Here is a 112,133-nt window from a genome sequence, read left to right as displayed (position 1 = left end):
GACCCCAGGCTGCTGTTGGACGGAGCCAACAGCCTTCTCGCCGTTGGCCTCAACTATTACGTCGACGCTGAACCCTCCCCCGGCTCCCTCAAAGTCGCCCGCTACGGCTGGGGGCGTGACTATCACCGGGTTGTGGATCAACGGCTGCGACGGATCGGTCGTTGGCTTTCGGAACAACGGCCCGACTGCGGTTGGCGCGCCTGTGTTGACGCCACACCGCTGCTGGACAAGGCCTGGGCTGAGGAAGCCGGCCTGGGCTGGATCGGCAAGCACAGCAACCTGATTCACCCCGAACAGGGCTCGTGGATGGTGATCGGCCATCTGCTGACAACGGAGCCCTTGAACGCCGACCCACCAGCGCGCAGCCTCTGTGGACGCTGCACTGCCTGCATCGATGCCTGCCCCACGCATGCGATCCGCGAACCTTTTGTGGTGGATGCAAGACGGTGCCTGGCCTTTCACACGATCGAAAACCGTGAGGACGACCTACCAGAGAACATTCGTGCCGCCCTTGGACCGTGGGTGGCGGGGTGTGACATCTGCCAGGACGTCTGCCCCTGGAACCACCGAAGCTTGCCCCAGAGCAGTGATCCCGAGGTGCAGCCACGCCCATGGCTGCTGAATCTGCAGAAGGAGCAGATCCAGAGCTGGGATGACAGCGTCTGGGACCAAAACCTGCGGGGATCGGCGTTGCGACGGATCAAACCCTGGATGTGGCGCCGCAACGCCGCTGCAGCACAACCGGATCCCACACCTACGCTTTAACGACTCCACCCTCGCTCCAGTGCTGCGTCGAATTGGCTTGCGTCGAACGCTGGCGGCTGCACTGGTCGTTCTGGGGGGTTGGTTCGGCGCCCCAGCAGCCAACGCCCTGATCCCCTACGTCTATCTGCCCACTGAAGAGGAACTCAAGGGCTCATCGATCGGCATCGGTCGGACCGCTGCACAGCTGCTTCAGCTGGGGCAGGCCAAGGACGCAGCACGACTCGCTGCCCTGGCGGTGCGGCTCAACCCCAATGACGAACGGTTCTGGTCGATCCTGGCGGAGGCTCAACTCCGCAACAACGACCTCAAGGACGCAAGCCGATCTCTGGCCCGGGCCAAGCAGCTGAATCCTGAAAAAGCCGGCCTGTGGTTCGCCGAAGCAGCGATCGCCCTGCGGGCAGAGCGACCGGACGATGCCGTTCCCTTGATTACCCGCGGACTCCAATTGGATCCGAACAACGCTTCGGCCTATTTCGACCTCGGCAACGCCAGGATCATGCAGGGCGAACTCCCTCTGGCCCTGAAGTCGTTCGAACAAGCCACGGCCCTGAAGCCGGAGTTCTGGGAAGCCCTGAACAACCAGGCCCTGGTGCTTTTTGAGATGGGCCAGCGGCAGGAAGCGGTGCGGCGTTGGCGCCGGGTGTTGAAGCTGGAGACCAACGCAGAACCGATGCTGGCCCTGGCCGCAGCGCTGCACCAACAGGGTGAGCAGAGCGAGGCGATCCAGCTGGCTTCCACAGCATTGGCCAAGAACCCCAACTACGTTCTGCCCCTGCATCAAGCCGAACAGCTTTGGGGTGTGCGCATCCGTGAAGCGACGGCAAAATTGCTGAGCGAGCCGCAGCTCACCAACAGCGTGGAACGAGCCCAAGCCAACGCAACGTGGAAGAAAAGCCAGTGATCATCTGTAGGCTGAGCGCCTTCCGGTCGGAGAGCGACAGACCGAATGGCTGAGGAGCGCGTTCAACCGATCGCCCTGCATCAGGAGATGCAGCGCTCCTACCTCGAATACGCGATGAGCGTGATCGTGGGTCGGGCGTTGCCCGATGCCCGCGATGGTCTCAAACCCGTCCAACGGCGGATTCTGTACGCGATGCAGGAACTGGGGCTCACCCCAGACCGCCCTTATCGGAAATGCGCGAGGGTTGTCGGTGACGTCCTAGGCAAATACCACCCCCACGGTGATCAGGCCGTTTACGACGCCTTGGTGCGGCTTGTTCAGAGCTTCTCGAGCCGTCACCCACTGCTCGACGGCCATGGCAATTTCGGCTCGGTGGATGACGACCCACCGGCGGCCATGCGGTACACCGAAACCCGCCTGGCGCCGATCTCTCACCAGGCGATGCTGGAGGAGATCGGTGAGGACACGGTTGATTTCGCACCGAACTTTGATGGGTCCCAACAGGAACCCACCGTTCTTCCGGCCCAGCTTCCCTTCCTACTGCTGAATGGATGCTCCGGCATCGCCGTTGGCATGGCCACCAGCATTCCCCCGCACAACCTGGGAGAAGTGGTGGATGGCCTGATCGCCCTGATCCGGAAACCGGAGCTGAGTGACGAAAAACTGCTGGAGCTGATTCCAGGACCCGACTTCCCCACAGGCGGTGAAGTGCTGATCAGCTCAGGCCTGCGGGACACCTACCTGCATGGACGCGGGAGCATCCCGATGCGCGGCGTGGCCCACACCGAAGAGGTGCAACCGGGCAAAGGGCGCCACAAACGCAATGCCGTGGTCGTCACCGAACTGCCGTACCAGCTCAGCAAGGCCGGCTGGATCGAAAAACTGGCGGAGTCCGTCAACGACGGAAAAATTGGCGGAATTGCCGACATCCGCGATGAAAGCGATCGCGAAGGCATGCGTGTGGTGGTGGAGCTGCGTCGCGATGCAGATCCCGAGAAGGTGCTGAAGGATCTGCAACGGCGAACAGCACTGCAGAGCAACTTCGGAGCCATCCTTCTCGCCCTGGTGGATGGACAACCCCAGCAACTGTCGCTGCGCCAACTGCTGCAGACCTTCCTCGATTTCAGGGAACTGACCCTGATCCGACGCACCAGCCATGCCCTGCGCAAGACCGAAGACCGGCTTGAGGTGGTGGAAGGACTGATCACAGCCCTGAACAGTCTTCAGGCTGTGATCGCCATGATTCAGGAGGCGAATGACGCCGCCTCAGCCCGCGCCAGCCTGATGGTGCGTCTCGACCTCAGCGAGCGGCAGGCGGATGCGGTGTTGGCCATGCCCCTGAGGCGTCTGACCGGACTCGAACAGGAAAGCCTGCGCCAGGAGCTGGATGAGCTTCGAGCGGAACGTCAACGCCTGAAGTTGCTCCTGGACAACCGGGATCAGCTGCTGGACGCGATGGTGACAGAGCTCAAGGCGTTGAAAAAACGCTTCAGCACTCCGCGGCGAACCCGCCTGGTGGAGGGCGGTGATGCCCTGATGGCCGAGCGGGCAGCCAGCCAACGGCCGAACACAGAACTGCTGCGTCAGCAGGCCCTGACTGCACTCCCGGGAGACGGTCGGGTGCTGATCCAGGCCGATGGCCAAGTGAAGATCGTCACCCCCCAGGTGCTGGGCCGACTGCACCTCAATGATTCCTGCCCCATTGGTGATGCACCATCTCCGGCACGGGTGATCCTGCCGATCGAGCCACCACCACGACTGTTGGCGGTGAGTGCGGGGGGACGAATCGCCCAGGTGCGCTGGGAATTTGCTGGACAGCAACCCGGCCCGATTGACCGATTCCTGCCTACGGGCCTCGACGGGGACCCCATCGTTTCGCTGCTGTCGCTGCCCAGCCAGAACATCGACGACCTGAGTCTGGGCTTGCTCAGCAGCGATGGACGCTTTAAGCGGCTCCCCCTCAGCGAAGTGATGGACCTTTCCGGTCGGGCCACCAGCGTTCTCAAATTGAAAGAGGGAGTCGAGCTCAATAGTGCAGTGATCTGCCGCGATCAGGGAACACTGATGCTGATCAGCGACATCGGTCGCCTGCTGCGGCTGCGAGTCACTGAGGATTCACTTCCCTTGATGGGTCGATTGGCGCAAGGACCCATGACCATGCGATTGCTCCCCGGGGAACAGATCGTTGGAGCCGTCTGCACGGAACAGACGCCACTGATGCTGATCACCAGGCAGGGAGTGATCGTGCGGATCGACTGTTCAGGCCTGCGCTACAACCAACGGGGCGATCTGGGCAGCATGGCGGTGCAGATTGATGCGGAATCTGATCGCCTGGTGGGCATCAGCACTGGACCCGATCTTGTTGGTGTGCGCACCAGTAAGGATCGTCACGGGCGCTTGGATCCGGACAACATCAACATCTCAAAACCCGGGGACAAAGCCTCGGAGCAGGCGTCTCTTCAGAAGGGAGAGACCATCATTGAAGTGATCAACGCCATTCAACCGAATCCCTGAGCCCCGATCAGGAGCGGCAATTTTGCTCCAACCACTGGAAATAATCTTCGTCGATTCCACCGGTCACATAATGGCCATCAAAACAAGACATCTCGAGATCTTTGATCTCAGTGTTCTCCACAATGCTTTCCAGCAGGTTCTCTACGGTCTGATAAACAACATGATCAGCCCCGAGAATATCTGAAATCTGATCACTGGTTCGGCCGTGGGCAAGGAGCTCAGCCCGGGTTGGCATGTTGATCCCATAAACATTGGGATAGCGAACCGGTGGAGCAGCCGACGTGAACGTCACCTTGTTGGCACCAGCGCTGCGTGCCATCTGAACAATCTCGCGGGATGTTGTTCCACGAACAATCGAATCGTCGACAATCAGAACATTCTTCCCGGCGAATTCAGTTCCGAGAGCATTGAGCTTCTGCCGCACTGACTTCTTCCTTTCAGCTTGACCCGGCATGATGAAAGTGCGGCCGACATAGCGGTTTTTGTAAAACCCTTCTCGATACTCAAGACCCAATTGCTTGGCCACCTGCATCGCCGAGGGTCTGGCTGAATCAGGAATCGGCATCACAACATCGATATCACCAGCCGGCAATGTTTCAGCAATGGTTTGAGCCAGACGATCACCCATCCGTAAACGCGACTCGTACACCGATATGCCGTTCATAACGGAATCCGGCCGCGCCAAATACACGTACTCAAAAGCACAGGGAATCAAACGAGGAGACTCAGAACACTGACGCTGGTGCAAGCTCGAATCAGCGTCGATGAACACCGCCTCACCGGGATCAATATCGCGAACGATCTCGTAGCCACTGTTTTCAATCACCAGGGATTCACTGGCGACAATCCACTCCTCATGACCCTGGTCAGACAACCGCCTGCCGAGAATCAAAGGCCGAATTCCGTAGGGATCCCGGAAGGCCAGCATTCCGTGGCCCGCAATCAAAGCGATCGCCGCGTAGGAGCCCTGAACGCGGTGATGGAGTGACGCCACCGCATCAAACAACTGATCCGGTGTTAAATCACGTCCTGTCAGTTGAGATTGAATCTCCGTGGCCAACACATTGACCAGCATCTCCGTATCGCTGGTGGAATTGGTGTGACGACGATCAATCTTGAACAGATCCTGCTCAAGCTGAAGGGTGTTGGTGAGATTGCCGTTGTGAACAAACGTGATGCCATAGGGGGCATTCACATAGAACGGCTGAACTTCCTCTTCTGACGCAGCAGCTCCACGGGTGGCATAACGAACGTGACCGATCCCGGCATTGCCCAGCAGCTTTCGCATGTCTCTTGTGCGAAAGGCTTCACGCACACGTCCCCTTTGTTTGTGCACGTGAAAGGTGTGATTGTCCATCGTGACAATCCCTGCCGAGTCCTGACCGCGGTGCTGAAGCAGAAGCAGATTGTCGTAGATCTGTTGGTTGACCGAGTCAACACAGAACATTCCGATAATGCCGCACATGATGAATCCGAAGTCAGAGAGATAAGGAAGAGAAACGACCGTCAGGCAACGCCTGACTCAATCACTCCGAATGCATCCGTCGGGGCAACGCATCACGGAAAACAGCAGCACAGCGTTGCACCTCAAGATCAAGCTGAACGGCTGACTCGGATCGGATCACCAATCGAGGCTCCGCAGTCACGCTGCCCAGCTGGGTGATGCAAAGCGCTGGCTTGGATCCGATCAACTGCTCCCATGCAGGGAGGGACGCTGCATTCACCGACACAATCACCCGGCTGCCACCTTCGGCGAACAGAACCCGCTCCAGGCGCGCTGAGCCTGTGGACAAGGTCACGCTGATGCCCAGACCAGAAGCGATGCAGGATTCGGCCAACGCCACGGCCAAGCCGCCATCACTGCAATCGTGGGCCGAGGCCAACAAACCTTGAACAATGGCCTCACGCACCAAATGCCCCACCGCTGCTTCGAGGGCAAGATCGGGCTTGGGCGGTCGTCCGGCCAAGGAGCCAAGGGTCTGCTGCTGATAGGCACTGCCGGCCAAACCAAGGCTGGGATCGGCACCATCCTCCGGCGGAACACCGATAAGGAAGATCGCATCGCCGGGCTGTTGCCAGGCCAAGCCAGTCACACGGCTGATGTCATCCACACCACCAACCATCCCGATCACCGGCGTGGGGTGGATCGGTTGCATCATGCCGTCGTCCTGTTTGGTCTCGTTGTAGAGCGAGACATTGCCTCCAGTGACGGGAGTGTTGAGGGCACGGCAGGCATCGGAGATCCCGCGGCAGGCCATGGCCAGCTGCCAGAAGCCCTTGGGTGTTTCCGGTGACGGGAAATTGAGGTTGTCGGTTACCGCCAGGGGCTCCGCCCCCACACAACTCAGGTTGCGTGCCGCTTCGGCAACGGCCGCCTGAGCGCCGCGTTCGGGATCCAGGGCAACCCAACGGTTGGGGCAGTCCACCGTGACAGCAACACCACGATTGGATGCGGCCATGGATCCATCGCCTTGCTGAGGTCTCAACCGCACCACGGCGGCATCAGCGGCTCCAGACGAGACCACCGTGTTGGCCAGCACCTGCTGGTCGTACTGACGGTGAACCCACTGCTTGCTCGCAATGGTGGGGTCATCCAGAAGCTGAAGCAGGGCTGCCGCTGCATCACTCAGCTCCGGAAGCTCCTGCTCGGTCCAGCTCCAGAGCGCCTGAAGATCTGCCGGGGGCTCCTGCAACAGGGCATGTTTTTCGATTGGAGTGTCATCGGCAAGAGCCGTGGCCGGCACCTCAGCGGCGACGGCACCGTGATGCAACACCCGCACAATCGGTTCCTGGAGCACCTTGCCCACAACCGCCGCCTGCAGGCCCCAGCGACGGAAGCGCTGCATCAAGGCGTCCTCCCGGCCGGCCTTCACCACGAACAACATCCGTTCCTGGGATTCCGACAACAGGAACTCGTAAGCCGTCATCCCGGTTTCACGGGCCGGAACACGGTCCAGATCCAGTTCCACCCCCAGGCCCCCTTTGGCAGCCATTTCCGAACAGCTGCAGGTGAGACCAGCGGCGCCCATGTCCTGAGCAGCCACCACATCACCACTGGCGAAGGCCTCAAGGCAGGCTTCGATCAGCCCTTTCTCCAAAAACGGATCGCCCACTTGCACGGCGGGGCGATCATCGAGGGAATCGGCACTGAGCTCAGCACTGGCAAAGCTGGCTCCCCCCATGCCATCCCGACCGGTGGTGCTGCCCACGTACACCACAGGATTGCCAACGCCGATCGCACCGGATTTGACGATCTCCTCGGTCTCCATCAGGCCAAGGGCCATGGCATTCACCAACGGATTGCCGGAATAGGAGGGATCAAAAGCCACCTCGCCACCCACCGTCGGGACACCAACGCAGTTGCCGTAATGGGCAATGCCGGCCACAACGCCTTCCATCAGGCCAACGTTGGCGGGATCCTCAAGTGGGCCGAAGCGCAGAGCGTTTAGCAGCGCGATCGGACGGGCCCCCATCGTGAAGATGTCACGCAGGATGCCGCCCACCCCTGTGGCCGCCCCCTGAAAGGGTTCGACGGCGGAGGGGTGGTTATGGCTTTCGATCTTGAAGGCCAACCGATGGCCCCCACCGAGATCCACCACACCAGCGTTTTCGCCGGGTCCCACAAGGATGCGTGGTCCCTCCGTGGGGAAACCACTCAGCAGAGGCCGGGAATTGCGATAACAGCAGTGTTCGGACCACATCACCCCGAACATGCCCAGTTCGGCTCGATTCGGCTCGCGGCCGAGACGCCGACAGATCTCATCCCAGTCAGTGGGCTTGAGCCCTTCCTGCTTCAGGGCTGCAGCTATGTCGTACGCAGGGGAGGAAACCACGAATCGCGGAGCACCTCCCCCCAGTGTTGCCGACCGCCCGTCAGACCCAGGGATCTTCGTCCTCGCGGCGGCGGCGAGAGGGGGGCTCATCCCAGCTTTCGTCGTCCCAGACTTCAGGTCCAGACACCTCTCTTGGTTCGTCCTCGTCGTCGGATGTGAAGCGCACGCTTTCCGATCGCAGCTCATCGATTGGCGAGTCGTCCAACCAACCCTCGAGGCGATCACTGGCCCGATCACCCATGGAACGCAACTGGTCCCGCCAGTGTTGGGTGCGTTGGAGCAGATCGTGCCGAACGCTGGCGCGGGCCATAGGCAGATCGTCCAATCCCATCAGGCCGGTTTGGATCTGACCCGGTTGTTGATCAAGGATGCGATCGGGAGCCAAACGCCATCGGGAACTCCCCGGCAACCGCGGGTCGCTGCGGGCGATCAGGTAGTGAAGAATCGCGCCATCGGCAGGTCGAAAATCAAGGTCCACAACGCTGCCGATCCGCTCACCGTCACGATCCAGCAAGGCTGCATCCATCAGCGTGGGCAAGCGCTCCAGAGTCACCTGATCGGTGACCGCCGGCTCGCCACGGACAAACACCTGTTGATCGCTCAAACCACAACACTGGTTCAAACGCCAGACATCCCGTGACATGCGCAGGGCCGATGGACGGCTGACCCAACCCAGAAGACGATGCACCGGCGGATGCATCCAGGCCATGACCCCAGGCCCGTGATCCAGACCCAGATCACAACGAACCGTATGACTCAGAAGATCACTGAGGAGCAGCTGATCCGGTAGCGACACATCAGGAACGAATCTGAACAGGCATCACCAGATAGGTGAAGGCTTCGGACGCTTCCTCGGAACGGAGCACAGCCGGCGTGGTGGGCGCGTTGCAGTGCAGAACAATCCGATCAGAGCCCATGGCTTTCAGGCCATCCAGCAGATAGCGAACATTGAAGGCAATCTGCATGGCGTCACCCTCCAAGTTGGAGGGAAGCGATTCAGAGCCACTGCCCACATCCTGCGCATCGGCACTGATCTGAACAACACCGTCCTCGGGCTGACTGCTGAATTTCACAACGTTGTTGTGTTGATCAGCGAGCACAGCAATCCGCTCCAAAGCAGCGATCAGGGCGCGACGGTCCATTCCAAAGGTGCGGGTGAAACCATCGGGGATCAGCTGGCCATAGTTGGGATAGGTGCCTTCCAAGGTGCGGCTGGTGACCATTTGGTCGGCCGCAAGAAACACCACCTGGCCGCGATCACAGAACAAACTGACCGGTTCATCGGACCGCCAGGACGCCATCAGCCGCTCCACCTCCCGAAGTGAGCGAGATGGAAGAGTCACGGCGAACCCCTCGTCGTCCACCGCATCGGTCACGGCCGCATCCTGCAGGGCATCCTCAACATTGAGTACGGCAAGGCGGTGACCATCAGTGGCAGCCGCTTCCAGAGCCCGCTGGTTGAACTTGAGATGCACGCCGGTGAGCAGTTGCTTCGCTTCATCAGCACTGCTGGCAAACAGGGTGCCTTTGAGCGCCTGCACCAACCGATCAGGTTGCAGCTTGAGCGTCATGCCGCTCTCCACCATCGGAAGATCGGGATAGTCGTCAGCGCTCATGCCGCGCATCTGATAGCTGCCGCTGAGGCTGGTGAGCTGAACCTGCTCACCGGAGTCGTCAACGGCGAGGGTGACCGGAGAATCGCTGGACAACCGGGACACAATCTCTCCCAGAAGCCGGGCCGGCAGTGTGATGGCCCCGCTGGTTTCCACACTGGCGGCGAGGGACGTCTGAATTCCCAGGCTCAGGTCAAAACCGGTCAAGCTGAGGCGGTTGCTGCCGACATCGGCGGTGAGCAAGACATTGGCCAAAACCGGGTGCGTGGGGCGTGTGGCAACTGCACGGCTCACCAATTGCAGAGCGCTATTCAGTTCGGACTGTGAACAGACCACCTTCATCGTCCTGAAGACCTGAGCGCGCTGAGGTGTCCCACGGTTTCACAGGCTGAGGGGAAGTGCAATGGCCAACGCTTCGGGAGCCTCTGTTCGGCTGTTTGGTTCTTATGGATTTAAAAAATAAAAAACAAAACAGCCGTCGTAGGACCTGGGGAAAAGAGGGAAAGACGCTCAGAACCCAGTACTCATCACAGCTTTCGATGAGCCAGGGCTGAGGAGAATTTTTCACAGGATGGGGAGCAAGGCTTCGTTTTCCACCTCTTCACAGCGGGTGGAAAACTCGCGCGACAAACCGGTGGATAGTTCTTGGCTGTTTTCCACAGCGTGTTGGGATGGTTTTCGGGCGTCTTCCGCAGCCGCTTTGTCGGTTGGTTTGGTCTTACGGCCACAAAAAAGCCCCCTGACGGGGGCAGAAGTGCGTTGATGCAAGACGGGGTGTCAGAAGCCCATCACGCTGGCGACGGTGCCCAGATCAGGATTGAGGTCGGTGTGGAAGGCGGCGTCGTTATTGCTGATGGCGCAGTCGGGATCCTTGAGGCCGTTGCCGGTCAGAACGCAGACCACTGTGGCGCCGGCTGGCACTTCATCTTTACGCTTGAGCAGGCCTGCCACAGAGGCAGCGCTGGCGGGTTCACAGAAGATTCCCTCCTGGCCGCCAAGCAGTTTGTAGGCCGCAAGGATCTCCGCGTCGGTCACATCCAGGAACGCGCCATTGCTGGCTTCGCGAGCTGCCAGGGCCTTGGCTCGGTTGACCGGGTTGCCAATGCGAATGGCGGTGGCGATGGTTTCGGGGTCCGTCACCGTGGTGTTGTTCACCAGTGGGGCGGATCCGCTGGCCTGGAATCCCATCATTCGGGGCAGGCTGCGGCTCCTGCCGGCCTGTTGATATTCCTGGAAACCCATCCAATAGGCGGTGATGTTTCCGGCGTTGCCCATGGGAATGCACAGCCAGTCGGGTGCATCACCGAGGGCATCCACGATTTCGAAGGCCGCCGTTTTCTGGCCCTGCAGCCGGTAGGGATTCACCGAGTTCACGAGGGTGACGGGATACTTCTCTGCCGCTTCGCGAACGATGTCGAGGGCGCGGTCGAAGTTGCCGCGGATCGCCAACACCTCAGCGCCGTACACCAACGCCTGAGCCAGTTTTCCCTGGGCGACATATCCATCCGGGATCAAGACGAAGGCACGCATCCCACCCCGCCTGGCATAGGCCGCAGCCGCAGCACTGGTGTTGCCCGTGCTGGCACAAATCACCGCTTCACAACCGGCTTCCTTGGCTTTGCTGATGGCCATGGTCATGCCCCGGTCCTTGAAGGACCCTGTGGGGTTCAGGCCGTCGTACTTCACGAACACCTTCACGCCCTTGCCGATCTGTTCTGCAACTGACGGAACGGGGATTAGAGGGGTGGCGCCCTCACGCAGGCTGATCACCGGGGTCGCATCGCTGACCGGAAGCCAGCTGCGATAGGCCTCGATCAGTCCAGGCCAGTCCTGCATCACAGGGGTGGCAGTGAAACGCCGACGGAGGTTCTGAAACAGGGACACCGGCTGGGATGGGGGGATTTCCGGAATCTAGGCGGCGTCCGATCAGGGCTTGGTCAGGGTTGCGCTTCCTTCAATCCGTCCAAGGGAGAGTCGGAGAAAAACTGCACAAGACCGGCGATGGATTCCGCTTTTTCGATCACCCCGAACAGAGCGGGAAGATTCACCGCCATGACGGCATTGGGGTAGCCCTTCAAAAAGCTCACTGCCGTCAGGCCATCTTCGCTCTGTAATCCACTGATCACTCCGGCACGGATCGCTGGAACACTCACCTCAACTTCCGGTGTGTAGATCGGATAAATGATGCGTGCGACACGACGCAGGATGGCCTCACCGATCCGTGTGTTGATCAGGCGGCTTGTGAGCACCAGGGGAAGCTCGAGGCTCTGATTGAGCATCTGCGAAACCTTCTGAGGGTCCTGCTTGGACAGTTCAAGCAGATCACCCAGCAAGCCGATGGCTTCACCGGTTTCGGCCAGGTGTTCAATTTCTTTGACGGGAATAGAGCGGCGAAAGGCACCACTCACCAGTGCTACGTCCGTCGCGGCCTGCAGGGGTTGCATGGCACTGCTCCAAGCGATTCCAACTCCCGCTGCCATGCCCAGCAGAGAGGAACGGGTGAGGGGCTTGGGGAGCATCACGCTGAAGGTGTTGGCCGGAAGTTAGGCCGGAACTCCAGCGGCGACCCGCACCAGGCGGACAACTCCCCGTTCGGCCAGCCCCTGAGCCACCTTGAACCCCATGCGCCGGGTGTCTGGTTCATTGAGCACCCTCGGCATGCGACGCAGGAGAAGGTCGGGTGTGAATCCCGGCAATGATTGCAACACCTGGATTAATTCCCGCACCGGCTCCAATTGCATCAGTGGATCGGAGAGCCCAGGAGGTGTCTGGCCAAGGGCGGATGGTTGCAGTCGTTTGGGGAGGCGTCGACCCAGGCGTTGCATCGTTGACCAACCCAGAGCATCCAGCCGATCAACTGTGGCGGTCACCAGTTGATCTCGAAGCAATCCTGCCTTGGGTGAGAACAGGAAGTCGAGCAGTTGATCGAGCAAGGCCTCCAGATCCAGCTGGGCCTGGCTTGCAGCGCTGGAGACCAGATTTTCCAGACGGGTCCAACGGAAGGCGTCTCCGTCGAACAGCATCTCCTTGAGGCTTTGACGCAGCTGGGGATCGGGATCCTCCATCAGCCGCCTGGCGAAGTAGGGGTAGGCAGCACCAAGGATCTTGAAGTTCGGATCCACACTCAGGGCGATGCCCTCCAGGGTGACCAGCGACCGAATGATCAGGGCGTAGTAAGGCGGCACCCGGAAGGGGAATTTGTACATCACACCGGACATGTCGTCGGTGACCGCTTTGAAATCCATGCGGTTGACGCCGGCCTCCAGGGCCTGGCTGAAGACCTTCTCAAAGGCGGGAACAATAGGTTCCAGGTTCACGTCTTCCGCTAGGAATCCCAGGGTGACGAAATCTTTGGAGAGCTTCCCGAAGTTTCGGTTCACCAGATGAACCACCGCCTGAATCAAGCCGGTGCGTGACTCGCGGCTGACTTCGCTCATCATCCCGAAGTCGAGATAACAGAGGCGACCGTCCTCCAGAGCCAGGAGATTGCCGGGGTGGGGGTCGGCATGGAAGAAGCCATGCTCCAGCAACTGTTGAAGGCTGCAGTTCACGCCCACTTCCACCATGTCGTCCGGGTCCACACCGAGATCGCGAACCGCATCAAGGTTGGTGAGCTTGACGCCGTCGATCCACTCCATCGTCAGCACCCGGCGGCTGGTGGCGTTGCGATAGATCGTCGGAACAGCGATGCGAGGGTTGTGTTGATGCAGCTCAGCGAAGGTCTCAGCGTTCGAGGCCTCGTTGAGGTAATCCATCTCCTCGAACACCCGTCGCCCCAGTTCATCGATCAGGGCGACGAGGTCGCTGCGGATCAATCCGATGTTGCTGTTCAACCAGGCGGCGATGTTGCGCACGATGTACAGATCCAGGGTGATCTGTTCGCGTAGCCCCGGGCGCTGCACCTTCACCGCCACCCTTGCGCCACCCTTGAGGGTTCCCTTGTGCACTTGACCCAAGGAGGCGGCTGAGATCGGTTCCCGGTCCAGCTGCTCGAAAATGTTATCCACCGGTGCGCCCAGGTCCTCTTCGATGCAGGCCATGGCCAGGCCGCTGTCGAAGCCGGGCAGTTGGTCCTGGAGCTGGGCCAGTTCCTCCAGCAGCAGCGGGGGGACGATGTCCGGTCGGGTGGAGAGGGCCTGGCCGGCCTTGATGAAGGCGGGACCAAGATCCACGAGAAGCTCAGCGCATTCGCGAGCTCGAGCCCGGGCCCGTTCCTCATCCTTCAGCAACTGGAAGATCCAGTCGAAGGCGACGCCCAGCAGCAACAGGCCGATGGGTACGAGGGTTTGCCAGAGCCGGCGGATCAGCCGTTGGGGATGGCCGGCATAGATACGTGTGATGGCGGCGGGGTCGTACTCGAGCAACCCCGCGGCTTCGATGAAATCCCCGAGCTCCTGCGCCATCAATTCATCGGGATGTCCGACACCCCTTCTAAACGAACCAAGCTGCCGCTACGGTCGGCATCATCACAGGGCTGGACGTGCTCACCGGTCTGCTGCTGCAGAACATCGCTCTGATTGAGAGTCTTGAACTGGAGTTCAGCTCGGGTTTCACGGTGCTCACCGGTGAGACCGGTGCCGGTAAATCGATCCTTCTTGATGCCCTCGATGCGGTACTGGGTGGAGCGCAGGGTTCCAGCGGCGTTCGTCTGCTGAGGACGGGTTCGGATCGCTCCAGGATCGAGGCTGCGTTTCAACTCAACCCAGCCCTCGAGCAGTGGTTGATCGCGGCGGATTTTGATCCCGAAGAGGAGCTTTTGATCAGCCGCGAATGGAAACGGCAGGAGGGTGATCGTTACTCCAGTCGCTGTCGGCTGAATGGCAGCACGGTGAACCGTCAGCAGTTGCTTGAGCTCAGGCCGTTATTGATTGATCTCACGGTTCAGGGACAGACCCAGTTGTTGTCGCGGGCGGGGCAGCAACGGCTCTGGCTTGATCGTCTCGGTGGATCTGCATTGGCTGAGCTCAAAGTTCAGGTGGCTGATGCCTGGACCAAATGGCGCCAGGCTGCAGATGCCCTGACGGCACTTGAGCAGGAGCAGCAGCGCTCCGAACAGGAGCAGGCTGAACAGGAAGAGCAGTTGGAGCAGCTGCAAGCTGCCGATCTCGACGACCCCGACGAGCAGCAGCGGCTGGAACAGGATCAAGACCGCCTCGTTCATGGCGTGAGGCTGCTGGAGGGTTTGGCCTTGCTGTTTGGACGTCTCCGCGACGGTGTGGATCAGGCGCCTTCCCTGCAGGATCATTTCGCGGCGTGCATCCAGGAGTTGCAGGCCATGGCGCAGCTGGATGGTTCGCTTGAGTTCCTGCGGGATCAGGCGCTGGATCTCGAGGCTGGTGTGGACGGTTTGTTGCGCTCCCTCGATCAATACGGTCTGGCGCTGGAGAGCGATCCAGACCAGCTGGAGCGGATTCAGGACCGTCTGTCGGTTTTAAAACGCTTGCAACGCCGTTACGGCCTTGATCTGGCCGGTTTGATTCAGCGGCGCGACGAGCTGCTTCATCGTTTGGGATCGGAAGGCTTCGCGGCGGATCTCGCCCGCCTGCAACAGGCCGAAACCGTCCGTCGCCAGACGCGTGATCAGGCCAATGCGGCCCTGCGTCGCGAGCGGTTTAAGGCGGCGGAGGCCTTAGAGGCCTCGTTGCTGAAGCTGTTGCCACCTATGGGTCTGGCTAACGTACGTTTCAAGGTGGATCTCACCCCCTGTGATCCGGCTGAGCATGGGGCGGACGCTGTTCAATTCCTGTTCTCCGCCAATCCCGGCCAACCGATGGCACCGCTAACGGAGGTGGCGTCCGGCGGTGAGATGTCCCGTTTTCTGCTCGCGCTCAAGACCACCCTTGTCGCGGTGGATGGCTCCAGCACGCTGCTGTTCGATGAAATCGATGCTGGCGTCAGTGGACGCGTCAGTGGAGCTATGGCCGATTTGCTTCAGACTTTGGCCCGTCAGCGTCAGGTGTTCTGCGTCACCCACCAACCGCTCGTGGCGGCAGTGGCCGATCACCATTTCCGAGTGAGCAAGCATGTGGAAGACGGCATTACCCATTCGCGAGTGTCCCGACTGCGGGACACTCAGGAACGCCGCCAGGAGCTGGCAGACCTCGCTGGTGGCGATCAAGCCGATGCATATGCAGCGAGCCTGCTGGACCAGCGAACAGCTTGAAGGCTTGAGTTCTTCCTAAGCTCTTGAGCTTTCCAACGGGTCCTGATGGCGCGAGCTGCTGCCAAGATCGCTGACTCAGCTGGCCCGCTGGCGACTCAGGACGATGTGATTCGAGTGAGGGGTGCGCGGCAGCACAACCTCAAGAACGTCGACGTCACCATCCCCCGCAACAAGCTGGTGGTCTTCACCGGAGTGAGTGGCAGCGGCAAGAGTTCACTTGCCTTCGACACGATCTTTGCCGAGGGACAGCGCCGCTACGTCGAAAGTCTGTCGGCCTATGCCCGCCAGTTTCTGGGGCAGGTGGACAAGCCCGATGTCGATGCCATCGAGGGCCTGTCTCCGGCGATTTCGATTGATCAGAAATCCACCAGTCACAACCCGCGCTCCACGGTGGGCACGGTCACGGAGATTCAGGACTATCTCCGTCTGCTGTTCGGCCGCGCCGGAGAGCCCCACTGCCCCAAGTGTGGCCGTTCGATCAAGCCGCAGAGCATCGACGAAATGGTCGATCAGATCCTTCTGCTACCGGAGGGGACCCGCTATCAGCTGTTGGCGCCGGTGGTGCGCGGCAAAAAGGGCACCCACACCAAGTTGATCAGTGGTTTGGCGGCCGAAGGTTTCGCCCGGGTGCGCATCAACGGTGAGGTGCGCGAGCTGGCCGACAACATCGAGCTCGATAAGAACCACACCCACAACATTGAGGTGGTGGTCGATCGTCTTGTGGCCCGTGAGGGGATCCAGGAACGGCTGACCGATTCATTGCGCACGGCCCTCAAACGCGGCGATGGTCTGGCGTTGGTGGAGGTGGTTCCCAAGAAAGGGGAGGAGCTTCCCGACGGCGTTGAACGGGAGCGTCTCTACTCCGAGAACTTCGCCTGCCCTGTTCATGGCGCTGTGATGGAGGAGCTGTCGCCGCGGCTGTTTTCGTTCAACAGCCCTTACGGCGCCTGTGAGGCCTGCCATGGCATTGGCCATCTGCGCAAATTCACCGTGGACCGGGTGATTCCGGACCCAACGCAGCCGGTGTATTCCGCAGTCGCTCCCTGGGCCGAGAAGGACAACAGCTACTACTTCTCGTTGCTGTATTCGGTGGGTGAGGCCTTCGGCTTCGAGATCAAGACCCCATGGAATGAGCTCACGGATGAGCAGCGGGATGTGCTGCTTAATGGGAGCCGCGAACCGATTCTGATCCAGGCCGACAGCCGTTACCGCAAAGGCAAAGGCGGATACACCCGACCCTTCGAAGGCATTCTTCCGATCCTCGAGCGGCAGCTCCGTGATGCCAGTGGCGAGTCCCAGCGCCAGAAGCTGGAGAAATATCTGGAGTTGGTGCCCTGTGCCAGCTGTGCCGGTCAGCGGCTTCGTCCCGAGGCCCTGGCGGTGAAGGTGGGGCCGTATCGGATTCCAGAACTCACGGCCGTCAGCGTCGGTCAGACCCTGGAACGGATCGAAAAACTGATGGGTGTGGGGGCTCATGAGGGTTCAGAGCCTTTGCTGAATGCCCGTCAGATCCAGATCGGTGATCTGGTGCTCAGGGAAATCCGCCTTCGTTTGAAATTCCTGCTTGATGTTGGTCTCGACTATCTGAGCCTGGACCGACCGGCGATGACGCTCTCCGGTGGTGAAGCTCAGCGCATCCGCCTGGCGACCCAGATCGGTGCTGGTCTCACCGGGGTGCTGTACGTGCTGGATGAGCCGAGCATTGGTTTGCATCAGCGGGACAACGACCGTCTCCTGAACACCTTGGTGCGGCTCCGGGATCTCGGAAACACTCTGGTGGTGGTGGAACACGATGAAGACACCATCCGTGCTGCCGATCACGTGGTGGACATCGGCCCTGGTGCTGGCGTCCATGGGGGCCACATCGTTGCGGAGGGAAGTTTCGATGACCTGGTGGCCAGCAGCGAATCCCTCACCGGCGCTTACCTGAGTGGCCGTCGCTCGATTCCAACGCCCGCCGAACGCCGCGAGAGCGGTTCGCGCTCACTCAAGTTGATCGATTGCAACCGCAACAACCTCAAGAACGTTTCGGTTGAGTTCCCCTTGGGCCGGTTGGTGTCCGTGACCGGTGTGAGCGGCAGCGGCAAGAGCACCCTGGTGAATGAGCTTCTGCATCCCGCTCTGGAGAACGGCTTGGGTCTGAAGGTGCCCTTTCCGCAGGGTCTGGGGGAGTTGCGGGGGTTGAAGTCGATCGACAAGGTGATCGTGATCGACCAGAGCCCGATTGGACGCACGCCCCGCTCCAATCCAGCCACCTACACGGGTGCCTTTGATCCGATCCGTCAGGTGTTTGCCGCCACGGTTGAGGCCAAGGCCCGCGGTTACCAGGTGGGGCAATTCAGCTTCAACGTGAAGGGTGGCCGCTGTGAGGCTTGCCGTGGCCAGGGCGTGAACGTGATTGAGATGAACTTCCTGCCGGATGTGTACGTCCAGTGCGACGTCTGCAAAGGCGCCCGCTTCAACCGCGAAACCCTGCAGGTGAAATACAAGGGCTACACCATCGCGGATGTGCTGCAGATGACGGTGGAGCAGGCCGCTGAGGTGTTTGATGCCATCCCTCAGGCGGCTGATCGCTTGCGCACTTTGGTGGATGTGGGCCTGGGCTACGTGAAGCTCGGCCAGCCGGCGCCAACCCTTTCGGGGGGTGAGGCCCAGCGGGTGAAGCTGGCGACGGAGCTGTCACGGCGGGCTACTGGCAAGACCCTTTATCTGATTGATGAGCCCACCACCGGCCTCAGCTTCTACGACGTGCACAAGCTGATGGATGTGATGCAGCGGTTGGTGGACAAGGGCAACTCGATCATCTGCATCGAGCACAATCTTGATGTGATCCGTTGCAGTGACTGGATTATTGATCTCGGCCCTGAGGGTGGTGACAAGGGTGGCGAGATCCTGGTCACCGGCACTCCAGAAGAGGTTGCCCAGCACCCCACCAGTCACACCGGCCGCTACCTGGCTCGAGTTTTGGAGCAGCATCCACCAGAACTTCCCGTTTCCCTCGCGGCCTGATGGCCCGACTTCGCACCCACCTGGCGGCTCTGGCGTTTGGCATGTCACTGGCCCTCGGTGGGACTCCCGCTTCAGCTTTGGAGCGGTTCGTGTTGCGTCTGCCGTTTCTGGAGACGGAGATTGCGATCAACTTCGCCGACGGTGAGTCGGTTGAACAATTGATTCAGGCCAGTCCGGATCTGCAGGATCTGGAACAGGCCAGTGGTGGCAAGTTGTTGCCGCTGCTGCGCCAGGTGTTCCTTACGCCGCTGCCCCTGGAGACCAAGGCATTGCTTGCGGGATCGACCGGTCAGCCGCTGCTGGAGCAGGCCCTCCATGCGGCAACGCAGGTGGTGGATCTCGAGGGGGTTGAGCTGGACGACAGCGGGCGGGTGCTGACCGAAGCCCTGATTCGCGCTGAACGCCGGGGGCAACCCAACATTCTTGGCTTTTTGAGGGAGTTGCCGGGAGAGCAGGCGTCGATCGATTTATCCCGCCTCGCTGAGGTGGCCAACCGGCTTAAAACCAATCTTGAGGAGGGGGTTGCCTTGGCCCGTTCCGTTGAGGTCGCATCTGTGACGTCCGCTCTACGGGAGCCACTGCGCTCCAGTTGGTCCCGTGAGGTTGTTCAGGTGTCCGTGCCCCATCGGCCCAAACCCTTGCGGGTTCTGATGCTTCAGCCTGCAGCGCCAGCCAACGGACGTTTGGTCGTGATCTCCCACGGGCTCTGGGACGATCCGGAATCCTTTGAAGGTTGGGCTGAGGTGCTGGCTGCCCATGGCTACACCGTGCTGCTGCCAGACCACCCCGGCAGTGATTTCAATCAGCAGAAGGCGATGCTCGCCGGTGATGCGCCGCCGCCTGGGCCTGAAGAGTTGCGGCTTCGGCCCCTGGATGTGTCCGCTGTGTTGGATGCCATCAGTGCAGGGCGTCTTCTGTCTGGGGCCAGGTTGAACACCGATGCCGTTGCGGTGGTGGGTCACTCTTGGGGTGCCACCACCACGCTTCAGTTGGCCGGTGGTCTCCCCACTGATCGACAACTCAAATCCCGTTGCAACGACCTCAAGGATCCGGAGCGCAACATCAGCTGGGTGCTCCAATGCAGTTGGCTCTCGGGGGTGAACCAAGCCGCTGTTGCTGACCGAAGGGTCAAGGCTGTTGTGGCCGTCAGCCCTCCCTTGCGTCTGTTGTTCGATGGCAGTCGCCTGGAGAGCCTTCCAGCCAAGTTGTTGTTGATCAGCGGTACCCGCGATTGGGTGGTGCCTTCGGGCCCGGAAGCGATCGCTCCGATGCGTGAGAGCAAGGCCGCGCGCTTGGGTCACCGCTTGGTGTTGGTGCAGGGGGCAGACCACTTCAGCCTTCGCAGTTTTCGCGATGAGCCGTCCCCGGCACAGGTTGGGCCGGTCATCCTTGGTTGGATCAACGAGCAGCTCGAGGTGGATGGCGCCGTTACCTTCTCTGGCGGTGGTTGGGGTGACGAGCAGGGCAGCCTTATCGACGTAAGCGACCGCCTCTGACGTTGCTGGCTTGTTACATCAAGCCGAGGGCATGACTGTTATCACTTGGGCCCAGATCCTTTGCAAGACAGGGTGACTCGGCTTTTGTATTCGGTTTGATTGGTTGGTCTTCTAAGGTTTTTTTCATTTTTTACTCCTTCTTCCGCCTCTAAAGAAAAAACAACGGCACCGAATCTGCGTCCCGTTGTTGTTTGTGAGAGGAGCGAATGGGGATCCGGTTGTTGCATCTGCACCTTCACGGTCTGTTCCGTTCCCATGAGCTCGAACTGGGGCGGGATGCTGATACCGGTGGTCAGACGTTGTATGTGCTGGAGCTCGTGCGCAGCCTGGCGCAGCGGGCGGAGGTTGAGCAGGTTGATGTGGTCACCCGGCTGATTCAGGATCGTCGGGTCGATCTTGATTACAGCCAAAGGGTTGAAGCCATTGCTCCAGGGGCCCGCATCCTGCGCTTTCCCTTCGGTCCCAAGCGGTATCTACGCAAGGAGTTGCTTTGGCCCCATCTTGAGGAGCTGGCTGATCAGCTGGTGGAACATCTGAGCCAGCCCGGTCAGAGGGTCGATTGGATTCATGCCCATTACGCCGATGCCGGTCTGGTGGGTGCTCTCGTCAGTCAGCGGTTGGGCATTCCGCTTGTTTTTACGGGTCATTCCCTTGGCCGGGAGAAACAGCGTCGTCTTCTGGCCGGTGGCTTGGATCGCTCTCAACTTGAGCAGACCTATGCCATTAGCCGGCGCATTGACGCCGAAGAGCGGGCCTTGGCCCAGGCGGATCTGGTGATCACCAGCACCCGTCAAGAGGCGGATCAGCAGTACTGCCGCTACGGCCACTTTCAGGCGGATCAGGCGGCGGTGGTGCCCCCTGGCGTTGATGCTTCTCGGTTCCATCCCCACGGTTCATCGCAGGAATGCTCCGCGTTGCAAAGTCTGTTGCAGCCTTTCCTCAGGGAGCCGGATCGTCCGCCTCTGCTGGCGATTTCCCGTGCGGTGCGGCGCAAGAACATTCCCGCTCTGGTGGAAGCCTTTGGTCAGTCGCCGGTGCTGCGGCAGCGTCACAACCTGGTGCTTGTGCTGGGCTGTCGGGATGACCCGCGTGAGCTCGAGAAGCAGCAGCGCGATGTGCTCCAGCAGGTGTTCGATCTGGTGGATCGCTTTGATCTCTATGGCCAGGTGGCTTATCCCAAACAACACAGTCGTGCCCAGATTCCTGCCCTTTATCGCTGGGCGGCGCGTCGTGGGGGGCTGTTTGCGAACCCGGCGTTGACCGAACCCTTCGGACTCACCCTTCTGGAGGCCGCGGCCTGTGGTTTGCCGATGGTGGCCACCGACGATGGCGGTCCACGGGACATTCAACACCGTTGCGACAACGGTCTTCTGGCGGACGTCACCGATCCCGGGGCACTTCAGGAGGCCCTGGAATTGGCCGGCAGTGATCGCTCCCGTTGGCACCGTTGGAGTGACAACGGGGTTGAGGCCATCAGTCGGCACTTCAGCTGGGATGCCCATGTGTGTCAGTACCTCGCCCTGATGCAGCAGAAAGTTCGCGTGTCACCTGTGCGTGGGATGTCGGTGGTGCGGCGGCCCAGCCCCGTCTCCAGGCTGTTGGCGCTGGATCTCGATAGCTGCTTGGAGCTGCCGGAGGAACGCTCCCTGGCGCATCTGCGCGATCGGCTTCAGGCCGAACCCTTCGCTGCGTCGACAGGCTTGGTGATTCTCACGGGGCGGTCGCTGGATCAGGCGCGTCAGCGCTACCAGGAGTTGCATCTTCCCGACCCCAAGGTCTGGATCTGCCGGGCTGGAACCGAGATTCACCACAGCTCGGATCGCGTGGAAGATCCCGTGTGGGCGAAGCGCATCAGCCAAGCCTGGGATCGCGAGGCTGTGCTCGCAGCGATGGGTCAACTCCAGGAACACCTTCAGCTTCAGGACCCGGATCATCAGAGTCCCTTCAAGGTCAGCTACCTGTTGCGTGCTTCCAACCGCGGCCTGATTGGTTTGGCCCGTCAGTGCCTGCGCCGCCATGGTCTGCAAGCGGAACCCCAGCTCCGTTGCCATTGGTTCTTGGATGTTCTGCCTCAGCGCGCGTCTCGCAGCGAGGCCATCCGTTTTCTGGCCCAGTCTTGGCAGCTCCCCCTGCAGCAGGTTCTGGTGGTGGCCAGTCAGCAGGGGGATGGAGAGTTGCTGGATGGTTTGCCCGCCACGGTGGTTCCTGCGGATCACGATCCCTGTCTGCTGGGCCAACGGACCCAGCAGCGGGTGTATGTGTCGAAACGCCCCAGTGTTGGAGCCGTGCTGGATGGCTTAAGCCACTACCGGTTTTCAGGCAGCCGTTGATCCTGGGATCACACTCACACAGGCGGCTGCCCTGTCGGCCTTGGCCTGTGCTTCCTTCCGATCTCCTCCCCTTGCCAGGGCCACACCCATGCGTCGACCGGGGCGGGCTGTGGGCTTGCCGAACAGCAGCACTTGGGTGTCAGCTTCCGTGAGCGCTTGTTCGACCCCTTCAAAAGCCACGGAGTCCATGTTCGTTTGGGCCAGGATCACGCGGCTGGCGGCGGCATCAGCTGCCGTGATGGTGGGGATCGGCAGACCGAGAACAGCACGCAGATGCAGTTCGAACTCGCTCAGGTTCTGGCTGATCAGGGTCACCAGGCCTGTGTCGTGCGGCCGGGGCGACAGTTCAGAAAAAATCACCTCATCGCCACAGAGGAAAAATTCCACCCCGAAGAGACCGGCACCGCCCAGGTTGTCGGTGACGGTTTTGGCCATGGCCTGGGCCTGACGCAGTTGTTGGTCGGTGAGTTGAGCGGGCTGCCAGCTGCATTGATAGTCCCCTCCCTCCTGTTCGTGGCCGATCGGCGCACAGAACAGGGTTTCGCCATTGCGCTGACGGATGGTGAGCAGGGTGATCTCCAGATCGAAATGGAGAAATTCCTCCACGATCACCTGGGTTGAGGTACCCCGTGCACCGGCCATGGCGGCCTCCCAGGCCTTGGGCAGATCGTCTGCACAGGTCACTACGCTCTGGCCTTTGCCGGAGGAACTCATCACCGGTTTCACCACGACGGGCCAGCCCAGTGGTTCCGCCACTGCTGTTAGTTCTGCAGCACTGGAGGCATAGGCGAACCGGGCGGTGCGGAGACCGAGTTCGCCGGCCGCCAGGTCGCGGATGCGGTCTCGGTTCATCGTGACGGCCGTCGCGCGGGCCGTGGGAATCACGGTGATCCCCTCTTGTTCGAGTTCCGCCAGGGCATGCACGGCGAGTGCCTCGATCTCCGGGATCACCACGTCGGGTCGGTGGCGCCTGACCACCTCCAGTAAGGCATCGGCATCGGTCATCGGCAGCACTTCGGCCACGTCAGCCACCTGCATGGCCGGGGCAGCGGCATAGCGATCACAGGCGATCACCCGGCAGCCAAGCCGTTGGGCAGCAATGGCCACCTCCTTGCCCAGCTCCCCGCTGCCCAGCAGCATCACGGTGCGTGGAAACGACGGCATGGTGATCCTTGAATGGCATGCCTGCATCATCAATCAACGCAAGTCCTGAGACTTTCCGCAGCCTGGTGTGCACAGCCCGTTCTCCCGCTAGGTCAAGGATGCGTTCTTGATTGAGTCCAGTGTTTCGGGCGACGTTGTTGGCGGTTCTTGCTGGAGCCTGTCTCCAGCTTGAGCCTGTTCAGGCCAGGCCTGCGGATCCGATTCCACCGGTTGCCCCGTGGCTCAGTGATGCGGAAGCACTGGCCTTGCTGCCCCCTGCTGTTCGTAGCCGTTCCAACAAACAGCTGGTGCTGCATCGTTCCAGTCGTCAGCTGATTCTGCTGGAGCAGGGGCAGCTTCGTTTGCGCGTGCCTGCTGCTGTCGGCACCCAAGGCTGGGAAACGCCTCTCGGCGAGCATCGGGTGCTGTTCAAAGCGGTGGATCCCGTCTGGCGGCATCCCGGTACCGGTGCTCTTGTACCCCCTGGAGGCCGCAACCCCCTGGGATCGCGCTGGATTGCTTTTTATCAGGACTGCTCCAATCCTGGTGGTTGGGATGGCGAGAAGGTGGTGCAGGTCCGCGGCTGCTCCCACGTCGGCCTGCATGGCACGCCCCACCGTTGGACTGTCGGACGGGCCGTGTCGCATGGATGCGTTCGCCTGTATGACGAACACATCCGCAGGGTGTTTGACCTTGTGGATGTGGGGACTCCTGTGGTGGTCCTGCCCTGATGGTGATGGTTGTGTCGTGATAGACCGAGGCACAAAAAAGGAGGGCATGAAAAAAGCCCTGGGTGGACCCAGGGCTTGGTGGACGTGTTTTGTCGTTCTGCCGTTAGATCACCAGAGTCCCTGAACGGGAGCAGCAGGGGCGGGCTCTTCGGCCTTGGCGGTGTAGGCCTGGATGCAGGCTGGGGTGTTCATGTACCAGCTGAGCAGCGAGGTGTCCTTGTGGAAATCACCTTGCACCTCGGCATTGCAGACCTTCATGGCACCTTGCAGGCGCTGGTCGGTCGGCAGCTTGGCCATCATTCCGTAGCTGGAGAGCTTGCCATCTTCAGCATCAAGAATGATGGAGCTGCGAACGGCCTGCAGATCGTTCTGCTGGCTGTAGTACGGGTGATAGTTGCCGTTGATGCTCTCCTTGAGGAAAGCCTCGCCTTCGGTGGAGTAGAGGAAGCGAGTGACGTCAGCAACGTCAACGTCGTACTGCTTCTCCAGACCCACCTCGAGTTCTTCGCGGGTCCAACCGGAGAGATCGCTCAGATCCTGAGGCACGGGATTGGAGACGGCCTTTTTGCCACCGATGGGCAACAGCACGTTGGAGCGAACGAAACCGTTGGTGACGGTGCGGGCGGTTTGTTTGGGGGCGGCGAAGCTGGGGAGGCCAGCGGCGGCGACCATCAGGCCGGCACCGGTGAACAGAAGTGCTCTGCGCATGAGCTGCAGTTGATTTGCCTTCGAACCGTCGCCAGACCATCGGGGCAGTGGCCCGGAACCACAGTGTTTTTTTCCTTTTAAGAGAGCGTTAACGAAAAAAGGGAATCCTGTCTTTTCTCTAGCGGAAGGGACTGTGTCTTAAGGTTCTCTTCCAATTCTCGTTTTGATTGCTTGCTGGGTCTGTTTGCCGCGTTGCTTGTGCCGATGTCGGGTGTGGTGACCCAAGGCGTCGAACAGGACCATCCAGCTCTGGACATCTCCTGTCGTGTGGGTCGCCCTGTGCGTGCCGCCCATGACGGGGTCGGTCGGAGTCGCTGGACAGCCACCCACGGATGGACGTTTCATCTGGCTGGGGCAGGCGTCAAGACGCGTTACAGCCATCTCAACACTGGTGCCCCAGCAGGCTCCTATGACCGCGGCCAGATCATTGGTCTTTGCGGCAACACGGGCCGGTGGTCGACCGGTCCTCATCTCCACTTCGAAGCAGAACCCCTGCATCTCCTGGACGTGCTTGAGAGCCCCAGCGCAGAGCAGCTGAAATCGATGGAGCAATCGCCTCAATGGCGTGAGCGCTCGGTGGAAGCGAGCCGCTGAGGGCTCAGTTCGAATCGGTGCTGCTCTGACGGCGCACTTCGCCGATCAGCCACACGCCCATGAATCCAAGCGACGACACACCGAAATAGATCAGAACCCATTTCAGAACCCGGTCAGGATCCGCAGCGGCGTTGGCGAGCAGCTCAGCGGTTTTGGCAAGCAGGTTGTCCATCAGTTCTCAAGATCGGGGATCAGCGTGAGTTGGCGGACCGGTGATTCTTCGCTGACGAAACCCCAGGCTTCAAACACGGTGGGATCGGGATGCGTGATGCGCTGTTCCGTTCCGTGGCGCTCCAGTTGGAACCCTTCACTCGACATGCGTCGCATCAAACTGGCCGACTCCTCAAAGCGGGCAGCCATCGCCTCGAGGCTTGAGCAGTCAGCGGTGAGACCGGTTTCACGCCAGGTGAAGTAGGTCATCCTGCCTTGCCGCCTCAAAGCATGAGTTTAAGGGATGTGAGCGGCATGGAGCTTTCGTTCTGGATATCCAAAATCCACTGAGTACCGGCTATGTCGTTTAGGCCTCTTTTTATTAAGGGCACTGTGTTGTGGTCACTCTAAATTCTTAAAACGTCGGTCATTTTTGTGAATCAGCGTCAATCTTTATGAGAAGGATTGACTTTGTGAGGAGTGACCAAAGTTCAATCTCATTGGTGGGTGATCTGAATCGCTGCACCCTCGAGATCGCTTCGACATGAGGTTCCTCAGGATTGGATCAAATGATCGATGCTTAGGGACGCAGCACCAGTCCGAGGAGGACAAGCCCTGCTGTGACCAGCCAGAACGCGGGCACTACGCTTCGTTCATCGGTGCTGCCCAGCTCAAAGTGGTGATGCAGCGGCGCCATGCGGAACACGCGTCGCCCCTGTCCATCAGGGCCTTTCGTGGCCTTGAACACCCAAACCTGGATGATCACGGAGAGGGATTCGGCGACGAAGACGCCTCCCATCACCAGCAGGGGCCAGAGGCTGTTGGACAACAGAGCCACACCGCTAAGGGCGGCTCCCATCGCCAGGGATCCCGTGTCTCCCATGAAGGCCCGAGCCGGGTTTCGGTTGTGCACCAGAAACCCAAGCCATGCCCCGGCCATGGTCATGCAGAAGCCAGCCAAGGCGGGATCTCCGTTGTCTCCCCGGAGCATCAGTTGAAGTGCCAGACCGGTAAACACCAGTGCTCCGCAGCCGCTGGCTAAGCCATCCAGGCCATCGGTGAGGTTGGTGGCGTTGCTCTCCGCCAGAACGACAAACAGCCCCAGCGGCCAGATCAGAAGCCCTAGGGGCAGTTCAAGGCCAAAAGGCAGGGCAATGCTGCTGCTGATCCAGCCCTGCCAGGCAGCGATGGCCAGAAAGGTTGCGGCTGCCATGGCTTGCAGCAGCAATTTTCCTCGCGCCGTCAGGCCAGCATTGGTGTGTTTGGTGAGGCTGCTCCAGTCATCGATGCCGCCGATCAGCATGAACGCCAGGGTCAGGGCTGCCAGGCTGAGCAGTTGTTGTGACGCCACGGCGTCCCGTGTGATCAGGCTCCCGAGAATGACCCCGACGGGAACCACCAGAAGGCCCCCCATCGTTGGAGTTCCCGCCTTGCTCTGATGGGCTTTGGGGCCTTCCTCACGGATGAATTGCCCCATCTTCAAGCGCCGCAGAAGGGGAATGCCCAAGGCTGCAGTCGCTGTTGCGCAGACCGCTGAAATCAAGAGCGGTAGGCTCAGTTGCGCATTGGTGATCCACTTGTCGGCTGCAAAGCTGGTCATCAAGACCACCAGCATCAGCAAGCTGGCACTCAATGAGCCGTACTCCCACCAAGGACGGCGGTTCGAATCCGTGGATTGCAAAGCTGCACTGGACTGATCGCTGGGACCCTAGGTGAGTCGCTCAGTGGCGACCAGTCAGTGCTTGGGGAACGTCAGTCCTCCCACTGCTCCTCGTTTTGCTCGTCGTCTTTGTTGTAATCCTCTTTCTCACCCATGAGCGCGGAGAGTTCCTCCTCTTCGACGGTGCTCACTTCAGGTGAACCGGATTCTTCGTCGGCAACGAGACGGCCGCTGGTTTCCAGCCAAGACAGAAGGTCAGGCTCCTCACGCAGGGGCAGCACGGGTGCAGGGTCGCGGCGCCCGTAGCGGGTGAGGGACGGGTTGACGCTGTCCAGGGCGTTTGAATCAACCAGAGCGCTCATGCAGGGAGGGACGCGGGCCAATCGACCAAGATAGACCATGTGCTGTTTTTGATCCCCCACTGAACAAATCTGCGCTGCTCGTTCTTCTGTGGGGTCTGGCCCTGATCATCAGCTCTGGTCTGCATTGGTGGGGTTTGCAGCGGCCTGAACCGTTGCAGACCTCCTGGACCCTGGCGCTGCTGCTGGTCTTTGTTCCGGCTGCAGCATTGGCTGCATGGTTGCTTGCGGCTTCTCCACAGGTGGCGACCGGCGAGACGAGAGAATCAGACGATTGTGATCAGGAGACCCATTGATGGGCCGCGCCAAGAAGGTGGTACTCGCCTATTCCGGGGGAGTGGATACCAGTGTCTGCATCCCATACCTCAAGCAGGAATGGGGTGTTGAGGATGTGATCACCTTTGCCGCTGATCTCGGCCAGGGCGATGAGCTGGAGCCGATTCGTCAGAAAGCGCTGGATGCCGGTGCCAGTCAGTCGCTGGTGGGAGATCTGATTGAGCCCTTCATCAAGGATTTCGCTTTTCCGGCGATTCGTGCCAACGCCCTCTACGAAGGCCGTTACCCCCTCTCTACGGCCCTGGCGAGGCCTCTGATCGCGAAGCGCCTGGTGGAGGTGGCCCGGGAAGTGGGTGCCGATGCTGTCGCCCATGGATGCACAGGCAAGGGCAATGATCAGGTGCGTTTCGATGTGGCCATCGCTGCATTGGCACCGGACCTCAAGGTGCTCACCCCAGCCCGTGAGTGGGGCATGAGCCGTGAGGAGACCATCGCCTACGGCGAACGCTTTGGTCTGCCCGCACCGGTGAGCAAGAAGTCGCCTTACTCGATCGATCTCAATCTGCTGGGCCGCAGCATTGAAGCCGGACCCCTTGAAGACCCGATGGTGGCTCCGCCGGAGGAGGTGTTTGCGATGACGCGATCGGTGGAGGCGTCTCCGGATGCCTCTGAAGAGATCGAGATTGCCTTTGAAGCAGGCAATCCTGTGGCGATCAACGGTCAGCAGCTGGACCCGGTGGCCTTGATCCGTGAAGCCAACCGCCTGGCGGGCACCCATGGCATCGGCCGTCTCGACATGATCGAGAACCGTGTGGTGGGGATCAAATCCCGGGAGATCTACGAAACGCCTGGCCTTTTGCTGTTGATCCAGGCCCACCAGGAACTGGAAAGCCTGACCCTGGCCGCCGATGTGCTGCGCAGCAAGCGGCAATTGGAAATGCAGTGGGCCGATCTCGTCTACCAGGGCCTTTGGTTTGGCCCTCTCAAGGATGCTCTGGACGGCTTCATGGACCGCACCCAGACCACCGTCAATGGTGTCGTTCGTCTCCGGCTGCACAAAGGAACGGCTACGGTCACCGGCCGCGGTTCAGCCGACAGCAGCCTGTACGTCCCCGAAATGGCGTCCTACGGCAGTGAGGATCAGTTCGATCACCGCGCTGCAGAGGGCTTTATCTACGTCTGGGGTCTGCCGACCCGACTCTGGTCAGCATCCCAGCGCCGTTCAAGCTGAGCGCTGCCTCTTCTGCAGGAAGTTGAGAAGCCTCAGGCCCGGAAAACGCACAACGTTGTCCGGTTCTGAGCTTCCAGGCAGGGCTGGCTGAGGCCGTTCGATCTGGTCTTGATCAACCTGTTCAGCCAGCAGTTGATAACGCTCCATCAACGGCTCAAGCCGCTGTTGGAAACGTCGTTCAAAGACGTCCGGCAGTTCGGCCAGAAGCTCGATGTATGCCTCGATCTCGCCCTCGAGCTCGGAAATTCTCTGTTTCAGCAACCGAATCACTTCAGCGTCGCCATGACGCTCGTTCCAAACAGGTTCGGTTGGCTGAGGTTGGTCGTGTTTCGAATCCATGGGCGGACGGTATCGCCCACCCACGAATCCAACAATGCTGATCAGTCAGCTGATGCAGCGGCTTCGGCCTGTTGCTGTTGAGCAGCTTCGCTGCCCGGCATCACCCGAGGTGCGGGAAGGGGACCTTCCTGCTTCACGGTCAGATAGCGGATCACATCCTCACTGAGGCGCATTGCCTTCTCGAGAACAGCAACGTGCTGGCCATCGCCGTTGTGGCTCAGTTGCACGTAAATGCCTTCCTTGTGCTTTGCAATCGGATAGGCCAGACGGCGCTTGCCACGCATCTGGTTGTCAAGCACGTCGGCACCAGCTTCCACGAGCATGTCGCGGTACTTGGTGAGATGGCTTTCAACTTCCTCCTCCGGAATGTCCGGACGAAGGATGTACATGGTTTCGTAATACGGATCGTGCGTCATGGGCAGCACCGATGGGGCATCAGGCTCACCGGAGTGAGCGACGGATCCAACACCTTATCTCCTGGCGTGTCCCTCCAACTTCAATAGAGCTGCATGCGTACGGCCTGGCTGATCCCGGGAAGATCCGGTTCGCGCCCGCGCCAGCACTCCACCAGGGCGAACAGAAGGATCGCCAGCACCGCCACCACGATCGTGCTGGACAGGGTGCTCACCAGCAGGCTGCCTCCGGCAATGGGTTGGAGAAGGATCCCAAACGCGAAGCTCAGCACAACGATGACGATGTCGGTGAGCAGGGCCTGCAGGGTGTTGAAGCGCAGGAAGTAGGGAACGGCCGGATTCCGCACCACCGCCAGAAACAGCACGAAGAACAGCAGCAGGCCACCGAAGGGAACCCCCCGATCCAATTGGATCAGCGGTACCGCGGGAATGGTCAACAACCTGAGCAGAGGGATCTGGTTGAACACGCCGTCAGCCCCCCATCCAAAGGGAATGGCGTCACTCCAGGGGAGCAGGTACACCAGCGGTGCAAGCAGCCGCTGCCAGAGGGGAATCTGCACGGTGGAGCTAGGGATTGTTGGGACCTTAGGTCGCAAGAGCAGTGGTGGCGGCACTGCGCATCGCCGCGACAGGAACGTCGTTGCGTCCACTCCACAGCCGCAGCGAGGCAGCGCCCTGCTGCACCAGCATCTCGAGACCATCGATGCATCGGTGGCCCCGTTGTTGCCCAGCGGCGAGCCAGCTGGTGGGCCTTGGTGTGTAGATCAGGTCGTACAACACTGCCTCTCCATTCAGGTTTGTCCAGAGCTCGGCCCCCAGTGGCATCGCCTCGGGGTCACCGTGCTGGGCCATGCCCACCGGGGTGGTGTTCACCACGAGAGCCGCTTGAGCCACGCTCTCGTTGAGTTGAACAGCGTTGTCGAGACAGGCCGTCAGGGGGGCGTGGCTCTGCTGCAAATCAGAGATGAAGGCTTGCAGTGCCTCGCTTCGCCGTCCCACAACGGTGATGCTGCTGAGGTCCAGGGTCTGCAGACCGGCGACCACGGCCCGAGCTGATCCGCCGCAGCCGATCACCACGGCATGGCGTCCTGCCCAGGCGTCGTTGGCACCGAGGGGTGCCAGAAAGCCCTCCGCATCGGTGTTGGTGCCGAACCAGCCACCGCTCGTTCCCGGAATCAGGGTGTTGACGGCACCGAGCCGTTTCGCCAGTGGGCTCAGCTCCTCGCAGAGGTCCGCGATGGCTTGTTTGTGGGGGATGGTGACGTTGAGGCCCTGGCAGCCAACGGCCCTGAGACCCTTCAACACCTGATCAAGGTTTTCGCTTGTGCAGGGCAGGGCCAGGTAGCGCCAGTTGAGCCCCATGCTTTCGATGGCGGCGTTCTGCATCACCGGCGAAAGCGAGTGGCGCACTGGATTGCCAAGCAGGCCCACAAGGCTGGTGTCGCCGTTGATCATTGCCAGGGCCGGATCGCTCCACCAGCCTGCCTGTTCGGGAACCACACCTCGCCTGTCACCGGGTCTGCTGTGGAGGATGAGCCCATTCAAATCACCATTTCTGGAGGTGGGCACCGATGGGCAAGGTTGTCGGCATTGACCTTGGCACCACGAACAGCTGTGTTTCCGTGATGGAGGGCGGCAAGCCCACCGTGATCGCGAACGCCGAGGGCTTCCGCACCACGCCCTCCGTGGTTGCTTACACCAAGAACCAGGATCAGCTGGTGGGTCAGATCGCCAAACGTCAGGCGGTGATGAACCCGGATAACACCTTCTATTCCGTCAAGCGTTTCATCGGCCGTCGGGTTGATGAGGTGAACGAGGAATCGAAAGAGGTGAGCTACGGCGTCGAAAAGGCCGGCTCCAACGTGAAGGTGAAGTGCCCGGTTCTCGACAAGCAATTCGCGCCTGAAGAGGTTTCCGCCCAGGTGCTGCGCAAGCTGGCCGAGGACGCCGGTAAGTACCTCGGTGAAACCGTCAGCCAAGCGGTGATCACCGTTCCCGCCTACTTCAACGACTCCCAGCGCCAGGCCACCAAGGACGCCGGCAAGATTGCTGGCCTTGAGGTGCTGCGCATCATCAACGAGCCCACCGCTGCGGCTCTGGCCTACGGCCTCGACAAAAAGAGCAACGAGCGCATCCTGGTTTTCGACCTGGGCGGCGGCACCTTCGACGTGTCCGTTCTGGAAGTTGGCGACGGCGTGTTTGAGGTGTTGTCCACCGCTGGTGACACGCACCTCGGTGGTGACGATTTCGACAAGGTGATCGTTGATCACCTGGCCGAGACCTTCAAATCCAACGAAGGCATCGATCTGCGTCAAGACAAGCAGGCCCTGCAACGCCTCACTGAAGCCGCTGAAAAAGCCAAGGTTGAGCTGTCCAACGCCACCCAGAGCGAGATCAACCTGCCGTTCATCACGGCCACGCCTGAGGGTCCCAAGCACCTGGATCTCACCCTCACCCGCGCCAAGTTCGAGGAACTGGCTTCCAAGCTGATCGACCGCTGCGCCATGCCTGTGGAGCAGGCGCTCAAGGACGCCAAGCTCTCCTCTGGCGAGCTGGACGAAATCGTGATGGTGGGTGGTTCCACCCGCATCCCGGCCGTGCTCGAACTGGTGAAGCGCATCACCGGCAAAGATCCCAACCAGACGGTGAACCCCGATGAGGTGGTGGCTGTCGGTGCTGCCATTCAGGGCGGTGTGCTGGCCGGCGAGGTGAAGGACATCCTTCTGCTCGACGTCACGCCCCTCTCCCTGGGTGTGGAGACCCTCGGGGGTGTGATGACCAAGATGATCACCCGCAACACCACGGTTCCCACCAAGAAGACCGAGACCTACTCCACGGCTGTGGATGGTCAGACCAATGTGGAAATCCATGTGCTCCAGGGTGAGCGCGAGATGGCGTCCGATAACAAGTCGCTTGGAACCTTCCGTCTCGATGGCATCCCCCCGGCTCCCCGTGGCGTGCCTCAGATCGAAGTGACCTTCGACATCGACGCCAACGGCATCCTCAGCGTCACCGCCAAGGACAAGGGCAGCGGCAAGGAGCAGTCCATCTCGATCACCGGTGCGTCGACCCTCTCGGATTCCGAGGTCGACAAGATGGTCAAGGACGCCGAGGCCAACGCCAGCGCTGACAAGGAGAAGCGCGAAAAGATCGACCTCAAGAACCAGGCCGAAACCCTCGTCTACCAGGCTGAAAAGCAGATGGGAGAACTGGGCGACAAGGTCGATGCCGATGCCAAGGCAAAGCTGGAGGAGAAGCGCCTCAAGCTCAAAGAAGCCACCGAGAAGGACGACTACGACGCGATGAAGACCCTGCTGGAGGAACTGCAGCAGGAGCTGTACACCGTGGGTGCGTCCGTCTATCAGCAGGAAGGGGCTGCAGCTGGTGCTGGTGCACCTGGTGCTGACGCCGGTGCCGGTGCCAACGCCGGTGGTGGCGATGCCAGTGACGACGTCATCGACGCGGAGTTCACCGAGACCAAGTGATCGGTTGATTCACCAACGCGTTAGGGCCCTGCGGGGCCCTTTTTTTATGCCTGCTCGAGTTCAGCGGCGACCCACTCGGCGGTGCCGGGCGTGAGCAGAACGCCGTTGCGATAGTGCCCACTGGCAAGGATCAACCCAGGTTCAAGTTCCTCCAGCAGAGGGGCCGGGCGATCCACGGGCCGAGCTCGCAGGCCACTCCAATGGCCAACCACCGTGGCTGACCGCAGCCACTCCGGTGCCCGCTCATTCAGGTTGCGCATCAGCGTCAGAGGATCCTCAGAAGCGCGATCGCCCGGTTCCACGGTGGCCCCGAGCAGCAATCGCCCGGGTGCGGTTGGAATCAGGTTGAAGCCCTGATCCACCAGCACTGAGGGCCAGTTGCTCCACGTCGGCGGACCCGTTGTCAGTTCCAGTGACAGGGCCTGGCCCAACACCGGTGTCATCGGTCGGGCCTGGCCCAGCGGTTCCAGCAAGACGTCCGAGCTCAGGGCTGTGCAGAGCACCACAAGGTTGTGAACGGAGCTGTCTCCATCGGCGCGATGCACATGCCAGTGGTTGTCGTTGCGCTCCAGATGGACCACCGCCGTGGCATTCATCTCCACGCTTTGCCCTGCCAGCGCCTGTCGCAGGGCCAGTTGCAGCAGCAGTGGATCCACACGACCGTCGTGGCGCGAGTGCAGGCCACCGTGGCTGGCCGTCGGCCAGACCGCTGCCAGGTCGGTGTTGGTGACCATCTGCAGGCCCAGGTCAACGCGCTGGGCGGCCAGCGCTTCCATCCGCTTAGCCGCTTGTTCGTCCTCGGCGATTTGCAGCAAGCCCGGATGGAGTTTGAGCTCTGGTTGGTGAGCCTGCAGCGTTTCGATCCACTGCGGCCAGAGCTCCATGCTCCGGCGGCGCAGCCTCCAGCCCCGCCCGCTGCTGCGGCGAAACACGTGGCCCATCAGCACCCCGAGGGATGCAGAGGTTCCACTCAAATCGTTTGCTGATCCCTCGCGATCAACGGACTGGCTCAGGCGAGGGTCGTAAACAGAAACATCGTGCCCTTGCTGGGCCAGATGCCAGGCGGTGCCAAGGCCGATGGCCCCGGCACCAATCACTCCAATGGAGCGGTTCAGTTGAAGGCCTCAGCGGGGATGAGATCGCTGTAGGCATCAAATCCGGCAGCCACGGCGCTGTAGGACTTCTGCAGACGGCTGAAGTCCTGCAGGCGTGCCGCTTCATCGAGATCGGCCAGAGCTTCTTTCAAGGAGCGGGCCACCTTGGTGGCTTCCTTGCGCTCGCTCTTGTCGAGGCGCTGATTGATGTAGAGCATTTCCCGGCTCACTTCCTGCATGGGGCCATGCAGGAGGTTGCGGGTGAACACCCAATCCTTTTCACTCACCAGCCGGGCCAGATCGGGCAGACGGGACTTTGCGTCTTCAAAGGCTGCGGCCTGGCGGCGGATCACGCCCAGGTCGTCAGGACTGATGCCGGCAGCATTGGCAGCAGCCGGGGCCATCAGACCCAGGCTCAAAGCGACGCAGAGGCAGAACGCGGCAAGGCGGCTCAGAGCCTTCAGCATGGTGATCAAAAATTTCCTTGCGACTTTAACCAGCCCCTCCTGCGCGGGAGAATTTTGTTTTTCAAAGCGTTGTTGTGAGTGACGCCACGGTCATCCTTCAGATGATCTGCCCCGATCGGCCAGGCCTGGTCAGCGAACTGGCGGGTTGGGTGGCGGCCAATGGCGGCAGCATTCGCCATGCCGATCACCACACGGATGCAGGAGCTGGGTTGTTTCTCAGCCGGATTGAGTGGCAGCTCCAGGGATTCGGCATTCCCCGGGATGTGCTTCCTGAAGCGGCTCAGGCTCTGGGACAGCGGCTTGGTGGCGAAGCGCAGCTCCACTTCTCAGACGAGCATCCCCGTGTGGCGATTTTTGCCAGCAAGCAGAGCCATTGCCTGCAGGATTTGCTCTGGCGGGTTCAAAGCGGGGAGCTGCCGATGCAGGTTCCCCTGGTCATCGCCAACCATCCGGATCTGGAACCCCTGTGTGCATCATTTGAGGTCCCTTTTGTTTGTGTTCCCGTCAGTCGGGACACCAAAGCGGATGCTGAGCAGCAGATCTTGGAGCTGCTTGAACAGAACAAGGTTGAACTTGCGGTGCTGGCCAAATACATGCAGGTGCTGAGCAGTGATTTCCTCGAGCGTTTCCCCCAGGTGATCAACATTCACCATTCGTTTCTGCCAGCGTTCAAGGGCGCTCAGCCGTACCACCGGGCCTGGGACCGTGGGGTCAAGCTCATCGGTGCTACAGCCCACTACGTCACCGAAGATTTGGATGACGGCCCGATCATTGAGCAAACCACCGTTCCCGTCAGCCATCGGGACGAAGTGGAGGATCTGATCCGCAAGGGCCGTGACACGGAACGCCTTGCCTTGGCGCGGGCCCTTCGCTTGCATCTGCGCCGTCAGGTGATGGTCTACCGCGGGCGTACGGCTGTTTTTGCATGACCTCTGATCGTGGCGGTCAGGCTTTCCGGCTTGGCCTGTTTCTGCTCCCCTCCAGTGCTCTGCTCTCGGGCATCTGCCTCTTTGTGGCTTGTGTCAGTGGCAGTCGGGGCAGGGATCGGCCTATCTGGCATGCCCGCTGGACCCAACCGTTTCTGGTTGCTGCTCTGTTGATGCTGGTGGGGGCGCTGGTGTCGGAAACAGGGGCGCTGGCCTGGGCTGGGTTGGGCAATTGGTTGCCGTTGTTTTGGGCCTTCTGGGCTTTTCAGCCCCATCTGGCCAGCGAACAGCAGCGCCGTCAGGCCGCTTGGATGCTGGTGGCCGGCACCTTGCCGGTGCTGCTCACCGGCCTTGGGCAAATGTTTCTGGGTTGGCAGGGACCCTGGCAACTCGGAGGCGGCGCCATCATCTGGTTCGTCGCGCCCGGTGGTCAGCCGCAGGGGCGACTCTCGGCCCTGTTTGATTACGCCAACATTGCCGGTGCCTGGCTTGGGGTGGTCTGGCCGTTGATGCTGGCGGCTGTGCTGCGGCCGGATGGTTGGTGGCGCCGCGGTGCTGCTCTGGTGCTCACGCTTTCAACGGTTGTTGCGGTTGTGCTCACCCAGTCGCGCAATGCCATGGGAGCGCTGGCCTTGTCGGTTCCCTTTGTGATGGGGCCGATGCAGTGGTTCTGGTTGTTCCCTCTGCTGTTGCTCCTGGCCTCGCCGTTGTTGTTGGTGATGCTGCCGGGTGTCCCGTCCGGATGGCGCCAATTGGCGATGGCCTTGGTGCCCGAGCCGATCCTTGATCGACTCCTGGAACGAGGAGGGCCCACCGCCTGGAAACACACCCGTCTGGGGCAGTGGGGGTATGCCTTGGAGTTGGTTGCCGCCCGTCCTTGGCTGGGCTGGGGGGCAGCTGCTTTCAGCGTGCTGTATCCGATCTATGCGGCCAAGCGTTGGCATGGCCATTCCCACAATCTCCCCCTGGAGTTGGCGATCAGCCATGGCCTTCCGGTGATGCTGTTGGTTGTCGGAACGGTGCTGCTGTTGCTGGTGGTGGCTCTGCGGCGTGGAATCCTGCAGAAAGCACCCATGGAACGGGCCTGGTGGACCGCCACGTTGGTGCTGGCGGCGATGCATGCCACCGACCTGCCGTTGTTCGACAGTCGCCTCAACATTCTGGGCTGGACGCTGTTGGCCGGTTTGGCTGCCTTCAACCAGGAGCGGGAACAGACTCCATCGCCAAGGCCTGATCGTGATGTTCACGCAGCGTCGCCGGAGCCAGGGGCCCTCTGAGGTGGGTCCAGGGGAGGGTTGTTGAGGCCTCCCATGGTTCCTGGATCACCGTGCTCCAGGGCGGCGGTGGCGGTAGGGCTGGGCCTGGCATCGGCTCGAGTTCACCGTTGAGGGCAGCCCGGTAGGTCTTCTTCCAGCCGCCCATGCTTTCGCGGCCCTCCCCAACGGCTGCGATCACCGGCGCAAGGCGACGGTCGCTGCGGGAGAGCAGGGCTTGAATCACGCTCCAGCCATAGCTCTCCGGGCGGAATTCGATTCCCTTCGGTTTCAACCGTTTGGCCAAACGTTTGAGGCGCTTCTCGGCTTCCGGTCGGACGCCCTGCCACTGGAAGGGGGTCTGGGCTTTGGGCACAAAGGTGCTCACCCCAAGGGTGAAGCGAAGTCCAGCGGTTCCTTTCTTGAGTGCCAGCAGCAGATCCGCCGTTGCTTCGACGTCGTCATCCGATTCCGTTGGCAGGCCCACCATTCCGTAGAGCTTGAGACCCGTGAGGCCGCCCTGTTTGGCATGGCGAGCCGCTTCATGGATGGCCTCCGTGGTGAGTTTCTTGTTCACCACCTCGCGCATTCGCTCACTGCCGCTTTCGATGGCGATGGTGAGGGACCGGCTGCCCCGTTTGGCCAGGATCCGACCCAACTCAGGGGTCACGGTGGCTGCCCTCACCGAGCTGACGCTGACGCGGGTGCCATCGAAACGGTCTTGATCCAGCCAGTGCAGGAGATCGGCGAACTGGGGATGCTGGGTGACGGAGGCCCCCAGTAGACCAAGGCGTTTGGTGGCTTGAAGGCCTTTCTCCACGGCCGGGATCAGGCCGTCATCCAACGACGGTGTCCGGAAGGGCAGCGTCAGGTAGCTGGCCAGACAAAACCTGCACAGTTCAGGACAACTGCGCACCACCTCCACCATGTGGATGTCGGGCCAGGCGGCCTCGGGGGTGACCACCGTTGAGTGACTCAGGGTGTTGCCGCGCCAGGTCTGTTTTTCCACCTGGGCTGGAACCGCTGGATCGATCGGTTCCACGCCCATCAGCTCCCCGTCAGGGTCGTACTGCGGGGCATAGAGCGACGGCACGTACACCCCCGGCACCTGAGCCAGCTGTCGCAGCCGCTCCGCTCGTGGTGCCTGTCGGCAGTTCTGCAGCGCATCGATGAAGGCGGGCAGCAGCAGTTCACCGTCCCCGAGCAGCACGGCATCAAAAAACGGAGCCAGCGGCTCGGGGTTGGCCGTGAGCACTGGACCTCCGCCGAACACGATCGGGTCCTCATCTCCTCGCTCCAGGGCCCAGATCGGAATCCGCTGGTTCTGCAGCAGCTCCGGCAGCACCGGTCCATCCAGTTCCCAGCTCAGGGAGAGCCCGAACAGATCGATGTGGCGTGGCATCGCATCACCCTGATCCGTGAACAGCCGGCGCACGTCCACATCCGATCGCTGCGCAAGCGTCGCCCAGACGATCTGATAGCCGAGGCTGGTGATCCCCACGGAATAGGTGCTGGGAAAGGCCAGCACGGCCTTCAGGGCATCGGGGTCCGGCGTGGCCGGATCGAAGAGCAGCGTTTCCTGGTTCAGCTGGGGCCTCCTGTTGGGCCTGATGGCGGGGTGGGCGGTGTGAACGGACGTCTGTAGCGGTTGAGCTTCATGGCCATCCGATCTTCAGCGTCGAGTTCCATGCCCATCTGACGTTCGTAGATCGAGTGGGGATGGAACAGTCGGGCGATCACGAAGCTGGTGAGACAGGCCACCAGAATCGGTTTGAGGATCAGCAGATCCTTGGTGAGGGCAAAGGCCAGGAACATCGCCGAGATCGGCGTGCGGGAACAGCCGGCCACGAAGGCGCCCATGCCTGCGAAGACATAGGTGGTGGGTACATGGCCGGTGAGGGCCTCAACGCCAAATCCACCGGCCAAGCCAATGGCCCCTCCCAGCGTCAGCATCGGCATGAACAGTCCCCCTGGCGCTCCTGAGCCCGCCGCCAGTCCGGTGCTGAAAAAGAGCACCACAAAGCTGGCGAGGGCCAGGCTGATATCGGCCTTGCCGGCTCCAATCAGGTGCTTCAGTTCGCTGGGGTTATGGAAGGCATCCGGCAGGGCTGCATAGACGCAGCCCAGCACAAGCCCGCTCACCGTCATGCGCAGGATCAGTCGGTCCCCGAACCAACGGTTGCCCTGCCGCTGCATGGTGAGCACGTAGCGGGTGTAAAGCTCCGCCAGCACACCGATCACCACACCGAGAGCCACCAGATACAGCAGATCCACCGGAAGGAAGCGCACCAGGGGGGTGTACTCACGTTCCAGTTGAAACCCGATGGTGCTGTTGAGCCCGCCGCCCCCGGGGTTGAGGCCGAGAAACCCAAGCACATCCGCAAGGGTGTCGGCCGAGAAGGTGGTGATGATCACCAGCAGCAGCACCACGGGCCTGGCGGAGTGGAGCAGCTCCTCGATCGCGTAGATGAATCCACCGATGGGAGCACTGAACACGGCGGCAATACCCGCACCACCACCGGCGGCCACAATCACCCGGCGAAAGGCCACCGGCGCCCGCAGCCAGCGGGACATCTGCCAGGCCACGGAGCCGCCCATCTGAACGGCGGGGCCTTCCGGGCCCAGGGGGAAACCCGAGCCGATGGCAATGATGCCGGCCACCAGTTTCACCAGGCCCACCCGAAGCCCCATGGGAACTGACCGGTGGCGCAGGAAGCCCATGATGTGGGTGATCCCGGCTCCGCCAGCGGCCGGAGACAGGTTGGTGATCAACCAGGCCGAGACCATGCCGCCGATGGCGCCGAGGGCGGGGAGCACTACCCAGGCTGGAAATTCATCGAGCAGGTCGAGCCGCCAATCCCGCAGCAGGTTGATGCCGCTGGTGAACAGCAGGCCGGTGATGGCAGCCCCGAGGCCCGTGAGCGCCAGAGCCAGAACCACCACCAGCCAGCGGCGTTCCAACAACCTCCTGATGCTCCGGCTGGAGCCCAGGAGGTGGCGTCGTTGTTTGGGTTCGCTCAGGGATGGCACAGATGAGGTGATCCGGAATCAGGCCTGAGCCAGAACGGTTGCTTCGTCGTCAGCACTGACCACGCGCCCCTGGTCTTCAAAGCCGCTGATCTGATCAAAGTTCAGGTAGCGGTAGAGCTCATCGGAGAGGGGATCGATCTTCTCGGCCGCAATGCTGCGGTATTCCTCCGGGGTGGGAATGCGTCCCAGCTGGGCGCATACGGCGGCCAGTTCGGCGCTGCCCAGGTACACCTGAGCACCCTTGCCCAGGCGGTTGTTGAAGTTGCGGGTGCTGGTGGAGAACACGGTGGTGTTGTCCTCCACGCGGGCCTGGTTGCCCATGCAGAGGGAGCAACCCGGCATCTCCATGCGGGACCCGGCGGCTTCGAAGGTGGCGTAGTAGCCCTCTTCTTTGAGGGTCTCTTCGTCCATCCGCGTTGGCGGACAGACCCAGAGGCGCGCCGTGTTCTGGCCGGCCCCTTCCAGCACCTTGGCCGCGGCGCGGTAGTGGCCGATGTTGGTCATGCAGGAGCCAATGAACACCTCCTGCACAGGGTCACCAGCCACCTCGCTGAGCAACTTCACGTTGTCGGGATCGTTGGGGCAGGCCACCACCGGTTCGGTGAGCTCGTCGAGGTTGATCTCCAGCACTTCCGCGTACTCCGCGTCTGCGTCAGCACTCATCAGCTGGGGATTCGCCAGCCAGGCCTCCATCTCCTTGATCCGGCGGGCCAGGGTGCGGGCGTCGCTGTAGCCGCGGGCGATCATGTTTTTCAGCAGCGCCACGTTGCTGCGCAGGTATTCGCTCACCGTGTCTTCGGAGAGCTTGATCGTGCAGCCGGCGCAGGAGCGTTCGGCGCTGGCATCGGTGAGTTCGAAGGCCTGTTCCAGCTTCAGGTCGGGCAGACCTTCGATCTCCATGATCCGGCCGTTGAACAGATTCTTCTTGTTGGCCTTTTCAACGGTGAGCAGTCCCCGCTGAATGGCCACCCAGGGAATGGCGTTCACCACGTCCCGCAGTGTGACGCCCGGTTGCAGGGATCCGCTGAAGCGCACCAGCACCGATTCAGGCATGTCCAGTGGCATGGCGCCGATGGCGGCTGCAAAGGCCACCACCCCAGAGCCGCCCGGGAAGGAAATGCCGAGGGGGAAGCGGGTGTGGCTGTCGCCGCCGGTGCCGACGGTGTCGGGCAGAAGCATCCGGTTCAGCCAGCTGTGGATGATGCCGTCACCGGGTCGAAGGGCCACGCCACCGCGCTGGGCGAAGAAGTCGGGCAGTTCGTTCTGGGTCTGCAGATCCACAGGCTTCGGATAGGCGGCGGTGTGGCAGAAGCTCTGCATCACCAGGTCGGAGGAGAAGCCCAGGCAGGCCAGTTCCTTCATTTCGTCCCGCGTCATCGGGCCGGTGGTGTCCTGGGAGCCGACGGTGGTCATCAGCGGTTCGCAGCTGGTGCCGGGTCGGACGCCTGCAAGACCGCAGGCCTTGCCCACCATCTTCTGCGCAAGGGTGAAGCCCTTGCCGGTGTCTGCCGGGGCAGAGGGGCGGATGAACAGATCCGAAGGGGTGAGGCCAAGCTTGGCGCGCACCTTGTCGGTGAGGGCGCGACCGATCATCAGGGGGATGCGACCGCCAGCCCGCACCTCGTCGCTGATCGTGGTGGGCTTCAGCTCGAACCGACTCACCACCTTGCCGTCCCGTTCGATCGTGCCGGCGTGGGGGCGAATGGTGATCACATCACCAGTGTTCAGGTCGGTGACATCGCATTCGATCGGCAGGGCACCGGAGTCTTCAGCGGTGTTGAAAAAGATCGGGGCGATCTTGCCGCCAAGGATCACGCCGCCTGCCCGTTTGTTGGGCACATGGGGAATGTCATTACCGGTGTGCCAGAGCACCGAATTGATGGCGCTCTTGCGGGAGCTGCCGGTTCCCACCACATCACCGACGTAGGCCACGGGATGGCCTTTCTCTTTCAGGCTCGCGATGATCTTCAGGCCCTCCGGATCGCGGGTCTCGAGCATCGCCAGGGCATGGACGGGGATGTCCGGCCGGGTGGTGGCGTGGGTGGCCGGTGAGAGATCGTCCGTGTTGGTTTCGCCTTCAACCTTGAACACCGTCACGGTGATGCTGTCGGCCAGTTCGGGCTTGGCGGTGAACCACTCGGCTGCGGCCCAGCTGTCCACAACTTGCTTGGCGAAGCGGTTGTCCGCCGCCAGATCCATCACTTCGTTGAAGGCGTCGTAGACGAGCAGCGTTCGGCTGAGTCCCTCAGCAGCACAGCCAGCCAGCGCAGCGTCGGAATTCTTCAGCAGCTCGATCAGAGCGGCGACGTTGTATCCCCCCACCATCGTTCCCAGCAGGCGGGTGGCCTCCAGTGGCGACACCAGGGGGCTCTTGGCGTCTCCCTGAGCCACGGCACTGAGCCAGGTGGCCTTCATGTAAGCCGCTTCATCCACACCCGGGGGGATCCGCTCGCTGAGCAGGTGCAGCAGGAACTCCTCCTCGCCGGCGGGAGGGTTCTGCAGCAGCTCGGTCAGTCCCTGGGTCTGCTCGGCGTTGAGCGGAAGAGCGGGAACGCCCTGGGCTTCCCGGGCGGCGGCCAGCTCGCGGTAAGCGCTCAGCATGGAGATCTCTGTTCAGGGATGACCACCATTCTTCCGGACCGTGTCTGTTGCTAGTGAGCGGGGTGCGTAGCCTTGGTCGGAGTCTCGCGTCCAGTCATGGCCACCACCTCCGATTTGCATGTGGTGGAGACACGTCCCTTGGTGGCCCCTGCTGTGTTGCATCAGGAGCTGCCCATGGACGCGGCGGCGCTCGAGACCGTGGCGTCTGCCCGCCGGCGCATTCAAGAGATCCTCAGTGGCCGTGATCAGCGCCTGCTGGTGGTTGTGGGCCCCTGCTCTGTTCATGACGTCAAGGCTGCCCGGGAGTATGCCCAGCGCCTGGCTCCGATCCGCGAGCGCTTGAAGGATCAGCTCGAGGTGGTGATGCGGGTGTATTTCGAGAAGCCGCGCACCACAGTTGGTTGGAAGGGACTGATTAACGACCCCCATCTCGACGACTCCTATGACATCAACACTGGTCTGCGGCGGGCCCGGGGCCTGCTGTTGGATCTCGCCCGGGAGGGGATGCCTGCTGCAACGGAACTGCTCGATCCGGTGGTTCCGCAGTACATCGCTGATTTGATCAGCTGGACCGCCATCGGCGCCAGGACGACGGAAAGTCAGACCCACCGTGAAATGGCCTCAGGGCTGTCGATGCCGATCGGCTACAAGAACAGCACCAACGGCAGCGCCACCATCGCGATCAATGCCATGCAGGCGGCAGCCAAGCCGCATCACTTCCTCGGCATCAATCGCGATGGCCATGCCTCGATCGTCAGCACCACGGGCAATCCCTACGGCCACCTCGTGCTGCGCGGCGGCAGCCAGGGCAGCAATTACCACTTGGAAGCTGTGCAGGAGTCCGCAGCCGAGTTGAGCAAAGCCGGTCTGCAGGATCGTCTGATGGTCGATTGCAGCCATGCCAACAGCAACAAAGACTTCCGCCGACAGGCGGAGGTGCTGGCCAGCGTTGCCGAGCAGTTGCGGGGGGGCTCCAATCACGTGATGGGCGTGATGATCGAGAGCCATCTGGTGGAGGGCAACCAGAAGCTCAACGCCGACCTGACGCAGCTGACCTATGGCCAGAGCGTCACGGATGCCTGCATCAGCCTCGAGACCACCGAAACCCTGTTGGAGGATCTGGCCGCGGCCGTGGCCAGTCGCAAACAGACGGTGACCGCCTGAGCATCAACGCCTTGGTTCAAACCACCAGCTGACTCCACAGCACCCCCACGCTGAGGGGAACGCTGAGGTTGTCGAGACCGCTCCAGCTGAGCTGCTCCAAACCGGTTGCCATGGCCACCATGCCAAGGGCTGCTGGCAGGGACAGGTCCGCCCCCGACCATCGCGCTAGGCCGATCAGCACCAGGCCTGAGACAACGGCCATGGTCATCGTGCCGACGCTTGATTTGGTCTGACCAAACAGAACCCACTTCGGGGACTCGACGTTGCGGCCGATCAACCCTGCAAGCCCATCCCCCAGGGCCATCACGAGAACCCCGGCGGATACCGCATCGGCTCGGGTTGGCCAGAACAGCAGAAGCAGCGTTGTGATTGCGATGCCGTAGGCGATGGTGCCGTAGCTGTTGCGATCAACATCCTCAACGGCGGGGATGAAGCGCCATTGGTGATTGATCGTCGTTACAACGGTGATCACCGCCGCAACAGGCAGGGCAACGACGAAGGGAATTTCAAAGAACCAGGCCAAAGGAACCACGGCTCCGGTTCCGATGTGCACAATTTTTCGGCTCAGTTCCCGTTGGTTCGGCCGAAGCCGACGGCACAACACGGCGCCTGCTATCACCATCGCCATCCAGGTCAGGATGGCGATGGGTCCGGTGATGGAAAGCAAGTGGCTTAGGCGGCTTGTTGGTGGTTGGTCATGGCGCGCAGCTTGAGAATCGCTTTGGCCTCCAGCTGTCGGACGCGCTCACGGGACACATTGATCTGACGACCGATCTCGGCAAGGGTCAGAGGCTCTTCACCACCAAGACCGAACCGCAACTTCAGAATCTTCTGCTCGCGTTCGTTCAACTGCGAGAGCCAGCCCCCCAGATGTTCCTTCTGGATGCTGCGATCCATCCCCTCCATCGGTTCTTCACCGTTGGGATCCGGGATCAGTTCACCCAGGGTGCTGCGATCTTCCTCGCCACGGGCATGGGCATCGAGGGATGCACAAGGTGCGCTCTGGGAGATCAAATCCTCCAGTTCCCGGGGCTCGATGCCCATGGCACTCGCCAACTCCAGCCGATTCGGTTGACGACCGAAGCGGTGGGACAGCTCCCGGGAGATGCGACGCATCTTGGAGAGCTTTTCACTGATGTGGATTGGCAGGCGAATGGTGCGGGCGCTGTTGTCGATGGCCCGCGTCATGCCTTGGCGAATCCACCAGTAGGCATAGGTGGAAAATTTGTAGCCCATGGCGGGGTCGAACTTGTCGACCGCTCGCTCCAGGCCGATGGCACCTTCTTGAACCAGATCGAGCAGCTCCAGGCCCTGGTTCTGGTATTTCTTCGCCACGCTCACCACGAGGCGGAGGTTGGCGGCCATCATCCTGTCGCGGGCCCGTTTGCCCATGCGGATCTTGTGGCGATGCCGGGAGGTCAGCTCCTCTTCCGGTAGCTCCTGAAGTTGCTTCATCGCTTGCACATGGTGTGCAAGTTCGATCTCTTCAGCTGCCGTCAGCAAGGGAATGCGTCCGATGCTGCTCAGATAAAAACCAATGGAGTCGGTGGTCAGCCGCCCTCCTTGTCGAGTTGATGGTCGACGTCCGGTGGACGGCAACGCAGGTTCCTTCCGAGACGACTGTTTTGTCGTGCCGGAAGATTCCAGAGGGATCCCCATCACCCTGGTCTCCTGAATGAATTTGGGCTGAACTTAGCACTAGGCAACAGTGTTGACTGTTTCGAATCGAAAGAATTTCAGGAGCTGAATCTTTGGGCTTTCAAAACAACTGATTTGGCTGTGATCTTGGCGACTTCAAGTTTGTTTTTGAAGGAATGTTGTATCGGATGTCACAGACGCAATCCCTTTGAAAACAAAAAGAATCACAAGGATTGGATGCCGTTGCTCCATTCCTTGACCAATTGAATCTGGGAATTGCATTCCGAGGCGTCGTGCTCAGGTTTGCGCTGCACAAATGTGCCGTCGCTCTGCATGTCCCAGGCTGCCTGGTTGTCATTGAAGTAGAGCTGCAGCAGGCGTTCCAGTTTCTGGCGATGCTCGGGGTCTTCGATCGGTGTGACTGCTTCAATGCGGCGGTCGAGGTTGCGGCTCATCCAGTCGGCACTGCCGATGTACACCTCCGGTGAGCTGCCGTTGGCGAACGAAAAGATTCTCGAGTGTTCCAGGAACGGGCCGATGATGCTGATCACCCGAATGTTTTCACTCAGTCCTTCACAACCGGGATAGAGGCTGCACATCCCGCGAATGATCAATTCGATCGTTACTCCGGCTTGGGAGGCTTCATAAAGAAGCGCAATGATCGTTGGGTCCACCAGGGAATTCATCTTGGCTCGGATCACGGCCTGTCGGCCTTGCTGAGCATGTTCAATTTCGCGGCGGATCAACAGCTCCATGCCTTTTCGCAGGGTGACGGGGGCAACGAGCAGGCGACGAAAACTTTGCTGCTTGGAAAAACCGGTGAGGTAATTGAACAGTTCCACCAGGTCTTGACCCAGTTCCTGGTTGGCGGTGAGCAGGCCCAGGTCGGTGTAGAGCTTGGAGGTTTTGGAGTTGTAGTTGCCCGTGCCGATGTGCACATAGCTCTGCAGCTTGTCCTTCTCCTTGCGCACCACCAGAACAATCTTGGTGTGGGTTTTCAGCCCCAGCACCCCGTAGACCACATGCACTCCGGACTGCTCCAGGTGCCGGGCCCATTGGATGTTGTTGTCTTCGTCAAATCGTGCTTTCAATTCCACCAGTGCCATCACCTGCTTGCCGTTTTCGGCGGCACGGATCAGTGCAGCGATGATCGGTGAGTCTTTGGAGGTGCGGTAGAGCGTCATCTTGATGCCCATCACCTGGGGATCGTCCGCTGCTTGGTTGATGAACTCTTCGACGGTTGTCGAGAAGAGGTCATAGGGATGGTGCAGAAGGATGTCCTGACGGCGAATCACCGAGAACATCGATCTGAACTCATCCGGCTTGATTGCTCCCTCGTCCAGCAGGTGCTGCTGACTGCGGGCTAGCACCGTTGGTGTCTGGCCTCCGTGGCTTTGGCTCTTGAGTTTCGGCAGCGGTAGTGCGGTCAGGCTGAGCAGGTCGTCCAGGCCCAGGGGGCCATCAATCACATAGAGGTCTTCCTCTTCAACGCTGAGTCCTGTCATCAGCATCTCCACCACGTCCTGAGGCATTTCGTTGGGCACCTCGAGGCGCACCACCTCACCGCCCATGCGTCGCTTTCGCAGTCCCTGTTCCAGGGCCAGCATCAGGTCATCGGCTTCCAGATCCCTCAGTTCCAGATCCGCATCCCGCGTCACGCGGAAGAAGTAGTGCCCCTCGATCGTCATGCCAGGGAACAGCTCCTTCAGGTTGAAGGCGATCACCTGCTCGAGGGCGATGGCGGTGTGAACGGGTTTGTGCTCCTGGCCGCTCAGATTCGAGGGGATGGCGATGAAGCGAGGCAGATTTTTCTGGGGAACTTTCACCCGGGCAAATTGCCGTTGCCCTGTTTCCGGATCAACAACCACGGCCGCAACGTTGAGGCTCAGGTTGCTGACGAAGGGGAACGGATGGGCGGGGTCCACAGCCAGCGGTGTGAGCACCGGAAACACCGAGGTCTGGAAGGTGTCGTCAACCCACTGGCGTTGGTCGTCGTTCAGCTGTCTGTAATCGAGCAGCTCAACCTTGTGTTCCAGCAGCTTCGGCCTCAGGTGCTGGCGGTAATGCACCTGTTGCTCTCGCAGCAGGGGAATTAGCCGTTCCCGGATCGCCAGAAGCTGCTCCAAGGGCGATTTGCCATCCTCACTTGGCTTGCTGACGCCCGCCTCCACCTGAGACTTCAGTGACGCCACGCGAACCATGAAGAATTCGTCGAGGTTGTTGCTGAAGATGGCGCTGAACTTGGCTTGATCGAGCAGAGGTGTGCGCGGATCCAGGGCCTGGGCCAGCACCCTTTCGTTGAAGGCGATCCAGCTCAGCTCCCGGTTGATGTAGTGCTCAGGGGCTAAGGCTGCTGCGCACATGGGCTGAACGGCTCGGCGCTGGTGTCGTTAGCCGAAACGTAGCAATCAGGACTGGCTTGGTTGTGTGTCGGAGATGTCCGGCAGAGGGCTGCCGGCCACCAGGCCGATCACGATCACCAGCACGGTTGCCGCAGCCGCAAACGGGCTCACTGGACCCAGCAGGTCGTAGCTCAATCCCGCTAGGGGGGGGGCCGAGGAAACTGCCCAAACTCTGCAGGGCTTGAAGGCTGCCGAGGGCGCTGCCTTGCCCTTCCCGACCCAGGCGCCGTGACACCAGGCTGCGCAGGCTTGGTGTCACCAAGCCGGTGCCCAGGGCCAGGATGCCGACGGCGGTGAAGATGGCACCGGCCCGATCGGATGCGCCGACGCTGGGGATCAGCAGGCATCCAATGATGACAAGGCCCAGGCCCAGCAAGGTCAGACGCCATTCGCCGAACCGTTTCACCAGCGGCCCGATCAGCCCCCCTTGCACCACGGTGGCGACCACTCCCACCACCAGGAAGGCAGTGGTGGCGAGCTCAGGGCCCCAGCCGAAGCGCTGCTTGAAATAGAGCACCAGGATGGCGGTGAAGCCGTTGAAGGCCAGGAAGAAGAGGAAAAAAGCTCCGCACAGTCGCCCCACGCTGGGGTTCATCAGCACCTGGCTCAGCCGTGCAAACGGATTGAGGTCGCGTTTTCTGGGCAGGTTTTTGCGGGACTCCTGGGGATGGGTTTCCGGCAACAGATTGAGCACCACCAAGAGGTTGAGTGCAGCGAAGCCTGTGGCCACCCAAACGGGAAGGGACACGGCCACCCGGGCCAGTTGCCCGCCAACGAAGGGGCCAAGGATGAACCCCAAGCCGAAGGCCACGCCGATCAAGCCGAAGGCACGGGCTCGCTTCTCCGGAGGAGTGATGTCGGCGAGTACGGCGCTGGCTGTTGCTGCCGTACCGCCACTGATGCCGTCAATGATCCGTGCTGCGAACAGCAACAGCAGGGGCAGCAGGCTTTGGCTTGGCCAAGGCAGTGAAACCGTCACGGCAAACAGGCCGAGCCCCACGACGGATCCTGCGACGCAGATGCTGATCACGGGGCGGCGGCCGTAGCGATCACTGAGCGCTCCGATCAAGGGCGTGACCAGGAACTGCGCCAGGGCATAGCTTCCCGCCAACAGTCCCAGGGTTCGTCCGTCTGGGGCGAACTGGGCCAGCAGAAAGGGCAACAGCGGAAAAACAATGCTTTCGCTGAGCCGGTCGTTGAGCAGCGTGAGAAACGCGCTGAGCAGTGTGGGAATCCGAGGACGCTGCAAGCTTGCCGCCACGCAGGAGAGACTCACATTCCCACAGGCGGCTCCATGGCTTTGCGTCCGATCGCTCCGGAGGATCAACCGCTGTTGCGGGAGATCTATGCCGATGCGATCGAATCGCAGGCTCCCCTCCTTTATTCACAGGAACAAGTCAGGGCTTGGGCGGCCTTGGCTTGGTTGCCCGGCGTGCTTGATGCGAGTTTTCGGGAGGGCTCGGGATGGCTCACCACCGATGGTTCGGCCTTTGCGATCCGCCATCCGGAAGATCGTCTCTCGTTGCTTTACTGCCGTGGTTGTGCCTCGAGGCGGGGGCATGGCAGTGCCCTCCTGAACCGGATTGAGGCGGATGCGCTGGCATCTGGCGTTCAACAATTACGAACGGAGGCCAGCCAGTTCAGCCGACCGTTGCTGGAGCGACGGGGCTGGTGTGTGGAAGCGCCGGAGACGATCCTGATTGGAGGCGTTCCGTTCGAGCGCTATCGGATGGCCAAGCTGCTTCGCCAAGCGCAGAGTTGATCGAGCTGGGCTTGGGCTTGGCGCGTCTCCAGAACGGACGCTGCCCGCTGAATGCCCTGTTCCAGGGAATCACTGCAGCCGGCGAACCACAGATAGGCGCCGGCGTTCCAGCGCAGGGCGTCGCAGAGAGGGCCTTTGTTCTGAAGGGCGTTTCGTGCCTGCTCAGCCCAGGTGGTGTCGTCAGCCCATTCCACGTCGGCGTCGTGACAGCCATGGTCACGGGGGTGCAGGATCAATCGCTCCGCTTTGCCGTTCCGCACCCGGGCCGTGATGCAGGCTCGACCGATGGGCAGGTCGGTGCCTCCTTCCAACCCCTTCACGGTGAGAACATCGGTTTCGCCGGCTTGCTTGAGGGCTTCCCAGGCGCGGGCTTCCGTGGGTGGGTGGACAAAGCCACTCACAAGGAGGTGGTCGCCTTGGTGGGGTGTCCAGAGCAGTTCCAGGCTGGCAATCGGGGGACGCTTGCCCAGTTCTTCGCGGTAGCCGATCAGGGTTTCCGCGATGGGGAAGTGATCCGGTTGGTGAATCAGGGCAAAACCGTTCTGCTGGAACCCGTCTGCAACGTCGCTGATTGGCAGACCTGTGAGGTCGAGATCAAGAAGGCGGAACAGATCAACAGCGGTGACGCCGTATTTGATCGGCATCCGGTCACCGCCCTGCAGAACCACCGGCTGACCACAGGCCAGCAGCACCAGCGCGGTGAGCGGGTAAATCGGCGCAGTACGCGTGCGCCCGTCGTAGGGCATTCCGAAACACAACGGTGCTCGACTGCCAGCGGTGGATTGCAGCACCGGGCCATGGGCTCGGTAGGTGTCGAGCATGCCCGTGAGTTCCTGAGGTTCGGGTCGTCGGATGCGATGGGCAATCAGGAAGGCGCCGATCTGTGCGGGCGTTGCTTCGCCCTGCAGCATCAGCTCCATGGCATCAGCCGCTTCCTCGCGACTCATGCCTTTGCTGGTGTGTTCACCGCTTCCCACCTTGCGCAGGTGCTGCTTGAAGCGGTCGCGGCCGGAGAGAACTGCGCTCGTCAAGGGTCCGGCTCAAGCTGTGATCAGTCTTCAGGAGCGACTGACCCGTCAGGGGTAGCAATTGCTACGAAAGTTCAGGGGCTGCTCAGCCGGGATAGCCCCTCGAAGCTGCCATGGCGTGGATGCTGCGGGTGGTGGCGTCCTTCGGCGTAATAAAGCCGCTCCAGCATCAGGTGCGGAGCGGTGGTTGATGGCAGAAATTGCGCCTGAAGCAGGGTCGCCATGGATTGGAAAAATTGGCTCATTTCAAATTCCTTCATTAGAGATAATTTCACTCGCATCATGGGCCTGTTGGCTGTGCTTGTTGCTTCAAAATGGGCTGTTATTTTGTAGTTGATGCTTCATTGTTAGGTCAGCGTTTGCGCAACAGTTTCTCTGCTGCTGAGACGTTCCAACTTGGAACGCTGTTTTTGAAGCGGCCATAACAACTTTTCGTTCAATCATGACTGTTTCAGCTGTTCCTTCGACCCCGTCGTTGTCAGCTCCTTCACAGGAGACCGTCACCGCCACCTTGATGGCTGCCAAGAAAGCAAAGGGCATGAGCTTTGCCGATTTGGAGTCGGCTCTGGGCCTTGATGAGGTCTGGATTGCTTCCTTGTTCTATGGACAGGCCACTGCATCCAAGGAAGAGGCTGAAAAGCTGGCTGAGCTGCTCTCCCTGGATCCGGCCATCACCGCCGCTTTGCAGGAGTTCCCCACCAAAGGAAGCCTCGATCCGGTGATCCCCACTGATCCCTTGGTCTATCGCTTCTACGAGATCATGCAGGTCTATGGAATGCCTCTGAAAGATGTTATTCAGGAACATTTTGGAGATGGCATCATGAGCGCGATCGACTTCACGCTTGATGTCGATAAAGTGCAGGATCCCAAAGGTGATCGCGTCAAAATCACCATGTGCGGCAAGTTCCTGCCTTACAAAAAGTGGTGAACATTCAACTGTCTTGATTGAAGACATCAAGCCCCGCAACCGCGGGGCTTTTTTATTGGCGGAATTGTTGGCTCAGTTGGGTGCTGGCCATTTTCCGCCGAACGTCGTCATTCAGCTCCTGGCTCAACTCCAGCAGGCAGCGCTGACTTGCAGGTGTGGCGATGCAACCGAGCGCGCGGAAGGCTGCCTCGGCAACAGGCAGAGAACCGTTGCCACAAAGCTCTGCCAGCTTTTCGCTGATCAACACGCCATCGCGGCGTTGCAGAACCCGAATGGCGGCCACAACGACTGGATCGCGAAAATCATTCAACACCTCTTGGCAGAACTGCAGCAGTTCACCGTCGTCGAGGCAGTGGGACCGGAAGCTGAGCAGTTGAAGACCGGCAAGTCGGTGCAGTTGGCCCGGGTGATGCAGGCAATTCACAACCACCGATTCGGGAACTTCGGCCCCCCAGCAGGCGAGAGCCTGCACCACCATCAGGTTGGCGGCTTCATCGTCTGAGGTTTGCTCTAGTTGAGCCAACAACCAATCGCGGGCTTCGCTCTGGTGGCACAGCCCTGCCGCCATCACCAAATCGGGAAGAACCCCGTGGTTGGCGAGGAGGTCTTGGATCACGGGCCAGCCGCGTTCGGCCTGCATGCCCAGTTTTTCGCAGAGGGCTCGCCGCAGATCAACAGAAAGGCTGGGGGAGTAGACCTCCCCCAGCCAAGCGGGCTCCAAAGGAGCGCGTCGAGATCGGGCGAGCCGTTCCCAGAGAACGGCTTCGTCGTTCATGGATGGATCAGCGGGCACCCAGTTCAGCAGCGAGCTCACGCTCCAGCTTTTCATCGTGCTCGGTGGGCAGCACGTTCTCCATCGGAGTGCGATGGGTGCTGTAGAAGAGCATGCCGATGAACACCATGCCGCCCACGATGTTGCCGAGGGTGACAGGGAGGAAGTTCCAGAAGATCACCTTGGTGAAGGGGACGCCTGAACCGAGGATCGGGCCAGCGGTGTGCAGGAACTGGTTCACCACGATGTGCTCCATGCCCATCGATTGGAAGGCGGTGATCGGAAGCCAGCAGGCCAGGATCTTGCCGGGAACGCTCTTGCTCACCAGAGCCATGGTCACGCCCAGGCAAACCAACCAGTTGGCCACAAGTCCGCGCAGGAAAGCGAGGAAGAAGCCCATGCTTCCCAGGGCCTCGTACTTCTTCTCAACGTTGATTTGATTGAGAGCCATGATCTTCTGGGCCACGGCATCCCAGATCGGCGGTCCGACGTTGTCAGCAGCGCCATCCATGGTGCCGCTGGTGAGGCTGATGGCCATGATCACGGCCACAACGGCGGTGCCGATCCAGTTGCCGATCCACACCCACACCCAGTTGCGGAACGTGGCACCCCAGGTGCTCTTGCCGGCCCAGGTGGCCATCGGCAGCAGGGCGAAGTTGCCGGTCACCAGCTCCATGCCGAACAGCACGATGCTGGCGAAGCCGAAGGGGAACAGCAGCGAGCCCACGAAGGGGGCTTTGACGGTGATGCCCACGGTGAGGGCCAGGATCACTGCCAGGCCAAGGATGGCTCCGGAGTAAAAGCCACGAATCAGCAGGTTTTTCACGCTGACCGTTGATTTTTTGCCGCCGGCGGCAATCATGCCGTCGACAAGCTCATTGGGTAGGACGTAGTCCATCAGATGAGATTGAGAGTTGGACGAAGGTTTTGATGTCAGCCGCTGATGCGGTTCATCAGGCGGGAGAACAGATCAGGGCTTCCGCCCTGACGGTTGATGGCGGCTCCATCGCGACCACTGGCGCTGAGCCAGTTGACGAAACGAGAGAACACGTCGTTGCGGTTGGCCATGACGGTGAGGGGGAGTGGTCGATGCGGGGAGCCGTGACTTCAAAAGGAAGCGTCACGGCCACTACAGCGATCAGGCCTTCGGGGTGGCCCCGAACTTCTCGATCAACACCTCTTTGAGAGCGGTCTTGATCTCATCGGCCGGGATCGCCTTGCGGTGGATTTCGCCGACCGTCGGATTGGCACCCTGGGAACCACCGATGGTCATCGTGTAGCCCTCTCCCATCACGCCTTCGCTGTTTTTGGCCTTGGTGCCGGTGAGGCCGATGGCACCCATGTAGGCCTGGCCGCAGGTGTTGGGGCAGCCGGTCCAGTGGATCTTCAGCTCTTCAGGAAGATTGAGCTCTTGGTCGAGTTCCTTGGCTGCTTCCAGGGCTTGGTCTTTGGTGTTGGTGAGCGCGAAGCCGCAGTAGGTGTTGCCGGTGCAGGACACCGTTCCTGCGGAGATGTGACCGGGCTCCAGCGGGAAGCGTTGCACCAGGGCGTCTGCCTTCAGGGCGTCGAGCTTGTCGTTGGGAAGGCCAACGAGGATGACGTTCTGATCTTCGGTGAGACGCACCTCACCACTGCCGTAGTTGAGGCTTGCGGTTGCCAGATCCTGCAGATCCTGGGCGGTCAGGCGACCCACCGGAACGTGCAGTCCGGCATAGGAAAGCCCTTCCTGTTTCTGAGGATGGAAGCCGTAGTGGGAGCGGGGCGTGGTGTTGAACACAGAGCCCGGGTCTGGGGTCAACGGACCGAAGAGTTCTTCCACCTGGCTGCGGAACACGTCGTGGCCCACTTGATCCAGGTAGAGCCGGAAGCGGCCTTTGGGGCGCTTGTCGCGCTCACCGTTGTCACGCCAGAGCCGGATCACGGCATCGGTCATCTTGCAGATTTCCTCTGGCTTCACCCAGGCGTTCAGGGGAACGGCATAGGCGTTCATCTGCGATGACAGAACACCGCCGATCCAGACGCCAAATCCCATCACCCCATCCCGTTCCACGGGGTGGAAAACGATGTCGTTGTGGAGCAGGAAATTGTCCTTTGCACCGGCAACGGCGGTGTTCCACTTGCGGGGCAGGTTGGAATACTCCGGGTTGCCCTGACAGTTGTTGGTGAGGAAGTTCTGCAGCTCGGTGGTGTAAGGCCGCGTGTCGACGATCTCATTGGGATCAATACCGGCGATGGGGTTGCCGGTGACGTTGCGGGGGTTGTCGAAGCCGGATTGGATCGTGCTGAGGCCGGCTTCCTTCAGCCGCTTGAGAATTTCCGGCAGGTCGCCCAGCAGCACACCGCGTAATTGCAGGTTCTGACGGGTGGTGATGTCGCAGCTGCCGTTTTCGCCATAGCGCTCAACGATGGAGCCAACCACCCGCAGCTGATCGGCCGTCAGCACACCATTGGGCACCCGCAAGCGCAGCATGAATTTGCCTGGCGTTTTCGGACGCCAGAACATGCCGTACCACTTCAAACGCAACTGAAGGTCGGTTTCATCCACCTGCTCCCAACCGAGCTCGGCGAATTTTTCAATCTCGCTGCCGACCAACAGGCCATCTTTGGCCGCCTTGTTCTGCTCGATCTTGTTGAGCTTCTTGCCATCCAGGTAAGGCCTGGAGGGAGAGCTAATGGTCATAAGTCGAATAACGATTGGGCGGATTGATTGCTCAGAGACGAGGTGCGAATCAATCGAGATGGCCCGAAGACCGGCAACGCTTCAAAACGAAGGGGAGCGTTGGGTTGACTGAATAAACACTGCGACGGCAACCCTGGTCCGTAACAAAGAGAACACTTTTGGTGTTGGTTGGTCCCAGGGCTTTGTTCTGCCTGATTTGTAATGCCGGCTACATCTGGTGGTTCCCGTGAGGCCGTAAAAGGCAGCCTGCTTTGGCTTCAGTATTGGCGTCCAATTTCGCCAACCATTCGCATCGCTCCGGCCCGGAGCATCTGCCAAACCCGCTTCATCGCAGCGAAGTCTTGGTCGAGTTCGGAGGGTCCGGCGGGGCGGTCGAAGCTTCGGTCGTACCGGTCGTACCGGTCGTACCGAGCCTCCCTGGGCTCATATCCCCGGCTGTACCTCTCGTCTCGGACGTCGAACCGGTCGTCCCGGAAGTCGTGCCGCTCAATCCGTCCGTCCAGCGGCTCCCGGTAGGAGCGGCTGTCCAATGGGGCACGATCAAAACGACGGCGGGGCGCCATGACTCATCCAACGTTCACAACAACCCGATGACATCAGCCGGCATGGTCATCGATCCGTGGCCATTGCTACGGAATGACGCTTCCGATGGGGGGCGGCAAGGGTTGCATCTGGTGGTGCATGGCCGCAGTGGAGGTGTTGTTCCTGAGTGTTTGGCCTCTCTGCCGGACCTTCTGGCTCAGCGGCGCTCAGCGCCCGTGCAGTTGGAGGTGCTGACGGCTGAACAACCCGTATCGGCGCTTCCCCAATCCTCTTGGATCGTTCCGTTGCTGCTGCTGCCTGGGGCGCACGCCCGCACGGATGTGCCGGCGATTCGCAACAGGCTTCGTGGTGCCGGAGCCAGTGTGCGTCTGCTGCCCTTTCTCGGCTCTTGGACCACTTGGTGGAACGCTGTGCTCTCAGCACTGCCGTCGTCTGATCGTGCTGATGCCGTGCTGGTGCACCACCCCTTGCGCCCGGGGGTGGCGGATCGCTTCCTCGCGATGCTGGCGTCTCGCCTGGCTTTGCCGTTGGTTCCCTTTGATGCCTGGCACGCGTTCCAGCAGCGCCACCCCAGGGCTTGGCCACTTCCATTAACCCTCGCGCCAAACCGCATGACGGATGCGTTGAGCGAAGCTGGTGGATTGCCTCCTCTGTTGGAGCATCTCCCCACCCGTCAGGCCCTGATCGATCTGCTTGTTTCTCTGCCGTGACCACCGCTGAACAAACCGGAACCGTTTATCTGGTGGGAGCCGGTCCCGGTGATCCCGAGTTGCTCACGCTGAAGGCGCATCGGCTGCTGAGCCAGTGCGATGCCCTGGTGTACGACTCGCTGGTGCCCGAGGAAGTGCTGGATCTTGTGCCGGCAACCTGCGAACGCCGTTTTGTCGGCAAGCGTCGCGGACATCATTCGGTGCCCCAACCCAGCACCAATGCAGTGCTCGTGGAAATGGCCCAGAAGCACAGCACCGTGGTGCGCTTGAAGGGGGGTGATCCCTTCCTGTTTGGTCGTGGAGGGGAAGAAGCCGCTTACCTGGCGGAGCGAAACATTCCTGTTCAGGTGGTGCCTGGTGTCACCGCTGGCATTGCTGCCCCTGCCTACGCCGGAATTCCCGTCACCCACCGGCGGGCGGGGTCATCGGTGACCTTCGTCACCGGTCATGAGGAAATCGACAAGCGCCGTCCTTCCGTGGATTGGCGCGCTCTGGCTGCGGCCAGTGACGGATTGGTGATCTACATGGGGCTGCACAACCTGCCCCGGATCGCAGAGGAGCTGATGGCGGGTGGTTTGGCTGCGACAACCCCCGTGGCGGTGATCCAGCAGGGCACGGTGGCGGGGCAACGCTGCCTCAAAGCCACCTTGGTCGACGTTGCCGATCAATGCCGAGCCGAAGCCTTCAAGTCACCCTCGATCGTTGTGGTGGGTGAGGTGATTGATCAGCAGGTTGAAGCCTGCATGCCCACACCGGCAGCGGTCACGATGCCGATTCCGTTCTGAACAGCTCCGCTCGATTCCGCTCTATTCCTTCAAGCGAGCTCGGAGCTGGGCCAGGTTGCACGGTCGGGTGTCGGCATCGAGTTGAGCCCGGATGAGCAGGTTCCAAGCGGTGGTCACCGCATCCAGAGATCCCGGCAGCACAAACACGAATGTGCCGTTGGCCACCCCGGCAAGGCAGCGGCTTTGCAGGGTGCTGGTGCCGATGCTCTCGAAGGAGAGCACACGGAACAGTTCACCGAATCCTTCGATGGTTTTGTCCAGCAGCGGTGCCACCGCTTCGGGGGTGCCATCGCGGCCGGTGAGCCCGGTTCCGCCGCTGGTGATCACCACATCAACCCCAGGATCGGCGATCCAGCGGCTCAGTTCACGGCGGATTTGATAGCGATCATCCAGGCAGAGTTGTCGCTCCTGAAGGCGATGCCCCGCGTCTTCAAGGCTGCCCTGCAGCTGATCTCCGCTGCTGTCGTCCGCCAGGGTGCGTGTGTCGGAGATGGTGAGCAGGGCGATGGAGAGGCCCATGGCACAGCGGCGGAGCCCTCGGACGCTAGAACCACTCCAGCTGCCATGGACGTGGTGCTGAAGGTGCTGCTGTTCGCTTCCCTGCGAGAACGCGCCGGTTGGGCCGAGCGTTCCCTTCCCTTCACACCAGGCGTCTCGACGGCCCGTGAGGTCTGGAACCAGCTGGATCTTGGTCCGCTGGAGGGCATCAGCATTGCGGTGAACCAGGAGTTGGTCGGTGCCGATCAGCCGTTGCAGGCCGGTGATGAGCTGGCCTTTCTTCCACCGTTCACGGGGGGGTGAAGCGTGACCGATTGCCGTGTGGAGGTGTGCCCGGATCCCTTTGATCCTTGGCAGCAACTGGCGCTTTGGAGCGGGGATGCCGCGGCCGCGGCGATCTTCATGGGTCGGGTGCGTCCCACCACCATGGATGGCCGGCCTCTGGAGGCACTTGAGCTGGAGCACTTCCCCGGCCTTTGCGAACGTCAGATCACGGCCATGGCGCAGCGCCTGCAGCAGGAGCACCGGACGGGGTCGATTTTGGTGCTGCATCGGGTGGGGAAGCTCGCCCCCGGTGAGCCGATCGTGCTGGTGGCGGTGCAGGCCGATCGTCGTGGGGCGGCGCAGCGCTGCTCGGCCGCCTTGTTGGAGCAACTCAAGCATCAGGCACCGTTCTGGAAGCGGGAGTGGTGCGCTGGTCAGGGCACCTGGCTGGAGGCCAACACGCCACTTTGATCAAGGCGCGGGTGCTGCAGCTGGTAGCCCAGCTGTTTGAGCCGGGTGTTGCGGATCCGCCGGCCCCCTGAACCCGGTTCGTCCTGCCCAAGCCAGCGCACGGGCGCCAGGCCCTGGCGCTGCAGGCTGCGCCTCACCAGGTCCCGCAGCCGAATCGGCTCGTCGTTGACCACATTCACCAGGCCGGCCCATTCAGCATCGAGAGCGGCTTCCAGGGCACCGGCGGCATCCGCCACATGCAGCCAGTTGCTGTAGGCAGCGCCGCTGCCAGGGCGTTCCAGTCCGGCGAGCCCGCGCAGGCGTCGGTCGAGATCGCGGCCAGGGCCATAGAGCGCCCCGAGGCGCAGGATGCACACCCGCCGGCCGCTGATGCCGCTGAGCAGTTGTTCGCTTTCCAGCAGAACATCGCCATGGCCGCGGCCTGGCGCGGGAGGCGTTTGCTCATCCACCCAGTCCCCCGCGGCATCGCCGTACACCGAGCAACTGCCCGTGTAGACGATCTGCTGCAGTTTCGGCAGTTGTGGTAACAGCGACGTCAGGCAATGGAAGCTGTCGACGAAGGTGCGGCGGTAGCCGTTGGCATCCACCTGGCGATCTCCCTTAGGCCCGAGGCAGAACACGGCGCTGCTGCTCTGCCGCAGGGCGTTCCGCAATTGCACGGGGTCTGTGGCGTCGCACAGCTCCACCCGATCGGCCAGGGGGCTGAGTTGCTCCAGCCGTTCGCTGGTGGTGGTGGTCAGCGTCAGCTTCAGCTGGGGGCGTCTTGGTTGCAGCCGCTCCGCCAGAGCGAGTCCCACGTAGCCGCAGCCAACGATCGTTAGGTCCATGGCGGGGATGGCTGTTGGCGCGACCCTAAGGAGATCGACCGTTCCATGCCGTCACGGACATGACTGATCAATGGACCCTCAACCGCCGCAATTTCGCGGGCCATTGGCAGGGCTGTGGCCATTGGTTTGAGCGGGACGGCAGCGGTCGGCTGGATCTGCAGCATCCGACCCGTCGGATCGACCCCACCACCTACGCGATTTCCTTTTCCGATGACGACCACGGGGTGTGGGATGGATCGGGTCTGGCCTTTGCCCCCGGGGGTAAGGCCACCTATCCCATCAGCCGGGCCACCTACAACGCCGGCGGAGGCTGTTGGCAGTTCCCCGGGGCGGGCGGTCAGTCCAGCCGGGGGTTGGATGCCGAGCGTCCCCGCTTCGGCCATGAGATCAACCTGTTCTGCGGTCGTTCCCGCTCGATGCTGGTGATGCTCTGGGAACCGCTTGACGGCGGCTGGCATTTGCAGCGTGTTGGGGCGGTTGGTTTCCGTTGCTTGAACAGCACCGATCCCGAACCCGACCGTCCCGCATGCGGGACACCCGAGGCCCTGCTGGCGCCGGTGCAGGGATGGAGTGGCGAGCGGCAGATGCTCAAGCCGCAGGCGGGGGTGAACGGCCAGGCGGAGGACGCCGCTTCGCTGGTGTTCGATCCAAACCAGCTGTTGCACAACGACTGCTCAGCGGTGATGCCCGACGGCCTGGTGTTCTCGGTGCCCAGTGAGCTCCCCAGTGCGCCCTTCAGCCTCGAGATCGGTGGCCGTCTCGGCGCTGCCCTGTTTCAGCAGATCAGCATCCATTTCGATTCATCGGGCCAGCTCATGACCTGGGAGCGCCGCTGGTTTCAGCCTGATACGGCTTAGAAAATCCGCTGACGAATCAGCTGGGCCCAGAGACGGGTGCCGCTTTCGAGCGGGCCGGCTTCTGCTGGCAGTTCCAGCAGCAGATCGGCCTGTTGCAGGGAACCGATCCGGGACGAGGCCTGCGAGCCATCCACCCGTGCCAGCAGCGTTCCTGCGGCGTTGGTGTCGAGGCGAGCCCGAGCCAATTCCGGCCGTCCCGGTCGGCGGGACAACGGGTCGGCCAGTTCCACCATCATCCGGGGGAACAGTTCCGGTTCGCTCTGGCCCTCCAGAACCTGCAGGGCGGGCCAGAGCAGTTGCAGTGCGGTGACCGCCGCCGCCACGGGATTGCCCGGCAGACCGAAAAATGGCACGCCTTCGCCGATGCTGCCGAAGGCGAAGGGGCGCCCCGGGCGTAGGAACAGTTTCCAGAAGTCCACGGCACCCAGCTCCGCCACCAGTGGTCGGATCCAATCGGTGTCGCCAGCGGAGACGCCGCCGGTGCTCACCACCACGTCGCAGTCATGGGCCAGATCCAGCAGGGCCTGGCGCAGGGCGTCGGGTTGATCGGCCACCACCCGTCGCTGGGTCACCGATTGCCCGAGAGCCCGGAGCATCGTCTCCAGAAGCGTGCCGTTGCTCTCCCAGATGGCACCGGGTTGCCGCGCTGTTCCGGGTGGCACCAGCTCGTCCCCGCTGATCAGCAGCCCGATGCGGGGTTGCTGAGCAACGGTTAGGGCGGCGATGCCGCAGCCGGCGAGGCGTGCGAGATCGGCCGCACCAAGGCGCTCTCCAGCGGCCAGCAGCAGGTCTCCCGGTCGGCATTCCTCATCCTCGGGGCGAATCCAGGGACGATCCGACGCCTCTTTCACCAGCTGGAGGCTGGTGCCGTCCACGCTGATTAGCTCCTGGGGCAGCACCCAGCTGGCACCGTCCGGCATTGGAGCGCCGGTGAGGATGCGGATCGCATCGCCGGTGGCCAGGGTTCCGTTGAAGGGCTGGCCGGCAGCGGAGCGTCCCTTCAGCTGCCAGGTGTCCCCAGGTTCGGGCTGGTGGCTCTGACCCAAGGCGTAGCCGTCCATGATCGAGGCCCGAAACCCCGGTACGGCCGCGCTGGCCAGTACATCCGCAGCGCTCACCCGGCAGAGGGCCTGCTGCAGCGGCACTGTGTTGCTGGCTGTGATCGGCTGAAGCGCCGCAAGAACCCGTCGACGTGCCTCTTCGAGTGGTAGCCCTTCGCGTCCGTAGGGCTCAGCGTTTCCAGACACCGTTCCGCCCTCCTTCTTTGAACTCCAGCTGGATCGCCTCGATTGTCATGGCTGGATCAACCGCCTTGAGCATGTCGTAGAGGGTCAGCAGCCCCACGGACACGGCCGTCATCGCTTCCATTTCCACCCCGGTCTGGCCTGTGGTGCGGCAACGGCAGTGGAGCACCAGGCCAGGAAGGGAGGCGTCGGCGTCGATCGACACATCCATGCCACTGAGTGGCAGCGGATGGCACAGGGGAATCAGCTCCCAGGTGCGTTTGGCCGCCTGGATCGCTGCCACTCGGGCGACCGCCAGCAGATCTCCTTTTGGTGTCTCGCCCCGCTGGATCAGGCCGAGGGTTGTGGCGTCCATGCGAATGGCCCCACGGGCATGGGCTTCGCGGTGGGTGGCCGGACGGTCCCCCACGTCCACCATGTGAACCTCGCCTTGCTGGTTCAGATGACTCAGGTTTTGCGTCATTCGATCAAGCTGACAACACCGCTGTTGAGTTGGAAACAACCCACCACCAGTTTCAGCGCACCGCTGGCTTTCGCATTGGCCAGAACGGTGCTGCGTTGAATCAAGGTGGAGGCGCTGGCGCGGGCGTTGCGCTTCACGGCGTCCTCGAGATCGCTGCTGCCGTTGATGTTCTCCCGGATGGGTTGGATCAGCCGGTCCAGGGAGGGGGTCAGCGGGTTGGTGTCCATCGCCGCCGTCACGGCTCCGCAGCCACTGTGTCCCATCACCATCAGCAGCGGCGTCTTGAGAACGCTGACGCTGTATTCAACGGAGGCAATGGCTTCGGTGAATGCGGTGTTGCCGGCGTTGCGGATCACGAACAGTTCGCCAGGGGTGGTGTCGAACACCCAGCTCGGCGAAACCCGTGAATCAGAGCAGGTGAGCACGGTGGCCCAGGGATGTTGGCTGCTGGCCAAAGTCCTGGGGGAGTTGAAGCAGCGCGGGTCGGGATCCGCGGTTCGGTGCGTCGTTCCGTTGTTTTGATTGGCCTGGCGCCAGGCCTCGGCAAATCGGCGGTTCCCCGCCATCAGGGCCTCGAGCGGATCATCCGGGGTACAGAACCCCTCCTCTGCTGCCTCGACGGGGCGCGCTTGGATCAGGGCGGCCAAGGCCAGACCGCCCGTTTGCTGGAGGAAGTGACGGCGCTGAATCCCCATGCCGGCACCTTATGCGGGCCGGCTGGTGGGCTGTGCTGTCTGGGCCGTGCGATCAGCGCTCGCCGAAGGGAGCCCAGAGGGTGGCTTCTGAACCCACAACAGGCTCAACGGCGGGCTGGATGGCAGCAGTGGGTTGGGCTGTTGCGCCTGCGGTGGCACTGGCGATGTCGCGCTCGGCCAAAGGAGCCCAGAGAGCGGCAGGACCGGCGATCACCGGCTCCACGCCAGCTGCACCGGCCTGAACGGAAGCCGTCTGGCTGCGCACCAGTTGCACGGCGAGAGAACCCACGATGAAGGCACCCAGGAAACCGGCGGCCAGTGTGATGGGGCTGCGGCCGGAAGCGGACGAGATGCTGCTGGTCACGGCAGAAACTCTTTGAACAGAGCTTCAGTATGGAAAAAATTGGTGTGAACGACTACTAAATGGGTTGAATTGTGTAGCGGAATTAACAGTTTCTATGGAATCAAAGCCCTGCATGGGCTGCTGTTGGAGTGCTTCCGCCGTGACCCATCCATGGGACATTCCCAGCAGCATTCCGAGGGAGAGGGCGAAGCGCACAGGCCAACATTTGTATCGGGGTAAACATCTCTGTTTCCGGGGGTTTCCGTTGTCATCATTGACACCGATCAAGGCTTTGGTTGATGTCCAGCTGTCGTAATTCCGCCAGCCATTGCTTTGCCTTTGAACAGGATTTCATCGGCAACTGGCGCTGTATTCCTCTGTGTGTGCGACGCAAATTGGATCTGTGTGGGGTGAAGTTGAAGCTCAACCACTGGCTTGAACTTTCCCAGGAGCAACGTCAAGCCCTGGTGGATTGGCCGGATGAGGCTGATGCTCTCGAGCAGCTTCGCCAGCACCTGCGCGATTGCACGCGCTCCATGGCCGATGGCATGGCTAAGGATCTGCCACCGGTGAGCGGTGCCCCCTGGCAACAGCAGGCGGAGCTGCCCGCCGTGGTGCAGGACGCGGCCACAGTGCGGGGTGTGGCGCTGACCCTGGAGCAGTGGACCCAACTCAGTGAGTTGGACCGTTTTGCCTTGTGCAAGTTGGTTCGGCCTGGGCATGACCACCACAACCTTGAGGCAGCCTTCAGCGAAGTGCTGGTGTGAGCAGCCGGCGCAGGGCTTCCAATCGTCCTTTCTGCTGTTCAACGGGCTTCACCACCGAGACGGCGGGAGCCACGATCACCGCGCAGGCCTTGAGTTCAGGCTGCTTTGACACAGGACAGGCCTCGTCGTGCATGAGGGTGTTGGCTTCGCAGGCCTTCTCCTGGGTGAATCCCCAGTGCATCGGCAGGAAGACCGATCCACGCCGGATGCGATCGGTGACCTTCACGGTGGCGGTCAGGTGGCCGCGGCGTGAGCTGATCGCCGCCAGTTCACCGTTGCGCAGTTTCAACTCCTGCGCGTCACCGGGGTGAATCTCCAGCAGCGGCTCGGGATGCTGTTTCATCAGCCGTTCCACTTTGCCGGTGCGGGTCATCGTGTGCCACTGGCCCAGGTAGCGGCCCACCGTCAGCACCAGCGGATAGGTGTCGCAGGGGGGTTCCGCCAGTCCCAGCGGTTGATCGGTGCTGAAGCGGGCGCGTTTGTTGGGGGTGGCGAATTGATGGTTTTCGTAGAGGCGTTTGGCTTCTGTGGTGGGGGTGCTGCCGCTGGGATAGGGCCATTGCTGCGGTCCTGCGTCTTCCAGCAGTTCATGGCTGAGGCCGCTCACATCGCAAAGCCTGCCCTGGGTGAGAGCCGTGAATTCGGCGTACACCTCAGCTGCTGATTCGAAGTTGAACTGCTCGCTGTAACCCAGGCGCCGGCCTACCTCGGCAAACACCTCCCAGTCGGGACGGCTCTCGCCGAAACGACGCCGGTAGGCCGGGCAGTAGGTGACCCGCCGTTCGGAATTGGTCATGGCGCCGGCCTTCTCGCTCCACTGGGCTGCGGGCAACAGCAGATGGGCGTAGTGGGATGTTTCCGAGTCGGCGTAGGCCTCGCTCACCACCACCAGCGGGCACTTCTGCATGGCTGACTTCACCCGGTCGAGATCCGGGAGGCTCACCAGGGGGTTGGTGGCGGCCACCCACCACAGATCCAGCGCCTCCTGTTCCATGGCTTCGATCTGCTGCCAGGCCGCCAATCCGGGCTTGGCGTTGATTCGTCCTGCCGGCAGCTGCCAGGCCTGCTCCACTTCGGCGCGGTGTTCGGCGTTGGCCACCAGGCGGTAGCCCGGCAGCAGGTGGGCCAGGCCTCCGGCTTCGCGTCCGCCCATGGCGTTGGGTTGGCCGGTGAGGGAAAACGGGCCCGCTCCTTGCTTGCCGATCTGGCCGGTGAGCAGATGCAGATTGATCAACCCCTGCACCACGGCCGTTCCTTCACGGCGTTGGTTCACCCCCATCGACCAGAGGCTGAGCACCTTCTCGCGCCGGTGGAACAGAGCCGCCACTTCTCGCAGGCGTTTTTCGGGGATGTTGCAGAACAGGGCCACCCGTCTGGGGGTCCAGCGGGCGGCGACGTCAAAAAAGGCGTCGTAATTCTCGGTGTGGTCGTCGATGAAGGCCGGATCCTGGCCGTTTTCGCGCAGCACCAGGTGGGCAATGCCGTTCAGCAGGGCCAGGTCGCTGCCCGGTGCAATCGGCAAGTGGATGTCGGCGGCCTTGGCGGTGTCGGTGCGGCGTGGATCCACAACCACGATCTTGACGCTGCCGGGGTTTTTGCGTTTTCGCTTCAGCAGCCGCTGGAACAGAACCGGGTGGCATTCGGCCGTGTTGGTGCCGATCAGAAACGCCACTGTGCAGTGGTCGAGGTCCTCATAGCTGCAGGGGGGACCATCGGAGCCAAGGCTGCGGGTGTAGCCCGCCACCGCTGAGCTCATGCACAGCCGCGAATTGGCGTCGAAATTGTTGGTGCCCAGGGCGCCTTTGAGCAGCTTCTGGGCGAGGTAGTAATCCTCGGTGTGGAACTGACCGGAGCCGTACATGGCGATGCCATCGGCGTTGCCGCGCCGGGCCACGCTCGCCTGGATCTGGCCGGTGATTTTGTTGAGGGCGTCGTCCCAGCTGATCGGCGCGAAGTCGTCCTCCAGGGTCTGGCGGAACAGCGGTTGGCGCAGGCGGCCTGGGGCCAGGGTTTCGCCGACGGTGGCGCCCTTGATGCAGACCTGGCCAAGGCTGGAGGGATGTTCGCGGTCGCCGCGGGCGGTCCACATCGGGTTGCCCTCGGCATCCCGTTTCACGGCCTCACCCTTCACGGCAGGAGGCAAAAGCTCCAGGCCACAACCCACGCCGCAGTAGGGGCACTGGCTGCGCACGCTGCGGGGTGAGTTGGTCATGCAGGAACCAAAAAAAGAACAAAACCCGGAGCCGAAGCTCCGGGTCGATGTGCAGCAACAGGGTGCTGCGGAGGGAGATGGATCAGGCGGTTTCGCCTTCGTGCAGGTCTGCGAAGGACCCCTTGGGCTCCTTCAGGAAGAAGAAGCAGAAGAAGGCCACGATCAGACCGGCCACACCCAGGATCTGGAAGAAGGCGCTGTTGGAAGCCGCGATCACCTCGGGGGTGGGTTCGCCGCCGCCGCCCATCCACATCGGCAGGAGGCTGAAGATGGTCAGGTAGGTCACAGCACCAACGTTGCCGTAGGCACCCACCAGGCCGGCCACCTGACCGGTGACGCGACGCTTTACCAGGGGCACCAGCGCGAAGGTGGCGCCTTCACCGGACTGCACGAAGAAGGAGGCGAGCATGGTGATCACCACGGCAACAGCGATGCCGGCGGTGCCGGTGAAGGTGCCGGGCTTGATCATGCTCATCACCAAGTAGCCCACGCCGAGACCGGCGGTGAGGAAGCCCATGGTGTTCTTGCGGCTGCCGACGCGGTCGGAGATCAGACCGCCAGCAGGACGGGCGACCAGGTTCACGAAAGCGAAGCAGGAGGCCAGGATTCCGGCGGTGGCCTTCGGCAGATCGAAGGTGGTTTCAAAGAAGGTGGGCAGCATCGAAACCACGGCCAGTTCGGAGCCGAAGTTCACGATGTAGGTGAGCTCGAGGATCGCCACCTGGCGGAACTCGTAGCGATCTTCCTTGGGATAAACCTTGTTGCCGAGGATCAGGTCGCGGTTGGTGCGGATGATTCCCCAGGTCTGGAAGGCAAACCAGACGGCAACGGCACCGAGGGCCAGGGGGTAGGTGCTTGCGGTGAGGAAGCCCACCTTGGAGAGGCGCCAGCAGAGCACACAGAGGATGGCTGCGAAGGGCACGTTCATGCCCAGCAGACCCCAGAAGTCGCGCATGGAGGTGACTTCTAGGCCTGCGGTTTTCGCAGGGCGCTGATACGTCTTGCCGGGGGGGGTGTCGGTGACGTTGAAGAAGTAGAAGCAGCCGTAGACGGCCGAGACGATGCCGGTCAAAGCGATCGCACCGCGCCAGTTCAGAACTGCGCCGGTGGGCAGTTCGAAACCGCCGGAGAAGGAGAGGAAGCCAGCGAGGGCCACCATGGTGAGGGCGGAGAAGGCGGAGCCGAAGTTGCCCCAGCCGCCATAGATGCCTTCTGCCAGGCCGATTTCCTTGGGCGGGAACCACTCAGCCACCATGCGGATGCCGATCACGAAGCCGGCGCCAACGATGGAGAGCAGCAGACGGGCCACCACCAGTTGGTTGAAGTCCTGAGCGGACGCAAACAGCAGGCAGGGAATCGCCGAGAACACCAGGATCGAGGAGTAGGTGATCCGGGGTCCGAATTTGTCCAGCAGCATGCCGATCAGCACGCGCGCCGGAATGGTGAGGGCCACGTTGCAGATGGCCACGGTGCGGATCTGACCAACGGTCAGACCCAGCTCCGCTTTCACGGTGGTGGCCAGAGGGGCCAGGTTGAACCAGACCACGAAGGTCAGGAAGAAGGCGATCCAGGTCAGGTGAAGGGTTCGGTACCTGCCCTGGAACGACCAAAGGTCGCCAAGCATTGAGGAGAAGAGAAGGAACCTCGGGCTTCAAAAGGAAAGGTGCCCGGGGATGGCAAAACGGTCGAAAAGAGAATCCGTTTGACCCGCGCAGTTAATCAATTCGCCTACCCCTTGTTTGGTCAGATTGGTTACCGATTTGTGTTTTTGTGTTTCCAGGCAAACATCAATGGGGCTGATTGATTGGATTAGGTGATCTTGTGCCGCAGCGGTTTGGTAGCGGTTGCAACTTTTGTGGGTTGTTGGACTTCGCTGGTGCAGATTGTTGGTCGACGATGTGAATCAAGGCTTGCGGGTTTGTGTGCTCAGTGGCGGAAGCAGCCGTCGCATGGGGCGTGATAAGGCCCTCTTGCCGCACCCCTCCGGTGGTGTCTGGCTCACGGCCCTGGTCGACCAGCTGTTGCCGCTCGGTCATCCGGTGCAGGTGTTGAGTCGTCATCCCGTGCACGCAGAGCTGCTGGCCCACCGGCCCGGATGTTCCGTGGTGCTGGAATCCCCTCCCTGGAATGGCCCCCTGCAGGCGCTGGCCAGGCTGTTGCCGTCTCAGCCTGGGGAGGCCCTGCTGGTGCTGCCGGTGGACATGCCCCGTTTGAACACCGCCGTTGTCCGGCAACTCATCGCAGCCTGGAAGCGTGCACCGGAGCAGGCAGCGGTCGCCCATGACGGGCAACGGCTGCAGCCGCTGCTGGCGGTGATCCCCTCCGGTTCTCCCTTCCGCTCCTGCCTTGATCAGCAACTGCAACGCGGAGAGTTGCGCTGGATGGACTGGTTGACCTGCGTTCCCCATCAGGCGGTGCGCTTGCCTCAAGAGGCGTTGGTGAATGCCAACTGCCCTGCAGATCTGGCAGCGTTGGAGGGATGAGCACGTCGCTGCCGCTCGCAGATCGCCTCAACCGGCCCATCGGGGTGTTGCGGTTGTCGCTCACGGCCCGTTGCAATCTCGCCTGTCCGTACTGCTGTCCGGATGTGGAGGAACCCTCTGGCCTGCTCACCCTTGAGCAGCAGATGCGCGTAATTCGTGTGGCCGCGCGCCTGGGGGCACAAACGTTGCGGCTCACCGGTGGAGAGCCGTTGTTGAGCCGTCGCTTGTTGCCTTTGCTGGAGGCGGTGACGCAGGCCCGGCGGGATCGCTCGGATCCAATGGCCGGTTTGCAGGCCGTGGCGCTCACCAGCAACGGGGTGCTGTTGTCGGAGCCGATGGCGCGGGCGTTGCGCGCCGCAGGGCTGGATCGCATCACCATCAGCCTGGATGCGGCGGAAGGGGAGGCAGCGGCGCGCATGGCTGGGCTCCAGGGTGGCGCAGTGGCCGGGGACCGCCTGGTGCGCCAGGTGCAGGACGGCATTGCGGCGGCCTGCGCCGCTGGCTTTGACCCCTCACGCGGTGAGCTCAAGCTCAATGCCGTGATCCAACGGGGGATCAATGACGATCAGCTGTTGCCCTTGGCCGCTTTGGCCCGGAAGCAAGGGATGGAGCTGCGTTTGATCGAATACATGGATGTGGGCAACCGCAACCAGTGGACGCTCGACCAGGTGCTGCCGGCGGCGCAGATGGTGGAGCGCATTCATGCCCGTTGGCCCCTTGAACCGCTGGGTCGACCGCGGGGTGGCACGGCCCGGCGTTGGCGCTATGGCGATGGCGCCTCATCCATCGGTGTGATCGCCTCCATCAGTGAGCCGTTCTGCGGGGATTGCAATCGCTTGCGTGTTACCGCCGATGGGCAGGCGTTCACTTGCCTGTTCTCCGCTGAAGGCACCGATCTGAAGCCCGCGCTCGCCTCGGAGCTTCAGCTTGAGCGGGCCATGCGCCAGCTCTGGCAGCGGCGTCAAGACCGCTACAGCGAGGAGCGTGATCCAGCTGCCGTTGCGTCAACCCATGCGGAAATGGCGTATCTGGGGGGCTGAACCGTCGTGATCGTCACCGTTTTTGCGTGATGCCCTCGGTACAACGGGGCAGCTGAAGGATCCCGACGGATCCATCGACATGTTTGAACTGCTGGCCTACGAGCGCTTCCGCGACACCCCGTCGGTTCGTTTTTTCGACGTCACTGTGGACACCTCGAATGCGCGCGACCTGGTGATTCACAGCGGCCCGGCGGTGTCGCCCCCCAACGACCCGGAGAGCGGAGCCTGGCAGTTCTATCTGCATCCTCATCAAGAAGACAATCTGCTCGCGGCCAGTGGCGGCAGAACCTTCTTCTTGGTGAACCTGGCCTGGGAACAGCCGTTCCACATCGTTCGGCTCGAGAGCGGTGGTGACATCCTTCGCATCCCTCCTGGCACTTTCCACCGTTCGATTTCCGATCCCGATGGTTCCGTTGTTCTGAACCAGGCGGTTCGTGAGGAGGGCGCTTCTCTGGTGCGTGAATTCCGCGTCTACAACAGCGCCGAGATTCCGGCCTTGATGGCAGCCACCCACAGCTCGGCGCCGAAGCCCCAGTTGCACGGGGTGGAACCGTTGCTTCAGGCGGCTTGAACCAGGTTGCGTGAGGAGGTTTCCGTTGTGGAGGCTTCTTCGGTGATCTGAATTTGCCAGGTCAGTTCACTGTTTGTTCCTGGGGGGCCGCTGAAGCTGCCGCTCACGGCTGCGGTGAGTTCCGGCTTGGAGGAGGTGGCCAGCACCACATAGCGCCCATTCACTTCCATCCCGGCACTGGGGTCAAAGCCCCGCCAGCCCGCTCCCGGCAGGTAAACCTCCGCCCAGGCATGCAGGTCGTACTCCTTCGGGGCAGGCTGCTGCAGTTGATAGCCACTCACGAAGCGGGCGGGGAGACCCACCACGCGGCAGCAGGCCACCATCAGCATGGCCAGATCACGGCAGGAGCCGATCCGCTCGCGCAGGGTTCGGCCCGCCGGCCAGGCGGGGCCCACATGGCGTTGGGTGTATTTCACCCGCTCTTGAATCAGTTCAATCAGTTGCTTCAGAAAAGCCAGGGTTTGCTGGTTGCTGCCCATCAGGGCTTCCTGGGTGAGGTCGATGGCCGCGGGTTCGTGCTGGCCGTTGGGCAACCAGCCCTCCAGGGCCCCCTGAAGGTCGCTGTTGAGTTGGCCTTGCGGGTAGGGCAGGGGTGGTTCCAGTCCGTTGAAGCAGCTTTCCAGCAGGGGTGCTGGCCGGGTCTCCACCAGGCTGCGGGCCTCAAAGACCAATTCATCAGTGCTGCCGAGAAAACGCAGCCGTTGGATTTCGTCGCCGCTGGCGGCCACCAGTTCCCGACGTTGCTCTGGTTCCGGCAGCACGCTGAGTTGATGCTCCAGCAGGGTCTGAAACCCCTGCCCCCGAGGCCTCAAACACAGGCGATGTTCCCCGAGGAAAACGGGGGCCTCATACCGATACGTCAGGCGGTGAACGATGAGAGCACGCATGCAGGATCGGTGGGGATGGAACGGAGGTCGGCGCTAGTGAAGTAGCGGGTCTGGATCAGGTTGTGGAGTTGGTTGAGGTCCTGCTGAAGCTGGTCAATGGCTTCATGCAGACCGGCTTCGATCAGGTTGTCGATCCGCACATAGCTCCAGCGGGCCAGGAGTTGTCCGCGTAAACAGTCGAGGTCATCCGGGGTGTCTTGGTTTGGCTGCTGCTGAATCTGTTGCAACGTGTCGCTGATGCCCTGCAGGCAGTACCGCACCGAGCGAGGAAAGATGGGGTCCAGCAGCAAAAAGCGGGCCACGGAGGCAGGGCTGATCGCGTGCTGCATGCTCTGCCGGTACATCTGATAAGCCCCCGCTGTGCGCAGCAGGGTGATCCATTGCAGTTCATCCAGCACGCCGCCCACCTCCTCAGGGGTGGGCAGGAGCAGGAAATATTTGACGTCGAGGATGCGGGAGGTTTTATCGGCCCGTTCGATCAGACGTCCCAGCTGACTAAACAGCCAACTCAGATCACGGCTCAAAGTGGTGTCGGTGATTCCGTACACGAGCTGGCAGCCGCGGCGGATGATCCGCAGTTGCTCCTGCACCGGTTCCCGCCAGATGTCTTCGTCGTCCTGCAGGCTCCAGTGCAGATCATTGATCTGCTCCCACATCTCCGTGGTGATCACATCCCTGATCTGCCGTGCGTTTTCCCGGGCCATCGCAATGCAACTCACGATGCTGTTGGGATTGCTGCGGTCCAGCAGCAGGAAGCGCACCACCTGTTTGGGCGTGGCACCGGGGTAGGCCGTATCGAAGCGGTGGCGATCTCCCGTCACCTCCACCAGCGGCAGCCACGGTTCGGCGCTGCCCGGAGGACAGTCCAATGCCATCGCTTCACTCACTTCCAGAAAGCGCGAGATGTTTTCGGCCCGTTCCAGGTAGCGGTTGATCCAGTAGAGCGAATCGGCAACGCGGCTCAGCACGGCACAGTCTCCTGGGCTTGCGGTGCCGCCATCCGTTGGTCGTCGACGATCCAGGTGTCCTTGCAGCCGCCGCCCTGGGACGAATTCACCACCAGGGAGCCCCGCTTGAGGGCCACGCGGGTCAGTCCGCCTGGACTCACCCAGCTGCTTGTGCCGCGCAGCACGTAGGGGCGCAGATCCACGTGGCAGGGGTAAAGCTCACCGTCACTGAGGGATGGCACGGTGGAGAGTTGCAGCGTGGGCTGCGCGATGAAGTTGCGGGGATTCGCACGGATCTTCGTGTCGAAGTCCGCCAGCTCCGTTCGGCTGGCCTGGGGGCCGATCAGCATTCCGTAGCCTCCGGCTTCCGCCACTGATTTCACCACCAGTTGCTCGAGGTTTTCGAGCACATAGCGCTGATCGTCTGGCCGGGCACAGAGGTAGGTGGGAACGTTCTCGATGATCGGCTCCTCATCGAGGTAGTAGCGGATCATCGTCGGCACGTGGGCGTAGATCAGCTTGTCGTCGGCGATGCCGGTGCCAGGGGCGTTGGCGATGGCGACCCGTCCTTGCCGCAGCACGTCGATCAGGCCCGGCACCCCCAGCATCGAGTCCTTGCGGAACACGGTGGGATCAAGAAAATCATCGTCGATGCGGCGGTAGATCACATCCACGGGTTCCAGGCCATTGGTGCTGCGCATCCACACCCGGCCGCCTTCGCACACCAGATCGCGCCCCTCCACCAGGTGAATGCCCATTTCTTGAGCCAGGTAGCTATGTTCGAAATAGGCGCTGTTGAACACCCCGGGCGTCAGGATCGCCACGCGGGGGGTGTCACTCCAGGGCGCCAGGTCTTGAAGGGTGCGCAGCAGATGGGAGGGATAGTCGTCGATCGGTTGAACGGCACGGCCTTCGAACAGGCCAGAGAACAACCGTTTCATCACCCGACGGTTCTCGAGGAAGTAGGCCACCCCTGACGGACAGCGCAGGTTGTCCTCCAGCACCCGCCATGTGCCCTTGCCGTCGCGGATCAGGTCGAGCCCGGAGATGTGGCACCAGCGGTTGAGGGGCAGGCTGATGCCATGCATCTGAGGTCGCCAACCGGAGGAACTTTCAACGTCTTCCCGTGGGATCACACCGTCGTTGAGGATCTGCTGGGGGCCATAGATGTCGGCGAGGAAGCAGTCGATGGCTTCCAGGCGTTGCAGCAGTCCCTTCTCCAGGGTGATCCAGTCGCTGCGGCCGATCAGCCGAGGCAAGGGATCGAAGGGGAGAATTCGTTCGCTGCCTTTGAGCCCGGAATCGTTAAGGCGGAAGGTGGCGCCGAGGCGACGCAGCAGCTGGCTGGCTGAGGCATGGCTGCGGTTGAGCTCGGGCAATCCCATCTGCCCCAGTGATGCGAGTAGTGGGGCCAGATCGGCGCGTGGTGTGGCCGTTTCACCGCAGAAATATTCGTCGAAGCCGACTGTCGGTTTGTAGTCGGTGAACATCCTGATCGCACAATCGAGGTTTATCCAAGGCGTCGCCCCACTCCACTTCGGGTGGTGGTTGCTACACATTCCGCAATTTCAGGCAAGAGGACGCTGATCGCCTGTTGTTTGGGTATCCGTAGGCACCTGAATCGAGGGCACAGGGCCAGGGCAGGGTGCCTCCTTTGCTTATCTGTTTCTGGAGTTCAAACGCTCTTCGACTTGGATGAATTGCTCTGGGCGCGACTGATCTTTGCCCTTGGTGCCGTTGTGACTGCGGCGACGGTGGTGATGATTCTGCGCGGACACATGTATTGGAACCGCAGGGGGTCGATGGATGTCCGCTGACTCGGTTCCCTTCCTTCAGCCCGGGATCGCCTGGGCGTTGGTGGTGCTGTTCTCTGTTCTCTGGGTGGCGCTGGGGATTGCCTGGGGCCGGCGTGGTCAAGGCAATGCCGACGACTACATGCTGGCGGGGCGCAACATCGGGCTGGCCTTGAGCACGGCCACGTTGATGGCCTCCTGGGTCACCGGCAACACCACCCTGCTCGCTCCTGAATTCGGCTACAAAACTGGCCTCTGGGGCATGTTCAGCTATGCGCTGGCCGGGCTTGGCCTGATTCTGTTCGCCCCCCTGGCCTCCCGGATCAAGCAGTTGATGCCCAACGGTCGCACCAGTGGCGACTTCATCCGATTGCGCTACGGACGCCTGTCCTGGTGGGTGTTCATGCTGATCACCGCCATCTACACCCTGGGCTTTCTGATGACCCAGGCGATGGGTGCTGGCCTGCTGCTGCAGGCCCTTTCAGGCTTTGATTACCACGTGGGAATGGTGGTGGTGATTGGTGTTGCCACCGTCTACACCCTGTTCGGTGGAATGCGGGCCGTGATCGGCACCGATTTCATCCAGTCGCTGTTGATCATGGTGCTGCTGGCGGTGGTGGCGGTGCTTGCCTTCCGCCAATTCCCGATGCCCGAGGTGCATGCCTCCTTATTGGCCCGGCATCCCGATCGGCTTGATCTGCTTCTGCCGGCGGGCTTGTTGATCGCCTGGAATTCCGCCCTCTTTTCGATGGGCGAGGTGTTTCACAACAACATCTGGTGGTCCCGGGTTTTCGCCAGTCGGCGTTCGGTGGTGATGACCTCCTTCGTGTTGGGGGGCATCGCCTGGATGAGCGTGCCGATGGTGACGGGCTCCATCGGACTGGTGGCCCTGGCCCGTGAGTTGCCCCTCGAGCAGGTGAACATGGTGTTCCCTGTGATGGCAGCCGATCTGCTCGGGGCCGGTGGCGCAGCTCTGGTGTTTGTGGTGGTGTTTGCCTCACTCACCTCCACACTCGATTCGCTGCTGGCATCCACCGCTGATCTGTTGGCGGAGGATGTGTACTTCCGCCTGTTGCGCCCCCAGGCCAGCGACCTGCAGCTCAAGCAGGCGGCGCGGTTGATGGTGGTGGGATTGGCCGTCATCACTTTGGCGCTGTCTTGGCCGCGGCTGGATTCGCTTGCGTCTGTTCTGTTCTTCACTGGTGCCCTGGTGGCCTCCACGGTCTGGCCTGTGGCGTGTGGCCTCTACTGGCGCACGGCCAACCGCACCGCTGCCATTGCGGCCATGCTCTCCGGCAGCGTTGTGGGTCTGCTCGCCTATGTGCTGATCGCGCCCTATTGCGCTGCTGTGTTTTCGGCGGCCGTGTCGGCGGTTGTGATGCTGATTGGCAGTCGGTTCTGGCCGGAACGCTTCGACTTCACCTTGTTGCAGGAGGAGGGATGATCCAAACGCTTCCCTTGATGGCCGGCCTCGTTGGTCTTTCTGGCTTTCAGTTTCTGCTGGTGACCAGTCAGCTCGCCCTGGTGCTGTCGGTGCTCGTGCTGCTGCTGATCTGGTGGGTGGAGTGGAGGAACGGACGCGTCTGGTGACGTCTCCCTAAGCCAGGCTTCACAGAACATTCTTTTCCGGATCTTTGCTTAAGAAGCTGCTTCTTCGTGGACGCAGCAGTGTGGTTGTTGTTACCGGTAAAAGATGTAGTTCCTGGCTTTAGCACTCGGTTTGGCAAACAGAGTGTTGATCAGATCCCGCTATGGCACAGGCCAAAACAGCAGTTGTGGACGCGTCTTCGGTTCAGATTCGGTTTGAGCCGATGGGGCCCGATGTCTACGGGCAGAACCAACCCCAGGAGCTGCTGGCCGCGATTGCTGAAGATGTTGAACCTTTGAAGGATTTGGTGGATCAGCACGTGGTGTCGATCCAACCGTTTCGCCCAGAGGTTTTGTTGCAGGTGTTTCGCCTGGCGGCGAAGTTTGAGAGCAATCCAGATCGCTATTGCCGTCACAACACGCCGCTTACCGGCAAGATTCTGATCAACGCGTTTTACGAACCAAGCACGCGCACCCGGTTGTCCTTTGACAGTGCCTGGCACCGACTCGGCGGTACTTCCATCAACATCACCGACAGGGCCACCACAGGGATCGCCAAGGGCGAGTCTCTCGAAGATGTCGCCCATATGTTCAACAACTACGGCGATTGTGTGGTGCTTCGGGACAGCGATCCCGGTGCCGTTTATGCGATGACGTCAACCCTTCGGATCCCGATCATCAACGCTGGAAATGGGATCGATGAGCATCCCACCCAGGCGATGGCCGATCTGTACACGATCTTCAAGTGGCGCCCCAAGCTCGCTGAAGCTGAAGTGGCACCCGCTGATCGGATTCGCATTGGGATCGTCGGAATCCCTTCGCGGATGCGAACGGTTCGCTCCCTGTTGAGGATCCTGGCCAAATTCCCGCAGACCGTGGACGAGGTGGTGGTGATTCATGCCCCCGAGTTGGAGCCGGATCAGCCGCTGTTCGACCCAGGACAGTTGGAGGAGCTTGAAGCTTGTGGGATGAAGGTGCGCTCCAGCACGGATCTTCAGGCTGAAGTGCCCGACTTGGATGTCGTTTACATCAATGCCATTGCCTGGGTCGGCGACTCCTATGAGGTACATGGCGGAGGATTCCGCCTCACCCGCGACATGCCGTTCAAACCGGAAGCGATCGTGCTCCATCCCTTGGCGCGGGGAGCGGAACTCAGCACCTGCCTGGATGACACGCCCCACAACTGGTATTTCAGCCAGGCCAGGGGAGCCGTGTTCCTGCGGATGGCCCTGCTCACCTGCATGGTGGATCGGGCCGAACGCGTGATGGATGTGATCTGAGGTGAGCTGATGTGTGGAATCGGAGGTGTTTTCAATGCCGACCGTCAACAGACGGTGGATCGCCAGTTGCTGGTCAACATGGCGGCGATTCAGGCCCATCGCGGGCCCGATGGTTTCGGCGTTGAGGTGCTCGATCAGGCCGGCGTCGGCTTCTGCCATGCCCGCCTTTCGATCATTGACCTGAATGAGTCACGGGCGCGGCAGCCCTTCCTCACCGATGACGGTGAGGTGCTGATGGCCCACAACGGTGAGTTCTACGACTTCCAGCGGATCAGGGCTGACCTCACCGCCCAGGGGGTGCGCTTCAGCAGCAAGAGCGATTCCGAGATCCTGCTGCGGCTGTACCAACGCCAGGGCTTGGAGGCGACCCTGCCCCTCTTGCGCGGTGAGTTTGCCTTCGCCTTGTTTGATCGCTCCGAAGACTGCCTCTACCTGGTGCGGGATCGCTTCGGCATCAAACCGCAGTACTGGGCGATGACGCCTGAGGGTCTGGTGTTCGGTTCTGAATTGAAGGTGCTGTTTGCCCATCCGGCGGTGGAGCGGCGCTTCACCTCGGAGGGTCTGTTCCACCAGTTGATGCAGACCATGGTTCCCGGCACCACAGCCTTCGCCGGGGTGCATCAGGTGAAGCCCGGCCATGTGCTCAAGGTGCAACGGGTGAATGGCCATCTGGAGGTGTCGGAGTCCACCTACTGGGACGTCGACTTTCCGCGCAAGGACGAGCGGGACCCCAAGCGAACCGAAGTCGACCACATCGCTGCCGTTCGTGCGGCATTGCTGGAGGCCGTTGAGCTGCGCATGGTGGCTGACGTGCCGGTGGGTTGTTACCTCTCCGGCGGCATCGACAGCTGTTCGATCCTTGGCTTGGCCTCAGCCGTGAGCCAGGCACCGGTGAAGGCGTTCACGATCGGCTTTGACGACGCCCGTTACGACGAGTCGCCGATTGCCCGGGAGATGGCCGAAGCCACCGGCGCTGAGCAGGATTTGATGCGTCTCTCGGGTCAGGAGCTCTACGGCCACATGGAGCGCACCATCTGGCATGCGGAGCGAACGATCTACAACACCTTGGCAGTGGCGAAGTTCTTGATGAGCCGCCACGTCAACGACGTGGATTACAAGGTTGTGATGACCGGCGAAGGCTCCGATGAGCTGTTCGGTGGTTACCCCGCCTTTCGCCGCGACATGTTCCTCCACGGTTTGGATGACCTGTCGCAGGAGGAGCGCGCCAGCTGGGAAAGCCTGTTGCAGCAGTCCAATGCCCTGGTGCAGGGGGCGATGCTGGCTGAAAACCAGGTGGATGACCCCGATCTTGATGCGGTGGTCGGCTTCACCCCCAGTTGCCTGCAGCCGTGGCTGGCCTGCGCGCCCTTGGTGCCGGAGCTTCTGGCGCAGTCCCATGCCGAAGCCCTGGAGGGTTACTCGCCGGGCAAGGCGATTGCCGCGCAACTGGATGCGGATCAACTGGACGGGCGCCATGCCCTGGACAAGGCCCAGTACGTCTGGATCAAGACCATGCTGGAGGGCCAGATCCTCACCTGGGGTGGCGATCGGGTCGACATGGCCAATTCGATGGAGGCACGACCCGCCTTCTTGGATCACCATCTGGCTGCGGTGGCGGTGCAGGTGCCGCCCGAATTGCGGATCAAGGGGAAAACCGAGAAATACGTGCTGAGGGAAGCCATGGCAGGCCTGTTGCCGAAGGTGTTGTACCGGCGTGAGAAATTCGCCTTCATGGCTCCGCCAGCTCACACGGAGCCTGAGAAGTGGGAGCAGATGAAGCAGCTCGCCGACGACTACCTCAGCGATGAGGCGATCGATTCCGCTGGTTTGTTGAGCAAAGCCGGTGTGCGCGCCTTGTTTGCCCGTCACGAGGACCCGGCCACCACCGACGCGGAGCGTGTGCAGATGGATGCGGTGATCAATCACCTGCTGGGTGTGCAGATGCTGCACCGCATGTTTGTGGCGGAAGACGTGCCAGCCCTGGCCCGCCGGGAGGCGGACCGTCTGGGCTGGCGGGTGCTCATGCCCGTTTGAATTCTTTGGTCAGGATTAAATCGTTGCGCTAGCTACAGGCTGATCAGCCAGTTCGGGAGAAGGTGTTTTTTAATTTGAACTGAAGGTCACGGCATTGCCAGCGCTCATCTCGGCTTCACCGACCACCCCTGCAACCGGGATTGAGCGAAGCAAAGTTGTCACACGTCCGAACCGTGACCGGCTGATCGGAACGATTGAGCAGCTGGCCAACATTGGCGCTAAGCCGGACGGAAGCGTGTGTCGACGCGGGTTCTCGCCGGAGGATGTGCAAGGCCGTGAGTTGCTGGCCCACTGGATGAAGCAGCTCGGCATGCAGGTGCGTGTTGATGCCGCTGGCAACTTGATCGGACGTCTGGAAGGCCTCGATCCCCACCGCCCTGCCCTGGTGACCGGGTCGCACCTCGACACGGTTCCCACCGGTGGACGTTTTGACGGGGCCCTGGGGGTGTTGGCCGGTCTGGAAGCCTGCCGCGCTCTTCAAGACCAGGGCCTGCGCCTGCGGCACGGCATCGAGTTGATCGCCTTTGCCGACGAGGAGTCGACCATGGTGGGCTGCAAGGGCTTGGCGGGCACGGCCTCCGATGACCCGGAGAGTTTTGCCACCAGCAATGGTCAGCCGATTCAGGACAACCTGGCGCGCATCGGCGGCCATTGGCCTTCCCTGGCCTCGGCTCGCCGCTCCGATGAGGCCTATGCCGCTTTCCTGGAGTTGCACGTTGAGCAGGGTGGCGTTCTTGAGCAACGCGGCGATGCCATCGGTGTTGTGGAGGGCGTTGTTGGTCAGCGTCGCTTCAGCATCAATGTGAGGGGCCAGGCCAATCACGCCGGCACCACACCGATGGGGTTGCGACAGGACGCCCTCGTGGCGGCCTCGCGTCTTGTTCTTGCCGTCGAGGCCATGGCCTCCCGTCATCCCGGAGATCCGGTGGCGACGGTGGGTCGACTGGAGGTTTGGCCCAATGCCGCCAATGTTGTCCCTGGCGCCGTCGCCCTGACCGTTGACCTCAGGGATGTGGATCCCACCGTTCTCGATCAGTTGGTTGAGGAGTTGATGCAGCAGGTGGAACGCATCGGTGTTGAAACCGGCTGCCCGATTGCGGTTGACCCCCAGTTCAGCGTTGATCCCACCCCTGCTGACGCTGCGGTGATGGCCACGATCGCTGAGGCCGCGGCTGATCTCGGCTTGTCCCACAGCCATCTCCCCAGCCGCGCCAGCCACGATGCCCAGGAGGTTGGCCGACGTTGGCCGATGGGCATGATTTTTGTGCCCAGCCGGGCCGGCCTGAGTCATTCCGCTGCAGAGTTCACCAGTGACGAGCAGTGCTGGGCGGGCACAGCGGTGCTGCTGGAAACGTTGCTGCGGCTCGACCGTCAGTTGCCGTGACCTTTTCGATCCTGGCCCGGGACCCCAGCAACGGTCGCTTTGGCGTGGCCGTTGCCACCTGTCATTTGGCCGTTGGATCCACCGTGCCTCACATCCGCGCCGGGGTTGGTGCTGTCGCCACCCAGGCCCACACCAATCCGTATCTGGGTATTTGTGGCCTTGAGCGCCTGGAGCAGAGCTCGGATGCCGAGAGCGTTTTGGCCAGCCTTCTTGCGGATGATCAACACCGTGACCGGCGTCAGTTTCACTTGATCGATCTGGACGGTCGTACGGCCTGTTGGACGGGGCACGATTGCGGCCCTTGGGCAGGGCATCGCCATCAGCGTGATCTGTCTGTTGCCGGCAATTGCTTGGTGGATGAGGGCGTGTTGGTAGCCATGGAGCAGGCCTTTCTCACCAGCGACCCCAGCTTGAAACTGGGCCGCCGCTTGATGATGGCTCTCCAGGCCGGGGAAGCGGCTGGTGGTGACCGTCGTTCTCCCTTCTCCACGTCAGCGGCGGTGCAGGTGAGCGGTGAAGCGGCTTTTCCGCTGTTGGATCTGCGCGTTGATTTCCACGAGCGCGCCGTGGAGCAGTTGATGGAGGTGTATGAGCGCAGTCAGGCTCTCTGGGCCCAGGAGTGGAGGGATGAACTGTCGGAATTGCCGATGCTCAACCGCTTGGTTGCTTGAGCCTGCTGCGTCGGTCACGCCATTAAAAAAAGCCTTGAAACACAGTCGTGCGCAGGGCTTTTATAGGGATTCAATTCAGGCGTGTTCAGCTAGGAACGGATGCTTCCCACTCCACGTTCAGGCCGGCCTGACGGGCGTCGGTGATCAGGTCATCGATGCAATCCATGCCAAAGGCGGCTTGTCCAGACAGCAGGGCATCCCATTCCTGAGACGGAAAGTGGGTCTGCAGCCAGAACACGCCATGCACGCTGGAGGGACTCACTTGCACGAGGCCTTTGTCGAGGCGAGAGGTGATGAGATCCAACGTCTTGGCTGAAGCTGGATCTATTACGCCTCAATCCTCGGAACTGGAATGTTCGAGTTGCTACGGATTGAGAAGTTGGCCTAGCGCGTGTAGCCCACGCCGCGGTACGTGAGCTGCACCGGAGTGCGGTGGTTGTTGATCTGGCGGGCTTGGTACACGTTGCGGCGGTAAACCAGCTGCACTCCGGGCTTGCCCTGAGTGGCGTTGTTTTGCTGGTACTGATGCCCGCGATAGAGAAGGGTGGTCATTGGATGGTCCTCGAAGCAAGCTCAGGTCCCCGTTCCATGGCCTGAGGCGAACTGCGCTTCGCGCGATGCGAAGTGAACGATCGGTAGCTGTTGCTACAGAAACATTGAAGCTCTTGCAAATGCCGAAGTGGTGTTCAGGTTGATACCTCTTCAGAAAAGTTTTTGGTTTTGTTTATTTTTGTCCGTAGGAATTAGTGGGTCTGGCTGATCTCAATCAGTTGATTGAGCACAGCATTGAAGAAGTTTCGGCCTTGTTCTTGGAGCGTTGTGCCCAGCCTGCGCCAGTCCTGGGTCAGGCGATCGGGCCCTTCAGCTCCAAGGGCGTTCACCACGTAGTCGTGGTCGTTGGCGATCCAGCGTTCCAGCGCATCGCCGTCGATCTCGAGGTGGCATTGCAGGCCAATGGCGTGGGCTCCGATCCGAAACACCTGTTCGGCGCAGTGCAGTGAAGAACCCAGCAGGGTTGCATCAGCCGGGAGGTGGACGCGATCACCATGCCAATGCAGCACCAGAGTGCTGCTTGGTTGCCCTTTGAGCAGGGCCTCATCACTGGGATCCGCGACCCAGTGGATCGCGCCGAGCCCCAGTTCCTTCAGTTGCTGCGGTGGTGCTCCCACCTGCAGCGGTTGCACGCTGCCCCCTGCAGCCACAGCCAGGAGCTGCGCCCCGAGGCAGATGCCCAGCACCGGTCGGCGTTGCTGGTGCCAGGCCCTTAACCAGTCCAGTTCCTGCCGCAACCAGTCCATGCCTGGTTGGTCGTGATCGTTGACGCTCATCGGACCACCGAGCACAAGGGCGATGCTGTTGGCATACGCCCTGGGGTCCGGCAGTGGGTCGCCCCGGTCGGGCCTCAGGATCTCGAGTGTCAGGCCCCGCTGCCGCGCCAGCTCTCCCACCAGTGCGGCGTCTTCATGGTCCACGTGTTGGACTACCAGCAGCGTGGGGCTCAAAGCAGCAGGTAGCGCTGGGCCAGGGGCAGCACCTCGGCGGGCTCGCAGGTGAGCAGTTCACCGTCGGCGAACACCTCATAGGTCTGTGGGTCCACGCTCACCTTGGGCAGCGCTGAATTCAGCTTGAGGGCGCTCTTGCCCACGCTGCGGGTCTCCTTCACCGCCATGCAGGTGCGCTCCAGCCCCAGCTGGCGTTGGATGTCCGCATCCATTGCCGCTTCGCTCACGAAGGTGAGACAACTGGGCGCGAGGGCTTTGCCGAAGGCGCCGAACATCGGCCGGCCATGCACCGGGCCTGGGGTGGGAATCGAGGCGTTGGCATCGCCCATCTGGGCCCAGACGATCGAACCGCCCTTCACCACCAGTTCCGGGCGAATGCCGAAGAAGCCTGGCTTCCACAGCACCAAATCGGCGAGCTTGCCGGTTTCGATCGACCCCACTTCGCTGCTGATGCCGTGGGCCAACGCCGGGTTGATCGTCACTTTGGCGATGTAGCGCTTGAGCCGGTGGTTGTCGTTGCGAGTGGAGTCTTCCGGCAGGGCACCGCGCTGCACCTTCATCTTGTGGGCGGTCTGGAAGGTGCGGGTGATCACCTCGCCCACGCGGCCCATGGCCTGGGAGTCGCTGGCGATGATCGAGAAGGCGCCCAGGTCGTGAAGGATGTCTTCGGCGGCGATCGTTTCGCGCCGGATCCGCGATTCGGCGAAGGCCACGTCCTCGGGGATTTTTGGATCGAGGTGGTGGCACACCATCAGCATGTCGAGGTGCTCCTCGAGCGTGTTGCGGGTGTAGGGCCGGGTGGGATTGGTGCTGCTCGGCAGCACGTTGGCCTCGCCGCAGATCTTGATGATGTCCGGGGCATGGCCGCCGCCGGCGCCTTCGGTGTGGAAGGTGTGGATGGTGCGTCCCTTGATGGCGGCGATCGTGTCTTCCACGAAGCCGGCTTCGTTCAAGGTGTCGGTGTGGATGCACACCTGCACATCCATCCGATCGGCCACCGAAAGGCAGGCATCGATGGTGGCGGGCGTGGTGCCCCAGTCTTCGTGCAGCTTCAGGCCGCAGGCGCCGGCGCGCACCTGTTCTTCCAGCGCTTCCGGGGTGCTGGCGTTGCCTTTGCCGAAGAAGCCCAGGTTCACCGGCAGGCCTTCGGCGGCCTGGAGCATCCGCCCGATGTGGAAGGCGCCGGGGGTGCAGGTGGTGGCATTGGTGCCGGTGGCCGGTCCAGTCCCGCCGCCCATCAGGGTGGTCACGCCGCTGGCCAGGGCCGTTTCGATCTGCTGGGGGCAGATGAAGTGGATGTGGGTGTCGATGCCACCGGCCGTGAGGATGTGGCCCTCCCCGGCGATGGCTTCCGTGCCTGGGCCCACCAAGATCGTCACCCCTTCCTGGGTGTCGGGGTTGCCGGCTTTGCCAATGCCGACGATGCGGCCGTCCTTGAGGCCGACATCGGCTTTGACGATGCCCCACCAGTCGAGGATCAGGGCATTGGTGATCACGGTGTCGACGGCGCCCTCGGCTCGCGGGGTCTGGGACTGGCCCATGCCGTCGCGGATCACCTTGCCGCCGCCGAACTTCACCTCATCGCCGTAGACGGTGAAGTCCTTCTCGACTTCCAGGATCAGATCGGTGTCGGCCAGGCGAACCCTGTCGCCGGTGGTGGGTCCGTAGGTCTCGGCGTAGGCCTGGCGGGAGATGCGGTAGGGCATGGGTCAGGCGTCGAGGGGTCCGTTGATCTGGCCGTTGAAGCCGATGACGCGTCGCGCACCGGCGAAGGGAATCAGGTTCACGTCGCGGCTGTCGCCGGGTTCGAAGCGGATGGCGGTGCCGGCGGGGATGTCGAGCCGTTGACCGCGGGCCGCGGCCCGGTCGAACCGCAGGGCGGCGTTGGCTTCGGCGAAATGGAAATGGGAGCCCACCTGCACCGGCCGGTCGCCGCTGTTGGAGACGCTCAGCGTGGTGACGGGCCGGCCTGCATTCAGCTCCAGTTCACCCGGTTCTGGGAGCAGTTCGCCTGGAATGAGAGGTGCCATTGGTTCTGCCTCAGCGAATCGGGTCGTGCAGGGTGACGAGCTTGGTGCCATCGGGGAAGACGGCCTCGATCTGCACCTCATGGACGAGTTCGGGCACGCCTTCCATCACCTGGTCCTGACGCAGCCAGGTGGTGCCTTCCTGCATCAGCTCCGCCACGCTCTTCCCGTCACGGGCACCTTCAAGCACCAGAAAACTGAGCCAGGCCACCGCTTCGGGGTGGTTGAGCTTCAGGCCACGGTTCAAGCGCCGCTCAGCAAGCAGTGCCGCGGTCACGATCAGGAGCTTGTCCTTTTCCTGGGGACTGAGATGCATGGCGAAGCTCGGTCTTCTTCAGTGTGTCTCCGCTGCAGCCTCGAAAGCGTTCACAGTGGACGTTTGTCGGCGCAGAGGCTGTTCCTGCAGGGGCCAGACCCTGGGGATGCGAGGCCGTGTCAGCCCCCGGATCGTTCGTGTTCGCTCCCAGATCCGGCTGAACCAGAAGCGGGCATCACGGCTCGACTCGCCGGAATAGCGGGCGATCAGTCCCTGATTCAGGGCGCCGCAGCGCATCGTGCCCGTTAGGCCCTCGCGGTCACCCCGTGCTCCCTCCAGCAGTGTTGCTGTTGTTTCGGCACTCATGGCCATCGGTGCGGCCCAAACCAGTGTTCCGAACACCGGCGCGCCTCCCAGTCCATGCGGGCAATCCAGGCTGGCGCCTCCAAGGTCCACCCGATCCGCCAGTTCCCAGGTTGAGCTGTTGCCTGCAAGGCGCTGAATGGCGAGGCTCGAGCGCCACCGTCCCTGCTGCAGGGTTTCGCCGGCGGCGGTTCGGCCCAAGCGCACGATCTCTGCACTTAGAAAGGAGGCATCCTCGGGCAGGGTCACCGTCAGCTGCTGCTCGAACAGGGCATCGGCGTACAGCACCAGTTCCTGCGGCAGCCATTCGAAGTCACTGCCGCTGGCCAGCGAGCAGCGCACCTGTTGATGGGCAAAGCAGCCCTCGGGTTGCAGGCGGCTGCGGCCGATCGATCCGTAAACCTTCTGCGCCGCCACGCTGGTGATCAGGCCGCGGCTGTTGGCCTCAAGCTTGAAGTCCAGGCTGAGTTGATCGCCGCCCACCAGTCCTCCGGCGGTGTGCAGCACCGGCAGCTCGCAGCGTCCGTCATCGCCGCGTTCACTGCGAAGCAGCTTGAACGGAGCCGTGCAGCCCCCCTGGTGTTTGGTGCTGCCGTTGGTGGCATGAAACTGCAGGTCGCAGCGGCCGTGCCAGGGATCAAGACGTTGCATGGCCTCACGCTCCGCCGCCACCGGCTTCAACTCTGTAGCAATGCACACCAAAGCGCTGCTGATTGATCGGCACGCTTTCGTTATGGAACTGGAGAGGAGCTGCTGGTGACGGATGCGGTGGTCATGCTGGAGCAGCGCCTGCAGAACAGCAGTGCCACGGCCACCCTGCAGTTGCCGTTAACGGCCGAAGAGCGCACGGTGCTGCGGGGCCGTCGCACCACCTCCTGCGGTCGTCCGGTGCTTCTGCAGTTGCCCCGTGAGGGTTCTCTCCAGCCCGGTGACTTGTTGGGGGATCAGTCCGGTTCGACCGTTGTGGAGGTGACGGCAGCTCCGGAAGCATTGATGCGGGTGCAGGGTTCGCATCCTCTTGAGCTGTTGCAGGCGGCATATCACCTGGGCAATCGCCATGTCGCCCTGGAGCTGCATGAGCAGGAGCTGTTGCTGCCGGAGGATTCCGTTCTCGCCACGATGCTGGAAGGCCGTGGCTTGACGGTCAGCCGCTGTCTGCAGCCGTTTGCCCCTGAAGGCGGCGCCTACGGAGGCCATCAGCACGGATGACGTCCCTGGCGTTGCTGCAATTGGTCAGCCCGGCCTTGCCCGTAGGCGCCTTCAGCTATTCAGAGGGGCTGGAGGTGTTGATTCAGGCGGGTTCCATCGCCGATGAGCAGGTCATCCAGGCTTGGTTGGAGGCTGAACTGCAACGGGGCGCGGTGCGGCTGGAAGCTGCGGCATTAAGGCCTCTGGCGGAGGCTTTGGTGGGGTGGTCCGCTCAGGCCGATGCTGCGGCCAAGGCGCGCCTGATCGATCTGGATGGTTGGCTGTTGGCCACCCGCGAGGCCGCGGAGTTGCGAGCGCAGCAGCGTCAGATGGGGATGTCGCTGCTGCAGTTGATGTCGGATATGGGGCACGACCTGCCTGAACCGGTGGCCCTGAGTTGGCCAGCGGCCTGGGCCTGGGCCGCTGTGCGCTTGTCGGTTTCAGGGGGAGACATGGTGGAGGGGTACCTCTACGGCTGGGTTGCCAATCAGCTCAGTGCCTCGGTGCGGCTGCTGCCATTGGGGCCCTCCCGAGCGCAGGTGCTGCAACAGCGGCTGCTGCCGCTGATTGCCTCCCAAGCGCAGCAGCTCCAGGCGGCCGATCCCCAGCAGCTCTGGAGCAGCGGTGTGGGTGCGGGCATGGCGCAGCTTGCCCATGCTGAGCTGTATTCACGCCTGTTTCGAAGCTGATGAGCAGCAAACTGCGCCTGGGGGTGGCGGGCCCTGTGGGATCCGGCAAGACCGCGCTGGTGGAGGCCCTCTGTCGCCGCTTGCGCGACGAGCTCCAGCTCGCGGTGGTCACCAACGACATCTACACCCAGGAGGATGCCCAGTTCCTCACCCGTGCGGGTGCCCTGGATCCAGAGCGGATCCGTGGCGTGGAGACCGGTGGTTGCCCTCACACAGCGATCCGTGAAGACTGCTCGATCAACCGAGTTGCCGTGGCGGAGCTGGAGACGCAGTTTCCCAATCTCGATCTTGTTCTGGTTGAGAGCGGCGGCGACAACCTGGCGGCGAGCTTCAGTCCGGAACTGGTGGATCTCTGCATCTACGTGATTGATGTGGCGGCCGGCGACAAGATCCCCCGTAAAGGAGGGCCTGGCATCACCCGCTCTGATCTGCTGGTGATCAACAAGATTGATCTGGCTCCCCAGGTTGGTGCCGATCTTTCAGTGATGGAACAGGACACCCGGCGGATGCGGGGAGACCGGCCTTGGTGTTTCACCAATCTCCACAGCGGCGAAGGCCTGGAGCAGGTGGTGGGGTTCCTGTTGCAACAGCTACCAAAATCATGAAAACACAAGCCTTTAGGGGCAAAAGTGTTCCCGTTGTTACGTTTCAAATCTCCGCCTGTGGCGATGGTCAGATTTCAGGGCGTTTCGCGCGTCCAAGCTTTTAAGTGCCCTCTCATTCCATGAGCACCCCTCTCTCTAAGCGCCTTTTTGCTGGCATGGCCGCGGCCTCGCTGGGCCTTGCCGTGACCGCCTGTGGTGGTGGCGATAAGGCTGCAAACGTCGAGTACGACGACAGCGTCACCGTTGGCATCCTGCACTCGCTGACCGGCACCATGGCCATCTCCGAGTCCACCCTGGTGGACACCGAGAAAATGGCGATCGATGAGATCAATGCCGCCGGTGGTGTTGAAGTTGATGGCAAGAAGTACAAGATCGAGTACATCGTCGAGGACGGTGCCTCCGATTGGCCCACCTTCGCTGAGAAGTCCAAGAAGCTGATCGACCAGGACCAGGTGCCCGTGGTCTTCGGTGGCTGGACCTCCGCCAGCCGCAAGGCCATGCTGCCTGTGTACGAGTCGAAGAACGCTTTCCTCTACTACCCGATTCAGTACGAGGGTCAGGAGTGTTCCAACAACATCTTCTACACCGGTGCCACTCCGAATCAGCAGTCGGAGCCTGCCACCAAGTTCATGTATGAGAAGTCGCCTGCCGCTGGCAAGCCCTTCTTCCTCGTGGGTTCGGACTACGTCTTCCCCCGCACCTCCAACACCATCACCAAGGAACAGCTCAAGTCCCTGGGTGGCGAAGTGGTCGGTGAGGACTACCTGCCCCTGGGCAACACCGAGGTTGCTCCGATCATCGCCAAGATCAAGAAGGCCCTGCCTGACGGCGGTGTGATCATCAACACCCTGAATGGTGACCAGAACGTCGCCTTCTTCAAGCAGATCCAGGACGCCGGCATCACCCCCGATAACGGCTACTACGTGATGAGCTACTCCATTGCGGAAGAGGAGATCAGCACCATTGGTTCTGAGTTCCTTGAGGGCCACTACGGCGCTTGGAACTACATGATGTCGATCGACACCCCGGCATCCAAGAAGTTCGCTGCTGACTTCAAGGCCAAGTACGGCGCCGACCGCCAGGTCGCTGACCCTCAGGAGTCGGCCTACAACATGGTCTACCTGTGGAAGAAGGCTGTCGAGAAGGCCAACAGCTTCGACGACGACAAGGTGCGTGAAGCCCTGATTGGCATCGAGTTCGACGCGCCTCAGGGACCTGTGAAGGTGATGCCCAACCACCACCTCTCCCAGACCGTGCGCATCGGCCAGATCACTGCCGACGGTCAGTTCGAGATCCTCGAATCCACCGATGGTCCTGTGGCTCCTCAGGCCTGGAACCAGTTCGAGCCCAGCTCCAAAGGCTTCGCTTGCGACTGGACCGACGCCGCCAAGGGCGAAAAGTACAAGCTCTGATCTTCTGATCACAGCCTGATTGCTCTTCAGGGAGGAGCCCGGCGACGGGCTCCTCCTTTTGTCGTTTCATTGAACGCTTCGTTTCACACCTCCGTGCAACTGCTTCTCGAAAGCCTGTTCAACGGTGTTGCCATCGGCTCGGTGCTGCTGATGGCCGCCCTCGGACTGGCCATTGTCTTCGGCCTCATGGGCGTGATCAACCTCGCCCATGGTGAGCTGATCATGCTTGGGGCCTACACCACCTACGTGGTGCAGCTGATCTTCAAGCTGCCTGCGCTGCAGCCGGTTTACAACGCCTACGTGCTGGTGGCGCTTCCTCTGGCCTTCATCGTCAGCGGTGTGGTCGGCATCCTGCTGGAACGCACCGTGATTCGCAGGCTCTACGGCAACCCGCTGGAGACTTTGCTGGCCACCTGGGGCGTCAGCTTGATTCTTCAGCAGTTTGTGCGGAGTGTTGCCCTGGCTCACGCCGCCGGCCTGATCCTGGCGCTGGTGCTGGGCTTTGGCCTGCCGCTGCTGCTTCCCTCTTCGCTTCTTTCGGGGCCTCGAGCTCATTTGGTGCGTGCGGGGAGTTGGGCTGTTTCAGCCCTGGGCGGTGTGCTGCTGGCCGGTGGCCTGGCCTCACAAATCAGCCGCATTGCCAGGGCCACCTCCCGCAATGTGGATGTGACGGCACCCAAATGGATGCGTGGCGGGATCGAATTCATGGATATCACCTTTCCCGTGCCGCGCCTGGTGATCATCGTGATCACCATCGTTGCGGTGGTTGGGGTGACGTGGTTCCTCAACAAAAGCGTGTGGGGAATGCGCATTCGTGCCGTGACCCAGAACCGTTCAATGAGTGATTGCCTTGGCATCCCCACCGACACCGTTGATGTGCTCACCTTTGGCATTGGCTCCGGTTTGGCTGGCGTGGCGGGGGTTGCTGTTTCCCTGCTGGGTTCGGTGGGCCCCAACGTGGGCGGGTCTTACATCGTGGGCTGCTTCATGGTGGTGGTGCTCGGTGGCGTTGGAAACCTGTTGGGCACCGTGCTCGCGTCCTTTGCCATTGGCCTTCTCACCGACCTGATCGGTGCTGGACGTCTCCTGACGATCTGGCCTGACATGCCGGCCCCCCTGGCCGGTGCTGTTGATTTCTTCGCCACCACGAGCATGGCCCAGGTGATGGTGTTCGCTCTGATCGTGGTGTTCCTTCAATTCCGTCCCGCGGGTCTGTTCCCGCAAAAAGGACGCATGGTGGAGGCCTGATCTGATGTTCCAAGCCTTTCAACAACGCCGTTGGCCCTTGATCATCCTTTGGGTTGTGATCGTTGCGGCCATGGTTGCCGCGCCCGCTGTTCTGCCGGTGTTTCGGCTGAATCTGTTGGGTCGCTTCCTTTCATTGGCGATCGTTGCCCTGGGCATCGACTTGATCTGGGGCTTCACCGGTTTGCTCAGCCTTGGCCAGGGCATCTTTTTTGCCCTCGGCGGTTACGGCGCGGCGATGTACCTGCAGCTGAACAGCTCCGGTGATCTGCCCAATGGCATTCCCGAGTTCTTCAGCCTCTACGGCGTGGATCGGTTGCCTGCCTTCTGGGAGCCGTTCCATTCCCCGCTTTTCACCATGGTGGCGATCTGGCTGGTTCCAGCCGTGCTGGCTGCCGTGCTCGGCAACCTGGTGTTTCGTAACCGGATCAAGGGGGTCTATTTCTCGATCCTCACCCAGGCGGCCCTGCTTGTTTTCTTCAATTTCTTCAACGGCCAGCAGAAGCTGATTAACGGCACCAACGGCCTTAAAACCGATGTGACCCAGCTGTTCGGTCAGATGGTGGGTTCCCCGGAGATGCAGCGGGGATTCTTCTGGTTGACCTCTGTGGTGGTGATCCTGGCCTGGCTGTTTCTGCGCTGGGTGGTGCGGGGCCGGTTTGGAGACGTGTTGATCGCCATTCGCGATGACGAACCTCGGCTGCGCTTTGCCGGTTACAACCCAACCCTGTTCAAGACGATCGTCTTCGCCATCGCCGGTGGTTTGGCAGGCATCGGTGGTGCGCTTTACACCGTTCAGTCGGGCATTGTTTCGCCGCAGTACATGACCGTTCCCTTCTCGATTGAGATGGTGATCTGGGTTGCGGTGGGCGGTCGAGGCACGCTCGTGGGAGCGATCCTTGGCGCTGTGGCCATCAACTATGCCAAGAGTTTGGTGAGCGAAGCTCTCCCCCAAAGTTGGCTGTTCATCCAAGGGGGCCTGTTCATCCTCGTGGTGACGGCCTTGCCGGAGGGCGTCATTGGCTGGTTCCGAGGCGATGGCCCTCGCAACTGGCTCAACCGATTCGGCATTGTCCGTCGGAGTGAGACCTATCCACGTCTCGATCTTGAAGGTCAGGAAGAGGTTCAGTCATGAGTACGGCTTTATTGGAGTTGCGCCAAATCACCGTCAGTTTTGATGGCTTTTTGGCGCTGCGCGATCTCAACCTCAGCCTTAAGCCTGGGGAGCTGCGCGCCGTGATCGGCCCGAATGGTGCCGGCAAGACCACGTTCCTGGATGTGATCACCGGCAAGACCGCTCCCACGGAAGGGGATGTGGTCTTCAAAGGACGCTCCTTAGTGGGAACGCGCGAGCACCGCATTGCGCGCTTTGGCATTGGCCGCAAGTTTCAGAGCCCTCGTGTTTTTCAGAAGCTCAGCGTTCAGGAGAACTTGGCTCTGGCGGTTAGTCAGCCGAAGCAGCCCTGGTCATTGCTGGTGGGGGGCCTGAATGGGGAGCAGCGCGATCGTGTTCATCACCTGATGAGCATCGTTAATCTGCAGAACCGTGCCGATTGGGCTGCTGGGTCGTTGTCCCATGGCCAGAAGCAGTGGCTTGAGATCGCCATGCTTGTGGGTCAGGATCCCGACCTGTTGCTGGTGGATGAGCCGGTGGCTGGGCTCACGGATGAGGAGACCGATCTGACGGCGGATCTGCTCAAGTCGTTGGCCGGGGATCACACCGTGTTGGTGATTGAGCACGACATGGAATTCATTCGACGGCTTGAAAGTCCGGTGACGGTGCTGCACCAGGGCCATGTCCTCTGTGAGGGCACGATGGATCAGGTGCAGGCCGATCCCCGGGTGATTGAGGTTTATCTCGGCACCACTGAGGAGGAGAACCAATGACGAACCTGCTGGAGATTCAAGGCCTCAACACCCTTTACGGTGAAAGTCACATTCTTCGGGATGTTGATCTCAGCGTGAAGTCCGGAGAGATGGTTTGTCTGATCGGCCGCAATGGTGTGGGCAAAACCACCCTGTTGAAATCGCTGATCGGTCTGTTGCGCCCCCGCTCCGGAACCATGGCGTTCGACGGTGCTCCATTGCATCGTCAGGCTCCGCATCAGCGGGCTCGGGCCGGGATTGGTTATGTGCCGCAAGGTCGCGAGATCATCCCCCAGCTCACGGTGGAAGAAAACTTGCTTTTGGGGATGGAGGCGTTGCCGGGTGGATTGGCCCGGCATCGCCACATTGATCCATTCGTGTATGAGCTGTTTCCGATCCTTCAGGAATTTCTACCGCGTAAGGGAGGTGATTTGAGTGGCGGGCAGCAACAACAACTGGCCATCGCCCGTGCGTTGCTTGGCAAGCCAAAGTTGCTGCTGTTGGATGAGCCCACCGAGGGCATTCAGCCCAACATTGTTCAGGACATTGAAGCGGCTGTTCGTCGGATCATCGCCGACACCGGGATCGGGGTGTTGCTGGTGGAGCAACATCTCCACTTCGTTCGCCAGGCTGATCGTTACTACGCCATGCAACGGGGCGGCATTGTTGCCAGTGGCTCAACCAGTGAACTCAGCCAGGCGGTTGTTGATCAGTTCCTGAGCGTTTAGAGCTTCGCTATTAACGGCTTCTTCTGGGCCAGTTCAGCTGGCCCAGATCGATTCCGTTGCAGGCTCTTCATTCATGGCGTAGTCGCTCACGTCGGCATGGACGTGCAGCATCTGCCCTGTCATCGACATCTTCCAGATTTCCAGTCGCGCATCCTCGGGTGCTTCGAACCAAAAGACCTCCGTGGGCATCACCACCTTCTCTCGGTAGAAGTGGTCGGCACCAATGCATTTCACGATCACCATTCGGCTGGTGTCGTTCTGGTAAACGCACTCAATCATCTTGAGCATCTGGAATGATGCCAATCTCGTGGTCTTAAGACAAGAGGAGTGTTTGATTGGTCACCGAATCAGCACACCTTTAGATTTGATACAGATGAGTTGATACAGAGTTGGTTGATTGTGTATCGACGGTCACGATTTTCCTCTGGATCTCGAGAGGGGTGGGCGCCCTTTAGCGTTTTGAGAACCGTGTATTGTGCTTCTTTCGTTTCAGTTGAAACAATTCTTTTTCGCTGCTTTTTGCATAATTGTCTAGTCGATCTTGGGGATTGCAAGATGGAAGAAGCGATCGGTTTGAGTGTCACTCAACAGTTCGATGTTGAGCGGATGAATCGTGCGATCGAATCATCAATCGATCCACAGCAGCTGAAGATGTTGGCCAAGCAATTGCTTCAGGCCTGGCATTCCCAGCGCGCTGCAACAGTTTGGGTGATGCGGCAGCGGGAGCAGCTGGGCTGAGGCCCATGCGTTGGCTTCAAGCAGCCAGCTTTGAGGTGATCCTTTGCGGGTTGTGATTCGGCCGTTTCAGGGATGTGCGATCTGCCTGTCCTGCTGCGGCCAGATCAGCTTGAAGGGCTGAATTGCAACTGCGCAGTCGCGACCAGCTCGGCAGCTGATGGGCAATCGGCGCTTGCATCAGTTTGGCCAGGCCGGGGCGCAGCAGGCCAGCGAAGTTTTGAACCGCCAGTTCTTCCCCATGGCGGTCGTAAGGCAACCGATTGATGGCTGAATCAAGGCCGAACTGCCGCACGCGATCCTCGCCCACCCGCCGGTACAGCACTTCAAGGGTCGGCAGTTGATCCATCGACATCACGCAACCTTCGTGTTCCATCAGGCCGCGCAACACCGTGCCGAAAATTTCGCCCGCCATGCGTTGCAGGCCCTCGCTGGGTTGCTGACCCAGCTCCTTGTGTTTGTGGTCGAACAACCCCAGATCCACTTGAGCAATTCGGCTGGAGGCCACATGGCGATACACCTCAGACAGCAGGCCCACCTCCAGTCCCCAGTCCGATGGGATGCGCAGATTCATCGCCAAATCGGTGGTGAAGGCGAATTCACCAGCCAGGGGATAGCGGAAGGACTGCAGGTACGACAGGTAGGGCAGAGGCCCGAAAATCTGCTCCAGGCTGGCCAGCAGTGGGCCAACAAACAAACGAGTGGCTCGGCCCTGAAGCGCTTGGGTCTCGAGAGAAAGGCGGCTATAGAACGCCTTCACGTAGGCAATACCGTGGGACCGATCCAGCAGGGGGCGGAGCATGCGCTCTGGATAGGCCGATCCAAAGGTTCTGATGTCGGCATCGAACAGGCCAACCACTTCAGCGTTCTGGCACGCCACCCCTAGTCCCTGCCATACGGCCCAGCCCTTGCCCGGTGGTCCGGTCACGTCGAGCCCCAGTTCACCGACGGATTCGAGCAACTCCCGGACGGCGGGGCCGTTGGTCCAGTGCACCCGCACGGGGAAGGGCATCCCTTCAAAAAATTTTTCCGCCGCTTTGACGTCTTCGGCGCTCGTGGCCGCCAATGCCACCACTAGTTCGTTGAGTCCCTTCAGGCCCGAAAGTGTGTCGCGAATCAGGCCGAGGGCCGGGCGGCTGAATTCCTCCATTAGGCAGGGGATCAGCAGGGTTGTGGGTCGCTGACTCAGCTCCTGGTTGAAGGCAACCGCATCGAGATTGCCCAAGCTGTAGTCATGGACGGTGCTGATCAGGCCCTGCTGAAAATCCATGTGGTGTTCGATGCAACAACAGAGGTCAGAGTCCTGCCCCATACCTGAAAGGTCTGGAGGAGGAAGGTGATGCAGCCCCCGCGCGACGAGACGCTGCGGACCCTGCTTGGCGATCTGTACCCGAATGATTCTTCCGGGTATGGCAAGGAGTTGTCGTCGCAATTGCTGCAGATCTTGAGCCAATCGTCAGGAGATGGCGATATGGCAGAACACATCGATCGCTGGGACGGTGGTGATGTGGTCTTGATCACCTACGCCGACACCATTGGTGAGGAGGGTGCTCCTGGACTTCAAGCGCTCAAATCGTTTGTGAATCTCCATCTGCAGCCCTTCGCAGCGGTGATTCATGTGCTGCCGTTTCTGCAATCCACCAGTGATGGTGGTTTTGCGGTGGCCAGCCACACGAAGCTTGAGCCGCGTTTCGGCGATTGGAGCGACCTCGCCGCCCTGGCCCAGGGCCGACGGCTGATGGCGGATCTCGTTCTCAATCACGTGTCGGCCTCCCACCCCTGGGTGCAGCAGTTCATGCGCGATGAGCAGCCCGGCCGCTCCTGCGTGCTCGAGGCAGCCCCGGATCACTGCTGGGCGGATGTGGTTCGTCCGCGCAGTTCCAATCTGTTCACGCAATTGAGGGGCCCCGTTGGTGCGCGTCAGGTCTGGACCACCTTTGGCCCCGATCAGGTGGATCTCAACTGGCGCAGTGCGGAGGTGCTACTGGGCTTTGCCCGGCTGATGCAACGCATGGCCCGGCATGGGGTGCGCTGGATCCGTCTGGATGCCGTGGGTTTTGTCTGGAAGGAACCCCACACCTCATGCATCCATCTGCCGCAGGCCCATCAACTGGTTCGGGTGCTGCGTCTGCTGCTCGATCAGGTGGGGCCCGATGGCGTTGTGGTCACCGAGACCAACGTTCCGGAGCAAGAAAACCTCTCTTATTTGAGGAGCGGTGATGAAGCGCATCTCGCCTACAACTTTCCCCTGCCGCCTCTGCTGCTTGAGGCCAGTGTCAGTGGTCGGGCCGATTTGCTCAATGCCTGGCTGAGTCATTGGCCCGCCTTGCCGCCGCAAACGGGGTTGCTCAATTTCACCGCCTGTCATGACGGCATCGGTTTACGGCCGTTGGAGGGCCTGATGCCCCAGAAGCGCTTGCTGCAGCTGTTGATCGGCTGTGAGCAACGTGGTGGACTGGTCAGCCACAGGATGCTTAGTTCCGGTGAGGAGGTTCCCTACGAGATCAACATCAGTTGGTGGAGTGCCATGGCGGATGGGGGGATTGATCCCACGTATCTCCAACGGGAGCGCTTCCTGCTCACCCAACTGTTGATCCTGGCCTTGCCAGGGGTCCCCGCTTTCTATCTGCCGGCGTTGTTGGCGGCTCCCAATGATCTGACCCGCTTTCGTCGCACGGGCCATCGCCGGGATCTGAATCGGCCCCAGTTCACGGTCCAGGCCCTGGAGCGCCGCCTGGCGGATCCCGATTCAGATGTCTCTGCGCTGTTGCCGGCGCTGCGGCGGGCTCTGGCCGAACGGGCTGTTCATCCGGCCTTCCACCCGGATGCCCCGATGACGGTGCTGAGCGAGGGCCGGAGTGATTGCGTCATCCTGCGGCGCTCCCGTGGGGGGGAAACGCTGGTGGCTGTTCACAACATCACGGCAGCGCGCCTCAGCTTTCGCCTCAGTGGCCTAGGTGGTGATCTGAACCAGCCCTGGGCCGATTGCCTGAGCGGTCATGTGTTCGAACCACGTCAGTCGCATTCGCTAGAGCCTTATGCGGTGCATTGGTTGGTTCAGACATGACCGCGAGTGTCGAGCCGGCGTGGTGGGTGGTGACCGATCTCGACGGCACGTTGCTGGATCACAGCTACGACTGGTCGCCGGCCAAGGATCTGATCCGTCAGCTGCAACAGCACCGGATTCCGGTGATTCCCTGCACCAGCAAAACGGCCGAGGAAGTGCGCGGCTTTCGCTCCGAGGCGGGGCTGCATGACCCTTACATCGTTGAAAACGGTGGCGCCGTGCATGGGGAAACTCCGGAAGGGGAACCCTGGGAGCTGCCGTTGGGTCCGGATTGGACGGCGCTGAAACCTCAGTTGCAGCGACTTCAGGCCGAGTTGGGTGAGCCCCTGCGTCCGTTGGATGAACTCAGTGAGGCGGAAGGGCAGCGGTTGTTGGGGCTTGGCGGTGAAGCCTTGCGCCAGGCGCAGCGGCGCTGCTGCAGCGTGCCTTTTGTGCCGCCCTCGGCAGAGGGGCGTCGCCGGCTTGAGGCCCTGGTTCAGCGGATGGGCCTGACGGTGGTGCAGGGCAACCGCATGGGTCACCTGCTGGGCCCAGACATCAGCAAAGGCAAGGCGTTGGCCACCCTGAAGCGACATCTGGGTGCTGAGCAGGTGCAGGTCTTGGCCTTGGGGGATTCCCCCAACGATCTGCCGTTGCTCGAGGTGGCTGACATCGCCGTCGTGGTGCCCGGGGCCGATGGCCCCCATCCCGCGTTGCGTTCCGGGATCGATGCTGGGCGTTTCCAGGTGGCGGCAGCCCCCCATGCCAACGGTTGGGATGAGGCTGTGCGCCGGATTCTTCGCATCTAGGCCATCTCTTGCTCTGGGCTCAATGGAGTAGGGATTGCCATAGATCCACTGCAGTCGTCGTTGCCGCCATGGGCTTGCCGTCGTGGGATGCGATCGGTCGACAGCTGAGGCTGTTGATCAGAACAGCCTGATCGTCGGCATCGAACGCGGCCGCCAGCTCGGTTTCCACCGCGATGCCTCGGGTGAGTGCACGGCCCCGCATCACGCCCGGGAGACAGCCGCTGCTGAGGGGCGGTGTAAGCCACTGTCCGCGTCGCCGGACCAGCAGATTGGCCGCCGTTCCACAGCACAGGGCTCCCGCTGTGTTCAAGAGCAGAGCGTCGTCGGCCCCTTGGTCCTGGGCTTCCCTGCGGGCCTGGATCGATTGCCCGTAGGCGAAGGTCTTGCATCGGCTCAAGCGGCTGGAGGCATTGCGGCGCTCATGGCGACTGGTGATGGTGGTGACGGCTGAAAATGTTGGTGTGCAGGCCTGGAGCGTCAGCCAGAAGCGGTGGTGCCCTGGGCCCGGCAGTCCGATTCCGCGCTGAGGCGAGCTGCCCCTGCTCCAATTCAGGCGCAGGACGCCATCGGCTTCGCTCAGTTGGCTTCGCTGAATCGCGTCTTCAATGAGAGGCTCCAGCGCGTTTCGCTGCGGTGGCGGGTCCATGCCCAGAAGGGCTGCACTCTCGCTCCATCGCTGCAGGTGCTCCTGCAGGAGTTGCGGCGCACCGTTACGGATCAGCACGGTTTCAAAAAGGCCATCGGCCAGGAGCAGGGCGCGGTCGTCGAGGGGTAGCTGCAGGCTTGCAGCTGTCCCCCACTGACCCTCGATCCAGGCGATAGCGGTGCTCATGCCAGCGGTGGTCATGCCAGCGCCTCCAGCAAGGGCTGCAGCTTCCACATCAACTCCTCTGCTTCGCCAAGGGGATCCGAGTCGGCGACGATTCCGCAGCCGGCATGGGCCCTGAGGGTGTCGCCTTGGCGCAGTAAGGATCGGATCAAGATGTTGCTGTCGAAGCTGCCGTCCCAGTCGACCCGCAGCAGTGATCCGCAGTAAGGCCCTCGGCTGGTGGGCTCGAGCTCATGCAGACGTTGGCAGGCCCGCAGTTTCGGCGCCCCGCTGATCGACCCCCCAGGCCAACTGGCTTCCAGAAGATCGACCCAGCTCAATCCGGCCTGAAGTTGTCCCTCTACCACTGAGGTGAGGTGATGCACGGAGGCATAACTTTCGAGACCCACCAGTTGGGGAACCTGAATCGAACCCGGCTGGCAGGCACGACCGAGGTCGTTACGCAGCAGGTCGACGATCATCACGTTCTCGGCCCGGTCCTTGTCGCTGCACACGAGTTCCGCGGCGAGATTTGCATCCTGTTCGGGGTCGCCATGGCGCGGCCTGGTGCCTTTGATCGGCCGGGTTTGTACGGCTCCATCAGCACTCACCTGCAGAAAACGCTCCGGGGACGATGACAGCAACGCCTCGTTCTGGTCGCTGATGATCAGCCCTGCAAAGGGGGCAGGACAGGCCTGCCTCAGGGTGAGAAACAGCTCGAGGGCACTGCCTCCCTGGGGCCAAGCTGTGCTGCAACAGGCCGTGAGATTGGCTTGGAAGAGATCACCTGCAGCGATCAGATCACGGATGCGCTGCACCCCTGCGGCGTACTGCTCGGGTGTGGTGTGGTGACTCCAGGCCGTCAGGGGGATCGATGGGGGCTCGTCTTTGGGCTGCTCAGGGCTGGAGCCCAGCTGTTGGGTGAGGCGTTCCAAAGCAGCTGTGCTGCTGGCTTCGATCCACAGCCTGCGCTTTTGCAGATCAAAGCGAAGCACCGGATCGTGGCGGGCGATCCAAAGCGTGGCCATGCCATCGCTGGCCCAGGGGTTTCCCGGTTCCACCCAGGCGGCGGCTTCATAGCTCAGCCAGCCGCACCAATGCCCTGGGGCAAGCCCCCGCAGTGCTTCGAAGGGATTGCCGGCTCCTGGCTCTCCAGGGAGGCCACGGCAGCAGATGATCTCCTGAGGTGCCACCGCCAGGGTGGCCCATCGGCCCAGCTTGCTGCCGTCGCCATCCAGCCAGACCAGGCCTTCTTCGCCGTAGGCATGGGCCAGTTGGTTCGCGAGCGCTTTGGGCTCCTGCCAGGGCAGTTCAAGCCGTTGGGGGCGGATCATGCCGCTGTTGAACTGCAGAGGTCAGGCCGGCCTGCCTCGCGGAGCGCTGCATCACGGATGCGGCAGCTATCGCAGACGCCGCAGGGGTGCGTGCCGCCGCTGTAGCAACTCCAGGTTGTTTCGATCGGAACACCCAGGCGAAGGGCTTCCTCAACGATGCGCACCTTGCTCCACTGCACAAGCGGTGCCCAGAGTTGGGCGCCATGGCCCTCCCGACCGGCTTTGCTGGCCAGGGCGGCCAGGGTCTGAAAAGCGTTGAGGTAGTCGGGCCGGCAGTCGGGATACCCCGAGTAATCGACAGCATTCACCCCCAGCACCAACCTTTCGGCTCTGCGAGCCTCCGCCAGGCTGAGGCCCACGGAGATGAACACGGTGTTGCGCCCGGGAACATAGGTGGGTGGGATGCGGCCTTCCTCCACGCCCTCGGTGGGGATCGAAATGCTGGCGTCGGTGAGGGCTGAGCCCCCCCAGCTGGCCAGATTCACGCTGATGCAGTGATGCTCTGCCAAGCCAAGCTGTTCAGCAACTGCAGCGGCGGCGTCCAATTCGCGGCGATGGCGCTGGCCGTAGTCAAAAGACAGGCCGATGACGCGGTCGCCTTGCTCAAGGGCAAGGGCCGCAGCGGTGGCGGAATCCAAACCTCCGGAGAGAAGCGCGATGGCAGTGCGTTGACTCATCTCAGAACCGTGAGTTCGTGCAGGGCGCAGTAGTCCTGCTCATCCAGCTCGGTGCCCTTGGCTTGTTCAAGCAGTGTCAGCAAACCGCTCAACCCCTGATCCTGGAGCCCAGCCGTTGTCGCTTCTTCCAGGAACAGGTGCAGGTCTTTGCGCAGCAGGGCGGTGCTGAAGTTGGGATTGGCGTAGCTGTGATCCAGCATCCGTTGCAGCTTCTTGTCGAAGGTGGGGGCGTAAAGCGCTGACGGCCGCAGGATGGCCATGAACGTTTCCACAGGCACGCCGGCCCGCTGAATCAGTTGCAGGGAGAGGGAGAAGCTGTGGGTGAGGCTGGCGATCAACTGATTGAGGGCCAGCTTGGTGGCAGCGCCGCTGCCAACAGGGCCCACGAGCTGCGGCTCTTGGCAGAGGTGGGAGAGGAGTGGCCGTTGCTCTTCGAAGACCTGCTCTTCGCCGCCGGCCATCACCAGTAGGGATCCGTTCAGCGCTTGTGGTTTGCTGCCGAGCACCGGGGCTTCCAGGTACAGCCCTCCCTGGTTCGCAACCTGTGTGGCGAGCTTGCGGCTTTCCTCCACTCCCATGGTTCCCATCGGGACCACCGTTGAGCTCTGCAGATCCCCAATCGCGCCGATCACGGATGCCGTTGCTGCTCCGTCACGCAAAACGGAGATCACGACGCTGTTATTTTCGGCGGCTTGCCCCAGATCGTCGATCGCTGTTGCACCTTTCTTCACGAGGGAGACGATGCGGGAGGGATCGCGGTTCCAGACGTGGACGTTGAGACCCTGCTCCAGCAATCGCGTTGCGATCGCCGTTCCGAGGAGGCCTGTGCCCAGAACGGCCACTGAGGTCATGAGCTCAGCTGATCAAATTCTGTTCAACCTCAACGTAGTGGAGCAGACCCTGCCCTCAACGGCCTCGTTCAGCGGATTCCAAGCCATTTGTGGCTTTGCAGGCTGAGGCGCCATTGGGCGTGTTGACGCACATGCTCTACAGCCAGCTCTTCTCCGATGCTGCTCTCCCAGCCCGGCTGCAGCAGCCGCTCTGTGTCGTCCTCGCAATTGGACGCCATGGCTGCAGCGAAGCTGATGTCTTCCGGGCCATGCACCACAACTTTCAGCTCATGGCAGGCCTGCAAAAGCTCTTGCCGTGGGGGGCGGTGGCGTTTTGGCGAGAGGGTGATCCAGTCGAAGCGTCCGCTCAGCGGATCCACCCCGCTGGTTTCCAGATGCAGGGGGAGACCGCATCGCGCATCGAGGCTCTGGGTGAGGGGCTGTAGATCGTGATGCAACGGTTCTCCACCGGTGATCACAACGAAGCTGGCTCCAGCTTCAGCAGCCATCTGGGCGGCATCAGCCAAGGCATCGATGGGCTGCTCAGGGTGCCCTTGGGCCGGCCATGAGTGCTTGGTGTCGCACCAGGGACAGCCCACGGTGCAGCCCGCGAGCCGAATGAAAAATGCACTGCGTCCGGCATGGTGGCCCTCTCCCTGCAGGGAATGGAATGTTTCCACCACCGGGAGACGCTGGGAGTCAGCCATCGACGCGGTTCATGGGATCGCAATGTCCCCCTGTTGACGCAGGGCCTGAGCCGGTGAATCCGGAAGGCGTTGTTGGGCCGCTTCGATCAATCCCCGGAACAACGGATGGGGTTGTCCAGGCCGGGAGAGGAATTCGGGGTGGTACTGGCAGGCGGTGAAGAACGGATGCCCTTTCAGTTCGATCAACTCCACCAGGCGTCCATCCGGGGACGTGCCGCTCACCACATATCCGGATTCCAGGAAAAGATTGCGATAGGAGTTGTTGAATTCGTAGCGGTGGCGGTGGCGTTCATAGACCACCTCGTCTCCGTAGAGCCTCTGGGCGAGGGTTCCCGGCGCAATCCTGCAGGGGTAGACCCCCAGGCGCATCGTGCCGCCCAGGTCGACCACGTCCTGCTGTTCCGGCAGCAGGTGAATTACGGGATGGGGCGTGTTTTCGTTTAATTCAGCACTGGTGGCCTCGGTGAGGCCGGCCTGGTTGCGAGCCCACTCGATCACTGCGGTTTGCATTCCAAGACAGAGCCCAAGGAAGGGCACCCGTTGTTCCCGGGCCCAGCGAATCGCTGCAATCTTTCCATCGACGCCACGGTTGCCGAAGCCACCGGGCACGACGACGGCGTCCATTCCGCGCAGGAGTGCATCGGCGCCGTCAGCTTCAATCTGTTCGGCGCAGACCCAGTGCAGGTCGAGGGAGGCATCCTGGGCAATGCAGGCATGCTGCAGCGCTTCAACGACGGAGAGATAGGCGTCGTTCAGCTGCACGTACTTGCCCACCAGGGCAACCTTCACCGATGGGCCGGGATTGCGCAGCTTGTTGACCAGTTGTTCCCATGCCGCCATGTCGCTGTCATGGTCGGTCAGGTTCAGCACGTCCAGCACTTCACGGCACAGACCCTCCTGCTCAAGGATCAGCGGCACGGCATAGATGCTGTCGGCATCCAGGGAGGGAATCACGGCGCGGGTGGGCACCCCGCAGAAGCCGCCGATTTTCCGCTTGAGATCGTCGCTGATGTCGCGATCACTGCGGCAAACGAGCACATCCGGCTGGATGCCGATCGAACGCAGTTCCTTGACCGAGTGTTGTGTGGGCTTGGTTTTGAGTTCGCCGGAGGTGCCGATGAAGGGCAGCAGGGTGACGTGGATGTAGGCCAGGTCGTTGCGACCCACGTCCTCCCGGAACTCACGGATGGCTTCGAGGAAGGGCAGTGATTCGATATCACCCACAGTGCCGCCGATTTCCGTGATCACCACATCGGCATTGCTGTTGGAGGCAACCCGGTGGATGCGTTCGCGGATCTCGCCGGTGATGTGGGGAATCACCTGAACGGTGCCGCCGTTGTAGTCGCCGCGGCGCTCCTTGTTGATCACCGATTGGTAGATCGAGCCGGTGGTCACGCTGTTCAGGCGTGACATCGCCGTGTCGGTGAAGCGCTCGTAATGGCCCAGGTCGAGATCGGTTTCGGCGCCGTCTTCGGTGACGAAGACCTCACCATGCTGGAACGGGCTCATCGTCCCGGGATCCACATTCAGGTAGGGATCCAGCTTGAGAATCGAAACGTTGTAGCCCCGCGACTTCAGCAACCGGCCAAGGCTCGCCGCCACGATTCCCTTGCCAATGCTGGACACCACACCACCGGTGATGAAGACGAATTTGGCCATGACCTGCAGGGTGACTCTTCAAATTAGCTGGCGTCGGTCATGGGCTCCAGGGGGAACCGGTGTTTTAGGAATCCAGGCCCTGGATGTAATCCCGGACTTTGCTGCGTCGTTGGGGTTGCCGCAGTTTGAGCAGGGCGCGGGTTTCGATCTGACGAACGCGCTCCCTTGAGAGTTTCAGCTCCTCCCCGATCTGGGCCAGGGTCTGGGGCGTGTCGTCCTCCAATCCGAAGCGCCGGCGCAGGACAGCGGCCTCCCGATTGGTGAGTTCATCCAGGAGATCCTCCAGATCGTTGTGGAGTTCGTCGTGGGTGAGGGTCTGCTCCGGGGTTGCATGGCCGTCCTCGATCAGATCCCCAAGCTGGGTGTCCTGTTCGCGGCCGACACGGGTGTCCAAAGACACTGAGCGGGGCACCCGGGCCAGGGTCTGGCGCACGGTGTCTTCACTGATGCCCAATTCGCGCGCCAGATCCGCGATCGAGGCAATGCGTCCTTCGTTGCTTGCAATCTCCTGCTGGACCCGTTTGATCCGGTTCAGTTTTTCGGTGACGTGAACGGGCAAACGGATCGTGCGGCTCTGGGTGGCGATGGCCCGGGTGATGCCCTGGCGGATCCACCAGTAGGCGTAGGTGCTGAAGCGGAAACCACGAGTGGGATCGAACTTTTCCACGGCCCGCTCCAGCCCGAGCGTTCCCTCCTGGACCAGGTCCAGGATTTCCATGCCCCGCTGCTGGTACTTCTTGGCCACCGCCACCACCAGGCGCAGGTTGGCCTGAATCATGTGGTCTTTGGCTCGCCGCCCGTTGCGGAGGGCCAGCTTCAGATCCTTAGCCTCCAGCTGGGCCTGCTCGGCCCAGGCCTGATAGCCCAGGTCAATCCGCTGCTGCAACTCGGGCAAGGGCAGTCCTGCCGCCCGGGCCCATTCCTGCTTGGTTGGCCAGTGGCTGTGCTGGTTGGCTTCCCGGCGTTGCAGTTCTTCGAGACGGTGCAGTTCACCGATGGCGGCATCGCTCTCAGCCAGCTCCCGTTGCTGGAGCAGCAGTGCTTCACGGCGCTGTACCAGACGGGCCAGGGTGACCTCCTCCTCATTGGTGAGCAGGTCGACCCGGCCGATGTCCTGGAGATAAAGCCGCAGCAGATCCGTTGTGCCGCTGCTGCGGCGCTCACGGGTCCCCCCGGTCCGTCGGGGTTTGCTGGGCAAAAGCTGGCCTTGTGAAGTCCAACTTCAGGGTTCCTCGCCGTTGGCCGCGGTGCGACAAATGCGCTGATTCCCTTCGGGATCTGCTCAGCCCAATAGCCGCCTTCACTCTTCCTGGTCGGGCTCAACCCAAGTGCTGGCCACGTGCAGTTCCTCCAGCTGCTTGTCGGCAACGCCCCCTGGGGCACTGGTCATCAGGCAGCGGGCCTGCTGGGTCTTGGGGAAGGCAATGGTGTCGCGGATCGAATCCTCTCCGGCCAGCAGCATCACCATCCGGTCCACACCGAAGGCCAGGCCGCCGTGGGGCGGTGCGCCCACATCAAGAGCGTCCATCAGGAAGCCGAACTGCTCCTGGGCCTCCTCGAGGGGCAATCCAACCGTCTGCAACACCTGGCGCTGCAGGGCGGAGTTATGGATGCGCAGGGAGCCGCCGCCGAGCTCAAGGCCATTGAGCACAAGGTCGTAAGCCTGGGCCCGGGCTCCGGGCAGGGTTTCGGCCCACTTTGATGCATCGCTGCCGAGATCCTCCGCATTGGGTGCGCAGAAGGGGTGGTGCAGGGCCTCGTAACGGTTCTCGTCGCTGTTGAACTCGAACATCGGGAAGTCCACCACCCAGAGGAAGTTCCACTGGTCGTTGTCCCGGTCAGCCTTCACCATGCCCAGCTCCTTGGCCAGGTACTGGCGCACCCTGTCGAGGGCCTTGTTCACCGTGGCGGTGTCGCCGGCACCGAACAGCAGCAGGGTGCCGGGTTCCGCGCCGGTGCGGCTGAGCAGCTCCTGCTTCTGCTCATCGCTGAGGTTGTCCTTGATGGCGCCGATCGTGTCGATCTCACCGCCGTCGCGCACCCGGATGAAGGCCAGGCCACCGGCACCAGCTTTCTGTGCCTCGCTGAACACATCGCCGCCGGGCTTGATCCGCACGTTGCTCACCGCATCGTTGCCGCCGGGCACCGCGATGCACTTCACAGCGCCGCCGGACTTCACGGCGCCACTGAACACCTTGAAGCCCATGTCCTTCACGATGTCGCTCACGTTGGTGAGCTCCATGCCGTAGCGGGTGTCGGGTCGGTCGGTGCCATAGCGCTCCATGGCGTCATGCCAGGTCATGCGTGGGAAGGGCCGCGGCAGTTCGATGCCCTTCACGGCCTTCCAGATGGCGCAGATCAGTGATTCGTTCAGCTCCAGGATCTGCTCCTGATCCATGAAGCTCATCTCGATGTCCAGCTGGGTGAATTCCGGCTGGCGGTCGGCCCGCAGGTCTTCGTCGCGGAAACAGCGGGCCACCTGGTAGTACCGCTCGATGCCGCCCACCATCAGCAGCTGCTTGAACAACTGGGGGGACTGGGGCAAAGCGAACCATTCGCCGCCGCAGACCCGGCTGGGCAGCACGTAATCGCGGGCGCCTTCCGGCGTGGAGCGGGTTAGCACCGGGGTCTCCACCTCGATGAAACCGGCGTCTTCCAGGAAGCGACGGGCGGCCTGGATGGTCTGGGCCCGCAGCCGCAGGTTGTCGTTCATGCGCTTGCGGCGCAGATCCAGATAGCGGTGGCGCAGCCGCAGTTCTTCGCGGGTGTTCTCCTCGTCGTGCACCGACACGGGGAAGGGCAGGTTGCCTTTCACGCTGTTCAGCACGGTGATGCCGCTGGCGAGCACTTCCACGGCCCCCGTCGCCAGCTTGTCGTTCAGGGAGTCGCCGGGCCGGGCCCGGACTTTCCCTTCAACCTGCAGCACGGTTTCGCTGCGCAGATGCTCGGCGACGGCGAAGGCGTCGGCGCCCAGATCCGGGTCCACCGTGATCTGCACCGTGCCGCTGCGGTCCCGCAGGTCGATGAAAATCACCCCGCCGTGATCACGGCGTCGATCCACCCAGCCGCACAGTTGCACCTGCTGATCAATGTTCTGTTCGCGCAGGTCGCCGCAACCGTTGCTGCGCATGGGATGTCTCAACTGGAGAAGAGCGAGTTTCCCACAGCAGCGGTGAGCTTCAGGCGCGTTTGTAGAAGGGCTTGCGAACGACCGTTGCCGGCTGGGCCTTGCCGCGGATCTCAACGCTCAGTTCGGTGCCGAGCTTGGCGAGGGACGGCGGCACATAGGCCAGGGCGATCGCTTCTTCCAAGGTGGGTGACCAGGTGCCGCTGGTGACGATGCCCACCGTCTCTCCGTTGTGCATTACGGGGTAGTCGTGGCGGGCGATGGAACGACCCTGCAGCTTGAGCCCCACCAGGCGTTTGGCCGGGCCGGATTCCGCCGCCTGCTCCAGCGCCTGTCGGCCCACAAAATCCACGGGCATTTCCAGGTGCACGAGCCAACCCAACCCGGCCTCGAAGGGATTGGTTTTGTCGTTCATGTCCTGGCCGTAAAGGTGCATGGCGGCCTCCAGCCGCAAGGTGTCCCGTGCCCCCAGGCCGCAGGGAGTGACACCGCGATCGAGCAAAAGCTGCCAGAGCTTCTGCCCGTCGTCGGCGTTGAGCAGCAGCTCGGCACCGTCTTCGCCGGTGTAGCCCGTGCGAGCACTGAACACCGGTTGGCTCAGGCCCTCGAGGTTGAGCATCCGGTGGCCGAAGCGGGGCAAGCCGCTGAGGTCTTCGCCGCTCAGCTCCTGCAGCAAACCCATGGCCTCAGGGCCCTGCAGAGCGAGCAGCACTCCGTCCTTTTTGATGTCGGTCACCGTCAGGCCAGCGGGCTCCATCTGTTCACGGATCCAGGCGGTGTCGCTGTCGGCGCAGGCGGCATTGATCACCAGCACCAGCGCACCCCGTTCTGCATCAATGGCACCGCAGTCGTAAACGATGAGGTCGTCGCGAATGCCGCCGCGCTCGTTCAGCAGAACCGAGTAGCAGGCTTCGCCGGGACCGATGCGGTGCAGGTCGCTGGGGATCAGCTTTTGCAGCGCATCCTTCGGATTGGCACCTTCGAGGTGCAGCACTCCCATGTGGGAAATATCGAACATGCCGACCCGTTCGCGAACCGCCTTGTGCTCCTGGATCAGGCCGCTGAACTGAACCGGCATCTCCCAGCCTGCAAACGGCACCATGCGGCCCCCGGCGCTGCGGCAGGACTCGAACAGGGGAGTGCGCTGCAGGGACATTGGGGCGGCCGATGAGAAGCGCATTCTTATGGAGGGCTTCACGATCCGGAAGGGAACCCGGAAATTTGCCCCTGTCCATGGTCCGTTTCGCAGACCGTCACTAGCTTGAGCGCGTTTCCGGAGCACTTGTTTGGCCGCCAGCTCCTGCTGTCGTAGTTGTCAGTACTGCACCCTGCCGGCAGGTGCGAAGGGGTGGTGCCGTCTGCGCCGGTTGGAGGTGCATGCCGAGATTGCAGATCTGATGGTCTGTCACCACTGGATCCCCCGTTCCCCCAAGCTTCCGGCTCTGCAGAGCAGCGGTGTTGGAGAGCGTCAGCTGGAGCTGGATCGCAGCTTGACGTGAGTCTGGATCCATCCACGTCTCCGCCATTCTGATGGCCTCCACCGGATGAACGCGGGATACTGCAGCCAACCCCCGTTATTGCCTTGTCCGCCTCAGCTCCGCTGACTCCTCTGGAACTGATCCAGGAACAGCCTGTGGTGGATCTCCTGACCCTTCCCACCGGCGCAACTGTTTTCAGTGCCGGTGAGCCTGTGCAGTTCATCCATGTGATTGAACGGGGATGGATGGAACTGAGCAGTGGTCCGTTGAACCGCATTCGCTTTGGTTCCGGTGAATTGTTTTTCTATGAGGATCTGGTGGATGGCGCCGAGTGTCACAGCCGTGATGCCACAGCGGTGACGCCTGTTTCGTTGTTCCGCCTGAGCCGCTCCAATTTTCTGGCGCTCATCCATCGGCACCCAACGCTGGTGCTGCAATTGCTCAGCAAGCAGCACAGCCGTTTGCGGCAGCAGCGGGCTGATGCCCGTCACTTCTATTGATCGCCACCCAGGAGCAGCAGCAGGCTGCGGGTCACCTTTGCGGCCAGCACGGAGCTGATGCCACTGGTGTCGAGTTGTGGGGCCAGTTCCACCACATCGGCCGCCACCAGGTGATGCTCTCGAAGCACCCCGATCAGGCTGGCGAAGTCAGACCAGTTGTAACCACCGGGTTCCGGTGTGCCGGTTCCAGGCAGAACGGCGGGGTCAAACCAGTCCAGATCGACGGTGAGATAGATGGGTTTCTCCTGCAAGGGAGCGAGGGCCTGTTGAAGGGCGTCGACGCTGGGCATCAGCCGGCCGCTCTCGTGCAGTTCGCTGAATTCCTCCCGCGTGCCACTCCGGATCGCGAGTTGAAACAGCGTCTGGCTGGGAAGAACCTCCAGACAGCGGCGCATGGCGCAGGCATGGCTGTGGCGGGCCCCCAGCCAGCTGTCCCTGAGGTCGGCATGGGCATCCAGCTGCACCAGCACCAGGTCGGGGTGGCGTTGTGCCACAGCCTCCACCGCACCGGAGCTGATCGAATGCTCGCCGCCCAGCATCAGGGGCCTGAGGCCCAGGGCGAGCACGGCTTCGGTCGCCTGCTTCACCTTGGTGAGAACGGGCTCAGGGTTGCCGAAGGGAATCTCAACGGCGCCGAGATCGGCAAAGTCGAGATCCTCCAGATCCAGGTCGAGTTGCGGGCAATAGGTCTCCAGGCCAGCGCTTACCTCCCGGATGGCGGCGGGGCCAAAGCGGGTGCCAGGGCGAAAGGAGGTGGTGCCGTCGTAGGGGACACCAAAAAGACCAACGCGGCAGCCGGCAGGGTTGCGCCGGGAGCCCATGAAAATGGTTCCGTTGCTGTCAAACAGCCCACTCGGCAGATGTGCCGTCATGACTGCAACTCCCGTTCGATGAAGGCGGGCACGGCGTCTATGGCGCCTCGCTGCCAACGCGGCGACCAGATCTCGCAGCCTGCGGCAATGGCCTTGCTGCGTTCGGGATTGGGAGTGCGGTAGCGGGGTGTTTCCATGGCGGCGAAGGTCCAGCTCCACCAGCCGCTCGGATACATCGGCACCCAGCCATAAAGAGGGTCGGCGTGGTCAAACACCTCGCGCAACAGCTGCACCATGGCGATGTGGACATCGCGGAAGGCTTCCGGAGATTCGCTCTGCGTGCCGAACACGCCCCCGGGCTTGAGCAAGCGTTTGCAGTTCTCGAAAAAGGCGCGGTTGAACAGGCCTTCGGCGGGTCCGGCGGGATCAGAGCCATCCACCAAGACAACGTCATAGCTCTGGTCCTCAGCCTCAGCGGCCCAGGCGATGCCATCGCCCACCGTGAGCTGGAACCGCGGATCAGACCAGGCGGATCCGCCGATGTCGGGAAGGTGTTCCCGGCTGAGTTCCACCACACGCCCGTCAATCTCCACCATGTCCAGCCGCTGGACGCCTGGGTGGCGCAGGCATTCCCGCGCGGTGCCGCCGTCCCCGCCTCCGATCACCAGAATTTGCTCGATCGAGCTGGCGCTGCATAGGGCTGGGTGCACCAAGGCCTCGTGGTAGTGGCGTTCCTGCTGTTCCGCTGTCATCCAACAGCCATCCAGGAGTAGCCCCCGCCCGTAGCGCTCACTGCGAATCACGCTGATCCGCTGGAACGGACTGGTCTCCTCGACCAGCACCTCTCCCTTCAATCCATAGCGGACGCCGCGGTGTTCTTCGTCAATCCAGCTGCTCATGGGCTGCGGTCGGCATCTCTCCAGCTAAGGACCCGGTGGGGCTGTTCCCAAGCACCAGATGTGGTGCTCTTGGTATTGACGAACTCAAGATGTGGAGGTTGGATGTGCTTCGTTGGGGAGCTGCTGTGGAAGAGGGCAGCTCCAAAGCCTTTTTCGTCAGATCAAGGCTTTTGTCTTATCGGTAGGGTTCAGGGTTGGTGCAGGTGCTCCCTCTTCGAAGCATCAACCTGGTGGGAGCATCCTGTTGTTCTTGAGCCAGGAGATGGCTGGTGCAAGACCTGGTGGTGAACGATCGGTTGACCATTCCGTCCAGGGAGCTGCGCTGGCGGTTCAGTCGCTCATCCGGCCCCGGCGGGCAGGGGGTCAACACCACCGATTCCCGTGTGGAATTGCTTCTGGATCTAGCGAACTGTTCCTGTCTGGGTCCATTTCGCCGCGCCCGATTGCTGGAGCACTTCCAGACCCGTTTGGTGGAGGGCTGCCTACGGGTTGTGGTCGCAGAAGAACGCTCCCAATGGCAGAACCGACAGAAGGCTCTGCATCGCATGGGGGAGCTGCTGCGGGAGGGCTTGCAGCCAGCACCGCGTGCCCGAAAGGCCACCCGGCCGGGTCGTGGTGCCGTGAAGCGGCGCTTGGACACGAAGAAAAAGCGTGGTGACCTCAAGCGTCAACGGCGCAGTCGTCCCTCCCTGGACGACTAATCGGATCCAGAGGTGGGCGAGTGTTCTGCTCGGATCGCCGCTTTGGCCTGTTTCCAGAGGGCTTCCAATTCGTTGATGCTGCGGCCCTGCAGATCCCCTTCCAGGGCAGCTTCAACGCGGGAGAAGCGGTCGAGGAAACGTTGATTCGTGCCGGCGAGACCCTCCTCGGGTTCGATGCTGCACCAACGGGCCACATTCACCAGGGTGAACAGCAGATCGCCCAGTTCCTCCTGGGCATGACCTTTGTCGCCGTTGGCCACAGCCTCCTTGAGTTCGTCCAGCTCCTCATGGACCTTCTCCCAGACGCCGGCCATGTCATCCCACTCGAAGCCGGCTTTGGCCGCTTTCTTGGAGATGGTCATGGCTCCAGCCAGGGCCGGCAGGCCCCGCACCTTGGTTCTGAGCCGGTCGCTGAGGGGGCTGGAGGAGCCCGCCAGGGCCTCGGCCTGCTCCTGGAGCTTGATGGCCTCCCAGCTGCGTCGCACCTCGTCACTGGTGCTGGCGACGGCATCGCCGAACACATGGGGGTGACGGCGGATCAGTTTGTCGCTGATGCCGTCGGCAATCGCATCCAAATCAAAGCGCTGCTGCTCCCGAGCGATCTGGGCATGCAGCACCACCTGCAGCAGCAGATCCCCCAGCTCTTGCTTCATCTCGGCATCGCTGCCCTGGCGGATCGCATCGGCCACTTCATGGGCCTCCTCCAGCACGTAGGGCACCAGCGAGGCATGGGTCTGCTCCAGATCCCAGGGACAGCCTGTTGTTGGATCCCTGAGTTGGGCCACAACATCGATCAGTCGCTGGATGGCGTCAGAAGGAGCGTTGGCCATGCCGGGGCAACAACTGGGGCAACGCCCACCTTCTCATCGCTGTCGTTTCTTCGACCATTCCTGGGGCCAGGGGTCGCCATCGAGGATCAGGTGGATCCAGGCACTGCCCTCCAAACCCACAAGCAGAGCGATGAACTCCCGTGGGTGCTGATGCATCAGTTGCTGGAGCGTCGTCAGCAGCACCGCTGGTGAGAGTGCTGGAACCGCCATGCTCACGATCAGGCACCAGGTGAGCAGCACCGCCAGGCGCGCGGTTGTTCCCAGCAGCGGACCATGGGACCAAAGCGAGCGATGGGGAATCAGCAGGCGGTAGGGCCACCAGAGAAAGCCGAGGGCTCCCCAGCGCCGCAGCGCATTGGAGCGGGTATCGAGGTCTGGGGACAGCCATAAACCGCCAGCCAGGCAGCTGGCGGCTGCGATCAAGGCTGCAGCCCATCCCAGCACCAAGCCCACAGCGATGCCGAGCGGGAGACTCATGACCCAGAT

General features: G+C 61.8%; 111 protein-coding genes and 1 pseudogene (2 of these 112 cut by a window edge). 46 read left to right on the top strand and 66 right to left on the bottom strand.

What is annotated here, in order from left to right:
• The 3 genes in view from queG to DXY35_RS05010 are tightly spaced (at most 45 nt apart) and all read left to right on the top strand, a layout consistent with a single transcriptional unit that may run on beyond the window.
• Positions 1–765: the 3' portion of a tRNA epoxyqueuosine(34) reductase QueG gene (queG, locus tag DXY35_RS05020; RefSeq protein WP_115081387.1), read on the top strand. The gene continues 201 nt to the left of window position 1, outside the view; 765 of the gene's 966 nt are visible here — the last part of the coding sequence; the start codon falls outside the window, past its left edge; the stop codon is at positions 763–765.
• A 37-nt stretch (positions 766–802) separates the two neighbouring features.
• Positions 803–1,666 carry a tetratricopeptide repeat protein gene (locus DXY35_RS05015; RefSeq protein ID WP_244272919.1) on the top strand — a complete coding sequence of 288 codons (864 nt, stop codon included), beginning with the start codon at positions 803–805 and terminating at the stop codon, positions 1,664–1,666.
• A 45-nt stretch (positions 1,667–1,711) separates the two neighbouring features.
• Entirely contained in the window at positions 1,712–4,180 is a 2,469-nt protein-coding gene (locus tag DXY35_RS05010) for a DNA topoisomerase (ATP-hydrolyzing) subunit A (protein WP_115081385.1), read from the top strand.
• A 7-nt stretch (positions 4,181–4,187) separates the two neighbouring features.
• Here the strand turns inward: DXY35_RS05010 and purF are convergent, their stop codons facing one another.
• From purF to DXY35_RS04975, 7 genes are all read right to left on the bottom strand, one after another.
• The gene (purF, locus tag DXY35_RS05005; protein ID WP_115081384.1) at positions 4,188–5,645 is read right to left on the bottom strand and encodes an amidophosphoribosyltransferase; all 1,458 of its coding nucleotides are present in this window, start codon (positions 5,643–5,645) and stop codon (positions 4,188–4,190) included.
• Positions 5,646–5,706: 61 nt separating this feature from the next.
• Complete coding sequence (purL, locus tag DXY35_RS05000; protein ID WP_115081383.1) at positions 5,707–8,013, bottom strand: phosphoribosylformylglycinamidine synthase subunit PurL; 2,307 nt, start codon at positions 8,011–8,013, stop codon at positions 5,707–5,709.
• A 40-nt stretch (positions 8,014–8,053) separates the two neighbouring features.
• On the bottom strand, positions 8,054–8,809 hold the full coding sequence (locus DXY35_RS04995; RefSeq protein WP_115081382.1) for an RNA methyltransferase: 756 nt from the start codon (positions 8,807–8,809) through the stop codon (positions 8,054–8,056).
• 1 nt (position 8,810) lies between these two features.
• Complete coding sequence (gene dnaN, locus DXY35_RS04990) at positions 8,811–9,968, bottom strand: DNA polymerase III subunit beta (protein WP_115081381.1); 1,158 nt, start codon at positions 9,966–9,968, stop codon at positions 8,811–8,813.
• Between the two features lie 435 nt (positions 9,969–10,403).
• Positions 10,404–11,462 carry a threonine synthase gene (thrC, locus tag DXY35_RS04985; protein WP_115081609.1) on the bottom strand — a complete coding sequence of 353 codons (1,059 nt, stop codon included), beginning with the start codon at positions 11,460–11,462 and terminating at the stop codon, positions 10,404–10,406.
• Between the two features lie 101 nt (positions 11,463–11,563).
• The gene (locus DXY35_RS04980; RefSeq protein ID WP_115081380.1) at positions 11,564–12,145 is read right to left on the bottom strand and encodes an alpha/beta hydrolase; all 582 of its coding nucleotides are present in this window, start codon (positions 12,143–12,145) and stop codon (positions 11,564–11,566) included.
• A gap of 24 nt (positions 12,146–12,169) precedes the next feature.
• A complete protein-coding gene (locus DXY35_RS04975; protein WP_115081379.1) occupies positions 12,170–14,029 on the bottom strand; it encodes an AarF/ABC1/UbiB kinase family protein in 1,860 nt (619 codons plus the stop codon).
• Between the two features lie 77 nt (positions 14,030–14,106).
• Here DXY35_RS04975 and recN point away from each other — a divergent pair, with 77 nt between their 5' ends.
• From recN to DXY35_RS04955, 4 genes are all read left to right on the top strand, one after another.
• The gene (gene recN, locus DXY35_RS04970) at positions 14,107–15,789 is read left to right on the top strand and encodes a DNA repair protein RecN (protein WP_115081378.1); all 1,683 of its coding nucleotides are present in this window, start codon (positions 14,107–14,109) and stop codon (positions 15,787–15,789) included.
• A gap of 45 nt (positions 15,790–15,834) precedes the next feature.
• Positions 15,835–18,798 carry an excinuclease ABC subunit UvrA gene (gene uvrA / locus DXY35_RS04965; RefSeq protein ID WP_115081377.1) on the top strand — a complete coding sequence of 988 codons (2,964 nt, stop codon included), beginning with the start codon at positions 15,835–15,837 and terminating at the stop codon, positions 18,796–18,798.
• Positions 18,798–20,294 (top strand): alpha/beta fold hydrolase, encoded by a 1,497-nt coding sequence (locus DXY35_RS04960; RefSeq protein ID WP_115081376.1) that lies wholly within the window; start codon positions 18,798–18,800, stop codon positions 20,292–20,294. Before uvrA ends, DXY35_RS04960 begins: the two co-directional genes overlap by 1 nt.
• Before the next feature lie 206 nt (positions 20,295–20,500).
• On the top strand, positions 20,501–22,624 hold the full coding sequence (locus DXY35_RS04955) for an HAD family hydrolase (protein ID WP_115081375.1): 2,124 nt from the start codon (positions 20,501–20,503) through the stop codon (positions 22,622–22,624).
• Here the strand turns inward: DXY35_RS04955 and purT are convergent.
• Positions 22,610–23,788: a formate-dependent phosphoribosylglycinamide formyltransferase gene (purT, locus tag DXY35_RS04950; RefSeq protein WP_115081374.1), complete on the bottom strand. Its 1,179-nt coding sequence runs from the start codon at positions 23,786–23,788 to the stop codon at positions 22,610–22,612. The genes DXY35_RS04955 and purT overlap by 15 nt on opposite strands.
• Before the next feature lie 137 nt (positions 23,789–23,925).
• Here purT and DXY35_RS04945 point away from each other — a divergent pair, with 137 nt between their 5' ends.
• Entirely contained in the window at positions 23,926–24,498 is a 573-nt protein-coding gene (locus DXY35_RS04945) for a L,D-transpeptidase (RefSeq protein ID WP_244272917.1), read from the top strand.
• Between the two features lie 108 nt (positions 24,499–24,606).
• On the opposite strand, the gene DXY35_RS04940 is transcribed toward DXY35_RS04945, so the two are convergent.
• Complete coding sequence (locus DXY35_RS04940; protein WP_115081372.1) at positions 24,607–25,206, bottom strand: alpha/beta hydrolase; 600 nt, start codon at positions 25,204–25,206, stop codon at positions 24,607–24,609.
• A 171-nt stretch (positions 25,207–25,377) separates the two neighbouring features.
• Between DXY35_RS04940 and DXY35_RS04935 the strand changes: the two genes are divergently transcribed.
• On the top strand, positions 25,378–25,800 hold the full coding sequence (locus tag DXY35_RS04935; protein WP_115081371.1) for a M23 family metallopeptidase: 423 nt from the start codon (positions 25,378–25,380) through the stop codon (positions 25,798–25,800).
• A 4-nt stretch (positions 25,801–25,804) separates the two neighbouring features.
• On the opposite strand, the gene DXY35_RS12625 is transcribed toward DXY35_RS04935, so the two are convergent.
• The 4 genes from DXY35_RS12625 to DXY35_RS04920 all read right to left on the bottom strand — a co-directional run bounded on the left by DXY35_RS12625 (position 25,805) and on the right by DXY35_RS04920 (position 27,972).
• Positions 25,805–25,972 (bottom strand): hypothetical protein, encoded by a 168-nt coding sequence (locus DXY35_RS12625; protein ID WP_170950514.1) that lies wholly within the window; start codon positions 25,970–25,972, stop codon positions 25,805–25,807.
• Complete coding sequence (locus DXY35_RS04930; RefSeq protein ID WP_115081370.1) at positions 25,972–26,220, bottom strand: hypothetical protein; 249 nt, start codon at positions 26,218–26,220, stop codon at positions 25,972–25,974. Before DXY35_RS04930 ends, DXY35_RS12625 begins: the two co-directional genes overlap by 1 nt.
• A gap of 310 nt (positions 26,221–26,530) precedes the next feature.
• Positions 26,531–27,565, bottom strand: coding sequence for a phospho-N-acetylmuramoyl-pentapeptide-transferase (mraY, locus tag DXY35_RS04925; protein WP_244272966.1), 1,035 nt, complete (start codon positions 27,563–27,565; stop codon positions 26,531–26,533).
• A gap of 137 nt (positions 27,566–27,702) precedes the next feature.
• Entirely contained in the window at positions 27,703–27,972 is a 270-nt protein-coding gene (locus tag DXY35_RS04920) for a DUF3134 domain-containing protein (RefSeq protein WP_114988803.1), read from the bottom strand.
• A gap of 152 nt (positions 27,973–28,124) precedes the next feature.
• Here DXY35_RS04920 and DXY35_RS12620 point away from each other — a divergent pair, with 152 nt between their 5' ends.
• Positions 28,125–28,265, top strand: a complete 141-nt coding sequence (locus DXY35_RS12620; RefSeq protein ID WP_170950503.1) for a hypothetical protein — start codon at positions 28,125–28,127, stop codon at positions 28,263–28,265.
• A complete protein-coding gene (locus DXY35_RS04915; protein WP_115081368.1) occupies positions 28,265–29,476 on the top strand; it encodes an argininosuccinate synthase in 1,212 nt (403 codons plus the stop codon). The genes DXY35_RS12620 and DXY35_RS04915 overlap by 1 nt, the downstream gene beginning before the upstream one ends.
• Here DXY35_RS04915 and DXY35_RS04910 read toward each other — a convergent pair.
• The 4 genes from DXY35_RS04910 to DXY35_RS04895 all read right to left on the bottom strand — a co-directional run bounded on the left by DXY35_RS04910 (position 29,468) and on the right by DXY35_RS04895 (position 31,683).
• On the bottom strand, positions 29,468–29,815 hold the full coding sequence (locus tag DXY35_RS04910) for a hypothetical protein (protein ID WP_115081367.1): 348 nt from the start codon (positions 29,813–29,815) through the stop codon (positions 29,468–29,470). The two genes, DXY35_RS04915 and DXY35_RS04910, sit on opposite strands and share 9 nt — an antisense overlap.
• Positions 29,816–29,856: 41 nt before the next feature.
• Positions 29,857–30,231: a 30S ribosomal protein S6 gene (gene rpsF / locus DXY35_RS04905; RefSeq protein WP_114988800.1), complete on the bottom strand. Its 375-nt coding sequence runs from the start codon at positions 30,229–30,231 to the stop codon at positions 29,857–29,859.
• An 80-nt stretch (positions 30,232–30,311) separates the two neighbouring features.
• Complete coding sequence (locus DXY35_RS04900) at positions 30,312–30,824, bottom strand: Tic20 family protein (protein ID WP_256359512.1); 513 nt, start codon at positions 30,822–30,824, stop codon at positions 30,312–30,314.
• Complete coding sequence (locus DXY35_RS04895; RefSeq protein ID WP_115081608.1) at positions 30,814–31,683, bottom strand: shikimate dehydrogenase; 870 nt, start codon at positions 31,681–31,683, stop codon at positions 30,814–30,816. The genes DXY35_RS04900 and DXY35_RS04895 overlap by 11 nt, the downstream gene beginning before the upstream one ends.
• 116 nt (positions 31,684–31,799) lie before the next feature.
• On the opposite strand from DXY35_RS04895, the gene dnaK reads away from it, so the two are divergent.
• The gene (gene dnaK, locus DXY35_RS04890) at positions 31,800–33,713 is read left to right on the top strand and encodes a molecular chaperone DnaK (protein WP_114988798.1); all 1,914 of its coding nucleotides are present in this window, start codon (positions 31,800–31,802) and stop codon (positions 33,711–33,713) included.
• Between the two features lie 44 nt (positions 33,714–33,757).
• Here the strand turns inward: dnaK and DXY35_RS04885 are convergent, their stop codons facing one another.
• Together DXY35_RS04885 and psbQ are read right to left on the bottom strand one after the other, a co-directional pair.
• The gene (locus DXY35_RS04885) at positions 33,758–34,810 is read right to left on the bottom strand and encodes an FAD-binding oxidoreductase (RefSeq protein ID WP_115081365.1); all 1,053 of its coding nucleotides are present in this window, start codon (positions 34,808–34,810) and stop codon (positions 33,758–33,760) included.
• A 14-nt stretch (positions 34,811–34,824) separates the two neighbouring features.
• The gene (psbQ, locus tag DXY35_RS04880) at positions 34,825–35,274 is read right to left on the bottom strand and encodes a photosystem II protein PsbQ (RefSeq protein ID WP_115081364.1); all 450 of its coding nucleotides are present in this window, start codon (positions 35,272–35,274) and stop codon (positions 34,825–34,827) included.
• A gap of 74 nt (positions 35,275–35,348) precedes the next feature.
• Here psbQ and purU point away from each other — a divergent pair, with 74 nt between their 5' ends.
• Both purU and DXY35_RS04870 read left to right on the top strand, forming a co-directional pair.
• Positions 35,349–36,203: a formyltetrahydrofolate deformylase gene (gene purU, locus DXY35_RS04875; RefSeq protein WP_115081363.1), complete on the top strand. Its 855-nt coding sequence runs from the start codon at positions 35,349–35,351 to the stop codon at positions 36,201–36,203.
• Positions 36,200–37,477 carry an O-antigen ligase gene (locus DXY35_RS04870; protein ID WP_115081362.1) on the top strand — a complete coding sequence of 426 codons (1,278 nt, stop codon included), beginning with the start codon at positions 36,200–36,202 and terminating at the stop codon, positions 37,475–37,477. The genes purU and DXY35_RS04870 overlap by 4 nt, the downstream gene beginning before the upstream one ends.
• Here DXY35_RS04870 and DXY35_RS04865 read toward each other — a convergent pair.
• The 3 genes from DXY35_RS04865 to acnB are packed head-to-tail and all read right to left on the bottom strand — an operon-like array spanning position 37,395 to position 43,084.
• On the bottom strand, positions 37,395–38,981 hold the full coding sequence (locus tag DXY35_RS04865) for a radical SAM protein (RefSeq protein ID WP_244272915.1): 1,587 nt from the start codon (positions 38,979–38,981) through the stop codon (positions 37,395–37,397). The genes DXY35_RS04870 and DXY35_RS04865 overlap by 83 nt on opposite strands.
• A gap of 56 nt (positions 38,982–39,037) precedes the next feature.
• Positions 39,038–40,483 (bottom strand): ClC family H(+)/Cl(-) exchange transporter, encoded by a 1,446-nt coding sequence (locus DXY35_RS04860; RefSeq protein ID WP_115081360.1) that lies wholly within the window; start codon positions 40,481–40,483, stop codon positions 39,038–39,040.
• An 18-nt stretch (positions 40,484–40,501) separates the two neighbouring features.
• Entirely contained in the window at positions 40,502–43,084 is a 2,583-nt protein-coding gene (gene acnB / locus DXY35_RS04855) for a bifunctional aconitate hydratase 2/2-methylisocitrate dehydratase (protein ID WP_115081359.1), read from the bottom strand.
• A gap of 96 nt (positions 43,085–43,180) precedes the next feature.
• Here acnB and DXY35_RS04850 point away from each other — a divergent pair, with 96 nt between their 5' ends.
• On the top strand, positions 43,181–44,248 hold the full coding sequence (locus DXY35_RS04850) for a 3-deoxy-7-phosphoheptulonate synthase (protein ID WP_114988790.1): 1,068 nt from the start codon (positions 43,181–43,183) through the stop codon (positions 44,246–44,248).
• A 16-nt stretch (positions 44,249–44,264) separates the two neighbouring features.
• Here DXY35_RS04850 and DXY35_RS04845 read toward each other — a convergent pair whose 3' ends face one another.
• The 4 genes and pseudogenes from DXY35_RS04845 to DXY35_RS04830 all read right to left on the bottom strand — a co-directional run bounded on the left by DXY35_RS04845 (position 44,265) and on the right by DXY35_RS04830 (position 49,537).
• On the bottom strand, positions 44,265–44,915 hold the full coding sequence (locus DXY35_RS04845; RefSeq protein WP_115081358.1) for a diacylglycerol/polyprenol kinase family protein: 651 nt from the start codon (positions 44,913–44,915) through the stop codon (positions 44,265–44,267).
• Between the two features lie 5 nt (positions 44,916–44,920).
• Positions 44,921–45,907 (bottom strand): RpoD/SigA family RNA polymerase sigma factor, encoded by a 987-nt coding sequence (locus DXY35_RS04840; protein ID WP_115081357.1) that lies wholly within the window; start codon positions 45,905–45,907, stop codon positions 44,921–44,923.
• A gap of 203 nt (positions 45,908–46,110) precedes the next feature.
• A complete protein-coding gene (gene ppk1 / locus DXY35_RS04835) occupies positions 46,111–48,249 on the bottom strand; it encodes a polyphosphate kinase 1 (RefSeq protein ID WP_115081356.1) in 2,139 nt (712 codons plus the stop codon).
• Positions 48,250–48,294: 45 nt separating this feature from the next.
• Positions 48,295–49,537, bottom strand: a pseudogene (locus tag DXY35_RS04830) (MFS transporter).
• Between the two features lie 45 nt (positions 49,538–49,582).
• On the opposite strand from DXY35_RS04830, the gene DXY35_RS04825 reads away from it, so the two are divergent.
• Positions 49,583–50,050, top strand: coding sequence for a GNAT family N-acetyltransferase (locus DXY35_RS04825; RefSeq protein ID WP_115081355.1), 468 nt, complete (start codon positions 49,583–49,585; stop codon positions 50,048–50,050).
• Here the strand turns inward: DXY35_RS04825 and DXY35_RS04820 are convergent.
• Together DXY35_RS04820 and DXY35_RS04815 are read right to left on the bottom strand one after the other, a co-directional pair.
• On the bottom strand, positions 50,011–51,081 hold the full coding sequence (locus tag DXY35_RS04820; protein WP_115081354.1) for an anthranilate phosphoribosyltransferase family protein: 1,071 nt from the start codon (positions 51,079–51,081) through the stop codon (positions 50,011–50,013). The genes DXY35_RS04825 and DXY35_RS04820 overlap by 40 nt on opposite strands.
• A 71-nt stretch (positions 51,082–51,152) precedes the next feature.
• Positions 51,153–51,302: a cyanate hydratase gene (locus DXY35_RS04815; protein ID WP_350223285.1), complete on the bottom strand. Its 150-nt coding sequence runs from the start codon at positions 51,300–51,302 to the stop codon at positions 51,153–51,155.
• A gap of 218 nt (positions 51,303–51,520) precedes the next feature.
• Between DXY35_RS04815 and cynS the strand changes: the two genes are divergently transcribed.
• Complete coding sequence (gene cynS, locus DXY35_RS04810; protein WP_170950513.1) at positions 51,521–52,006, top strand: cyanase; 486 nt, start codon at positions 51,521–51,523, stop codon at positions 52,004–52,006.
• A 52-nt stretch (positions 52,007–52,058) separates the two neighbouring features.
• Here cynS and DXY35_RS04805 read toward each other — a convergent pair whose 3' ends face one another.
• From DXY35_RS04805 to DXY35_RS04785, 5 genes are all read right to left on the bottom strand, one after another.
• Positions 52,059–52,781 carry a HEAT repeat domain-containing protein gene (locus DXY35_RS04805; protein ID WP_115081606.1) on the bottom strand — a complete coding sequence of 241 codons (723 nt, stop codon included), beginning with the start codon at positions 52,779–52,781 and terminating at the stop codon, positions 52,059–52,061.
• Between the two features lie 7 nt (positions 52,782–52,788).
• The gene (locus DXY35_RS04800) at positions 52,789–53,676 is read right to left on the bottom strand and encodes a formate/nitrite transporter family protein (RefSeq protein ID WP_115081352.1); all 888 of its coding nucleotides are present in this window, start codon (positions 53,674–53,676) and stop codon (positions 52,789–52,791) included.
• A gap of 35 nt (positions 53,677–53,711) precedes the next feature.
• Positions 53,712–53,846: a hypothetical protein gene (locus DXY35_RS04795; RefSeq protein ID WP_006851080.1), complete on the bottom strand. Its 135-nt coding sequence runs from the start codon at positions 53,844–53,846 to the stop codon at positions 53,712–53,714.
• A 70-nt stretch (positions 53,847–53,916) separates the two neighbouring features.
• Entirely contained in the window at positions 53,917–55,458 is a 1,542-nt protein-coding gene (locus DXY35_RS04790; protein WP_115081351.1) for a ferredoxin--nitrite reductase, read from the bottom strand.
• A 257-nt stretch (positions 55,459–55,715) separates the two neighbouring features.
• On the bottom strand, positions 55,716–56,021 hold the full coding sequence (locus DXY35_RS04785) for a hypothetical protein (protein ID WP_137006713.1): 306 nt from the start codon (positions 56,019–56,021) through the stop codon (positions 55,716–55,718).
• Between the two features lie 42 nt (positions 56,022–56,063).
• Between DXY35_RS04785 and DXY35_RS04780 the strand changes: the two genes are divergently transcribed.
• Together DXY35_RS04780 and cobA are read left to right on the top strand one after the other, a co-directional pair.
• Positions 56,064–56,711 (top strand): DNA mismatch repair protein MutS, encoded by a 648-nt coding sequence (locus DXY35_RS04780; RefSeq protein WP_244272913.1) that lies wholly within the window; start codon positions 56,064–56,066, stop codon positions 56,709–56,711.
• Positions 56,708–57,496, top strand: coding sequence for a uroporphyrinogen-III C-methyltransferase (gene cobA / locus DXY35_RS04775; RefSeq protein WP_006851537.1), 789 nt, complete (start codon positions 56,708–56,710; stop codon positions 57,494–57,496). The genes DXY35_RS04780 and cobA overlap by 4 nt, the downstream gene beginning before the upstream one ends.
• 21 nt (positions 57,497–57,517) lie before the next feature.
• Here the strand turns inward: cobA and moaB are convergent, their stop codons facing one another.
• Complete coding sequence (gene moaB / locus DXY35_RS04770) at positions 57,518–58,015, bottom strand: molybdenum cofactor biosynthesis protein B (protein ID WP_115081348.1); 498 nt, start codon at positions 58,013–58,015, stop codon at positions 57,518–57,520.
• A 45-nt stretch (positions 58,016–58,060) separates the two neighbouring features.
• Between moaB and DXY35_RS04765 the strand changes: the two genes are divergently transcribed.
• Both DXY35_RS04765 and DXY35_RS04760 read left to right on the top strand, forming a co-directional pair.
• The gene (locus DXY35_RS04765) at positions 58,061–58,297 is read left to right on the top strand and encodes a MoaD/ThiS family protein (RefSeq protein ID WP_115081347.1); all 237 of its coding nucleotides are present in this window, start codon (positions 58,061–58,063) and stop codon (positions 58,295–58,297) included.
• 3 nt (positions 58,298–58,300) lie between these two features.
• A complete protein-coding gene (locus tag DXY35_RS04760; RefSeq protein ID WP_115081346.1) occupies positions 58,301–58,729 on the top strand; it encodes a molybdenum cofactor biosynthesis protein MoaE in 429 nt (142 codons plus the stop codon).
• Here DXY35_RS04760 and DXY35_RS04755 read toward each other — a convergent pair.
• On the bottom strand, positions 58,693–59,556 hold the full coding sequence (locus tag DXY35_RS04755; protein WP_115081345.1) for an NAD-dependent epimerase/dehydratase family protein: 864 nt from the start codon (positions 59,554–59,556) through the stop codon (positions 58,693–58,695). The two genes, DXY35_RS04760 and DXY35_RS04755, sit on opposite strands and share 37 nt — an antisense overlap.
• A 59-nt stretch (positions 59,557–59,615) precedes the next feature.
• Between DXY35_RS04755 and DXY35_RS04750 the strand changes: the two genes are divergently transcribed.
• A complete protein-coding gene (locus DXY35_RS04750) occupies positions 59,616–60,413 on the top strand; it encodes a hypothetical protein (RefSeq protein WP_115081344.1) in 798 nt (265 codons plus the stop codon).
• Here DXY35_RS04750 and DXY35_RS04745 read toward each other — a convergent pair.
• The 4 genes from DXY35_RS04745 to DXY35_RS04730 are packed head-to-tail and all read right to left on the bottom strand — an operon-like array spanning position 60,410 to position 63,179.
• Complete coding sequence (locus DXY35_RS04745; RefSeq protein ID WP_115081343.1) at positions 60,410–61,660, bottom strand: molybdopterin molybdotransferase MoeA; 1,251 nt, start codon at positions 61,658–61,660, stop codon at positions 60,410–60,412. The two genes, DXY35_RS04750 and DXY35_RS04745, sit on opposite strands and share 4 nt — an antisense overlap.
• Positions 61,644–62,120, bottom strand: a complete 477-nt coding sequence (moaC, locus tag DXY35_RS04740) for a cyclic pyranopterin monophosphate synthase MoaC (RefSeq protein WP_115081342.1) — start codon at positions 62,118–62,120, stop codon at positions 61,644–61,646. The genes DXY35_RS04745 and moaC overlap by 17 nt, the downstream gene beginning before the upstream one ends.
• Entirely contained in the window at positions 62,117–62,815 is a 699-nt protein-coding gene (locus DXY35_RS04735; protein ID WP_115081341.1) for a carbonic anhydrase, read from the bottom strand. Before DXY35_RS04735 ends, moaC begins: the two co-directional genes overlap by 4 nt.
• Before the next feature lie 52 nt (positions 62,816–62,867).
• Positions 62,868–63,179 (bottom strand): hypothetical protein, encoded by a 312-nt coding sequence (locus DXY35_RS04730; RefSeq protein WP_115081340.1) that lies wholly within the window; start codon positions 63,177–63,179, stop codon positions 62,868–62,870.
• Between the two features lie 278 nt (positions 63,180–63,457).
• On the opposite strand from DXY35_RS04730, the gene DXY35_RS04725 reads away from it, so the two are divergent.
• On the top strand, positions 63,458–63,925 hold the full coding sequence (locus DXY35_RS04725) for a nitrate reductase associated protein (protein WP_115081339.1): 468 nt from the start codon (positions 63,458–63,460) through the stop codon (positions 63,923–63,925).
• Here DXY35_RS04725 and DXY35_RS04720 read toward each other — a convergent pair.
• Positions 63,906–66,137 carry a nitrate reductase gene (locus DXY35_RS04720; protein WP_115081338.1) on the bottom strand — a complete coding sequence of 744 codons (2,232 nt, stop codon included), beginning with the start codon at positions 66,135–66,137 and terminating at the stop codon, positions 63,906–63,908. The two genes, DXY35_RS04725 and DXY35_RS04720, sit on opposite strands and share 20 nt — an antisense overlap.
• An 82-nt stretch (positions 66,138–66,219) precedes the next feature.
• Positions 66,220–67,761: a NarK family nitrate/nitrite MFS transporter gene (locus DXY35_RS04715; protein ID WP_115081337.1), complete on the bottom strand. Its 1,542-nt coding sequence runs from the start codon at positions 67,759–67,761 to the stop codon at positions 66,220–66,222.
• Between the two features lie 262 nt (positions 67,762–68,023).
• Here DXY35_RS04715 and DXY35_RS04710 point away from each other — a divergent pair, with 262 nt between their 5' ends.
• The 3 genes from DXY35_RS04710 to DXY35_RS04700 all read left to right on the top strand — a co-directional run bounded on the left by DXY35_RS04710 (position 68,024) and on the right by DXY35_RS04700 (position 70,231).
• Entirely contained in the window at positions 68,024–68,620 is a 597-nt protein-coding gene (locus tag DXY35_RS04710; RefSeq protein ID WP_256359511.1) for a molybdenum cofactor guanylyltransferase, read from the top strand.
• Entirely contained in the window at positions 68,617–69,660 is a 1,044-nt protein-coding gene (locus DXY35_RS04705; protein ID WP_115081335.1) for a GTP 3',8-cyclase MoaA, read from the top strand. Before DXY35_RS04710 ends, DXY35_RS04705 begins: the two co-directional genes overlap by 4 nt.
• 79 nt (positions 69,661–69,739) lie before the next feature.
• The gene (locus DXY35_RS04700) at positions 69,740–70,231 is read left to right on the top strand and encodes a hypothetical protein (RefSeq protein ID WP_025362579.1); all 492 of its coding nucleotides are present in this window, start codon (positions 69,740–69,742) and stop codon (positions 70,229–70,231) included.
• Here the strand turns inward: DXY35_RS04700 and DXY35_RS04695 are convergent.
• Genes DXY35_RS04695 through DXY35_RS04685 form a run of 3 tightly spaced genes read right to left on the bottom strand, consistent with a single transcriptional unit; the run spans position 70,219 to position 73,555 of the window.
• Positions 70,219–71,118 carry a transglutaminase family protein gene (locus tag DXY35_RS04695; protein ID WP_115081334.1) on the bottom strand — a complete coding sequence of 300 codons (900 nt, stop codon included), beginning with the start codon at positions 71,116–71,118 and terminating at the stop codon, positions 70,219–70,221. The two genes, DXY35_RS04700 and DXY35_RS04695, sit on opposite strands and share 13 nt — an antisense overlap.
• The gene (locus DXY35_RS04690) at positions 71,091–72,086 is read right to left on the bottom strand and encodes an alpha-E domain-containing protein (protein ID WP_115081333.1); all 996 of its coding nucleotides are present in this window, start codon (positions 72,084–72,086) and stop codon (positions 71,091–71,093) included. Before DXY35_RS04690 ends, DXY35_RS04695 begins: the two co-directional genes overlap by 28 nt.
• Positions 72,080–73,555: a circularly permuted type 2 ATP-grasp protein gene (locus DXY35_RS04685; RefSeq protein WP_115081332.1), complete on the bottom strand. Its 1,476-nt coding sequence runs from the start codon at positions 73,553–73,555 to the stop codon at positions 72,080–72,082. The genes DXY35_RS04690 and DXY35_RS04685 overlap by 7 nt, the downstream gene beginning before the upstream one ends.
• Before the next feature lie 316 nt (positions 73,556–73,871).
• Between DXY35_RS04685 and DXY35_RS04680 the strand changes: the two genes are divergently transcribed.
• The 6 genes from DXY35_RS04680 to DXY35_RS04660 all read left to right on the top strand — a co-directional run bounded on the left by DXY35_RS04680 (position 73,872) and on the right by DXY35_RS04660 (position 80,814).
• Complete coding sequence (locus tag DXY35_RS04680) at positions 73,872–75,302, top strand: sodium:solute symporter family protein (RefSeq protein ID WP_115081331.1); 1,431 nt, start codon at positions 73,872–73,874, stop codon at positions 75,300–75,302.
• A 17-nt stretch (positions 75,303–75,319) separates the two neighbouring features.
• Complete coding sequence (locus DXY35_RS13175) at positions 75,320–75,448, top strand: hypothetical protein (RefSeq protein WP_256359510.1); 129 nt, start codon at positions 75,320–75,322, stop codon at positions 75,446–75,448.
• 161 nt (positions 75,449–75,609) lie between these two features.
• Positions 75,610–76,725, top strand: a complete 1,116-nt coding sequence (locus DXY35_RS04675; protein ID WP_115081330.1) for an aspartate carbamoyltransferase — start codon at positions 75,610–75,612, stop codon at positions 76,723–76,725.
• A gap of 9 nt (positions 76,726–76,734) precedes the next feature.
• Complete coding sequence (gene asnB, locus DXY35_RS04670; protein ID WP_115081329.1) at positions 76,735–78,759, top strand: asparagine synthase (glutamine-hydrolyzing); 2,025 nt, start codon at positions 76,735–76,737, stop codon at positions 78,757–78,759.
• A 94-nt stretch (positions 78,760–78,853) separates the two neighbouring features.
• Positions 78,854–80,143 (top strand): Zn-dependent hydrolase, encoded by a 1,290-nt coding sequence (locus DXY35_RS04665; RefSeq protein WP_115081328.1) that lies wholly within the window; start codon positions 78,854–78,856, stop codon positions 80,141–80,143.
• On the top strand, positions 80,140–80,814 hold the full coding sequence (locus DXY35_RS04660; RefSeq protein WP_115081327.1) for a DUF1028 domain-containing protein: 675 nt from the start codon (positions 80,140–80,142) through the stop codon (positions 80,812–80,814). Before DXY35_RS04665 ends, DXY35_RS04660 begins: the two co-directional genes overlap by 4 nt.
• Positions 80,815–80,899: 85 nt before the next feature.
• Here the strand turns inward: DXY35_RS04660 and DXY35_RS04655 are convergent, their stop codons facing one another.
• The 7 genes from DXY35_RS04655 to DXY35_RS04625 all read right to left on the bottom strand — a co-directional run bounded on the left by DXY35_RS04655 (position 80,900) and on the right by DXY35_RS04625 (position 85,613).
• Entirely contained in the window at positions 80,900–81,118 is a 219-nt protein-coding gene (locus DXY35_RS04655; protein ID WP_115081326.1) for a hypothetical protein, read from the bottom strand.
• 80 nt (positions 81,119–81,198) lie between these two features.
• Positions 81,199–81,366: a DUF4278 domain-containing protein gene (locus DXY35_RS04650; RefSeq protein ID WP_115081325.1), complete on the bottom strand. Its 168-nt coding sequence runs from the start codon at positions 81,364–81,366 to the stop codon at positions 81,199–81,201.
• Positions 81,367–81,557: 191 nt separating this feature from the next.
• Entirely contained in the window at positions 81,558–82,316 is a 759-nt protein-coding gene (locus tag DXY35_RS04645; RefSeq protein ID WP_115081324.1) for a type 1 glutamine amidotransferase, read from the bottom strand.
• On the bottom strand, positions 82,313–84,022 hold the full coding sequence (gene ureC, locus DXY35_RS04640) for an urease subunit alpha (RefSeq protein ID WP_115081323.1): 1,710 nt from the start codon (positions 84,020–84,022) through the stop codon (positions 82,313–82,315). The genes DXY35_RS04645 and ureC overlap by 4 nt, the downstream gene beginning before the upstream one ends.
• A 3-nt stretch (positions 84,023–84,025) precedes the next feature.
• Positions 84,026–84,346 carry an urease subunit beta gene (locus DXY35_RS04635; protein WP_115081322.1) on the bottom strand — a complete coding sequence of 107 codons (321 nt, stop codon included), beginning with the start codon at positions 84,344–84,346 and terminating at the stop codon, positions 84,026–84,028.
• A 10-nt stretch (positions 84,347–84,356) separates the two neighbouring features.
• Positions 84,357–84,659, bottom strand: coding sequence for an urease subunit gamma (locus DXY35_RS04630; RefSeq protein WP_006851427.1), 303 nt, complete (start codon positions 84,657–84,659; stop codon positions 84,357–84,359).
• 18 nt (positions 84,660–84,677) lie between these two features.
• Positions 84,678–85,613, bottom strand: coding sequence for an urease accessory protein UreD (locus DXY35_RS04625; RefSeq protein WP_115081605.1), 936 nt, complete (start codon positions 85,611–85,613; stop codon positions 84,678–84,680).
• A gap of 105 nt (positions 85,614–85,718) precedes the next feature.
• Between DXY35_RS04625 and ureE the strand changes: the two genes are divergently transcribed.
• The 8 genes from ureE (at position 85,719) to urtE (ending at position 92,695) form a co-directional block, all read left to right on the top strand.
• Positions 85,719–86,171, top strand: a complete 453-nt coding sequence (gene ureE, locus DXY35_RS04620) for an urease accessory protein UreE (protein WP_170950511.1) — start codon at positions 85,719–85,721, stop codon at positions 86,169–86,171.
• Positions 86,168–86,839, top strand: a complete 672-nt coding sequence (locus tag DXY35_RS04615; protein ID WP_115081321.1) for an urease accessory protein UreF — start codon at positions 86,168–86,170, stop codon at positions 86,837–86,839. The genes ureE and DXY35_RS04615 overlap by 4 nt, the downstream gene beginning before the upstream one ends.
• Entirely contained in the window at positions 86,839–87,444 is a 606-nt protein-coding gene (gene ureG, locus DXY35_RS04610; RefSeq protein ID WP_115081320.1) for an urease accessory protein UreG, read from the top strand. Before DXY35_RS04615 ends, ureG begins: the two co-directional genes overlap by 1 nt.
• A 119-nt stretch (positions 87,445–87,563) precedes the next feature.
• Positions 87,564–88,856 (top strand): urea ABC transporter substrate-binding protein, encoded by a 1,293-nt coding sequence (urtA, locus tag DXY35_RS04605; protein ID WP_115081319.1) that lies wholly within the window; start codon positions 87,564–87,566, stop codon positions 88,854–88,856.
• Positions 88,857–88,949: 93 nt separating this feature from the next.
• Complete coding sequence (locus tag DXY35_RS04600) at positions 88,950–90,104, top strand: branched-chain amino acid ABC transporter permease (protein ID WP_115081318.1); 1,155 nt, start codon at positions 88,950–88,952, stop codon at positions 90,102–90,104.
• 4 nt (positions 90,105–90,108) lie between these two features.
• Positions 90,109–91,236 (top strand): urea ABC transporter permease subunit UrtC, encoded by a 1,128-nt coding sequence (gene urtC, locus DXY35_RS04595; protein ID WP_115081317.1) that lies wholly within the window; start codon positions 90,109–90,111, stop codon positions 91,234–91,236.
• Positions 91,233–91,988 (top strand): urea ABC transporter ATP-binding protein UrtD, encoded by a 756-nt coding sequence (urtD, locus tag DXY35_RS04590; RefSeq protein WP_115081316.1) that lies wholly within the window; start codon positions 91,233–91,235, stop codon positions 91,986–91,988. Before urtC ends, urtD begins: the two co-directional genes overlap by 4 nt.
• Complete coding sequence (urtE, locus tag DXY35_RS04585) at positions 91,985–92,695, top strand: urea ABC transporter ATP-binding subunit UrtE (protein WP_115081315.1); 711 nt, start codon at positions 91,985–91,987, stop codon at positions 92,693–92,695. The genes urtD and urtE overlap by 4 nt, the downstream gene beginning before the upstream one ends.
• 33 nt (positions 92,696–92,728) lie before the next feature.
• Here urtE and DXY35_RS04580 read toward each other — a convergent pair whose 3' ends face one another.
• Positions 92,729–92,983: a DUF1830 domain-containing protein gene (locus DXY35_RS04580; RefSeq protein WP_115081314.1), complete on the bottom strand. Its 255-nt coding sequence runs from the start codon at positions 92,981–92,983 to the stop codon at positions 92,729–92,731.
• A gap of 180 nt (positions 92,984–93,163) precedes the next feature.
• Here DXY35_RS04580 and DXY35_RS04575 point away from each other — a divergent pair, with 180 nt between their 5' ends.
• Positions 93,164–93,433, top strand: coding sequence for a hypothetical protein (locus tag DXY35_RS04575; protein ID WP_371681734.1), 270 nt, complete (start codon positions 93,164–93,166; stop codon positions 93,431–93,433).
• 16 nt (positions 93,434–93,449) lie between these two features.
• Here the strand turns inward: DXY35_RS04575 and DXY35_RS04570 are convergent, their stop codons facing one another.
• Positions 93,450–94,700 carry a glycosyl transferase gene (locus DXY35_RS04570; RefSeq protein ID WP_115081312.1) on the bottom strand — a complete coding sequence of 417 codons (1,251 nt, stop codon included), beginning with the start codon at positions 94,698–94,700 and terminating at the stop codon, positions 93,450–93,452.
• Positions 94,701–94,769: 69 nt separating this feature from the next.
• Between DXY35_RS04570 and DXY35_RS04565 the strand changes: the two genes are divergently transcribed.
• Both DXY35_RS04565 and DXY35_RS04560 read left to right on the top strand, forming a co-directional pair.
• Entirely contained in the window at positions 94,770–96,497 is a 1,728-nt protein-coding gene (locus DXY35_RS04565; protein WP_115081311.1) for an alpha-amylase family glycosyl hydrolase, read from the top strand.
• On the top strand, positions 96,494–97,285 hold the full coding sequence (locus DXY35_RS04560; protein WP_115081310.1) for an HAD-IIB family hydrolase: 792 nt from the start codon (positions 96,494–96,496) through the stop codon (positions 97,283–97,285). The genes DXY35_RS04565 and DXY35_RS04560 overlap by 4 nt, the downstream gene beginning before the upstream one ends.
• Before the next feature lie 19 nt (positions 97,286–97,304).
• Here DXY35_RS04560 and DXY35_RS04555 read toward each other — a convergent pair whose 3' ends face one another.
• The 9 genes from DXY35_RS04555 to gcvT form a co-directional block, all read right to left on the bottom strand.
• Entirely contained in the window at positions 97,305–98,117 is an 813-nt protein-coding gene (locus tag DXY35_RS04555) for an aminotransferase class IV (RefSeq protein WP_115081603.1), read from the bottom strand.
• A gap of 11 nt (positions 98,118–98,128) precedes the next feature.
• Positions 98,129–99,427 carry an anthranilate synthase component I family protein gene (locus DXY35_RS04550; protein WP_115081309.1) on the bottom strand — a complete coding sequence of 433 codons (1,299 nt, stop codon included), beginning with the start codon at positions 99,425–99,427 and terminating at the stop codon, positions 98,129–98,131.
• Positions 99,424–100,104: a 7-cyano-7-deazaguanine synthase QueC gene (gene queC / locus DXY35_RS04545; protein ID WP_115081308.1), complete on the bottom strand. Its 681-nt coding sequence runs from the start codon at positions 100,102–100,104 to the stop codon at positions 99,424–99,426. Before queC ends, DXY35_RS04550 begins: the two co-directional genes overlap by 4 nt.
• Positions 100,101–100,955, bottom strand: coding sequence for an NAD(P)-dependent oxidoreductase (locus DXY35_RS04540; RefSeq protein ID WP_115081307.1), 855 nt, complete (start codon positions 100,953–100,955; stop codon positions 100,101–100,103). Before DXY35_RS04540 ends, queC begins: the two co-directional genes overlap by 4 nt.
• Before the next feature lie 68 nt (positions 100,956–101,023).
• On the bottom strand, positions 101,024–101,641 hold the full coding sequence (locus tag DXY35_RS04535; RefSeq protein ID WP_115081306.1) for a 7-carboxy-7-deazaguanine synthase QueE: 618 nt from the start codon (positions 101,639–101,641) through the stop codon (positions 101,024–101,026).
• 9 nt (positions 101,642–101,650) lie between these two features.
• Positions 101,651–103,300 carry a CTP synthase gene (locus DXY35_RS04530; protein WP_115081305.1) on the bottom strand — a complete coding sequence of 550 codons (1,650 nt, stop codon included), beginning with the start codon at positions 103,298–103,300 and terminating at the stop codon, positions 101,651–101,653.
• 64 nt (positions 103,301–103,364) lie between these two features.
• Entirely contained in the window at positions 103,365–104,498 is a 1,134-nt protein-coding gene (locus DXY35_RS04525) for an RpoD/SigA family RNA polymerase sigma factor (RefSeq protein ID WP_115081304.1), read from the bottom strand.
• 102 nt (positions 104,499–104,600) lie between these two features.
• Positions 104,601–106,430: an aspartate--tRNA ligase gene (aspS, locus tag DXY35_RS04520; RefSeq protein WP_115081303.1), complete on the bottom strand. Its 1,830-nt coding sequence runs from the start codon at positions 106,428–106,430 to the stop codon at positions 104,601–104,603.
• Between the two features lie 49 nt (positions 106,431–106,479).
• A complete protein-coding gene (gcvT, locus tag DXY35_RS04515) occupies positions 106,480–107,583 on the bottom strand; it encodes a glycine cleavage system aminomethyltransferase GcvT (RefSeq protein WP_115081302.1) in 1,104 nt (367 codons plus the stop codon).
• A 130-nt stretch (positions 107,584–107,713) separates the two neighbouring features.
• Here gcvT and DXY35_RS04510 point away from each other — a divergent pair, with 130 nt between their 5' ends.
• Positions 107,714–107,926, top strand: coding sequence for a hypothetical protein (locus DXY35_RS04510; protein ID WP_115081301.1), 213 nt, complete (start codon positions 107,714–107,716; stop codon positions 107,924–107,926).
• 83 nt (positions 107,927–108,009) lie between these two features.
• Positions 108,010–108,405, top strand: a complete 396-nt coding sequence (locus tag DXY35_RS04505; protein WP_115081300.1) for a cyclic nucleotide-binding domain-containing protein — start codon at positions 108,010–108,012, stop codon at positions 108,403–108,405.
• Here the strand turns inward: DXY35_RS04505 and speB are convergent.
• Together speB and speE are read right to left on the bottom strand one after the other, a co-directional pair.
• Positions 108,399–109,277 (bottom strand): agmatinase, encoded by an 879-nt coding sequence (speB, locus tag DXY35_RS04500; protein WP_115081299.1) that lies wholly within the window; start codon positions 109,275–109,277, stop codon positions 108,399–108,401. The two genes, DXY35_RS04505 and speB, sit on opposite strands and share 7 nt — an antisense overlap.
• Entirely contained in the window at positions 109,274–110,116 is an 843-nt protein-coding gene (gene speE, locus DXY35_RS04495; protein ID WP_115081298.1) for a polyamine aminopropyltransferase, read from the bottom strand. The genes speB and speE overlap by 4 nt, the downstream gene beginning before the upstream one ends.
• Positions 110,117–110,385: 269 nt before the next feature.
• Here speE and arfB point away from each other — a divergent pair, with 269 nt between their 5' ends.
• Positions 110,386–110,817 carry an alternative ribosome rescue aminoacyl-tRNA hydrolase ArfB gene (gene arfB / locus DXY35_RS04490; RefSeq protein WP_115081297.1) on the top strand — a complete coding sequence of 144 codons (432 nt, stop codon included), beginning with the start codon at positions 110,386–110,388 and terminating at the stop codon, positions 110,815–110,817.
• Here the strand turns inward: arfB and mazG are convergent.
• A complete protein-coding gene (mazG, locus tag DXY35_RS04485; RefSeq protein WP_115081296.1) occupies positions 110,814–111,647 on the bottom strand; it encodes a nucleoside triphosphate pyrophosphohydrolase in 834 nt (277 codons plus the stop codon). The genes arfB and mazG overlap by 4 nt on opposite strands.
• Positions 111,648–111,680: 33 nt before the next feature.
• On the bottom strand, positions 111,681–112,133 hold the 3' portion of the coding sequence (locus DXY35_RS04480; RefSeq protein ID WP_114988724.1) for a metal-binding protein. Its footprint extends 30 nt past the window's final position; the window shows 453 of its 483 coding nt (coding positions 31–483); its start codon lies off the right edge, out of view; the stop codon is at positions 111,681–111,683.

Source organism: Synechococcus sp. N32 (assembly GCF_900473895.1).
GTDB lineage: Bacteria > Cyanobacteriota > Cyanobacteriia > PCC-6307 > Cyanobiaceae > Parasynechococcus.
Note: the sequence above shows the minus strand (reverse complement) of the source record. Positions and strands in the feature narration are given on the sequence as shown.

Excerpts from the sequence above, each read along its gene's own strand:
- DXY35_RS05010 (WP_115081385.1), top strand. The coding sequence starts at position 1,712 with ATGGCTGAGGAGCGCGTTCAACCGATCGCCCTGCATCAGGAGATGCAG.
- purF (WP_115081384.1), bottom strand. The coding sequence starts at position 5,645 with ATGTGCGGCATTATCGGAATGTTCTGTGTTGACTCGGTCAACCAACAG.
- dnaN (WP_115081381.1), bottom strand. The coding sequence starts at position 9,968 with ATGAAGGTGGTCTGTTCACAGTCCGAACTGAATAGCGCTCTGCAATTG.
- thrC (WP_115081609.1), bottom strand. The coding sequence starts at position 11,462 with ATGCAGGACTGGCCTGGACTGATCGAGGCCTATCGCAGCTGGCTTCCG.
- DXY35_RS04980 (WP_115081380.1), bottom strand. The coding sequence starts at position 12,145 with ATGCTCCCCAAGCCCCTCACCCGTTCCTCTCTGCTGGGCATGGCAGCG.
- DXY35_RS04975 (WP_115081379.1), bottom strand. The coding sequence starts at position 14,029 with ATGGCGCAGGAGCTCGGGGATTTCATCGAAGCCGCGGGGTTGCTCGAG.
- uvrA (WP_115081377.1), top strand. The coding sequence starts at position 15,835 with ATGGCGCGAGCTGCTGCCAAGATCGCTGACTCAGCTGGCCCGCTGGCG.
- DXY35_RS04960 (WP_115081376.1), top strand. The coding sequence starts at position 18,798 with ATGGCCCGACTTCGCACCCACCTGGCGGCTCTGGCGTTTGGCATGTCA.
- DXY35_RS04955 (WP_115081375.1), top strand. The coding sequence starts at position 20,501 with ATGGGGATCCGGTTGTTGCATCTGCACCTTCACGGTCTGTTCCGTTCC.
- purT (WP_115081374.1), bottom strand. The coding sequence starts at position 23,788 with ATGCCGTCGTTTCCACGCACCGTGATGCTGCTGGGCAGCGGGGAGCTG.
- DXY35_RS04940 (WP_115081372.1), bottom strand. The coding sequence starts at position 25,206 with ATGCGCAGAGCACTTCTGTTCACCGGTGCCGGCCTGATGGTCGCCGCC.
- DXY35_RS12625 (WP_170950514.1), bottom strand. The coding sequence starts at position 25,972 with ATGGACAACCTGCTTGCCAAAACCGCTGAGCTGCTCGCCAACGCCGCT.
- DXY35_RS04930 (WP_115081370.1), bottom strand. The coding sequence starts at position 26,220 with ATGACCTACTTCACCTGGCGTGAAACCGGTCTCACCGCTGACTGCTCA.
- mraY (WP_244272966.1), bottom strand. The coding sequence starts at position 27,565 with ATGCTGGTGGTCTTGATGACCAGCTTTGCAGCCGACAAGTGGATCACC.
- DXY35_RS04920 (WP_114988803.1), bottom strand. The coding sequence starts at position 27,972 with ATGAGCGCTCTGGTTGATTCAAACGCCCTGGACAGCGTCAACCCGTCC.
- DXY35_RS04915 (WP_115081368.1), top strand. The coding sequence starts at position 28,265 with ATGGGCCGCGCCAAGAAGGTGGTACTCGCCTATTCCGGGGGAGTGGAT.
- DXY35_RS04910 (WP_115081367.1), bottom strand. The coding sequence starts at position 29,815 with ATGGATTCGAAACACGACCAACCTCAGCCAACCGAACCTGTTTGGAAC.
- rpsF (WP_114988800.1), bottom strand. The coding sequence starts at position 30,231 with ATGACGCACGATCCGTATTACGAAACCATGTACATCCTTCGTCCGGAC.
- DXY35_RS04895 (WP_115081608.1), bottom strand. The coding sequence starts at position 31,683 with ATGATCAACGGCGACACCAGCCTTGTGGGCCTGCTTGGCAATCCAGTG.
- dnaK (WP_114988798.1), top strand. The coding sequence starts at position 31,800 with ATGGGCAAGGTTGTCGGCATTGACCTTGGCACCACGAACAGCTGTGTT.
- psbQ (WP_115081364.1), bottom strand. The coding sequence starts at position 35,274 with ATGCTGAAGGCTCTGAGCCGCCTTGCCGCGTTCTGCCTCTGCGTCGCT.
- DXY35_RS04870 (WP_115081362.1), top strand. The coding sequence starts at position 36,200 with ATGACCTCTGATCGTGGCGGTCAGGCTTTCCGGCTTGGCCTGTTTCTG.
- acnB (WP_115081359.1), bottom strand. The coding sequence starts at position 43,084 with ATGCTGAGCGCTTACCGCGAGCTGGCCGCCGCCCGGGAAGCCCAGGGC.
- DXY35_RS04850 (WP_114988790.1), top strand. The coding sequence starts at position 43,181 with ATGGCCACCACCTCCGATTTGCATGTGGTGGAGACACGTCCCTTGGTG.
- DXY35_RS04840 (WP_115081357.1), bottom strand. The coding sequence starts at position 45,907 with ATGGGGATCCCTCTGGAATCTTCCGGCACGACAAAACAGTCGTCTCGG.
- ppk1 (WP_115081356.1), bottom strand. The coding sequence starts at position 48,249 with ATGTGCGCAGCAGCCTTAGCCCCTGAGCACTACATCAACCGGGAGCTG.
- DXY35_RS04825 (WP_115081355.1), top strand. The coding sequence starts at position 49,583 with ATGGCTTTGCGTCCGATCGCTCCGGAGGATCAACCGCTGTTGCGGGAG.
- DXY35_RS04815 (WP_350223285.1), bottom strand. The coding sequence starts at position 51,302 with ATGGCGACCCTGCTTCAGGCGCAATTTCTGCCATCAACCACCGCTCCG.
- cynS (WP_170950513.1), top strand. The coding sequence starts at position 51,521 with ATGACTGTTTCAGCTGTTCCTTCGACCCCGTCGTTGTCAGCTCCTTCA.
- DXY35_RS04805 (WP_115081606.1), bottom strand. The coding sequence starts at position 52,781 with ATGAACGACGAAGCCGTTCTCTGGGAACGGCTCGCCCGATCTCGACGC.
- DXY35_RS04800 (WP_115081352.1), bottom strand. The coding sequence starts at position 53,676 with ATGGACTACGTCCTACCCAATGAGCTTGTCGACGGCATGATTGCCGCC.
- DXY35_RS04795 (WP_006851080.1), bottom strand. The coding sequence starts at position 53,846 with ATGGCCAACCGCAACGACGTGTTCTCTCGTTTCGTCAACTGGCTCAGC.
- DXY35_RS04790 (WP_115081351.1), bottom strand. The coding sequence starts at position 55,458 with ATGACCATTAGCTCTCCCTCCAGGCCTTACCTGGATGGCAAGAAGCTC.
- DXY35_RS04785 (WP_137006713.1), bottom strand. The coding sequence starts at position 56,021 with ATGGCGCCCCGCCGTCGTTTTGATCGTGCCCCATTGGACAGCCGCTCC.
- DXY35_RS04780 (WP_244272913.1), top strand. The coding sequence starts at position 56,064 with ATGGTCATCGATCCGTGGCCATTGCTACGGAATGACGCTTCCGATGGG.
- moaB (WP_115081348.1), bottom strand. The coding sequence starts at position 58,015 with ATGGGCCTCTCCATCGCCCTGCTCACCATCTCCGACACACGCACCCTG.
- DXY35_RS04765 (WP_115081347.1), top strand. The coding sequence starts at position 58,061 with ATGGACGTGGTGCTGAAGGTGCTGCTGTTCGCTTCCCTGCGAGAACGC.
- DXY35_RS04755 (WP_115081345.1), bottom strand. The coding sequence starts at position 59,556 with ATGGACCTAACGATCGTTGGCTGCGGCTACGTGGGACTCGCTCTGGCG.
- DXY35_RS04750 (WP_115081344.1), top strand. The coding sequence starts at position 59,616 with ATGACTGATCAATGGACCCTCAACCGCCGCAATTTCGCGGGCCATTGG.
- moaC (WP_115081342.1), bottom strand. The coding sequence starts at position 62,120 with ATGACGCAAAACCTGAGTCATCTGAACCAGCAAGGCGAGGTTCACATG.
- DXY35_RS04735 (WP_115081341.1), bottom strand. The coding sequence starts at position 62,815 with ATGGGGATTCAGCGCCGTCACTTCCTCCAGCAAACGGGCGGTCTGGCC.
- DXY35_RS04725 (WP_115081339.1), top strand. The coding sequence starts at position 63,458 with ATGTCCAGCTGTCGTAATTCCGCCAGCCATTGCTTTGCCTTTGAACAG.
- DXY35_RS04720 (WP_115081338.1), bottom strand. The coding sequence starts at position 66,137 with ATGACCAACTCACCCCGCAGCGTGCGCAGCCAGTGCCCCTACTGCGGC.
- DXY35_RS04715 (WP_115081337.1), bottom strand. The coding sequence starts at position 67,761 with ATGCTTGGCGACCTTTGGTCGTTCCAGGGCAGGTACCGAACCCTTCAC.
- DXY35_RS04705 (WP_115081335.1), top strand. The coding sequence starts at position 68,617 with ATGAGCACGTCGCTGCCGCTCGCAGATCGCCTCAACCGGCCCATCGGG.
- DXY35_RS04700 (WP_025362579.1), top strand. The coding sequence starts at position 69,740 with ATGTTTGAACTGCTGGCCTACGAGCGCTTCCGCGACACCCCGTCGGTT.
- DXY35_RS04695 (WP_115081334.1), bottom strand. The coding sequence starts at position 71,118 with ATGCGTGCTCTCATCGTTCACCGCCTGACGTATCGGTATGAGGCCCCC.
- DXY35_RS04685 (WP_115081332.1), bottom strand. The coding sequence starts at position 73,555 with ATGTTCACCGACTACAAACCGACAGTCGGCTTCGACGAATATTTCTGC.
- DXY35_RS04680 (WP_115081331.1), top strand. The coding sequence starts at position 73,872 with ATGTCCGCTGACTCGGTTCCCTTCCTTCAGCCCGGGATCGCCTGGGCG.
- DXY35_RS13175 (WP_256359510.1), top strand. The coding sequence starts at position 75,320 with ATGGCCGGCCTCGTTGGTCTTTCTGGCTTTCAGTTTCTGCTGGTGACC.
- DXY35_RS04675 (WP_115081330.1), top strand. The coding sequence starts at position 75,610 with ATGGCACAGGCCAAAACAGCAGTTGTGGACGCGTCTTCGGTTCAGATT.
- asnB (WP_115081329.1), top strand. The coding sequence starts at position 76,735 with ATGTGTGGAATCGGAGGTGTTTTCAATGCCGACCGTCAACAGACGGTG.
- DXY35_RS04650 (WP_115081325.1), bottom strand. The coding sequence starts at position 81,366 with ATGACCACCCTTCTCTATCGCGGGCATCAGTACCAGCAAAACAACGCC.
- ureC (WP_115081323.1), bottom strand. The coding sequence starts at position 84,022 with ATGCCCTACCGCATCTCCCGCCAGGCCTACGCCGAGACCTACGGACCC.
- DXY35_RS04635 (WP_115081322.1), bottom strand. The coding sequence starts at position 84,346 with ATGGCACCTCTCATTCCAGGCGAACTGCTCCCAGAACCGGGTGAACTG.
- DXY35_RS04630 (WP_006851427.1), bottom strand. The coding sequence starts at position 84,659 with ATGCATCTCAGTCCCCAGGAAAAGGACAAGCTCCTGATCGTGACCGCG.
- DXY35_RS04625 (WP_115081605.1), bottom strand. The coding sequence starts at position 85,613 with ATGCAACGTCTTGATCCCTGGCACGGCCGCTGCGACCTGCAGTTTCAT.
- DXY35_RS04615 (WP_115081321.1), top strand. The coding sequence starts at position 86,168 with ATGACGTCCCTGGCGTTGCTGCAATTGGTCAGCCCGGCCTTGCCCGTA.
- ureG (WP_115081320.1), top strand. The coding sequence starts at position 86,839 with ATGAGCAGCAAACTGCGCCTGGGGGTGGCGGGCCCTGTGGGATCCGGC.
- urtA (WP_115081319.1), top strand. The coding sequence starts at position 87,564 with ATGAGCACCCCTCTCTCTAAGCGCCTTTTTGCTGGCATGGCCGCGGCC.
- urtC (WP_115081317.1), top strand. The coding sequence starts at position 90,109 with ATGTTCCAAGCCTTTCAACAACGCCGTTGGCCCTTGATCATCCTTTGG.
- urtD (WP_115081316.1), top strand. The coding sequence starts at position 91,233 with ATGAGTACGGCTTTATTGGAGTTGCGCCAAATCACCGTCAGTTTTGAT.
- urtE (WP_115081315.1), top strand. The coding sequence starts at position 91,985 with ATGACGAACCTGCTGGAGATTCAAGGCCTCAACACCCTTTACGGTGAA.
- DXY35_RS04580 (WP_115081314.1), bottom strand. The coding sequence starts at position 92,983 with ATGCTCAAGATGATTGAGTGCGTTTACCAGAACGACACCAGCCGAATG.
- DXY35_RS04570 (WP_115081312.1), bottom strand. The coding sequence starts at position 94,700 with ATGGATTTTCAGCAGGGCCTGATCAGCACCGTCCATGACTACAGCTTG.
- DXY35_RS04565 (WP_115081311.1), top strand. The coding sequence starts at position 94,770 with ATGCAGCCCCCGCGCGACGAGACGCTGCGGACCCTGCTTGGCGATCTG.
- DXY35_RS04560 (WP_115081310.1), top strand. The coding sequence starts at position 96,494 with ATGACCGCGAGTGTCGAGCCGGCGTGGTGGGTGGTGACCGATCTCGAC.
- DXY35_RS04555 (WP_115081603.1), bottom strand. The coding sequence starts at position 98,117 with ATGAGCACCGCTATCGCCTGGATCGAGGGTCAGTGGGGGACAGCTGCA.
- DXY35_RS04550 (WP_115081309.1), bottom strand. The coding sequence starts at position 99,427 with ATGATCCGCCCCCAACGGCTTGAACTGCCCTGGCAGGAGCCCAAAGCG.
- queC (WP_115081308.1), bottom strand. The coding sequence starts at position 100,104 with ATGAGTCAACGCACTGCCATCGCGCTTCTCTCCGGAGGTTTGGATTCC.
- DXY35_RS04540 (WP_115081307.1), bottom strand. The coding sequence starts at position 100,955 with ATGACCTCAGTGGCCGTTCTGGGCACAGGCCTCCTCGGAACGGCGATC.
- DXY35_RS04535 (WP_115081306.1), bottom strand. The coding sequence starts at position 101,641 with ATGGCTGACTCCCAGCGTCTCCCGGTGGTGGAAACATTCCATTCCCTG.
- DXY35_RS04530 (WP_115081305.1), bottom strand. The coding sequence starts at position 103,300 with ATGGCCAAATTCGTCTTCATCACCGGTGGTGTGGTGTCCAGCATTGGC.
- aspS (WP_115081303.1), bottom strand. The coding sequence starts at position 106,430 with ATGCGCAGCAACGGTTGCGGCGACCTGCGCGAACAGAACATTGATCAG.
- gcvT (WP_115081302.1), bottom strand. The coding sequence starts at position 107,583 with ATGTCCCTGCAGCGCACTCCCCTGTTCGAGTCCTGCCGCAGCGCCGGG.
- speB (WP_115081299.1), bottom strand. The coding sequence starts at position 109,277 with ATGACGGCACATCTGCCGAGTGGGCTGTTTGACAGCAACGGAACCATT.
- speE (WP_115081298.1), bottom strand. The coding sequence starts at position 110,116 with ATGAGCAGCTGGATTGACGAAGAACACCGCGGCGTCCGCTATGGATTG.
- mazG (WP_115081296.1), bottom strand. The coding sequence starts at position 111,647 with ATGGCCAACGCTCCTTCTGACGCCATCCAGCGACTGATCGATGTTGTG.